84 protein-coding genes, 2 tRNA genes and 1 pseudogene are annotated in these 101,395 nt (G+C 62.5%); 55 read left to right on the top strand and 32 right to left on the bottom strand.

The window, feature by feature from the left end:
- Positions 1–1,005 (top strand): isocitrate lyase (gene aceA / locus VGE08_RS18275; RefSeq protein ID WP_331069350.1); only part of this gene is annotated, 1,005 nt, incomplete at its 5' end.
- 222 nt (positions 1,006–1,227) lie between these two features.
- Positions 1,228–1,875, top strand: coding sequence for a uracil-DNA glycosylase (locus VGE08_RS18270; RefSeq protein ID WP_414717510.1), 648 nt, complete (start codon positions 1,228–1,230; stop codon positions 1,873–1,875).
- A 16-nt stretch (positions 1,876–1,891) separates the two neighbouring features.
- Here VGE08_RS18270 and VGE08_RS18265 read toward each other — a convergent pair whose 3' ends face one another.
- Genes VGE08_RS18265 through VGE08_RS18245 form a run of 5 tightly spaced genes read right to left on the bottom strand, consistent with a single transcriptional unit; the run spans position 1,892 to position 8,378 of the window.
- Positions 1,892–3,328, bottom strand: a complete 1,437-nt coding sequence (locus tag VGE08_RS18265; RefSeq protein ID WP_331069348.1) for an efflux transporter outer membrane subunit — start codon at positions 3,326–3,328, stop codon at positions 1,892–1,894.
- A gap of 7 nt (positions 3,329–3,335) precedes the next feature.
- Positions 3,336–4,454 carry an ABC transporter permease gene (locus VGE08_RS18260; protein ID WP_331069347.1) on the bottom strand — a complete coding sequence of 373 codons (1,119 nt, stop codon included), beginning with the start codon at positions 4,452–4,454 and terminating at the stop codon, positions 3,336–3,338.
- A complete protein-coding gene (locus tag VGE08_RS18255) occupies positions 4,451–5,599 on the bottom strand; it encodes an ABC transporter permease (RefSeq protein ID WP_331069346.1) in 1,149 nt (382 codons plus the stop codon). Before VGE08_RS18255 ends, VGE08_RS18260 begins: the two co-directional genes overlap by 4 nt.
- The gene (locus VGE08_RS18250; protein ID WP_331069345.1) at positions 5,596–7,359 is read right to left on the bottom strand and encodes an ATP-binding cassette domain-containing protein; all 1,764 of its coding nucleotides are present in this window, start codon (positions 7,357–7,359) and stop codon (positions 5,596–5,598) included. The genes VGE08_RS18255 and VGE08_RS18250 overlap by 4 nt, the downstream gene beginning before the upstream one ends.
- Entirely contained in the window at positions 7,356–8,378 is a 1,023-nt protein-coding gene (locus VGE08_RS18245) for an HlyD family efflux transporter periplasmic adaptor subunit (RefSeq protein WP_331069344.1), read from the bottom strand. The genes VGE08_RS18250 and VGE08_RS18245 overlap by 4 nt, the downstream gene beginning before the upstream one ends.
- Before the next feature lie 97 nt (positions 8,379–8,475).
- On the opposite strand from VGE08_RS18245, the gene VGE08_RS18240 reads away from it, so the two are divergent.
- From VGE08_RS18240 to pgsA, 3 genes are all read left to right on the top strand, one after another.
- Complete coding sequence (locus VGE08_RS18240) at positions 8,476–9,195, top strand: CerR family C-terminal domain-containing protein (protein ID WP_331069343.1); 720 nt, start codon at positions 8,476–8,478, stop codon at positions 9,193–9,195.
- A 67-nt stretch (positions 9,196–9,262) separates the two neighbouring features.
- Positions 9,263–11,083: an excinuclease ABC subunit UvrC gene (gene uvrC / locus VGE08_RS18235; protein WP_331069342.1), complete on the top strand. Its 1,821-nt coding sequence runs from the start codon at positions 9,263–9,265 to the stop codon at positions 11,081–11,083.
- Positions 11,084–11,105: 22 nt separating this feature from the next.
- Complete coding sequence (gene pgsA, locus VGE08_RS18230) at positions 11,106–11,702, top strand: CDP-diacylglycerol--glycerol-3-phosphate 3-phosphatidyltransferase (protein ID WP_331069341.1); 597 nt, start codon at positions 11,106–11,108, stop codon at positions 11,700–11,702.
- 26 nt (positions 11,703–11,728) lie between these two features.
- Here pgsA and VGE08_RS18225 read toward each other — a convergent pair.
- From VGE08_RS18225 to VGE08_RS18210, 4 genes are all read right to left on the bottom strand, one after another.
- A tRNA-Cys gene (locus tag VGE08_RS18225) sits at positions 11,729–11,802 on the bottom strand.
- 93 nt (positions 11,803–11,895) lie between these two features.
- Positions 11,896–11,971, bottom strand: a tRNA-Gly gene (locus VGE08_RS18220).
- A gap of 99 nt (positions 11,972–12,070) precedes the next feature.
- Positions 12,071–12,235 carry a hypothetical protein gene (locus VGE08_RS18215; protein WP_331069340.1) on the bottom strand — a complete coding sequence of 55 codons (165 nt, stop codon included), beginning with the start codon at positions 12,233–12,235 and terminating at the stop codon, positions 12,071–12,073.
- An 11-nt stretch (positions 12,236–12,246) separates the two neighbouring features.
- Positions 12,247–13,521 (bottom strand): PQQ-dependent sugar dehydrogenase, encoded by a 1,275-nt coding sequence (locus tag VGE08_RS18210; RefSeq protein ID WP_414717509.1) that lies wholly within the window; start codon positions 13,519–13,521, stop codon positions 12,247–12,249.
- Positions 13,522–13,567: 46 nt separating this feature from the next.
- Between VGE08_RS18210 and VGE08_RS18205 the strand changes: the two genes are divergently transcribed.
- Positions 13,568–15,778, top strand: coding sequence for a fused MFS/spermidine synthase (locus VGE08_RS18205; RefSeq protein WP_331069338.1), 2,211 nt, complete (start codon positions 13,568–13,570; stop codon positions 15,776–15,778).
- Here the strand turns inward: VGE08_RS18205 and VGE08_RS18200 are convergent.
- The 3 genes from VGE08_RS18200 to VGE08_RS18190 all read right to left on the bottom strand — a co-directional run bounded on the left by VGE08_RS18200 (position 15,771) and on the right by VGE08_RS18190 (position 19,590).
- Positions 15,771–16,784, bottom strand: coding sequence for a RimK family alpha-L-glutamate ligase (locus tag VGE08_RS18200; protein ID WP_331069337.1), 1,014 nt, complete (start codon positions 16,782–16,784; stop codon positions 15,771–15,773). The genes VGE08_RS18205 and VGE08_RS18200 overlap by 8 nt on opposite strands.
- 167 nt (positions 16,785–16,951) lie before the next feature.
- Positions 16,952–17,926 carry a glycosyltransferase family 2 protein gene (locus VGE08_RS18195; protein ID WP_331069336.1) on the bottom strand — a complete coding sequence of 325 codons (975 nt, stop codon included), beginning with the start codon at positions 17,924–17,926 and terminating at the stop codon, positions 16,952–16,954.
- A 41-nt stretch (positions 17,927–17,967) separates the two neighbouring features.
- Positions 17,968–19,590 (bottom strand): amidase, encoded by a 1,623-nt coding sequence (locus VGE08_RS18190; RefSeq protein WP_331069335.1) that lies wholly within the window; start codon positions 19,588–19,590, stop codon positions 17,968–17,970.
- 183 nt (positions 19,591–19,773) lie between these two features.
- On the opposite strand from VGE08_RS18190, the gene tfpZ reads away from it, so the two are divergent.
- The 15 genes from tfpZ (at position 19,774) to VGE08_RS18115 (ending at position 33,765) form a co-directional block, all read left to right on the top strand.
- Positions 19,774–20,535 (top strand): TfpX/TfpZ family type IV pilin accessory protein, encoded by a 762-nt coding sequence (tfpZ, locus tag VGE08_RS18185; RefSeq protein WP_331069334.1) that lies wholly within the window; start codon positions 19,774–19,776, stop codon positions 20,533–20,535.
- A 78-nt stretch (positions 20,536–20,613) separates the two neighbouring features.
- Positions 20,614–21,525: an ROK family protein gene (locus tag VGE08_RS18180; protein WP_331069333.1), complete on the top strand. Its 912-nt coding sequence runs from the start codon at positions 20,614–20,616 to the stop codon at positions 21,523–21,525.
- A 375-nt stretch (positions 21,526–21,900) separates the two neighbouring features.
- The gene (locus VGE08_RS18175) at positions 21,901–22,218 is read left to right on the top strand and encodes an STAS domain-containing protein (RefSeq protein ID WP_331069332.1); all 318 of its coding nucleotides are present in this window, start codon (positions 21,901–21,903) and stop codon (positions 22,216–22,218) included.
- Positions 22,215–24,221: a chemotaxis protein CheA gene (locus VGE08_RS18170; protein ID WP_331069331.1), complete on the top strand. Its 2,007-nt coding sequence runs from the start codon at positions 22,215–22,217 to the stop codon at positions 24,219–24,221. The genes VGE08_RS18175 and VGE08_RS18170 overlap by 4 nt, the downstream gene beginning before the upstream one ends.
- 20 nt (positions 24,222–24,241) lie before the next feature.
- Positions 24,242–25,990, top strand: coding sequence for a methyl-accepting chemotaxis protein (locus VGE08_RS18165; protein ID WP_331069330.1), 1,749 nt, complete (start codon positions 24,242–24,244; stop codon positions 25,988–25,990).
- 9 nt (positions 25,991–25,999) lie between these two features.
- Complete coding sequence (locus VGE08_RS18160) at positions 26,000–26,542, top strand: chemotaxis protein CheW (RefSeq protein WP_331069329.1); 543 nt, start codon at positions 26,000–26,002, stop codon at positions 26,540–26,542.
- A 7-nt stretch (positions 26,543–26,549) separates the two neighbouring features.
- A complete protein-coding gene (locus VGE08_RS18155; protein WP_331069328.1) occupies positions 26,550–27,563 on the top strand; it encodes a methyl-accepting chemotaxis protein in 1,014 nt (337 codons plus the stop codon).
- Between the two features lie 15 nt (positions 27,564–27,578).
- Positions 27,579–27,944 carry a response regulator gene (locus VGE08_RS18150; protein ID WP_331069327.1) on the top strand — a complete coding sequence of 122 codons (366 nt, stop codon included), beginning with the start codon at positions 27,579–27,581 and terminating at the stop codon, positions 27,942–27,944.
- A 49-nt stretch (positions 27,945–27,993) separates the two neighbouring features.
- Entirely contained in the window at positions 27,994–28,800 is an 807-nt protein-coding gene (locus tag VGE08_RS18145; RefSeq protein ID WP_331069326.1) for a protein-glutamate O-methyltransferase CheR, read from the top strand.
- Complete coding sequence (locus VGE08_RS18140) at positions 28,797–29,927, top strand: protein-glutamate methylesterase/protein-glutamine glutaminase (protein WP_331069325.1); 1,131 nt, start codon at positions 28,797–28,799, stop codon at positions 29,925–29,927. Before VGE08_RS18145 ends, VGE08_RS18140 begins: the two co-directional genes overlap by 4 nt.
- A 173-nt stretch (positions 29,928–30,100) precedes the next feature.
- Positions 30,101–31,126 carry an ABC transporter substrate-binding protein gene (locus tag VGE08_RS18135; protein WP_331069324.1) on the top strand — a complete coding sequence of 342 codons (1,026 nt, stop codon included), beginning with the start codon at positions 30,101–30,103 and terminating at the stop codon, positions 31,124–31,126.
- A 7-nt stretch (positions 31,127–31,133) separates the two neighbouring features.
- On the top strand, positions 31,134–31,727 hold the full coding sequence (locus VGE08_RS18130) for an SCO family protein (RefSeq protein ID WP_331069323.1): 594 nt from the start codon (positions 31,134–31,136) through the stop codon (positions 31,725–31,727).
- A gap of 140 nt (positions 31,728–31,867) precedes the next feature.
- Positions 31,868–32,179: a hypothetical protein gene (locus VGE08_RS18125; protein ID WP_331069322.1), complete on the top strand. Its 312-nt coding sequence runs from the start codon at positions 31,868–31,870 to the stop codon at positions 32,177–32,179.
- 27 nt (positions 32,180–32,206) lie between these two features.
- Positions 32,207–32,965 carry an ABC transporter permease gene (locus VGE08_RS18120; protein ID WP_331069321.1) on the top strand — a complete coding sequence of 253 codons (759 nt, stop codon included), beginning with the start codon at positions 32,207–32,209 and terminating at the stop codon, positions 32,963–32,965.
- A gap of 14 nt (positions 32,966–32,979) precedes the next feature.
- Positions 32,980–33,765 carry an ABC transporter ATP-binding protein gene (locus VGE08_RS18115; RefSeq protein WP_331069320.1) on the top strand — a complete coding sequence of 262 codons (786 nt, stop codon included), beginning with the start codon at positions 32,980–32,982 and terminating at the stop codon, positions 33,763–33,765.
- A 23-nt stretch (positions 33,766–33,788) separates the two neighbouring features.
- Here VGE08_RS18115 and VGE08_RS18110 read toward each other — a convergent pair whose 3' ends face one another.
- From VGE08_RS18110 to VGE08_RS18085, 6 genes are all read right to left on the bottom strand, one after another.
- On the bottom strand, positions 33,789–35,612 hold the full coding sequence (locus VGE08_RS18110) for an acyl-CoA dehydrogenase (protein WP_331069319.1): 1,824 nt from the start codon (positions 35,610–35,612) through the stop codon (positions 33,789–33,791).
- Positions 35,609–37,588: a glycoside hydrolase family 5 protein gene (locus VGE08_RS18105; protein WP_331069318.1), complete on the bottom strand. Its 1,980-nt coding sequence runs from the start codon at positions 37,586–37,588 to the stop codon at positions 35,609–35,611. Before VGE08_RS18105 ends, VGE08_RS18110 begins: the two co-directional genes overlap by 4 nt.
- A gap of 99 nt (positions 37,589–37,687) precedes the next feature.
- The gene (locus VGE08_RS18100) at positions 37,688–39,247 is read right to left on the bottom strand and encodes a carboxylesterase/lipase family protein (protein WP_331069317.1); all 1,560 of its coding nucleotides are present in this window, start codon (positions 39,245–39,247) and stop codon (positions 37,688–37,690) included.
- Positions 39,248–39,282: 35 nt separating this feature from the next.
- Positions 39,283–40,362, bottom strand: coding sequence for a hypothetical protein (locus tag VGE08_RS18095; protein ID WP_331069316.1), 1,080 nt, complete (start codon positions 40,360–40,362; stop codon positions 39,283–39,285).
- 91 nt (positions 40,363–40,453) lie between these two features.
- A complete protein-coding gene (locus VGE08_RS18090; protein WP_331069315.1) occupies positions 40,454–42,736 on the bottom strand; it encodes a TonB-dependent receptor in 2,283 nt (760 codons plus the stop codon).
- A gap of 273 nt (positions 42,737–43,009) precedes the next feature.
- A complete protein-coding gene (locus VGE08_RS18085) occupies positions 43,010–43,672 on the bottom strand; it encodes a TetR/AcrR family transcriptional regulator (protein WP_331069314.1) in 663 nt (220 codons plus the stop codon).
- A 119-nt stretch (positions 43,673–43,791) separates the two neighbouring features.
- Between VGE08_RS18085 and VGE08_RS18080 the strand changes: the two genes are divergently transcribed.
- Entirely contained in the window at positions 43,792–45,357 is a 1,566-nt protein-coding gene (locus VGE08_RS18080) for a class I adenylate-forming enzyme family protein (protein WP_331069313.1), read from the top strand.
- Between the two features lie 43 nt (positions 45,358–45,400).
- Here VGE08_RS18080 and VGE08_RS18075 read toward each other — a convergent pair whose 3' ends face one another.
- Both VGE08_RS18075 and VGE08_RS18070 read right to left on the bottom strand, forming a co-directional pair.
- Positions 45,401–46,849: a glycoside-pentoside-hexuronide (GPH):cation symporter gene (locus tag VGE08_RS18075; RefSeq protein WP_331069312.1), complete on the bottom strand. Its 1,449-nt coding sequence runs from the start codon at positions 46,847–46,849 to the stop codon at positions 45,401–45,403.
- Between the two features lie 4 nt (positions 46,850–46,853).
- A complete protein-coding gene (locus VGE08_RS18070) occupies positions 46,854–47,357 on the bottom strand; it encodes a hypothetical protein (RefSeq protein WP_331069311.1) in 504 nt (167 codons plus the stop codon).
- Between the two features lie 126 nt (positions 47,358–47,483).
- Between VGE08_RS18070 and VGE08_RS18065 the strand changes: the two genes are divergently transcribed.
- The 17 genes and pseudogenes from VGE08_RS18065 to VGE08_RS17985 all read left to right on the top strand — a co-directional run bounded on the left by VGE08_RS18065 (position 47,484) and on the right by VGE08_RS17985 (position 61,455).
- Positions 47,484–48,359, top strand: a complete 876-nt coding sequence (locus VGE08_RS18065) for a hypothetical protein (protein WP_331069310.1) — start codon at positions 47,484–47,486, stop codon at positions 48,357–48,359.
- Positions 48,356–48,993: pseudogene (locus VGE08_RS26585) on the top strand (sulfatase/phosphatase domain-containing protein). Before VGE08_RS18065 ends, VGE08_RS26585 begins: the two are co-directional and overlap by 4 nt.
- A gap of 272 nt (positions 48,994–49,265) precedes the next feature.
- Positions 49,266–50,909, top strand: a complete 1,644-nt coding sequence (locus tag VGE08_RS18055; RefSeq protein WP_331069309.1) for a M28 family metallopeptidase — start codon at positions 49,266–49,268, stop codon at positions 50,907–50,909.
- A gap of 539 nt (positions 50,910–51,448) precedes the next feature.
- The gene (ccmA, locus tag VGE08_RS18050; protein WP_331069308.1) at positions 51,449–52,096 is read left to right on the top strand and encodes a cytochrome c biogenesis heme-transporting ATPase CcmA; all 648 of its coding nucleotides are present in this window, start codon (positions 51,449–51,451) and stop codon (positions 52,094–52,096) included.
- A complete protein-coding gene (gene ccmB / locus VGE08_RS18045; RefSeq protein WP_331069307.1) occupies positions 52,093–52,791 on the top strand; it encodes a heme exporter protein CcmB in 699 nt (232 codons plus the stop codon). Before ccmA ends, ccmB begins: the two co-directional genes overlap by 4 nt.
- An 8-nt stretch (positions 52,792–52,799) precedes the next feature.
- Positions 52,800–53,537, top strand: coding sequence for a heme ABC transporter permease (locus tag VGE08_RS18040; RefSeq protein WP_331069306.1), 738 nt, complete (start codon positions 52,800–52,802; stop codon positions 53,535–53,537).
- A 2-nt stretch (positions 53,538–53,539) separates the two neighbouring features.
- Positions 53,540–53,704 carry a heme exporter protein CcmD gene (gene ccmD / locus VGE08_RS18035; RefSeq protein ID WP_331069305.1) on the top strand — a complete coding sequence of 55 codons (165 nt, stop codon included), beginning with the start codon at positions 53,540–53,542 and terminating at the stop codon, positions 53,702–53,704.
- Positions 53,701–54,159: a cytochrome c maturation protein CcmE gene (gene ccmE, locus VGE08_RS18030; RefSeq protein ID WP_331069304.1), complete on the top strand. Its 459-nt coding sequence runs from the start codon at positions 53,701–53,703 to the stop codon at positions 54,157–54,159. The genes ccmD and ccmE overlap by 4 nt, the downstream gene beginning before the upstream one ends.
- 8 nt (positions 54,160–54,167) lie before the next feature.
- Complete coding sequence (locus VGE08_RS18025) at positions 54,168–56,126, top strand: heme lyase CcmF/NrfE family subunit (RefSeq protein ID WP_331069303.1); 1,959 nt, start codon at positions 54,168–54,170, stop codon at positions 56,124–56,126.
- A gap of 13 nt (positions 56,127–56,139) precedes the next feature.
- A complete protein-coding gene (locus VGE08_RS18020) occupies positions 56,140–56,673 on the top strand; it encodes a DsbE family thiol:disulfide interchange protein (RefSeq protein ID WP_331069302.1) in 534 nt (177 codons plus the stop codon).
- A complete protein-coding gene (locus VGE08_RS18015) occupies positions 56,670–57,101 on the top strand; it encodes a cytochrome c-type biogenesis protein (RefSeq protein ID WP_331069301.1) in 432 nt (143 codons plus the stop codon). The genes VGE08_RS18020 and VGE08_RS18015 overlap by 4 nt, the downstream gene beginning before the upstream one ends.
- Positions 57,098–58,195, top strand: coding sequence for a tetratricopeptide repeat protein (locus tag VGE08_RS18010; RefSeq protein WP_331069300.1), 1,098 nt, complete (start codon positions 57,098–57,100; stop codon positions 58,193–58,195). Before VGE08_RS18015 ends, VGE08_RS18010 begins: the two co-directional genes overlap by 4 nt.
- Positions 58,196–58,259: 64 nt before the next feature.
- Positions 58,260–59,147 (top strand): MaoC family dehydratase, encoded by an 888-nt coding sequence (locus VGE08_RS18005; protein WP_331069299.1) that lies wholly within the window; start codon positions 58,260–58,262, stop codon positions 59,145–59,147.
- A 10-nt stretch (positions 59,148–59,157) separates the two neighbouring features.
- Positions 59,158–59,700, top strand: a complete 543-nt coding sequence (locus VGE08_RS18000; RefSeq protein WP_331069298.1) for a nitroreductase — start codon at positions 59,158–59,160, stop codon at positions 59,698–59,700.
- A gap of 57 nt (positions 59,701–59,757) precedes the next feature.
- Complete coding sequence (locus VGE08_RS17995) at positions 59,758–60,714, top strand: pyridoxal-phosphate dependent enzyme (RefSeq protein ID WP_331069297.1); 957 nt, start codon at positions 59,758–59,760, stop codon at positions 60,712–60,714.
- A gap of 117 nt (positions 60,715–60,831) precedes the next feature.
- Positions 60,832–61,104 carry a hypothetical protein gene (locus VGE08_RS17990; RefSeq protein ID WP_331069296.1) on the top strand — a complete coding sequence of 91 codons (273 nt, stop codon included), beginning with the start codon at positions 60,832–60,834 and terminating at the stop codon, positions 61,102–61,104.
- 42 nt (positions 61,105–61,146) lie between these two features.
- A complete protein-coding gene (locus VGE08_RS17985; protein ID WP_331069295.1) occupies positions 61,147–61,455 on the top strand; it encodes an MbtH family protein in 309 nt (102 codons plus the stop codon).
- A gap of 191 nt (positions 61,456–61,646) precedes the next feature.
- Here the strand turns inward: VGE08_RS17985 and panB are convergent, their stop codons facing one another.
- On the bottom strand, positions 61,647–62,498 hold the full coding sequence (gene panB, locus VGE08_RS17980; RefSeq protein ID WP_331069294.1) for a 3-methyl-2-oxobutanoate hydroxymethyltransferase: 852 nt from the start codon (positions 62,496–62,498) through the stop codon (positions 61,647–61,649).
- A 102-nt stretch (positions 62,499–62,600) separates the two neighbouring features.
- On the opposite strand from panB, the gene VGE08_RS17975 reads away from it, so the two are divergent.
- The 3 genes from VGE08_RS17975 (at position 62,601) to VGE08_RS17965 (ending at position 66,555) form a co-directional block, all read left to right on the top strand.
- A complete protein-coding gene (locus VGE08_RS17975) occupies positions 62,601–63,530 on the top strand; it encodes a LysR family transcriptional regulator (RefSeq protein ID WP_331069293.1) in 930 nt (309 codons plus the stop codon).
- 455 nt (positions 63,531–63,985) lie between these two features.
- Positions 63,986–64,810: a formate/nitrite transporter family protein gene (locus tag VGE08_RS17970; RefSeq protein WP_331069292.1), complete on the top strand. Its 825-nt coding sequence runs from the start codon at positions 63,986–63,988 to the stop codon at positions 64,808–64,810.
- A gap of 5 nt (positions 64,811–64,815) precedes the next feature.
- Complete coding sequence (locus VGE08_RS17965; protein ID WP_331069291.1) at positions 64,816–66,555, top strand: bifunctional protein-serine/threonine kinase/phosphatase; 1,740 nt, start codon at positions 64,816–64,818, stop codon at positions 66,553–66,555.
- A gap of 14 nt (positions 66,556–66,569) precedes the next feature.
- On the opposite strand, the gene VGE08_RS17960 is transcribed toward VGE08_RS17965, so the two are convergent.
- From VGE08_RS17960 to VGE08_RS17925, 8 genes are all read right to left on the bottom strand, one after another.
- Positions 66,570–68,243: an OFA family MFS transporter gene (locus tag VGE08_RS17960; RefSeq protein WP_331069290.1), complete on the bottom strand. Its 1,674-nt coding sequence runs from the start codon at positions 68,241–68,243 to the stop codon at positions 66,570–66,572.
- Positions 68,244–68,366: 123 nt separating this feature from the next.
- On the bottom strand, positions 68,367–69,455 hold the full coding sequence (locus VGE08_RS17955) for a phosphotransferase (RefSeq protein WP_331069289.1): 1,089 nt from the start codon (positions 69,453–69,455) through the stop codon (positions 68,367–68,369).
- Positions 69,452–70,621: an acyl-CoA dehydrogenase family protein gene (locus VGE08_RS17950; protein ID WP_331069288.1), complete on the bottom strand. Its 1,170-nt coding sequence runs from the start codon at positions 70,619–70,621 to the stop codon at positions 69,452–69,454. The genes VGE08_RS17955 and VGE08_RS17950 overlap by 4 nt, the downstream gene beginning before the upstream one ends.
- An 11-nt stretch (positions 70,622–70,632) precedes the next feature.
- Complete coding sequence (locus tag VGE08_RS17945) at positions 70,633–72,204, bottom strand: AMP-binding protein (protein ID WP_331069287.1); 1,572 nt, start codon at positions 72,202–72,204, stop codon at positions 70,633–70,635.
- 18 nt (positions 72,205–72,222) lie between these two features.
- Entirely contained in the window at positions 72,223–72,672 is a 450-nt protein-coding gene (locus VGE08_RS17940; protein WP_331069286.1) for a MaoC/PaaZ C-terminal domain-containing protein, read from the bottom strand.
- Between the two features lie 13 nt (positions 72,673–72,685).
- Positions 72,686–73,126, bottom strand: a complete 441-nt coding sequence (locus VGE08_RS17935; RefSeq protein ID WP_331069285.1) for a Zn-ribbon domain-containing OB-fold protein — start codon at positions 73,124–73,126, stop codon at positions 72,686–72,688.
- 16 nt (positions 73,127–73,142) lie between these two features.
- On the bottom strand, positions 73,143–74,327 hold the full coding sequence (locus VGE08_RS17930) for a thiolase family protein (protein WP_331069284.1): 1,185 nt from the start codon (positions 74,325–74,327) through the stop codon (positions 73,143–73,145).
- A 19-nt stretch (positions 74,328–74,346) separates the two neighbouring features.
- Positions 74,347–75,945 (bottom strand): phytoene desaturase family protein, encoded by a 1,599-nt coding sequence (locus tag VGE08_RS17925; protein WP_331069283.1) that lies wholly within the window; start codon positions 75,943–75,945, stop codon positions 74,347–74,349.
- 220 nt (positions 75,946–76,165) lie between these two features.
- Between VGE08_RS17925 and VGE08_RS17920 the strand changes: the two genes are divergently transcribed.
- The 6 genes from VGE08_RS17920 (at position 76,166) to VGE08_RS17895 (ending at position 82,698) form a co-directional block, all read left to right on the top strand.
- Positions 76,166–76,930 (top strand): SDR family oxidoreductase, encoded by a 765-nt coding sequence (locus VGE08_RS17920; RefSeq protein WP_331069282.1) that lies wholly within the window; start codon positions 76,166–76,168, stop codon positions 76,928–76,930.
- A gap of 20 nt (positions 76,931–76,950) precedes the next feature.
- Entirely contained in the window at positions 76,951–78,186 is a 1,236-nt protein-coding gene (locus VGE08_RS17915) for an acyl-CoA dehydrogenase family protein (RefSeq protein WP_331069281.1), read from the top strand.
- A gap of 27 nt (positions 78,187–78,213) precedes the next feature.
- Entirely contained in the window at positions 78,214–79,251 is a 1,038-nt protein-coding gene (locus tag VGE08_RS17910; protein WP_331069280.1) for a hypothetical protein, read from the top strand.
- A gap of 65 nt (positions 79,252–79,316) precedes the next feature.
- On the top strand, positions 79,317–80,486 hold the full coding sequence (locus tag VGE08_RS17905; protein ID WP_331069279.1) for an acetyl-CoA C-acyltransferase: 1,170 nt from the start codon (positions 79,317–79,319) through the stop codon (positions 80,484–80,486).
- Positions 80,483–81,469, top strand: a complete 987-nt coding sequence (locus VGE08_RS17900; protein ID WP_331069278.1) for a nitronate monooxygenase — start codon at positions 80,483–80,485, stop codon at positions 81,467–81,469. Before VGE08_RS17905 ends, VGE08_RS17900 begins: the two co-directional genes overlap by 4 nt.
- Positions 81,466–82,698 (top strand): acetyl-CoA acetyltransferase, encoded by a 1,233-nt coding sequence (locus VGE08_RS17895; RefSeq protein WP_331069277.1) that lies wholly within the window; start codon positions 81,466–81,468, stop codon positions 82,696–82,698. The genes VGE08_RS17900 and VGE08_RS17895 overlap by 4 nt, the downstream gene beginning before the upstream one ends.
- A gap of 45 nt (positions 82,699–82,743) precedes the next feature.
- On the opposite strand, the gene VGE08_RS17890 is transcribed toward VGE08_RS17895, so the two are convergent.
- Positions 82,744–85,074 (bottom strand): TonB-dependent receptor, encoded by a 2,331-nt coding sequence (locus VGE08_RS17890; protein ID WP_331069276.1) that lies wholly within the window; start codon positions 85,072–85,074, stop codon positions 82,744–82,746.
- A 313-nt stretch (positions 85,075–85,387) separates the two neighbouring features.
- Between VGE08_RS17890 and VGE08_RS17885 the strand changes: the two genes are divergently transcribed.
- The gene (locus VGE08_RS17885) at positions 85,388–86,359 is read left to right on the top strand and encodes a helix-turn-helix domain-containing protein (protein WP_331069275.1); all 972 of its coding nucleotides are present in this window, start codon (positions 85,388–85,390) and stop codon (positions 86,357–86,359) included.
- A 26-nt stretch (positions 86,360–86,385) separates the two neighbouring features.
- On the opposite strand, the gene VGE08_RS17880 is transcribed toward VGE08_RS17885, so the two are convergent.
- On the bottom strand, positions 86,386–88,023 hold the full coding sequence (locus VGE08_RS17880) for a class I adenylate-forming enzyme family protein (RefSeq protein ID WP_331069274.1): 1,638 nt from the start codon (positions 88,021–88,023) through the stop codon (positions 86,386–86,388).
- A 248-nt stretch (positions 88,024–88,271) separates the two neighbouring features.
- Between VGE08_RS17880 and VGE08_RS17875 the strand changes: the two genes are divergently transcribed.
- The 5 genes from VGE08_RS17875 to VGE08_RS17855 all read left to right on the top strand — a co-directional run bounded on the left by VGE08_RS17875 (position 88,272) and on the right by VGE08_RS17855 (position 96,009).
- On the top strand, positions 88,272–89,741 hold the full coding sequence (locus VGE08_RS17875; protein WP_331069273.1) for a carotenoid oxygenase family protein: 1,470 nt from the start codon (positions 88,272–88,274) through the stop codon (positions 89,739–89,741).
- Between the two features lie 84 nt (positions 89,742–89,825).
- Positions 89,826–90,176, top strand: coding sequence for a hypothetical protein (locus VGE08_RS17870; RefSeq protein WP_331069272.1), 351 nt, complete (start codon positions 89,826–89,828; stop codon positions 90,174–90,176).
- Positions 90,177–90,236: 60 nt separating this feature from the next.
- Complete coding sequence (locus tag VGE08_RS17865) at positions 90,237–91,553, top strand: TolC family protein (protein ID WP_331069271.1); 1,317 nt, start codon at positions 90,237–90,239, stop codon at positions 91,551–91,553.
- Entirely contained in the window at positions 91,550–92,845 is a 1,296-nt protein-coding gene (locus VGE08_RS17860; RefSeq protein WP_331069270.1) for an efflux RND transporter periplasmic adaptor subunit, read from the top strand. The genes VGE08_RS17865 and VGE08_RS17860 overlap by 4 nt, the downstream gene beginning before the upstream one ends.
- Positions 92,842–96,009: a CusA/CzcA family heavy metal efflux RND transporter gene (locus tag VGE08_RS17855; RefSeq protein ID WP_331069269.1), complete on the top strand. Its 3,168-nt coding sequence runs from the start codon at positions 92,842–92,844 to the stop codon at positions 96,007–96,009. Before VGE08_RS17860 ends, VGE08_RS17855 begins: the two co-directional genes overlap by 4 nt.
- 14 nt (positions 96,010–96,023) lie before the next feature.
- On the opposite strand, the gene VGE08_RS17850 is transcribed toward VGE08_RS17855, so the two are convergent.
- A complete protein-coding gene (locus VGE08_RS17850; protein WP_331069268.1) occupies positions 96,024–98,405 on the bottom strand; it encodes a TonB-dependent receptor in 2,382 nt (793 codons plus the stop codon).
- A 499-nt stretch (positions 98,406–98,904) separates the two neighbouring features.
- Between VGE08_RS17850 and VGE08_RS17845 the strand changes: the two genes are divergently transcribed.
- A complete protein-coding gene (locus VGE08_RS17845; RefSeq protein WP_331069267.1) occupies positions 98,905–101,013 on the top strand; it encodes an FAD-dependent oxidoreductase in 2,109 nt (702 codons plus the stop codon).
- Positions 101,014–101,395 lie beyond the last annotated feature (382 nt).

Raw genomic sequence — 101,395 nt, 5'->3', positions numbered from 1 at the left:
GGCGAGATGTACCCCGACCAGTCGCTGTACCCGGCGAACTCGGTTCCCGCCGTCGTGCGCCGGATCAACAACACGCTCACGCGCGCCGACCAGATCCAGTGGATGGAAGGCAAGAACCCGAGCGATGCCGACTTCGTCGACTACTTCGCACCCATCGTCGCCGACGCGGAAGCGGGTTTCGGCGGCGTGTTGAACGCGTTCGAACTGATGAAGTCGATGATCGACGCCGGCGCCTCGGGCGTGCACTTCGAGGACCAGCTCGCGTCGGTGAAGAAATGCGGGCACATGGGCGGCAAGGTGCTCGTGCCGACGCGCGAGGCGGTGTCGAAGCTCGTCGCTGCGCGACTGGCGGCCGACGTCTGCGGCGTGCCGACGATTCTGCTCGCGCGTACCGATGCCGAAGCGGCCGACCTCGTCACCTCCGACGTCGACGAGAACGACCGCGCATTCCTCACGGGCGAGCGCACGGTCGAGGGCTTCTTCCGTACGAAGAACGGCCTCGAGCAGGCCATCTCGCGCGGCCTGGCCTACGCGCCGTACGCCGACCTCATCTGGTGCGAGACCGGCACGCCCGACCTGAACTTCGCGCGTGCGTTCGCCGATGCGATCCACAAGCAGTTCCCGGGCAAGATGCTGGCGTACAACTGCTCGCCGTCGTTCAACTGGAAGAAGAACCTCGACGAAGCGACGATCGCGAAGTTCCAGCGCGAGCTCGGCGCGATGGGCTACAAGTTCCAGTTCATCACGCTGGCGGGCTTCCATGCGCTGAATTACTCCATGTTCCAGCTCGCCAAGGGCTACAAGGAAACGCAGATGGCCGCCTACGTGCAGTTGCAGGAGGCGGAATTCGCGGCGGAGAAGGATGGCTACACCGCCACCAAGCACCAGCGCGAAGTGGGCGCGGGCTACTTCGACGACGTGACTCAGACCGTCACTGCCGGTCAGTCGTCCGTGACCGCGATGAAGGGCTCGACCGAGGAAGAACAGTTCCACAAGGTTTCTTGATCTGAACATGCAGGCCTCCCGCCCGCTCCAGGTGCCACAGCACGAGCAGGAAGTGGCGGGAGGCCTGCAGTCCCTCTGACCGATTAGAATGGGCGGATGAGCAAGTCATCCGCCCGCAAGCCCGCTGGCAAAGCGCCTGCCGAGCCTATCGCCATCCCGCGCACCACCAAGCGCAATTCCGTTCAACAGGTCGCGCTTGGCGACGATGAGGCGGGCAATGGCTTGTGGCCGTCCGACGGTGTGGTCTTCGATCGAACCTGCACCGATTGTCCTCGCCTGGTCGCGTTTCTGGAGGAAGGGCGCAAGCAGCATCCCGACTACTACTGTGCCCCGGTGGCGCCATTCGGCGATCGCCGGGCGCGACTCATCATCGTGGGGCTGGCGCCGGGATTTCATGGCGCCAACGCGACCGGGCGTCCCTTCACCGGCGACTACGCAGGTGAGCTGCTATACAAGACGCTTTACAAATACGGCTTCGCAAACAAGCCGGAATCCGTTCATCGCAACGACGGTTTGAAGCTGCTCGGCGCCCGCATCACCAACTCCGTCAAATGCGTGCCGCCCGACAATAAGCCGCTGCCGATCGAGATCACGACTTGCAATCGCTATTTGCAGGCCGAGCTCGCGATCGCGCCGAAGAACGCAGTGCTGCTCGCCTTGGGCTCGATCGGGCACAACGCCTGCTTGCGCGCGCTCGGCCTGAAGGTTGGCGAATACAAGTTCGGGCATGCCGCCGAGTTCAAGCTGCCGGGCGGACAAACGTTGATCGACTCGTATCACTGCAGCCGCTACAACACCAACACGAGACGGCTCACCGAGGAGATGTTCGAAGCGGTGTTCGCACGAGCGCGCAAGCTCGTGTCGCAATGACAATGAGGGGCGGGCCTCAGTTCGGCCAGCCGCCCCCGAGTGCCTTGTAAACCGCCACCAACTGCGTGCCGAGCTGCGTGTTGCTCCGGCTGTAGGCGCGCTCGGTTTGCAGTAACGTGCGTCGCGCATCGAGCTCGGCGAGGTAGTTGATCATTCCGTGGTTGTAACGGATGCGGGCGATGTCATAGGCGTCGCGGCTCGCGGCCAGCGCAGTGGCAAGCTCGGCATTGCGTTCACGCTCGGCGCTGTAGCCGCTCAACGCGGTCTCTATCTCGTGCCATGCGCGCAGCACCGTTTGTTGATAGGCAATGGCCGCGTGCTGTTGATCGAGCTTACGAACCTCGACGACCGCCCGGCGCCGGCCGCCATCGAAGATGGGCAGACTGAGGCTCGGTCCGATGGACCACTGCCGTGAGCCCCATTCGGTGAAGTCGGATGCGTTCAGCGATTGCTGCACGAAGCTGCCCGAGAGCGTGATGCGGGGATACAGGTCCGCCACGGCGACGCCGATCTCCGCCGTTGCGGCATGCAACTGGGCTTCGGCGCGTTGAATGTCGGGACGCCGCCGCGCGATCTCCGAAGGCACGCCGCCGGCGATTGTCGAGGGCAGGGTTAACGTCGATGTCGTAGCGGCGAGCTGCTCATCCAGCGATCCGGGCTGCTCGTTCAGCAGCACCGCGAGCGCGCTGAGCAGTTGCGCTTCTTGTTGCTTCAATTGAGGAATGCTCGAGCGCGCATCGGCGAGACGGGCGCGCTGAGTGGCCAGATCCAGCTCATCGACGATACCGCCTTTGACGCGATACTCGGTGAGCTCGACCAGATCCGCGCTCGCAGTTGCATCGGCGGTGGCAATGCGTAGTTGTTCCTGAACACCGCGCAACTCCAGGTAGCCGCGCACGACTTCGCCAATGAGAGATAGCTGCGCATCGTGCAAATCCTCCTGGCTCATGCGCAGGCTGGCGTCGGCTGCTTCGATCGAGCGGCGAACGCGGCCCCACAAGTCCAATTCCCAGCCCACGTCGAAGCCGCCCTGGTAAACGCTGAAGGGTTCGCTGAGCAAGGAGACGATCTCGTCACGGCTTCCTGGAGGGGCGATCAAGTCAATCATTCGCGTAGCGGTACCGTGCTCGCTTTGCCGTTCGCGTTGATAGGCACCGCTGGCATTCACGTCAGGCCAGCGAGCGCTGGACTCGGCATTGCGCAGTATCCGGCTCCGAGCGACGCGCAGCATCGCGATCTGCACATCCGCATTGCTCGATAGTGAGCGTTCGACGAGGTTATCGAGTGTCGCGTCGCCGAACTGTTTCCACCACTGTTGCTCCGCTGCGTCCTGCGTGACTGCCACGTCGCGCCATTGCGGCGGCAGGGCAGGTGGCGGCGCCTCGAAATCGGGGCCGACGGCGCACGCGCCAAGCAGAGCAGAACCCAGAATGATCCAAAGGTTGTTTCGCATGACGTACCTATACGAGACGGTGTCTGAACAACCACACGGCGGTAGGCAAGGTGATCAGCGCGATGACCACCAGCGGCCACATGTCGTGGTAGAGATAACCGAAGCTCGCTCCTTCGAGATACACACGGCGCACCATGTCGATCGCATAGCGCAGCGGATTGGCGTAGGTGAGGTATTGCATGGCCTGCGGCATGTTGCTGATCGCCGTGGTCAGGCCCGACAGCAGCATCATCGGCATCAACAGTACGAACGTGTACAGCATGGCCTGCTGCATGGTCTTGGAGAATGCCGAAAGCGCCAGACCGATGCCCACGGCCGCGGTCGTGAACAGCGCGAGCGCTACATAGAGCGTGAACAGCGAACCCTGAAAGGGAATGCCGAACCAGAGCCGCGACAGCACCAGAACGATGGTGGACTGCCCCAATCCAATCAGGATCGGCGGTACCGCCTTGCCAACCATGATTTCCGTAGGTCGCAACGGGGTGACCAGCAACTGATCGAATGTACCTTGTTCGCGTTCCCGGGCCACCGACAGGGCGGCGAGCATCAGCACCTGGAGCATACTGAGCGCTCCGACCAGGCTGGGAATCATGGCCCAGCGCGTTTCCAGATTGGGGTTGTACCAGGCGCGGCTCTCGATTCTCAGGGCGGGCGGCTGTCCGCCGCGCCGCTCGTTCCACTGCATGTTGAAGCGCTCGACCGCGGCAGTGACATAGGCGGCTGCGGTGTTGCCGGTGTTCGAGTTGCGACCGTCAGCGATGACTTGCACGACGCCGCCGCGGCCGGACTCGATGTCGCGCTCGAAGTTGGCCGGCAGATGAATCACCATCAGCGCGCGCTTCTTGCCGATCGTCTCGCTGATCTCGCTCGCGTTGCGCAGGTTCATCACCCGCACGAATACCCCCGAGCCATCGATCAAGGCCACGAACTGACTGGAGGCATGACTGCGATCGGTATCCAGTAGCGCGTAGGGCACCTCGTCCAGATCGAACGTGGCCGCATAGCCGAACAGCAGCGACTGCAGAACGATCGGCATCACCAGCACGATCCGGCTGAGCGGATCCTTCAGCACGGCGATCAGCTCCTTGCGGATCAGGATCGCGATTCGATGCAGCGTTGCCTTCATGCGAGCTGTTTCTTCGTATTCTTGCGGATCAGTACCAACAGCACGATCGCTGCTATCAGCAATATGGCGGTGTCCTTGATGAGCAGGCCGCGCACATTGCCGGCGAGAAACAGGGTTTGCAGCGCCTCGACATAGTACGTGGGTGGCAGTACCGACCCGACTGCGCGCACTACAAACGGCACGCTGCGCAGGTCGAAGATGAAACCCGACAACATCAGCGCGGGCAGGAAACTGGTGATCAACGCGATTTGCGAGGCGAGAAACTGGTTCTTGGTGGCGGCGGAGATCAGCAGTCCCAGGCTCAGCGACACCACCAGGTAGAGCATCGAGATCAACACGATCAGCAGCAGCGAGCCGCGGATGGGTACGAAGAACAGGAATTTTCCCGCCAGCAGGCACATCGCCAGCCCCGCCAGGCCAACGCCGAAGTAGGGAATGAGCTTGGAGGCGATCAGCTCCCCGGTATGGATGGGCGTGACGAACAGCGACTCGAGCGTGCCTCGCTCCCACTCGCGCGCCATCACCAGCGAGGTCAGCAGCGAGCCGTTCAAGGTCATGATCAGGACGATGAGGCCGGGCACGAGAAAGTACGTGCTGGTATTCGCCTCGTTGAACCACAGCCGGGTTTCGAGTCTTACCGCGGGCGTGAGCATTGCGCTGCCTTCGCCGGCCGCGGCGCGTTTCGTGCTCCACTGTGCAATCGCGCCCTGCGCGAAGCCTTCCAGCATGCGCGCACGGGCCGCATCCACGCCGTTGACGAGCACCTGAATCGTTGCGTTGCCGGCCGCGAGCCGCCGGGAGAAGTCGGACTGCAGATAGACGATGATTTCGACCTCCCCACTACGCATCATGCGGTGCGCCTCGTCCATCGAATGCAGTGTGGTCACGGTGAAGTAGGGCGACAGGTGGAAGCCGGCGACCACATCTCGGGCCGTGGGCGATGTGTCTTGCGAGACGATGGCCACGGGCGCGTTCTTGATGTCGAACGACAATCCATAACCGAACACGAGGATCAGCACCACGGGCAGGAACAGACCAACCATCAGGTTGCTTTTGTCACGGAGCAACTGACGCGTCTCTTTCAGGGTCAGCGCGCGCAATCGCCTCCAGGACAGCCGATGTGTGTCAGCGTGCTCGGCACTCATGCGGCGTGCTCCTGCCGCTGCGCCTGTTCTCGTGCGCGCTCGACGATGCCGATGAAAGCTTCTTCCATCGAGCGCGCCGGCTCACCAGCGGAACCGGCGTGCATGCGCACCTCTTCGGGCGTGCCGATGGCCAGCATGGTGCCGGCATCCTGGATCATGATGCGATCGCAGTATTCGGCTTCTTCCATGAAATGCGTCGTGACCACGATGGTCGTACCTTGATCGGCCAGCGAGCCGATGCGCTTCCAGAACTCCCGTCGTGCCAGCGGGTCCGCGCCGCTGGTCGGTTCGTCCAGGAAAACGATGGCGGGTTCGTGGAGCAGGGCGGCGGCCATCGCCAGACGGCGCTGAAAGCCACCGGGCAGTGAGCCTGCCGTTGCGCTTGCGCGCTGCTCGAGGTCGAAGCTTTGCAACGCCCACTCAATGCGCCCGGCCGCACGGGAATTGCGCAACCCGTATGCGCCCGCGAAGAATTGCAGGTTCTCGAGCACGCTGATGTCGCCGTACAGCGAGAACTTCTGCGCCACGTAGCCGATATTCTGCCGGGCCTCGGCGCGTGCACGTCGCAGGTCGGCGCCAGCGACCTTCAGCGTTCCCGACGTCGCGGGCAGCAGGCCACACAGCATGCGAAAGGTGGTCGTCTTGCCCGCGCCGTTCGGACCGAGCAGTCCGAACACTTCTCCACGCCTGACTTCGAAGCTCGTGCGGTTCACCGCCGTGAAGTCGCCGAACTTGCGGACGAGATCATGCACTTCGATGACGATGTCCGAGGCATTCGGCGGCGCTGTCTTGCCGAGATCGAGCGTCGCGTTCGCCATCGCATTCGCATGCGCGTCCTGTCGCAGCAGCATCATCAAGCTGTCTTCCAGATTCGGCGGCGTGGGCTCGAAAGTCACATTCGGCAGGGACAGTGATTCGCGCTCACGCAGGACAGCGCGCACTTGACCGCCTCGGGGCACCGCGTCGATCACGTCGGGGCGATCGATGAGCTCCGCCTGCAGCTTTCGTGCGGGCACCTGGCGCTGGGTAAGCGCCAGAAACGAATGTCCATTCGCGCGTGCTCGCAGCTCATCCGGTGCGCCACTCGCCAGTACCTTGCCTTCGTGCAGCACCACTACATGAGCGCAGCGTTCCGCTTCATCCATGTACGACGTGCTGAGGAGTACCGACAGGCCCTCGTCATGCACGAGTCCACTCACGATGTCCCAAAGCTCACGTCGCGACAGTGGATCGACGCCGACTGTCGGCTCATCGAGCAACAACAGTTTCGGCGAGCGAACCAGAGTGCATGCCAACCCGAGCTTTTGCTTCATGCCGCCGGAAAGGTTGCCCGCGAGCCGCTTCATGAACGGCGCAAGATTCGTCATCTCCATCAACCGCGGATAACGTTCAGCGCGTTGCTCGGGCGATACGCCATGCAGATCGGCGTACAGGTCGAGGTTCTCCTGCACGCTCAGGTCTTCATACAACCCGAAGCGCTGCGGCATGTAACTGATGCGATCCTGAATTGCCTGGGGCTGTTTCGCTGCATCCAATCCAAGCACCGTGAGCGTGCCGGCATCTGCCTGCATGAGTCCGGCGGCCAGGCGCAGCAGCGTCGTCTTACCCGCGCCATCCGGACCGACGAGTGCGGTCAAAGCGCCGCGACGAGCGCCGAAGGAAATGTTTTCGAGCGCCGTGATCGTCTCGTTCTTCTGGCGTACGAAGCGCTTGGTGAGACTTTCACCGTGAACGATGAGATCCTCGTCGGCCCCGTTCATTTGCCGGACTCGCGCGGGGCTTGCCGAGTGTTTGGATCGATGGTCACCGTGGCAGGCATGCCCAGTCGCAGTCTGTCGTCGGGGTCGTCGACGAACACGCGCACTTCATAGACCAGGCTGGTGCGCAACTCCTGCGTCTGCACGGTCTTCGGTGTGAACTCCGCCGTGGAGGAAATGAAGCCGACCGTGCCCGACAGGGGAGCATCCGGGGCACTGTCCATGGTGACGCGTGCGGGCGCGCCGATCGCGACACGACTCAGTTCCAGCTCAGAGAGATAGGCGCGAACCCACTTCGGCGTGGTGACCGAGAGTGCGAAGACGGGACGCTGGGGCGTCGCCAATTCGCCAGGCTCCATGAGGCGATTGCGAATCACGCCGTCGGTGGGCGCGACGAGCTCCGCATCCGCCAGCTGCTTTTTCAGCAGCGCCAGGGCCGCCTCGGCAGCATCGAGTTGCGCTTTCGCTTGAGCGATTTCCTCTTGGCGGGGGCCAGCGAGCGTCAGCTCGAGCGCCTTACCCGCACTCTCGGCCTGCGCCTCGCTCATGCGCGCAGCTGCAGTGGCTGCTTCCAAGTCTTGCGGGCTGATGGCGCGGCCTTTGGATTCCTCGCTGATGCTACGCAGGCGCTGCAATTGACTCATCGCATTCGCTGCTTCAGCTTTGGCGGCAGCGAAAGCGGCGCGAGCTTGTGCAACTTCCTCGGGACGCGCGCCGTTGCGCAGTTTTCGTAGCACCTCGCGCTGCGCGGCCACTTGTGCCTCGGCTTGCGCCACACGGGGCAGCAGCCGGCCAGTATCCAGACGGGCCAGCACCTGGCCGGCCTTCACGCGCGAACCTTCTTCGACCAGTACCTCGGCAATGCGCTCGCTGTCGCTGAAAGGTAGCTCGATCTGCCGCAGATCGACATTGCCTTGCAGCTCGATCGCGTCGCTATCTCGATCGCGCCCGAGCACCCAGTAAGCCAGCAAAGCCACGGCGAGCAGCACGACGACGGCGAGCGGCAGGATTTTTCTTGGCACGGGATCGTCCTTGGGGCGGCGGTTGCAATCAGTCGTCATATTATTCAAAATCAAATTTGAATTTCAATATGTCTTTGGACTGGGGATCGGACAGCACATGGCGGGTCCACGATCGACGCGCAGAGGCGCGGCAAAACAGCGGCCAGCTGCCGGGCGAACGCCGGCACGGGCCGCCAGGCGCGAGAACGGGGCACAAACCCGGCAGAAACTGCTGGAAGTCGCCGGGCGCGTGTTCGCTGAACGGGGCTACTTGTCTACCACCAGCAAGGAGATTTGCGAGCTCGCGGAGGCCAACATCGCCGCCGTCAATTATCACTTCGGCGGCAAGGACGCTCTGTACTCCGCCGTGCTTGAAGAAGCGCATGCGAGGCTGGTGAGCATAGACAGCGTCGCCGAGATCACCCAAAGCAACGCCGATAGCGCGGCCAAGTTGCGCCTGCTGTTACGCAAAATCCTGGTGGAGGTCGCCAGGCGCGGGGCCGACGCGTGGGAACTGCGTGTGATCGGTCGCGAGCTCATCGCGCCCACCTCGCTCATGGACGCCATGATGAAGAATCAGGTGGTCCCCAAGGCGAAGATGGTGATGGGAATGATCGCGGACATCCTCGGCGTGCCGGCGACCCATCCCGCAGTGGCTCGCTCGACCGTGAACATCGTGAGCCCGTGCGTGTTCCTGCTCGTGGTTAGCTCGGAGCGGCAGAAGAAGGTATTCCCGGCGCTGCACGCAGATCCTGACGAGCTGGTCGATCACATGGTCGCCTTCACGCTCGGCGGCTTGCGATCGGTCGCGGAGGGCTTGCAGCGTTCAGCGCGGTGAGCGGCAGTCCCACGGCTGGAATGCCTGACCAGCACTGACCGGCTTCATCCTCTAAAATGCGGCAGCTATGAGCGTGGCGTTCGATTCCAAGCTGTTCCTGGCCAATGTCAGCCAGCGCCCGGGTGTCTATCGCATGATAGGCGCGGACGGGGAGGTGCTGTACGTCGGCAAGGCGCGCAACCTGAAGAATCGCCTGACCACGTATTTCGTGGGCAAAGCGCAGGCCGCGAAAACCATGGCGATGGTCTCGCAAGTGGCCAGCGTGGAAGTGACGGTGACCGCCTCGGAAACCGAGGCGCTGCTGCTCGAGTACAACCTGATCAAGCGGCATCGGCCGCGCTTCAACGTCACTCTGCGCGACGATAAGAGCTTTCCCTACCTGTATGTCACCACTCAGGACGAATATCCGCGCATCAGCTTCTACCGCGGCAGTCGCAAGCTGCCGGGGCGCTTCTTCGGGCCTTATCCGAACGCGAGAGCGACGCGCGAGACCATTCTGCTGCTGCAGAAGTTGTTCCTGCTGCGACCTTGCAGCGACACGTTCTTCGCCAATCGCTCGCGGCCCTGTCTGCAGCACCAGATCAAACGGTGTTCCGGGCCGTGCGTGCGCCTGATCTCGCCGGAAGAGTATCGCCAGGACGTGAACGATGCGATCAAGGTGCTGGAAGGCAAGGGCGCCGAGCTGATCGACGACCTCGCCCGGCGCATGGAGGAGGCGTCGCAAGCGCTGGAGTTCGAGAAGGCCGCGCGCCTGCGCGATCAGATCAATGGCATCAAAGCGATTCACTCGACTCAATCGGTGACGCGAAATGCGACCGAGGACATCGACGCGGTCGCGCTCGTGTCTCACGGCAGCGATCACTGTGTGTCCATCGTGTTCGTGCGTGGCGGTCGCAACCTGGGTAGCAGCAACTTCTTCCCGAAGCCAGGCATCGCGGAGGCGGGCGAACTGCTCTCGGGCTTCCTCGCGCAGTACTACCTGGGGCGTGAGGCGCCGGGCGAGATCCTGATCAACGAGCAGATCGAGGATGGCGACACGCTCGAACAGGCGTTGACCGAGCGCATGCAAAGGTCGGTGCGGATTCGTTCGAACGTGCGAGGGGTGCGAGCGCGATGGCTGGAAATGGCGCGCACCAACGCCGAGCTCGGCTTGCAGATGCGCCGGGCCACCGAGGCCACCAGCACCGAGCAGCTGCAAGCCATGCAGGAAGTCTTCAACCTTCCCAATCCACCGGCGCGTATCGAATGCTTCGATATCAGCCATACCATGGGCGAGCGCACTGTCGCGTCCTGCGTGGTGTTCGGTCCCGAGGGGCCGCTCAAGAGCGACTACCGGCGCTTCAACATCGAAGGCATCGCGCCCGGCGACGACTATGGGGCCATGCGACAGGCGTTGTCGCGACGCTATGCCCGGGTCAAGAAGGGGGAGGCGCCGACGCCGGACGTGCTGCTGATCGATGGCGGGCCCGGGCAGCTGGCGCAGGCGAGCGAGGTGCTCCAGGAGCTGGATATTAGTAATGTGTTGATCGCGGGCGTCGCCAAGGGCGCGGACCGCCGGCCCGGCCAGGAGCGGCTGTTCCTGCCCGGGCACGAGCTGCCGACGTTGTTGCCGCCGGACTCGCCAGCGCTGCACTTGATCCAGCGCGTGCGCGACGAAGCGCACAGGTTCGCCATTACCGGCCACCGTGCGCGGCGCGCCAAAGCGCGGACGCAATCGGTGCTGGAAACCGTGCCCGGCCTCGGCCCGCGCAAACGGCGGGAACTCCTGCGGCAGTTCGGGGGATTACAAGGGGTCACCCGGGCGGGAATCGACGATCTCGCCAAGGTTCATGGCATCAGTCGTAAACTGGCGCAATCTATCTATGACACATTGCACGCGAACGGCTGAAAAGTCCTTACAATTCCACCCGGTGACTTTTCCCATCGCGAACATCCTGACCGTGGCGCGGATCATCATGATCCCGCTGGTGGTCATCCTCTTCTACATGCCGCAACGCTGGGCCATGGCGGCCACCGCGTGGGTGTTCATTCTGGCTGCCGTTACCGATTCGCTCGACGGCTACCTGGCGCGCAAGCTGGGACAGACCTCGGCGCTGGGTGCCTTCCTCGATCCGGTCGCGGACAAATTGATGGTGGCCATTGCGCTGATCCTGCTGGTCAGCTACGACCCGCCGATGCTGGAGCTGATCAAGTTCAATCCGCATACCGTCATCGTGTTGACGGCGACCGTGATCGTCGGCCGGGAGATCACCATTTCGGCGCTGCGTGAATGGATGGCCGAAGTGGGCGCGCGCGGCAAAGTGGCCGTCTCCAACATGGGCAAGATCAAGACCATTTTCCAGATGACCGGGCTGTCGATGATGCTGTTCCGCGACGACGTCTGGTTCATTCCGGCGTTCGAGCTGGGCTTTTATTGCCTGGTGGCCGCCGCGGCGCTGACCTTGTGGTCCATGGTCGTTTACCTACGGGCGGCCTGGCCGGACCTGATGCGGTCGAGCTCGCGCTAGCGCGGGCGGGGATTACCGTTCGATCGTGGAGGCTCGGGCCGGAATCGAACCGGCGTAGACGGCTTTGCAGGCCGCTGCATAACCACTTTGCTACCGAGCCGAAGGAGTGGGTAGGAGTGGCGAAACCCCAGCTCCCGAGCCTGCCGCCGAAACCTTGTTTGGGGTTCTAAGTTGCTGGCGACACTGAAGAAATTGGAGCGGGAAACGAGGCTCGAACTCGCGACCTCAACCTTGGCAAGGTTGCGCTCTACCAACTGAGCTATTCCCGCTTTGGACCCGAAGGGTGTGCCCCGTCGAGAGGCCGCTATTCTAGGGTCGAGTCGGAAACTGTCAAGGCGAGTCGTACAGTTATTGAAGGGAATTGCCATTCAAGTCGTGCCAGCCAGGATCTTCTGCAGCCACGCCAACATCACGTCGACCGCGGGCGCCGGATCTACCTCGCCGTCCTTCTCGGCATGAGCCGCCAGTTCCTGCCTGCGTTTGGCGAGCACCGTCGTCAACGACTCGGTATCCGCATGCAGCAGCTCACGCACGAGCTTCAGAATCAGTTTTGTCGCGAGAGCTTCAGCAACTCGCCGTCCGACGCTTCAGTGACGACATAGATGGCGCCGTCCGGCCCTTGTTGCACGTCGCGGATGCGCCTGCCGCGATCCTGCAGCAGCCATTCCTCGCCGACCACCTTGCCATCCTGCATCTGCAAGCGGACCAGCTTCATGCTGGTCAGGCCGCCGACGAAAATATTGCCTCGCCACTCGGGAAACATGCTGCCGTCGTACACGATCATGCCCGAGGGTGCGATCACCGGATCCCAGTAGTACACCGGCTGTTCCATGCCGGCCTTCGCGGTGATGCCTTCGCCGATCTTCGGCCCGCCATACTCGATGCCGTAAGTGATCACCGGCCAGCCGTAGTTCAAGCCCGGCTGCGGTTGATTCAGCTCGTCGCCGCCCCGCGGGCCATGCTCGATGGTCCACAGCCTGCCTTGCTGATCCAGCGCTGCGGCCTGGATGTTGCGATGACCGTACGACCAGATCTCCGGCCTGGCATCGCTGCGGCCGACGAACGGATTGTCCTCGGGCACGCTGCCGTCGAGATTGAGCCGCACGACTTTGCCGAAGTGGCTGTTCAGATCCTGCGAATGCACGCGAGTTTCGGGCAAGGAGCGCTCGCCGAGCGTAAGGAACAATTTGCCGTCCGGCGTAAACACGATGCGCGAGCCGAAATGCAGCCTGGAGGGAAAGGTCGGCATCTGCCGGAAGATGACTTGAACGTTCTCGACAGCACTGTCGTTTGCGGACAGCACGCCCTTGGCGAGCGTGGTGCCATTGCCGCCTTTACGAGGCTCGGCATAGGTCCAGTAGATGGTGCGATTGCTGGCGAACTGCGGATCGAGCGCGACGTCGAGCAAGCCGCCCTGGCCTTCGAAATACACCTTGGGCAGACCGGTGAGTGGCGCGGACACTTTGCCGTCCTGGTCGATGATGCGCAGGTTGCCCTGGCGCTCGGTCACCAGAATGCGCTGGTCGGGCAGGAACTCGAACGCCCATGCGCCGCTCAGTCCCTTCGCAACCACCGTGACGTCGATTGGGAACTCGCTCTTCAAGCCCGGCGCGCGGGTCTGGCCGGCAAAGGCGGGTTTGAAATCTTCGCCATTGGGCGGCCGGGTTTCCAAGGGTGAGCCATCGGCTGCCGCGGCGGGCGGTGCCGCTGCATGGGCATCGGCAGCCGTCTGCGCAGCTTCGCGCGAGCAGGCGGCACACAGTGCAAGCAGCGACAGTGTCGCGGCGGCTTTCAGCAACGATGAATGCTTGTGCGTCAGATCCATATGATGTCTCGCAATGTCTCGTTGATGGAGGCTGGACATGATGATGGGCGAGGTCCGGGAGTATATGCGCTATCCTCGCGTGATGAGCGACTCGTCTTCCGCCGCAACGCTGTCGGCCGCGCCAGCTCGTTGGACACCGCTGTACGCCACCACTGTGATTCTCGGGGCGTGCCTGTTGTTCCTGATCCAGCCATTGATCGCGAAAATCATTCTGCCGTGGTTTGGCGGCACCTCGGCCGTGTGGAGCGCGGCGCTGGTATTTTTTCAAGCGTGCGTGCTGGGCGGCTACACCTACGCGCATTGGTTGACGACTCGCATTTCGCCGCCGCGGCAAAGTCTGATTCACGCGGCGCTGCTGCTCGCCAGCTGCGCGATGATGCCGGTCCTGCCCGCTGAATCATTGCGCCCGGAGGGCACCGAGAATCCATCGCTGCAGATCCTGTTGTTGCTGACCGTGACCGTGGGACTGCCGGCGGTGATGCTGAGCTCGACCAGCCCGCTGCTGCAGGTGTGGTACATGCGGCGCACCGGCAGCGAGCCTCCTTACTGGCTGTTCGCGCTATCCAACGCCGGCTCGCTGCTGGCACTGCTGAGTTTTCCATTGGCCCTGGAGCCGGCGTTCACGTCGCATGCACTGGCCATGGGCTGGAGCGCGTTGTTCATCGTGTTCGCCGCCTTGTGTGTCGGCGCCGCTTATCTCAATAGTAATCAGCCGGCATTGGTAGCAGGCCCGTTCTCAGCGTTGGAAGGAGATGCGAACGCGCAGGCAGCGGAGTCCGCGCCGACCGTCGCGCGCATGCTCATGTGGCTGCTGTTGTCGGCAAGCGCCTCGGGCTTGCTGGTAACGGTGTCGGCCAACCTCAGCACCAACGTCGCGCCCATTCCATTGTTGTGGGTGGTGCCGCTGGCACTGTATCTGCTGACGTTCATCCTGGCCTTCGGCCATCACCGGCTCTATCAGCCGACCTGGTTCTTTCCCCTGGTGGCATTGGCTGTGGGCTGCCTGGCGTATCTCTACATGCAGCGGCTGGAAAACTTGCCCATCCAGTTCGTCGTTCCCGCGTACCTGGCGAGCCTGTTCATCGTCTGCATGGCATGTCACGGCGAGCTGGTGTTGCGTCGTCCGGCCGGGCGGTATCTGACGCGATACTATCTGCTGATATCGCTCGGCGGCGTGCTCGGCGGTGCCTTCGTCGGCCTGATCGCGCCTGTCATATTCGCCACCTATCTCGAATTTCCGCTGTTGCTGGTGGTTATCGCCGAGCTGTATGTCGTCATGCAGTGGCACCGGCGCGGCTCCCGGCGCACGCTGTGGTTGGTGAGAACCACCATGGTTGTGGGCGTGATTGCGCTGGTCGGCCTGCTCATGCTCTCGGAGATCGAAACGCGGCAGAGCAGCCTGCTGGTGCAAAGAAACTTCTACGGCGTGCTGAGTGTGCAGGACGATCCCATCAAATATTCGCTGGCGCGCCGTTATCTGATCCACGGCACGATCAGTCATGGCTATCAATATCTCCACGACAACTATCGGCTGCGGCCTGCGTCGTACTTCTCGCCGCACTCGGGTGTGGGACTGGCATTGACGGCACTACAGTCGCAAGGTCCGGTGAGAATGGGCGTGGTCGGCCTCGGCGTGGGCGTGATGTCGGGCTATGTTCGCCCCGAGGACTACGTGCGCCTGTACGAGATCAATCCCGACGTGCTGAAGATCGCCGATGAATATTTCACGTTTCTACCCACGGCGAGACAGAAGTCGAAGCAGGTGGAGGTTCTGCTCGGAGATGCCCGGCTGACGCTCGAAGGGCAGCCCCCGCAGGATTTCGATCTGTTGGCCATCGACGCGTTTTCCAGCGACGCGATTCCCACGCATCTGCTGACCAACGAAGCGTTCGAGCTGTATTTCAAGCATCTCGGGCCCGACGGCGTGCTGGCCGTGCATATTTCAAATCGTTTCGTCGACCTGGTGCCGGTGTGCGCGCGAGGAGCCGAGCACGTCGATCGCCCGGCGCGTGTCATACGCAGCGTCAGCGATGGCACGTACGACACCAGCGTCTGGGTGTTGATCACTGCGAACGAGGAATTGCTGGCGCGGCCGGAGTTCCAGGGCAGCAACAGCTACGCGGCCAGGGCGAACCATTCATTCAAAGGTTGGACGGATCAGTACAGCAGCCTGTGGCCGGTCCTGAATATTCGCGGCACCGCGCAAGCCTCGGTGCTCAATGCCGGGATCGAGGAAGTCGTGGTCAACTGAGCTCGCGTAACGGGTCGGGTGTCGGACGGCTGTCGAGACGCACGGCATTGCGCAGCGAATCGAGCAGGCGTTGCCAGGACGTGCGCCGGCGCGGCGCGGCGGCGGGCAATCCGAGGCGATCCCGCATGGCGCTGAAAATGGCATCGGGCACGCTGATGCGACAGGCCTTCTCCAGTCCCTGGAATCCGGGCGAGGAGTTGGCTTCGCAAATCCGATAACCATCGTCGTCGAGCAGAATGTCGACACCGGCTACGTCGAGGCCGAGCACGCTCGCGACCCGAACCGCAAGCTCCGCCATCTCTGCCGGCGGCTCGAACGCGGTACCGACACCGCCCAGAGAGATGTTGGATTTGAAGCTGCCGTCGGTGGAGCGACGCTCCATCGCCGCGACGGCGCGCCCGTTGATCACCAGCACGCGCACATCGCGGCCGTGACTCGCTTTCACGTATTGCTGAAATATGAAATCGGTGCCGGATTGCGCACCATCGAGCAGTTTGGCGAGATCGTCGAACTGTTCGCGATTCGCACACAGCATCACGCCATTGCCCCGCGTACCACGCAAAGTTTTCACGACCACGGGAAAGCCGAGCTCGCGCTCGATCAAGCTCACGTCCACCGGGAACTTGCCCAGGATGGTCTTGGGAATGGGGATGCCGGCACTGGAAAGAATCTGCAGGGTCTGCAGCTTATCGGCAACGGCTTCGACCGCGGCCGGGCTGTTCACCATGGCGATGCCCTGACGTTCGAAATGCCGCAGCACCGCCAGCGTGAAATAACTGGTTTCGCTGCCGGTCCGCGGGATGATCAGGTCGGGCTTGGGAAGCTTGCGGCCCTGATACACGGCGGACCAGCCCTCGGTGGCGTCCACGATCAGCTCGAAATCACGCGGATTGAGGACGTCGAGCGCGATGCCGGACTGCGCGGCAGCCTGCTGAAAACGAAACACTTCCGCCGCTTCCGGTACGTCGCGACGCAATTCGCGATGGAAGAGTAGCCAGCAATGCATGCTACGGTCCTCAGCTGCCGGAGGTGAATGAACGCGCATGCTGCCCGCATGCCGAGGGGGATGTCTATTTCAGAGTGGTTATAAGCTACGCTCGAGCTCGGCAAAACGTTCCGGTCCGCCGTGAAGATTCGACGTGGCGTCTACGTAATGCATTCCCGACGGCCACCTTATCGCGCCAGGCCGCTAGGCACCGCCAGCGCCATCCGCATCGCGCCTTTGAGCTTGCGCCACGATGAACCCGGAATGCTGAAGCTGTCGCGATAGGTCCGCCAGCCGGCGCGCACTTTGCCTGCTTTGGTTTGCAACAACGCGGCGTCGATGTGTTCTTTGACCAGGCGATCTCGATACGCGCGCCGGTCACCCTCGCGAGTGACGTGCGGTTCGATTGCCTTGAGTCCATCGAGCTTATTCAAGGCAGTTGCCAACGGATCGGGGGCGGCATTGGCATGGCAGCGAACTTCGGCGAGAACCACGTCGGTGAACAGCACGCCGCCCGCCAGGAAGGCTTTGAGCGCGAAGCCGATATCCTCGCCGGGCGAGGCATCGAAACGCAGGTGTTCGATCATGCTGCGGCGGAACATCATGACCTGCGGGTAAGCGGGAATGTCCTCGAACGCCACGAGGGTGCTGAAAGCTTTTTCCTTGGGGATGCGGCCGTGGGCAAACGGCTCGTCCTTCAACAGCACCGGCCGCTTGATTGCGGGATACGAATGGAACTGGTCGCCCAGCACTTTGCCGGTGCCGTGCTCGAAGCGCACGAAGTTGCTGAAGATCGAGCCGGCCGTCGGGTCCTCGGACAGATAGCCGTGCAGCATCTCGAGGAAAATGGGGCGCCAGCGATCGTGTGCGTCCAGAAAGGCGATGTATTCGCCACGCGCCGCGTCCAATCCGGCATTCCGAGCGCTCGCGACGCCAGCGTGCGGCTGGCGGATGTACTGAATGCGACGGTCCTTGTAGCGGCCAACCACGTCGGCAGTGTTGTCGGTGGAGCCATCGTCGATCACTATGATCTGCTCTGGCTGCAACCTCTGCGCCAGGATGGAATCCAGCGCCTCGCGGATGAAGCGAGCGCTGTTGTAGGTCGGCACGATGACGCTGATCGAGGCCCGCGAGGGCTGGTGAGCGGGTTCAGACATTGACATGCCGGAATTCTCTCGTAGACCGGCAGCGAAAAGAAGCGCCGCTAAGGTGAGGGCACCGCCGGGGCGAACGCCGGCTCCTGGTCCTCGATCGACGGCAGGAACTTGGGAATCAGGCGCGCCTTGGCACGTTGCTCGAATGCGTAGCCCGCCGCGAGCAACAAATCTTCCGACCACGGCGCGCCGATGAAGGAGAGGCCCAGCGGCAGTCCCTTCAAGTCACCCATGGGCACAGTCAGGTGCGGAAAGCCCGCCACTGCCGGCATGGAGCTGAAGGAGCCGGCGGAACGGCTGCCATTGACGCTGTCGATGCGCCAGGCCACGCCCGTCGTCGGAGCGACCAGCAGATCGAGCTTGTCCTCGGCCAGCATCTTCAGGATGCCTTCCACGCTCGCGAGTCGCTTGGAATCGGCGCGTGCGGTCGCATACTTCGGATCACTCAACGGCGGCATGCTTTCGGCCTTCTCGAAGATCTCCTGGCCGAACAACGCCAGCTCCGCCGGTGTGCGCTTGTTGAGCTCGATCAGCTGCGCCAGCGTGCGCGAAGCGATTTTCGCAGGCGAGGAGGCGAGATAGGCGTTCAGGTCGTTCTTGAATTCGGCGTGCATCACGAAGCGCTCGGCTTCGCGCATCTTGTCGATACCTGGCATGCTGACTTCCACCAACGTCGCGCCGCCTTCTTTCAAATGATTCAAGGCGCGCTCATACACCGGGTCGATGTTGGTGTTGCTGCCGGCCGGGAAGCGCAGTACGCCGATGCGCTTGCCGTTCAGCGCGGTGGGCACCAGCCCTTGGGTGTAATCGGCTTTGGCGCAACCGGCGGAGGGTGGATCGCACGCCGGGGCATCTCCCACGAGTGCCGTGAGCAGCAGTGCCGCGTCCTTCACATTGGTGGTCATCGGGCCGGCCGTGTCCTGGCTGTGCGCGATGGGAATGATGTATCTGGCGGAGAGCAGCCCCAGCGTGGGCTTCAATCCCACCACGCCGTTCATCGCCGACGGGCACACGATAGAGCCATCGGTCTCCGTGCCAATTCCCACTGGCGCCAGCGCCGCGGCGACGGCAACGCCGGTGCCGGCGCTGGAGCCGCAAGGAGAACGGTCGAGCACATGTGGATTCTTCGCCAGGCCGCCGACCGCGCTCCAGCCGCTGATGGAGTTGGTGGAACGGAAGTTCGCCCACTCGCTCAAATTGGTCTTGCCCAGGATGATGGCGCCGGATTTGCGCAGGTTGGCGATGATGGGCGCATCACGCTTGGTCACGTTGTCGAGCAGCGCCAGCGAGCCGGCTGTGGTCGGCATGGGATCGGCGGTCTCGATGTTGTCCTTTACCAGCACGGGAATGCCATGCATCGGTCCGCGTGGCCCCTTGGACCGCAGCTCCTTGTCCAACGCGCGCGCCTGCTCCAGCGCCTGCGGATTGATGGAGATGACCGAGCGCAGCTGCGGCCCGTTGCGATCGATGGCCTCGATCCTGCGAATGAACGCCTGGACCAGCTCGGCCGAAGTGGTCTTGCGGGAATCGAGATCGGCGCGCAGCTCGCTTACGGTGCGATGGTCCGCCTGTTCAGCGGCGTCAACTGCACCGGCCGCCACGGACAACGCAGCCAGGAGTGCCAATGAATAGCGCAAGGGGCCCTGGAAGCGATTGGTTTTCGGGGCGAGCATCATGGATTCCACCAGCGCCGGAGACGGCTCGGGCGTGTATATCCAACCTGAGCGCCAGCGACAAGCTGAAGGCAGTGTGATCCATCGCACATGCCGCGCGCCTGCGTGGACCCGGAATCTGGCAAGTTGCCGGCCTTAGCTCCGATAATCCGCCGCTGGCACGCTGGTTGGACTGGAGGATCCATGATCGTCTGGCGCGAGAAGTTTCGGGCTGTTCTGCTGCACTTCATGGTTACCCTGGTCATGGCGCTGGGCGCCGCGGGGCTCATCTTCCTGGTGTGGTACCCGGATCCGTTCCAGACCATGGTGGGCGGCACGCGTTTCTTCCTGCTGATCTGCATCTGCGATCTGGTGCTCGGCCCGCTCACCTCCCTGATCATCTACAACAGCAAGAAGACACGCCGCGCGTTGATCTTCGACTACACCGTGGTCGGCATCGTACAGCTGGCGGCATTCGTCTATGGCGTCGTGTCCATCGCCAACGCGCGGCCGGTTTACGTCGCGTGGGCGAAAGACCGTTTCGAGGTCGTGATGGCGGAGGATCTCGACGACGAGGATCTCGCGGCCGCGCAGGACCCCTACCGCACACGTCCGAAATGGGGGCCGGTGCTGATCGGCACGCAACGACCTAGCACGAGCGAGGAGCGCAATGACCTGCTGTTCGCGGCGCTGGAGCGTGGCAAGGACATCCAGAACTTCCCACGCTACTTCGTGCCTTACGAGCAGGTGACCGAGCAAGTGAAAGAAGCGTCATTGCCGCTGGACAAGCTATACAAGCGCCGGCCCGAGGCCCGGGCGGCAATCGCCGCGCAGCACCTGAATGTGCCCGAAGAGCAGTTGCGCTGGGCGCCCATCCACAGCCCCCGCATGTACTGGACCGTGCTGGTGGATGGCAAGAGCGGCGAGCTGCTGTGCTATCTGCCGGTCGATCCCTACGACTCCTGACCCGGCGATTCAGAAACGATTCGCGGGCTGACGAAGAACAGCTAGTATCGTTCCTCAATCCATCGCACGGGGCGAGCGGTGCTGTACGGGGCGATCGAAGGCGGCGGAACCAAGTTCGTATGCGCGGTCGGGACGTCGCCCGGCGACGTGTTGGACAGCGTGGTGCTGCCGACTTCGAGTCCCGAGTCGACGCTGGCAGCCTGCGTCGACTTCTTCAGCGCGGCCGAGCGCAAGCTCGGAGCTATCGATGCGTTCGGCTTCGCCTGTTTCGGCCCGATCGATCTGCGCAGGCATGGGCCCACTCACGGCCAGATGCTGGCCACGCCCAAGCCGGGCTGGTCACGTGTGCAGTTGCTTGCTTCGCTGCGCTCGAAATTCAATGTGCCGATCGCGCTCGATACCGATGTTGCGGCGGCCGCACTGGCCGAGTGGCGCCTGGGAGCCGGGCAGGGACTGGGCTGCATCGCGTATGTCACGGTGGGCACCGGTATCGGTGGCGGCGTTGCGCCTAACGAGCTTGCAGGCCGATGTCTGCTGCATCCGGAGATGGGACACATTCTGGTGCGGCGTGATCCACGCGACACAGACTTCCCGGGAGTCTGTCCGTTTCATGGCGATTGCCTCGAAGGTCTGGCGAGCGGACCGGCAATTCAGGCTCGCTGGCGAGGTCAGCTCGACTCGTTGCCACCCCATCACGAGGCGTGGTCCATCATCGGCGGATATCTGGGACAGTTGGCGGCGACGATCGCGCTGCTGGTCTCGGTGCAGCGTGTGATCTTTGGTGGCGGAGTAATGGCCAATGGCCTGCTGCTGCCTCACATCCGCAACGCCGCTGCCAATGTTCTTCAAGGGTATCTGGAGCCGCTCAGTCAGCCCGGCGCACTCGACGACTACATCCGTACTCCTCAATTGGGCACTCGAGCCGGTATCAGCGGCGCGTTCTTGCTGGCCGAGCAGGCCGCAGCCGGTTCGACCGGCCGTTGCAGTTAAAGGCCGTACGTCCAGCTCGCACTCTTGAATCCACGCCTGGCGTCTTCGAAATAGTCATTGTCAGTGGGCCGTTGATACATCGTGCCGAACGCGATCTGCGCCTGCGTGGCGAGTAAAGTGTGAGCTGTGTCACTCGGCGCCTGCAGTGATGTCATGCTACGCGTGACGGATTCTACGATCCCAGCCTAACTGCTCAGCATCTGTCTGAGAGAAACAACTATAACGCGTGAGCGGCAGCACAGTCCGCGCTGTTCTCTGCGGGTGATGTCTCATGGCGTCGCTCGGTGTTCGCCCTGGAGACATTCAGGGATTGTCCGCGCTTTATCCCAAGTGCTTTCCGGCCGATACGCAACCGAGAAGCCGAAGGATGCAAGCATGGATCTGAAACAGTCACCGACAGCGACGAACGACGCCATGCGCCTGCATGGAGAGATGACCATCTATCGCGCCAGCGAAGTGGCTCAGACATTGCTCGCCGCCGTCGCCGCTCATGAAGGAGATGTGATTCTCGACTTGTCTGCGGTAACCGAGTTCGACACCGCCGGGCTGCAACTGGTGTTGATGGCGCGGCGCCTCGCCGGAAGCAATGGTCGCCGCCTGGATGTGGTGCAGCCGAGCGAATGCGTGGCCGAAGTGCTCGGCCTGTGCAATGTCTCGCTAACCAACGATTCGCAACAGCAGGCTGCGTCATGACCACCGATTCAGCTCTGCCGACTTTCGTGGCGGAAAGCCGCGAGTTGTTGCGCCAGATGGAAGCGGCCTTGCTCGAGTGCGAGCAGGGTGACGCCGATGTCGAGGCCGTCAACGCGATCTTCCGCGCGGCCCACACCATCAAAGGTTCTTCCGGCCTGTTCGGACTGGATCACATCGTCGCTTTCACTCACGTGGTCGAAAGCGTGCTCGATCGTGTGCGCGCCAATACCCTGCAGATGGACAAGGAGCTCGCAGCCATCCTGCTCGAGTGCCGAGATCACATGGAGCAGCTGGTGGATGCCGTCGCTGCCGGCAAGGACCAGGATGCTTCGCTCGCCGCCAATGGCGCGAGACTGTTGCAGAAGTTGAATGGCCGCACTGGCGGCCCGGTGCAGGCGACCGGCTCTACGCAGGCTGTTGCAACTCCCGCGGACTCGGCGGCAGCGATCGCGCGCTGGCAGATTTCCGTGCAGTTCCATACCGAAGTGCTTCGCAACGGTATGGACCCGCTATCGTTCATTCGCTACCTGGGCACGCTCGGCGAGATCGTCGAGTTGCATTTGCTGACCGAGCGCTTGCCCCCGGTCGATGAGTTCGACCCCGAGGCCTGTTACTTGGGCTTCCAGATCGAGCTGGCGAGCAGCGAAACCCAGCAGCGCATCGAAGGCGCGTTCGAGTTCGTGCGTGAGGATTGTACCCTGCAAGTGCAGCCGAAAGCGTCGAATACGAACGATGCTGCGAGCGAGCAGCGCGCGGCGATCGACGTGAAGGACAGCCAGAACGGCAAGAGCACCAAAGACGGCAAGCCGGGCGACAATCGCTCGTTGCGCGTCGACGGTGACAAGCTCGACAGGCTCATCGATCTGATCGGCGAGCTGGTGACGGCAGGTGCCGCCACGACGGTGACTGCGCGCAAGGCCGGTCTGTCCGAGCTCAACGAATCGACGCTGCGCCTGGCGCGTCTCGTCGAAGAAGTGCGAGATCAGGCGCTCAAACTGCGCATGGTGCAGATCGGACCGACGTTCTCGCGCTTTCAGCGCATCGTGCGTGACGTGGCTCGTGAGATCGGCAAGCAAATCCGGCTGGAGATCGGCGGCGCCGAGACCGAGCTGGACAAGACCTTGATCGAGAGCATCACCGATCCATTGACGCACCTGGTGCGCAACGCCGTCGATCACGGCATCGAGACGGCCGAAGTTCGCCGCAGCCGGGGCAAGAACGCCGAAGGCGTGGTGCGGTTGCATGCGTATCACGACTCCGGCTCGGTGGTCATCGAAGTGGCCGACGACGGCGGCGGACTGAGGCGTGAGCGCATCATCGCCAAGGCGATCGAGCGCGGCCTGATCACCGATGGCAGCGCGCTGAGCGACAGCGAAGTCTTCGCGCTCATCTTCGAGCCTGGCTTCTCCACCGCCGAGCAGGTGACGAATCTTTCCGGCCGCGGCGTGGGCATGGACGTGGTCAAGCGCAACGTGAATGCACTGCGCGGCACGGTGGAGCTGGACAGCGAGGAGGGCGTGGGCACGACCGTGCGCATTCGCCTGCCGCTGACGCTTGCCATCATCGACGGCTTCCTGGTCGGCGTCGGCGGATCCTCGTTCGTCATTCCGCTCGAGCTGGTCGAGGAATGCGTCGAGATCGGCGAGGAGCATCGCTCGACCGACAACGATCAACGCTATATCAACCTGCGCGGCACGGTACTGCCGTTCATTCGCCTGCGCGAGATGTTTTCTGTGCAATCGTCCATTTCGCGGCGCGAGAGCATCGTCGTGATCCGTTGCGCCGGAAAGCGCTGCGGCATCGTCGTCGATGAGCTGCTCGGCGAGCTGCAGACGGTGATCAAACCCTTGTCACGGCTGTTCAGCCGCATCCGGGGTATCGGTGGATCGACCATTCTCGGCACTGGCCAGTTGGCGCTGATTCTGGACGTTCCCAGTTTGCTGGAAATTTGTTTGAACTCGCGCCAGGCCCAGCCAACCGCACGCCGCGCGCTCGTCGATTAACTGCCTTTCAAGGGGGGCTCATGTTCAAGAATCTTAAGATTGGTGTCCGGCTGGCTTTGAGCTTCGGGCTCATCCTGCTGCTGCTCGGCGCCGTGACTTATGTAGGAACCGACGGCTTTCAGCTGATGAAGGCCAGCGTGGACGACATTGTCGACAATCGTATTCCAAAGCTGGAGATCGCGGCCGAAATGAAACTGAATGCGCAGAGGCTTGCGCTGGTGGCCCGTGATCAAGCGCTTGCCACCGATGCCAAGGCATTCGACAAAGCCCTGCAGCAGATGCAGGCCGCACGCGAGCGCAACGATGAGATCCTGGACATCATGGGCAAGAGCGCCGATACCGAGCGCGCCAAGGAAGTCGTGGCGAACATTCACAAGGCGCGCGCAGAGTACAGAAAGGCGCAGAACACGCTGATCGAGTTGTTGCAGGCTGGCAAGAAGGCTGAAGCCGTGAAATGGCTGCAAACCGAGCAGAGTGAAGCTGGCGAAGGCATGGTTGCCGCCGCCGATGCCTACTTCGACTATCAGAAGGAGTCCGTCGCCGAGGGTGGCCGACGGGCGGACGAGACCTATGCCCAAGCTCGCAAGATGATGCTGAGCGGAGCCGGCATCGCTGCTCTGCTGGCGTTGATCGCCGGCGCGTGGGTCACCCTCTCGATCACGCGCCCGATCGGACTGGCGGCGTCGGTTGCCAATCGCATGGCTGAAGGCGATCTGACCGCCCGCGTCACTGCGGACTCGCGCGACGAGGCCGGCATGCTGCTGCAAGCGATCGGCACGATGACCGAGCGGCTTTCGCAGGTGGTGGGCGAAGTACGCTCGTCGGCGGATACGCTGACCAGCGCATCGGAAGAAATGTCGGCCACCGCGCAATCGCTGTCTCAGGCGTCGACCCAGCAGGCATCGAGCGTCGAGGAAACGTCCGCTTCCGTCGAGCAGATGACGGCGTCCATCGGCCAGAACACCGACAACGCCAAGATCACCGATCAGATGGCGAGCAAGGCCGCGGCCGAAGCCGCCGAAGGCGGTCAGGCCGTGCGCCAGACGGTCGAGGCGATGAAGCAGATCGCGCAGAAGATTTCGATCATCGACGACATCGCGTATCAGACCAATCTGCTGGCACTGAACGCCGCTATCGAAGCGGCTCGCGCCGGGGAGCACGGCAAGGGCTTCGCGGTGGTCGCGGCTGAAGTTCGCAAGCTCGCCGAGCGCTCGCAGGTGGCGGCACAGGAGATCGGCGAAGTGGCCGGTTCGTCGGTGGAGCTGGCGGAGCGCGCCGGCAAGCTGCTCGACGAGATGGTGCCCGCCATTCGCAAGACTTCCGAGCTGGTGCAGGAAATCACCGCGGCCAGCCAGGAACAGTCCTCGGGCGTGGGCCAGATCAACACCGCGATGACCCAGCTGTCGCAGTTGACGCAGCAGAATGCGTCCTCGAGTGAAGAGCTGGCGGCGACCGCCGAGGAAACCAGCAGCCAGGCGCAACAGCTGCAGGCCGCGATCTCCTTCTTCAAGATCGAAGGCGCGAACTCGTCAGCGAAGCCGGCCGCCAAGGCCGCGACTCGCACCAGCCGCGCATCGTCCAACTGGGCGCCCAAGTCGCAGCCGGCCATCCCGGTCGTGCCCATGGCCGCGCACGCTTACGGTAGTGAGCTGGGCAACGGTCATGGCAACGGTCATGGCAATGCTCAGGGCAATGGCCTGGGCAACGGCAAGGCGAACGGCAATGGCCACGATCACAGCGTGCCGCTCGAGCAGTTCGTGCGCTTCTAGGAGTCGACAATGACCACTGCAACCGCTGTTCTCGCCGAGCAGGACATCGAGCGCCGGCACGACCAGAATCAGTATCTGACGTTCGTGCTCGGCCGCGAGACCTTCGCTCTGGGCATTCTGTCGATCAAGGAGATCCTGGAGTACTCGGCGCCCACCGAGATTCCCATGATGCCGGCGTTCATTCGCGGCGTGGTGAATCTGCGCGGCGCCGCCGTCCCGGTGGTCGATCTGTGTGCGCGCTTCGGACGGCAGAGCACGCCGGTGACGAAGAAGACCTGCGTCGTGATCATCGAGACGCGCGTCGGCGAAGAAAGCCACGTCATCGGCGTGGTGGTCGATGCAGTCAACGAAGTGCTGGAGATCCCGCACAGTGACATCGAGCCCGCGCCGAGCTTCGGTGCCTCGATTCGCGCCGATTTCATTCAAGGCATGGGCAAGGTGCGCGGCAAGTTCGTGATCATTCTCGATGTGGATCGCGTGCTGTGCATCGAAGAGATGGAGATGCTGACGCAGGCGTCCGCGGACAGTGGCGTCGTGCAGTCGGCTGCGTAACACGGCAATGGATAGAGTAGTCAGACTATTCTCGCGCGCGCGCGCGGCGCCCGAGGTCAAAGCGGAGAGCAACGTAGGCGAGGCCGTGTGCATGCAGGCGCTGCCGATCTGGTGCAAACAGATCGAGACCGCGCGCGTGCAGACGGAGGAAGCCATCGTTGCTCTCAGTGCCCGCTTCGCCGCCATCGTCGGCCGGCTCGACCTGGCGTTGGACGCTTCTCAGCACAATGGCGGCGCCGGTCTGTCGCAAGCGCTGGAGGAGGGCAGATCCGAGCTGGCACGCGTGATGGAGGCACTGAACGAGATTCACCGCAGCCGCTCGACCCTGGCCGAACAGATCCGCTCGCTCGCTGCGCACAGCTCGGAGCTTGCCAAGATGGCGAGCGAGGTCGAGATGATCGCCTTCCAGACCAACATGCTGGCGCTCAACGCGGCGATCGAAGCGGCGCACGTCGGCGATGCCGGTCGAGGTTTCGCCGTGGTTGCACACGAGGTGCGCAATCTCGCCAATGCATCTCGCGACACTGGCAAAGGCATCACGCAGAAGATCGCGCTGGTGAATCAATCGCTGGCACAGATCATCGACACGAACGAGACGGTATCCGTGCGCGAAGGTGAAGCCCTGCGCGACTCGGGCAATCGCATTCAAGGCGTGCTGGTGCAGTTCAGCGAGCTGAGTGAAGGGCTCGCGCGCTCCAGCGAGGACTTGCGCCGCGAAGGCAGCGTCATCAAGGACGAGATCACCGAGTCGATGGTACAGCTGCAGTTCCAGGACCGAGTAGGACAGATCATGGCGCAGGTCGTCGGCAGCATGCGCGATCTCGACGAGAGCGCACGCGCCGTGAGCAACGGCGAGCAATCGGGCATCGATGCCGTCGCGTACATGTCGCAGATGGCCAGTACGTATACCACCGAAGAACAGCGCCGCAATCACCAGGAGAGCGCCCATCCACAAGAGACGACCAGCGAGCCGCCGGCGACGCTCAAGGTACAGGGCGGGTCCGACATTGAATACTTTTGAGTGGGGTAAAGGTAAATGTCCAAGCGAATCCTGATCGTCGACGACTCCGCCTCGGTGCGGCAGGTCTCGAACATGGCGCTGACGCGCGCCGGTTATGAAGTCATCGAAGCCGTTGACGGGCAGGACGCGCTCGGCAAGCTCGCTGGCAAGATCAACCTGATCATCAGCGACGTGAACATGCCGCGCATGGACGGCATCTCGTTCCTCAAAGCCGTCAAAGCGCATCCGAACTACAAGTTCACGCCGGTGATCATGCTGACCACCGAAGCCGGTGAGGACAAGAAGAACGAGGGCCGCGCCGCCGGCGCCAAGGCCTGGATCGTCAAGCCGTTCCAGCCGCAAACCATGTTGGATGCCGTCGCCAAGCTCTGCCTGGCATAGCCGTTCGCTGTGCTGAGGCACGCGCCGACTCCCGCACGATGTCTCAACGATGACGACCAGTATCACTGACAAGGAATTCGCGCTCTTCCAGCGTTTCATCTTCGACGCCGCCGGCATCACGCTGTCCGAATCGAAGAAGGCGCTGGTGAGCAGCCGGCTCTCGAAGCGTCTCGATGAACGCAGGCTGAGCTCGTTCGCCGATTACTTCAAGGTGCTCTCCAGCGGCCAGGACGCGCAGGAGGTGCAGGTCGCCATCGACCTGCTCACCACCAACGAGACGTATTTCTTTCGCGAGTCGAAACATTTCGAGCTGCTGCGCGAGCAGGCGGAACAGGCACGCGGCCGAAGCACGCCTTTCAAGGTGTGGAGCGCGGCATGCTCGACGGGAGAAGAGACGTACAGCATCGCGATGGTATTGGCGGCGACTTTGCAGTACGCACCCTTCGAAGTGCTCGGCTCCGATATCAGTTCGCGCGTGCTCGACAGAGCGCGCACAGGCCATTATCCGGTCTCTCGGGCGACGCACATTCCGCGCGCTTACCTGCAACAGTTCTGCCTGCGCGGCACGCAGGATCAGGAAGGCACCATCCTGGTCGACCGACCGTTGCGTGAGCGTGTGCGCTTCATGCTCATCAATCTGAACACGACCTTGCCCAGGATCGGACCGTTCGACGTAATCTTCCTGCGCAACGTGATGATCTATTTCAGCGCCGATACCAAGCGGCAGGTGGCCGAGCGTGCGTTGTCCGTGCTCAAGCCCGGCGGCTACCTGCTGATCGGCCATGCGGAAACGCTGAACGAGCTCAATGTGAATGCCATCGCGGTGGCACCCTCGATCTATCGTAAACCCGGATGAGCGAGCGCGGCCTGCAACCCAAGTCCCTGCAACGCGTGCAGGTGATGATCGTCGATGACTCGGCGGTGGTGCGCCAGGCGCTGACTGAAGTGCTGAATGCCGATCCGGGCATCGAAGTGCTGTGTGCGGTGGCCGATCCGTTGCTGGCGATGGAACGCATGAAGGTGCGTTGGCCGCAGGTCATCGTGCTCGATGTGGAAATGCCGCGCATGGACGGGCTGACCTTCCTGCGCAAGATCATGAGCGAGCGGCCGACGCCGGTGGTGATCTGCTCGACGCTGACGGAAGCGGGTGCGGCGACGACGCTGGAAGCCCTCGCAGCCGGTGCGGTCAGCATCGTCACCAAGCCCAAGCTCGGACTGCGACGTTTCATCGAGGATGCCTCGGCCGACCTGGCGACGGCGGTGAAGGCTGCCTCTCATGCCAATGTGAGCAGGCTCAAGCCTGCTGCGCGTCCCGAGCCGGCTCCGTCAGTACCACCCAAGCTCACTGCCGACGCGATCCTCTCGCCGAGCGGGTCCAGAGCCATGCAACAGACCACCGAGCGCATCATTGCGATCGGCACGTCGACGGGCGGCACGCAGGCGCTGGAGCAAGTGTTGACGCGCTTGCCGCGTGTGAGCCCGGGCATTGCCGTTGTTCAGCACATGCCGGAGAAGTTCACCGCGGCGTTCGCCAGCCGCTTGAACAGTATGTGCGAGATTGAAGTTCGCGAGGCTAAGCACGGTGACCGGTTGTTGCCGGGCCAGGCCCTGATCGCGCCCGGCGGCAAGCACATGATGCTCAAGCGCAGCGGCGCCTACTACTACATGGAAGTGGTCGATGGACCGCTGGTGAATCGTCATCGTCCGTCGGTGGATGTGTTGTTCCGTTCGACGGCAAAGTGTGCCGGCCCCAATGCGCTGGGCATCATCATGACGGGCATGGGCGATGACGGTGCGCGCGGCTTGAAGGAAATGCGGGATACCGGCGCCAGCACGATCGCGCAGGACGAGGCGAGCTGCGTGGTGTTCGGCATGCCGAAGGAAGCGATTCGGATGGGCGGCGTGCAACGAGTGCAATCGCTGCAGGATCTGCCTCGGTGCATGCTGGAGTTCGGTGCCGGCAAGCGCATGGAGGGGAAATGACCATGACGGCCGCTCTCTCGCTCTCTAGCCTGTGACGATCGAATCGTTGCTCGATGACGGCCGGTGCCCGGCGACGAGCTCATCGGCTGGATGAAACAGCATCGAGTGCAATCGGCACAGCTGCGCACGTAGTTTGAGCTACACTGGTCGCCGCGGATCTACGAGTCAGCGGCATGTTCAGCGCGCATCCACTACAGCGTCGGCAGTTTCTTCAGGCAATGATGGCGGCCGCCATGCCGCTCGGCCTGGCCGCGTGCGCGGGTGGCGATGACTCGAATGAGTTGGTCGTTGGCGGCTTGCCGGTCACTTGCAACCTGACGCTGCCCGTTGCGTGTGTGGCTCGAAGCAAGGCACAGGCCGCAGGGGCGCAGGGGCTGGCCTTCCGATACAGCAAATATAGCGGCTGGCCGGAGATCAAAGAGTCCTTGATGGCCGGTCGTATCCAGGCGGCCTACATGCTCGCGCCGCTGGTGATGGACCTGGCGGACAACAAGATCCCGGTGAAGATCGTCTCGCTCGGGCATCGCTCCGGCGCGGTGATCATGGTGCGCACCGACTCGGCGTACCAGAACTTTCGTCAATTGAGCGGCAAGCGCATCGCCATCCCGAGCCGTTTCGCCGTGGATTTCCTGTTCCTGCGCAAGATGCTGGCGCAGGAGGGCATGACGCCCGACGATATTGTCATCTATGAAATGCCGCCGCCGGACATGCCGGCCGCATTGTATGCAAATGCCGTCGATGCCTATTGCACGGGAGAGCCCTTCGGAGCGTCGGCGCAGAGCGCCGGCTACGCACGGCCCTTACGAATGACCCGTGATGAATGGCGCAACTACATTTGTTGTGTGCTCACGGTGCGCGAGGAGCTGATTCAATCCAATCCAGCGGCGGTGCAGGATCTGGTCAACTACGTGCTGGGCGCGGGGCGCTGGCTGGACGAGCAGCAGATCAACCGCGACAAGGCGGTGCAGATCGCGGCGGGGCGGCAGTATTTCAATCAGGATCCGAACATCATCAAGTTCGTGATGGAGAATCCGACGGACCGCGTTACTTACGGCGATTTGCGCATGATTCGTGAGGAATTCGAGGAGCTGATGCAGCTGTCCATCGAAGCGGGCACCATCAAGCATCCGATCGCCTACCCAACCTATATGGACGAGAGATTCGCCCGGGCCGCCGAGCCGGTGACGATCGACATCTGAGACTGCCATGAAACATCAAGGGACTGTCGCTGGATCGTTGACCGTGGTGATGGCGTTGCTGTCGGCAGTTGCCGCGCTTGCCGGCGATCACGCGACGCTCAAGGCCGGTAGCTTCGAACCGCCGAGGGCGGCGCCCGAGCTGTCTCTGATTGCATCCAACGGCGGGACGCTGTCGCTGGCGGACTATCGTGGCAAGGTGATCCTGCTGGGGTTCGGGTTCACTTCGTGCCCCGAAGTCTGTCCCACGACGCTGGCCGTGCTCGCGCAAGCTCGCAAGCGGCTGGGCGGACAAGGCGAGCAGGTGCAGGTCGTCTATGTCACCGTCGATCCCGAGCGGGACAGCGCGGATCGCATGAAAGCCTATCTCCATGGTTTCGATCCGACATTCGTCGGAGGTACCGGCACGCCCGCGCAACTCGCCGAAGTCCGCAAGAACTATGGCGTCATGGCGGAGCGCAAACCCTTGGGCAACAGCTATACGGTCGGGCACTCTTCATCCGTGTACCTGATCGACCGCGATGGCCTGCTGCGGGCAATGATGCCGTATGGGCGGACGCCCGATGACTACGTGCACGACGTTCGAGCGCTGCTGAACGAATGACCCGGCTCCTGCGTCGAGGGTCATTGACTGCGGCTATCGCCCTGGCTGCCGTCATTGCTTGGGCTGCCCTCGCGCCTGTGCCAACATCCACGACTCGCGAACAACCATTCATCATTCCAGAGGGAACGTGGGCACGCCGGATGTCAGGGGAGCGGGTCGATATCTTGCCGCAGAAGATTCGCCTCACGCTCGGCATCAACGACGTGCTGTTTCTGAAGAACCAGGACACGGTGCCGCAGACCTTCGGGCCCGCGCTCTTGATGCCCGGCCAGAGTTTTCGGCTGCCGTTCGAGCTGGCCTCTGAATATCAGTTCGCTTGCACCGCGCACAGCAGCGGGCAGATGACTATCATCGTCGATCCGTTTCCAGCATCGCCGTGGGGTCGGCTGCGCTGGCGGACGTTGCAGCTGATCGAAGCCTTCGGCAATAAAACACATGAACCCGCGTCGTGACGATTTCGCTCCGGTGAGAGCCGGCGCATGAGCAAACTTCGGCAGTCCCTGCCGGGCATCGCGATCATCATCTTGCTGCTCGCCGCCTGGTGGGTGATCGTGATCGCCACGCGCAGCGTGATCTTTCCGACGCCCTGGCAGGTGGTCACCGGCACGACCGAGCTGATTCGCGACGGTACGCTGTGGATGCACATCGGTGCTTCGCTGGGACGCGTCGCCTCCGGATTCCTGCTGGCGGTAGTGGTTGCCGTGCCGCTGGGTTTGTGGATGGGCTGGACACGCGGTGCCTACGACACGCTGAATCCCTTATTTCAGATCCTGCGGCCGATTTCGCCGATCGCGTGGATTCCCATCGCCATTCTCTGGTTCGGTGTCGGCAACGCTTCGCCGATCTATTTGATCTTCATCTCCTCGGTGTTCCCGATGATCGTGCAGACCGTGGCCGGTGTGCACACCATCGAGAAGCGTTACCTGCGGGCTGCGGAGAATTTCGGCGTGTCGCGTTACACGTTGTTTACTCAGGTCGTGATTCCTGCCGTGTTGCCGCAGATCATCGTCGGCATGCGCATCGGGTTGGGAGTGGCCTGGCTGGTCGTGGTCGCTGCGGAAATGATCGCGCTGCGCTCGGGGCTTGGTTATTTGATCATCGACTCACGCAACGCCGGCAATCGCTATGACCTCGTGATCGCCGGCATGATCATCATCGGTTTGATCGGACTGTTGCTGGATGGGCTGATGCGGTTGCTGGAAGGCTTGAAGATCGTGAGGTGGCGCTATGCTCATTGAAGCGCGAGGGCGCTATGCTCACTAGAACCCTCACCAAAGCCTTGCCCACCAAGATCGAAGTCGCGGGCCTGCGCAAGAGTTTTGCCACCGACAAGGGCGCGCTGACCGTGGTCGACGACGTGAGCCTGCAAGTCGGGGATGGCGAGTTCATTGCCATCGTCGGTCCTTCGGGCTGCGGCAAATCCACGCTCATGCGCATGATCGCCGGCTTCATGCCGCCTGATGTCGGTCGCGTGGTCATCGACGGTGCCATACGCACTCAACCCAGCCCGCAGGGCATCCTCATCTCACAACATGGCTCGGTGTTTCCTTGGCTCACCGTGCAGCAGAACCTCATGTTCGGCCTCAACGGCGCTCAATCGATGAGCGAGAAGATCGCCATCGCAGATCACTACGCCGCCATCGTCGGCCTGAAGGGCTTCGAGAACAGCTATCCCCACGAGCTTTCCGGCGGCATGTTGAAGCGCGTCGAGATCGCTCGCGCGCTGGCTGTGAAGCCCGCCATCCTTTACATGGATGAACCGTTCTCGGCACTCGACGCCCTGATGAGTCTTCGCATGCGCAATGAATTGCTGAAGATCCTCGGCCGGGAGCGGCACACGGTGCTGTTGATCACCCACGACGTGGAGGAGGCGATCCATCTCGCCGACCGCGTGATGGTGCTGTCGCCTCGGCCGACCCGGATTCAGGCCACGTTCGAAGTGAACCTGCCGCACCCTCGCAAACTGACGAGCCCTGAGGTGCAGCAACTGCGCATGGATATCCTGAAGGAGCTCGGCGTGGACAGCGAGGCGTCGTAGGATCGGAGCATCGCGGCAGGCGCCTAGAGCTCGTCGATGCACATGCCGGCGGCAACATCACTTGCCGACGCGGCGAACGACAGCCACGGATAAACCTTCGGCAACTCCACTTCGAAGAAGAAGCGGCATGCGCGCAGCTTGCCGCGGTAATAGGGACGATCGTGCTGGCTGGCGGCATGCAACTTCGCCGCGCAGACGCAGGCCTGATCGAGCCACAGCCACGCGACGATTGAGTGCCCGAAGGCTGACAGGAACGGCGTAGCGTTGGCCAACACGCGCGGCTCATCCGCCAGGTCGAGAAGCACAGACACGGTATCCTCGATCGTCTGCCAGGCACGATCGAGCTCACTGGCATGACCGCTCAGCTCGGGCACGGAGCGTCCGTGCGTAACAGTGCGGCTCACGACCGATCGCAATTCACGCAGCGACTCGCCACGATCCCGCAGCACTTTGCGTCCGAGCAGATCGAGCGCCTGAATGCCGGTAGTGCCTTCATGGATCGGATTCAGGCGGTTGTCGCGGTAGAGCTGCTCGACATCGAAGTCGCGCGTATATCCCGCGCCCCCGTGCACTTGAATCGCCAGGTCGTTGGCAGCCAGCCCATACTCGGACGGCCACGTCTTGACGACCGGTGTGAGCAGTTCGATGCGTCTGGCAAGTTCCCTGCCGGTGTCTGAATCTCCCGCAAGCGACTTCTCGTCCAGTGTTCTGGCGCAATACAACACCAGCGCGAGGGCACCTTCGGCGTATGCCTTTTGAGCCAGCAGCATTCGTTTGACATCCGGATGCTCGATGATCATTACCGGCTGGTCTTGGGAGCGGGCGCCGAGCGGCCGACCTTGAGGACGCTCGCGAGCATACTGCACCGACTGCAAGTAGCCGCGATATCCCAACATGGCCGCGCCGAGACCCACGCCGATGCGTGCCTCGTTCATCATGTGAAACATGCATTGCAGGCCGCTGCCGACTTCTCCAATCAGATAGCCGATCGCGCCTTCGCGTCCGGAAGGCCGGCTGAATCCGCTACCGAAGCTCAACAGGCAATTGGTCGTGCCGCGATAGCCCATCTTGTGATTGAGACCCGAGACCACTACGTCATTGCGCGTACCGTCGGGCAGGATCTTGGGCACGATGAACAGCGAGATGCCGCGGACACCGGCCGCGATCCGGCCGTCCGCGTCCGGTGCCTTGGCGAGCACCAGGTGCACGATGTTCGGTGTGATGTCGTGATCACCGCCAGAGATCCACATCTTGTTGCCGCTGATGCGATAGCGCTTACCGTACTCATCTTCGCCATCCGGCATGGCGCGGCTGCGAATGTCTGCCAACGAGGAACCGGCGTGCGGCTCGGAGAGGCACATCGTTCCGAGAGAGCGCCCGGCGATCTGAGGTTCGGCGAATGTCGCGATCTGCTGTTTGGTGCCGAAGACGGAGATGAGCCTGGCATTGCCCATCGTGAGCATCATGTACGCGGCCGTTGCGACGTTGGCGCTCATCAGGATGGCTGAGGTAGCCGACTGGACGACATGAGGAAGCTGAGTGCCGCCGAGCTCCGGCGCGAAAGCAATTCCGAACAGGCCGGCCTCGGCTGCCGCGTGCACGGCCGCCCGGATTTCCGGAAGCACCCGGACCTCGCCGCCTTCCAGCAGATGTGGCTCGTTCAGATCTGCTGCCCGGTAGTGCGGCAGAAAGCGTTGCGTGGCGATCTGTTCCGCGAGGTCCAGCACGGCAGTGACAGTATCGCTGGAATGACCCTGATAGGGCTCGTGGTCGAACAGGGGGGCCACGTCCAGCCACTCGGCCAACATGAAATCCAGGTCACGGCGATTGATGATGTTCGATGTCATTGATCGGCTCTGCGCACGATGCGAAATTGCAGGAGGCCACTGTGCTTTACAGCGATGTGCAGCACCTGGCCGGTTGAGTCGGTGCTCATATGCGCCTCTTCGTTGGTTTCGACCTTGAATCCGGATGGATAGTGGATGCGGGGAAGGTAGATCTCGGTCGCCGCGGCGACGTTCGCATCGACCTCGATCGATACTTCGCAAATGCCCGTGGCGCCATTGAAGGCGAAGCGCTTCAGGGCACCCTGCGCACAACGTACGTAGGGCCGACAGAATCCGGGCACGGCGCGCCCGCCGGAGTCCGGATCGTCGGCATGCGTGCGCTGGTCCACGGAGTAGATCGACAGATCTTCCTGATTCCAACCGTCGCCGATGCGCTCATCGTTGCGGTTCGAGGCGCAGTAGTTCCATTGAGTCGAGCTCAAGAGCAACTCGTCCAGAGCGTCGTACATCAACGTCAACGCCGTGGTGTGAGGGGCCCACACGCCGTCGTCGCGCCGCCCCGCCGCCCACATGCGATAAGCCTCCGCACCGTTCATGTCATACGGGATGCCAAATTCGCCGATCAGCACGGGCAGATCGCGTGAAGCGTTGCGGCCACGGGCGGCCACGTCCGAAAGCTCGCGCACATAGCGGGCGCGCAGCTCATCCAGGCTGTCCGAGTAACGCTTCTCGCGCCAATCAAACGATCGAACACCATCGAATTGGCGTGCATACAGCAGGACCGCGTCGTACCAATGACATGCATTGACGGTCCCATCCGGAAGGCTCTTCGGAAAGGCGCGTCGGCCCGTGGCTCCATAGGGATCCAGCTCCGCGAAGACCAGCCAATCAGGCTGGAATTCGCGAATCGTGCGCGCCACGGCGCCGAAGAATGGAGCAAACCCATGCTCGGTGACCGACAGATCTTCAGCGCCGCGTCTCTTGAAGAACAAGTCGTCCAGGGGGCGCAGCTGTTTTGCCTCGCGAATGTACGCGCCCGCGCGCTCGAACGGGCATTCGGCTTCGTCGCGCCAGATGCGAATGCCCTCCGGGTTCAAGATTCGCTCGCCTTCGCTCTGCAGCTCGAAAGCCTCGGGGTTCAGGCGCAACCAGTCCACTGCCGTCGGTATCCCGTTTGCTATGGCCAGCGCATCGAGCGGCGAGAGCGCCGGCCCGGGGCGGGCAAAAGCCGAGTCCTCCGCGCTGGGCCCGACGTGACGATATGTGAGGCGATGCTCGAGCCAGCCCACGCCCGGCTCATTGAGCGTATCGAAGCCCAGCACATTGGGAAGCTTGCGAATGCGCCGGGCAATCTGAGTCATGGCCCCGAGCAAATGTCGTTGCAGATAGTGCTGCACGTTGAGGCCATCGATCGTGAAGCTCGGCGTGAGCCGGTTGCCGGCCCAGAAGAGGGTCCACATGATCGCGTTGGCTGGCAGCCGATAGTTGATGCCCCAGCTCATGGGCGGGTACGACGGCTGGCGCGGATTGGGATCGCCGTAGTCGAATGCGTGTTGCATCACGTGCGCCGCGCCGGCGCGAGCGAAGCGCGTGAAGTCCAAGCCCACCACTTCGAAGGTCCAGCCTGGCGCGCCATCGCCGCCCGACATGCGAGCCCAGACGTCCTGATGGAAATCCACGATCACATACAGGCCGTACTTGCCGGCCAGCTCGCATAGCTGGGTGAAGTAATCGAGATAGGCGGCATCGTACAAACCCGGACCGGTGTGCTCCACCGCTTCCCACGTGGTCAGCAAGCGCACACAGTTGAAGCCCCAATGCCGCAGCCGGCCGAAGTGCTCGGATGCTTCGCTCAGTGGAAATGGCCGGCCGACGAACGACACCGTGCGGTGGTCGGAGAAGTCGCCGGGCAGATGCGTGCCGCCGTTCGGATACGGCACCTTGCTGTCGCCGCCGAGATTCACGCCGCGCAGGATGATGTGACGGCCGTGCCGATCTCTGAAACGATTGCCGTCGATCTGCAACTGCGAAATCATGAATGGCCTGTGGAATGGAATGTTCGAAACCGAGGCACGAGTCCACGGACCGGCTCGCATGCGAGCCGGTCCGGACGGTGGCTGCTCGGGCGGGCTGTGCTACTTCGGCGCGGTCGCTATGTAGTCCAGTCGTTGCCGATGCAAGTTGACGCGTGTCGTCGCGCCACCGGTGCGATCAAATTCCAGAAGCGCGTCGTCCGCGGCGGTGTAGGGTGGCCACGCAGGCAGGCCGGACCCGTTCGGATCGCCGGACTTGGCGAAGTTCACCCAGTACTGACGAATGAGACTGGACATCTCGTTGTCCGCGGGCGCCATCTTGTATTGAGTACGGTCCCAGGTGCCGAAGACGTACGGTACGTCCGTGGCATGCGGTGCGCCTTTCAGCAAGGCCCGATAGCCTTCGGCTACGTATGAGAAGCGATACAAATAGGTCGGCTGCCCGGAGCGAACGGTTTGCCGCGCCAGATAGCGTGCCGGCTCGACGAACGTCCAGTCGGAGCCGGCCAGAGTGGCGATGCCGACGCGGTCTTCATCCGGCTCATCGCCGTAATGTTCCAGAATGTTCGGCAGCACCGCCTGCAACAGTCCGATGTTCTTTTCCGCCTGCGGCAGCGACATCTTGATCGCCTCGGCCTCGCGATTGGTGGTGCCGATCAGATAGGGAATTTTTTGTTGCTCGCCCTGCGTGAAGGCTTCGACCATGTCCTTCGGCAGAATCACGCCGTCCAGCATCGGGCCGGAATAGCGATCGTGCTCGAGCGACATCATGTTCAGGCCATCGACCAGTCTCTCGGCGGGCAGGGCGCGCAGCGAGGCTGCGTCGTTGGCTCCCACGCTTTTCGCAAAGGCGATGCCGCGAGCTTGTGCCGATGGCGTGCCGTCAGCCAGCGGCTCGCTCACTTTCGCATAACGGTCCCGCCCGCCGCCGGATTGCACGATGGCGCGATGAAACAAGCCCTTTGCCGCAGGCGAGGTCATGAGCATGTTCACTGAAGCGCCGCCCGCCGATTCTCCAAAGACGGTCACCTGCGCTGGATCGCCACCGAAGGCAGCGATGTTGGCCTGAATCCAGCGCAGGGCGGCGATCTGGTCCATGAAGCCATAGTTGCCGATGGGCTCGTCGGGCACGGCAGGAGTGAGTGCGGGATGGGCGAAGAATCCGAATCGGCCGAGCCTGTAATTGAACGTGACGACCACCACGCCGAGCTGTGCCAGGTTCGTGCCGTCGTACAGCTCGCGCGACGCCGAGCCGCCGACGAAAGCTCCACCGTGAATCCAGACCAGCACTGGCTGCTTGCTCTTGCCAAGCGCCGTGCTCCAGACGTTCAAAGTGAGACAGTCCTCGCTCATGGGCTCCGAAGCGGGGGCGAGATCACCGGGCATGGGCTCCTGCATGCACTCTGGAGCCCAGCGGTCCGCAGGCCGCACGCCTTTCCATCGCGGCACCGGTTGCGGCGCGCGCCAGCGCAATTCTTTCAGTGGGGGGGCGGCGTATGGAATGCCTTTGAACACCGCGGTGCCATCCTGAATCGCGCCGCGCACTTTGCCGCTGTCCAGGGCAACGACCGGCGCTTGTGCAAGCGCCGGTCCTGCCGTCATCACCAGCAGCATCACCACGCGTCTCAGCGCGGCATACATTCCGTTGCAGAGGGAACGCATTCTGAATGCCTCGGGCCGTGACGCGTGATGTGGGCTCATTGAATGTTGCTGTCCGTGTACTGCCACAAGCTGGTGTTGGTGAACAACTCGCCACCGGGCTTGACGAAGATGGAGCGAGCCGTCATGTCACCCTTGAGCTGCCACATCAGCCAGGCAGTGGGATAGCCAAGATAGCGATACACGCCGTTTCTGCAGTAGGCATTGACTTGTTGGCACTGCGGCTTGCCCTGGATGTCGTTGTGCCCGGGCGACAGCGCCGAGGTTGGGTCCTTGGCGGTCGCCTTCGCCTTGGTCACGCCGGCGGGAACGGCGTTGTAATAGGCGGCGATCGAGTTCAATCCCAGCGAGGGATTGGAGTCCGTCGGCGAGGTCGACGGCGAGATGCCGGTGTCGTTCGCGCCGGTCAACAGCAATATGGAAGATCCGGCCGGCAGCGTGGCGGTGGTGCAAGCCGGCGAGCAACCGAGGTTCTGCGCGGGCAGGGCGACCGAAACCGCAGTCTTGATCTTCTTTCCGTCGGGACGCGTGTCGCCGCCCGCGACGAGTTGCGACCACAGCAGCGCGCCGATGGCGCCCATCGCCCCCTGCGAATGGCCGAATGCACCGACGTTGTTGGTGTCTACCTTCTGATAGTAGCGGCTGGAGACGTTGTCGTTGGCATCGAGCAGATATTGCGCGGCCATCCAGGTCGATTCGCCCACCCCGGTGTTCTTGTGGTTCACCGCGATGACGAAGAAGCCCCAGCCGGCGAGATGTCTCAGGAGGTAATCGTACTGGTCCGGCAGTGCATCGGTGCCATTGGCCCATGTCACCACCGGATAGCGCACGCCGCTGGCGAGCTCCGGATAGTACAGCGTGCAGGAATATGTCGTCGTGCCTCCCTTCGGATTGAGATTGGCGTCGCGATTGGGTACCACGGCGCAGTCGTCTATGATCTTCTTGATGATGTCGTTCGCGGGAATGCTATGCGCGTAGTACGTCGCTTCGAGCGTTCCACTCGGGGGCGCGGTCGTGGCACTCGATTGCACGGCTATCAGGCTGCACGCGGCGACGCCGGTCGCCGTCAGCCACTTCTGTTTCGTCCAACTCTGTATCGACCAACTCCGTATCGACATGATGTATCCCCTCCGTTGTGCTCACCGATCTGCTGCATCCGATCGTCCATGCGAACGATCGGATGCCGTGTTCGTGGCTACGCCACGTTTCTTAGAAGCGGTAGTCGAGTGCGAGACCGATGCGGCGGAACGAGTCGCGGCTCAGGTATTGCGAGTGCGCTCCGGCGGCACCGAGAAAGCTTGCAATCGGAGTGACGAACACCGATGAGGGAATCCGCTCGTCGAGAAGATTCCGGCCAAACAGCGCGACGCTCCAGTTTCCGTCCTGCGAGCGCAAGCCGATGCGCGCGCCGAGCATCCAATAGCTCTCATAGTTGTTGCCCGGATCCAGCACGGCCGTATACGTGACGGAATCGGACCAGACGGCATCCGCCTGGATGAAGCCCTGGAGTCCACCGAGGGGCTTCTGATACTCGGCATAGCTCACGAATTTCCACTCCGGCGAACCGAGGATCCGCTTGCCCGACACATCCGCGACCCGCGCCGTCGTGGTGCCCCGCGTAACGGTCAGGCAGCCCTGCTCGGCCGTTTGCGTCGGCCCACAACCGAAGAAGGTCCCGTCGGCGAACTCACCGTGGTTGTAGTTCAGTCCGGTGGAGATGAAGAAGTCCGGGGTCAACCGGCCGAACGCGCTGGCCGAGACGCCATAGACTTCGATCGACTCGGCATTGCCGAAATACGAGCGCGCCGTGTTCGAATCGAACAACTGGACCTGATAGTCCTGGATGTCCTGGTAGTACGCGGTCACCGCCAGTTGCATGCGACGATTGAAGGCGGCGAACTTGGCACCGATCTCGTAGTTGTAGGGAATCTCGGAGTCCACGACGAGCGGCACCGTCGGATCCGGCGCCTGGTCGTTGATGGCCGGGCCCTTGTAGCCGCGCGTGACCGACGCGTACGCCATCGCGTCGTCGTTCGGGATGTACTGGATGCCGAGCTTGCCGGAAATGTCGTCTTCCTCCGTCGAGGCGACGATCGGTTGCAGATCCGCGAAGGCGGCGATCGAGCCGGGCGTGACGAACTTGCGGGTGTTCGCTGCAACCTCGTCGTGGGTGTAGCGCACGCCGACGATGCCGGCAAAGCGCTCGGTCAAATGAATGGTGGCTTGAGAGAAGGCAGCGACGCTGCGCGACGAACCCGTCAGCTCGAAGCTATTGCCCACGGTCAATCCGTTGTTGATCAAGTCGGGCGTGTTGAACGTGCCTGCCTGGTCGCCCGCCGCTTTCTGGTCCAAGTCGAAGTAGTACAGACCCGCGACGTACTCGATCTTGTCGCCGGCCGGGGAGGTCAGGCGCAGCTCCTGGGAAAACGAATCGATGGTTTGCCGGGCCGCGTTCACGTTGTAGATGTTGAAGATGGCCACGCTGTCGGTGTCGAACTGGTTGTTGAACTCGTTACGACGGCCTGCCGTGATGGAGGAGAGCACCAGCCCATTGTCGAACTGGTAGTCGACCTGCGCCGAGCCGCCGTAGTTGGTGAAGTCCACCGTCGAGGGAGCATCCAGACAGGTCCGATTGTTTTCGCGGCCCGGGCGCACGCCGCAAGCCGCTAGCGCGTTGGCCAGGAAAGAACCGGCCGGCGCGTTGACGGTGGACCAACTGTAGCCGCTGCCGTCGACGCGGTTGTAGTCGGCGATCAAATTGACCTTGAACCGGTCGTCGGGAGCGTAGAGATATCGCAGTCTGCCGCCGGATGAACGATTGTCGTTCCACTCGTCCGTGAACTCGTTGCGATAGATGCGGCCATAGTCGAGCACATACCCGCTGGCGCGCACCGCCGAAGCCAGGCCGACTGGCACGTTCACCACGGCTTGCGCGACACCCGAGTTGCGTTCGTCGTAGTCGAGATGAACCTTGGCCGCGAATCCACTCGGGTCCGGCGCATTGGTGACGATATTGATCGCGCCCGCGGCGGCATTCTTGCCGAACAACGTTCCCTGCGGACCTTCGAGTACTTCCACCCGCGCAACGTCGAACAACGTAGCCGGATCCTGAGGGTTTGCTCCGCCCGAGAGTGCGACATTGTCGAGGATCATGGCCACATCGCCCTCGGCGCTGCGCGCGTAAGACTGCGTCCCGATGCCACGGATCTGCAGCGCTCCGCCATTGCCGGGATGGCTGGTGAATGCAGGCGATACAATCGCCAGCTGCGAAATGTCGTTGATGTTCTGTTGCGTGAGCTGTTCTTCACTTACCACGGTGATGGCGATAGGCACGTCCTTCAAAATCTCCTCACGCAACTGCGCGGTAACGACGATTTCCTCGAGCACCGTGTCGTCGCTGCTGAAGTCCGCGGCTTGAGCAACGGTTATCGAGAGCGCCGCAGGCAAGCTGCACAGACCCCGGGTCATCCAGTGAGCCGGTTTGTTACGCATGGGTAGTCCCCCCTGTTGGTTGTTGCACTTGATTATCCATATGGATAACCAACAGGATGTCACTATGCTGCCCGCTTGGCAACTACGGGTGCAGCAAAAATAGTGTGAACCAGTTCAGGTGCCGGTTGATATTATCCAGGTGGGTAATCAGAATGAGGCTCGGGGTAAGCGGCGAGCCGGCCGGCAGCGGTCAGCAACAGGCCGCGTGCGATAGTTGCCGTTGCGCAGGACGCAACGGCGTGTGCTGAGTGGGAGGAGCGGTTGAAGTGGGACTCAGGAGCGGAGGAAGAGCTGGATCACGGTTTGCGCGTGATGCTCGACTTCCTCGGGCGAGAAGACATCGCGGCCCGCCAGTGCCCGAACTTCCGGGGCCAGCAGGAAATAGGTCTGACAGCTGCCAGCCAGACAGAAGGTGAGGGAGATCGGATCGAGATCGGGCAGCTGGCCCTGCTCGCGCAACCGCTTCATCGGCGCGTACATCACCATGTGTCGTGCGCGGATGAATCGTTTGGCCGCCCATTCGAGCTGCGGTCCCGCCATCGCGGACTGTTGAATCATGATGCGGGCGTGCTCGGGGTGAGCGGCGCAGTAATGCACATAGCGGCGCACATACGTTTCGAACAGCGTGCGATCGTCCATGCCGCTGGCGATTTCGGCGTCGACGTTGACCGCGGCATCGAGCCGCTCGAACAGGAACGTGATGGCTTCCTGCCAGAGCTCCTCTTTGCTGCCATAGATGTGACGGATCATTCCATGATTGACGCCTGCCTGAGCGGCGATCTTGCGGACCGAAGCGCCTTCGAAACCATCCCTCGCAAAGTGTTCCAGGGCGCTTTCGAGGATGGCGGCGCGCGTGTTCTCCAGCCGCTCGCTTCTCGGAATGACTTCTTCGGCCGAGCCCGACTTGCGAGCTCGGACGGCTCTGTGACGTGTCACGGACATGGGGTAAGCATAAACCACATGACGTGCCGCGCGGTCGGAATTTCGTTGCCTCGGCCGCGGCGGTCCATCGACTGAGTTTTTTCTACACCTTCGGATTCCATAGGGTTGCTCGAATGTCGATCAATGCAGCTTCCAGCCAGGACTTCGGCGTAATCGCCGATCTCATCCGCGTACATGCCCGGCGCAGCCCGACGCATCCGGCGCTGATTCTGGACGAAGTGGTCCTGTCATACCAGGAGCTCGACGAGCTGATGGATCGCGTTGCTGCGTCGCTGCAGCGAGCGGGGCTGGGGTCGGGCCACGCAGCAGGGATCTGCGCATCGACCAGTCTGGAGTACGTGGCGGCGTTGCTCGGAGCCTTGCGTGCAGGCTGCCTCGTTGCCCCGCTTGCTGTCTCCGCGGCGCCGGAAAGCCTTGCGGCGATGATTCGGGACTGCGGAGCCCGAGCATTGTTTCTCGATGAGGCTGCCAGCGCGCTGCTGCAGGAGCAGGAGCTTCCAGAGGGAATCACGCGGGTCGCTCTGGAGGGCATGGTGCCGGGCGCCGCTTCGTTCGAGGCGTGGATCGGCCCGCCAGGGGCCAGGCCCCGGCCGGTCGAAATCACCGCGCAGACGCCTTTCAACGTGATCTATTCATCGGGGACCACGGGATCGCCGAAAGGCATCGTCCAGTCGCACGGCATGCGCTGGCAGCAGGTCCGATCGATGGATCAGCTCGGCTTCGATCCAACGGCGGTCGTGATGTGCGCCACGCCGCTCTACTCGAATACCACCCTGGTCAATCTGTTTCCCGCGCTGGGCTGGGGCGGTACCGCAGTGCTGATGCGGAAGTTCGATGCCGTGCGATTCCTCGAGTTGGCGCAACGCTGGCGCGCGACGCACACGATGCTGGTACCGGTGCAATACCAACGCATCATGGCGTTGCCGCAGTTCGATCGCTATGACTTGAGCAGCTTCAGATTGAAGTTCTGTACCAGTGCTCCGTTTCGGGCCGAGTCGAAGCGTGATGTGCTTGCGCGCTGGCCGGGCGGGTTGATCGAGTATTACGGAATGACCGAGGGCGGTGGCACTTGCATGCTGCTCGCGCATGAATTCCCCCACAAGCTGCACACGGTAGGGCAGCCGGCGCCCGGACACGAGATCCGCATCATCGATGAGGATGGACGCGAGTTGCCTCAGGGCGAGATCGGAGAAGTCGTGGGTCGATCGCCGGCGATGATGAGCGGCTATCTGCATCAGCCAGAGCAGACGCGAGAAATCGAATGGTATGACCGGGAGGGACGGCGCTTCATACGAACGGGTGACATCGGACGCTTCGACGAGGACGGTTTCCTGTCACTGCTGGATCGGCGCAAGGACGTGATCATCTCGGGCGGCTTCAATGTGTATCCAAGCGATCTGGAGTCGGTGCTGCTGAAGCATGACGGGGTTCGTGAAGCCGCGGTCGTCGGCGTTGCTTCGGCCCAATGGGGCGAGACGCCGGTGGCGTTCGTGGTGGTTGATGCCGATCGCGCGCAAGGTGGTGAGAGCATTCGCTCGTGGGCCAACGCGCGGTTGGGCAAGACGCAGCGCCTCACGGCAGTCGAGATCGTGGCGAGCTTGCCGCGTAACGCCATCGGTAAGGTGCTGAAGCGTCAGCTACGAGAGAGTTACGGTTCGAGCACGCTCGCGTCGTCGTAACGAACAGCGAGCACCAAAGGCGTTCGCAGGGCGCAGGTGTCAATCAGCTCTCTTGAGCTTGTACGTCCACCGCTCGCGGTTGGCGACGGCGCTGATCAAGCGTTTCGAGCACTTGACCGTGCCGTTTCGCGTCCAGTGGATAACGCCACAGCACCGCCGCCGCGAGCACGCCGCCCACGGCCGGGATCAGTCCCATGATCAATTTCAAGCCAAGCAGCGTGCCTTCAGTCTGCTCCTGATTCGCTACGAAGCCGCTCAATTCCAGCAGCTGACCCAACACAACGGCATTGACGGCCAGCGCCAGCTTCTGCGCGAACACCGCGAAGCCGAAGATCTTCGCTTCATCGCGCCGGCCGGTGACGACCTCGTTGTAATCCACGGTGTCTGGAATCATGGCGAAGAACATGAGCGGTGTGCATGCCAGGCCGAAAGCGACGAAGCAGGTGATGATGAGCATCGATGTGGTCGATCTCGAGTCATCCAATACGAATGCCAGGCATGAAGCGGATGCAACGGCCAGCGCAATCAGCCAGGCCTCGCGCTTCGACGTGCGACGGGACAGCCATGTCCAGAAGGGCGCTGCGATCAGTGCGGCAAACGCAGGGATGGGCAGCACGTACTTCACGAACTGCTCATCGTGCAGCCCATACTTGCACCAGTAGAGAATGCATTTGGCGTACATCTGACTCGCGACGTAGCCGACGATGATCACCGTGAACAGCTGGGCGAGGGGACGATTGCGACGAAGAATTCCCCAGAAGTGGCCCACGTCCCGCGCGAGCGAGTGAAGCACCGGCACTGCATCGTTTCGCTCCGTCGGGAGCGGGCCGGAATCGGGTTCACGGACGACCAGAAAGGTCACGAACAGAACGACGGTGGCTGCGGCGGCGAAAAGCAACGCAGCCCGGCTCCAGGCCGTATTGGGATCGTCGGCTGCCAGCTGCACCAGGCTGGGCATGCCGTATGCGACGATGAGCGCGCCGACGGTGGCGAACATCATGCGCAGCGCTGCGAGCATGCCGCGCTCGTGGTAGTTGCTGGTCAGTTTCGCCGAAAGCGCGAGGTAGGGGATGCTTGCTACGGCATAGCACGTGCGCAGCAGGATCAACGTTGCGCTCGCATAGGCGATCAATGCGCCGCCCTGAAACGGCGGCACCCAGAAGCAGGCGACGAAGGCGAGGCCGCACGGAATCGCACCGATCAGCAGGTATGGACGATAGCTGCCCCAACGCGTGCGCGTGCGGTCCGCGGCGGCTCCTATGATGGGATCGATCAATGCATCCCAGAGTGACGCGGCTGCGTAGGCGATACCGGCCACGCGGGGCGACAGGCCCATCACGTCGGTATAGAAGAAATAAAGAAACAGGCCGACGCCTTGCCAATAGAAGTTGAATCCCAGGTCGCCGACCGAGAAACCCAGCCGCGTGCGCCACGGGAGCGATGCGTCCGAAGAGGGTTGAACGGTTTCGGCTGCGGCTGCCACGTGCGACACGATGTCAGAACCGGTAATCGAGCGCGAGGCCGGAGACATCGACGCCCTGGACGTCTACGGGGCTGGCATTGTCGAAATAGGAGCGGGCTGTATTCGAATCGAACGACTGCACCTGATAGTCCTGCAGCTTCCCCGAGATTTCATCTTCTTCTGTGGACGCGAACACCGGACGAAGATCCGCAAACGGCGCTACCGGGCCGGGAGTCATGACCTTGCGGGTGCTGGCGGAAACTTCATCGTGTGTGTATCGCAGGTCGATGATACCGGCGAAGTGGTCGATGAAGCGAATGGTCGTCTGGTTGAACGGCGCGTAGCTGCGTGAGGTGCTGGTGACCTCGAAGCTGTTGCCGACTGTCATCTTCTGCTCGTCCTGTTGGGCCGCTGCAGCCTCCGGGATTGCCGCCCGTGGGGCGCAACAACCCGGGGCCTTCCAGCTCATCCTGTATGCGGCTGTCGTGCGCATCGTCCCCCGTTCCTCCTGGTCCCGCGCAAGCAGCGCCAACGCCATTGATTATCCACATGGATAATAGGGAGAATGGCACCGTCGGGTTGCATGTGCAAATATTTTTGGAGTGTTGAAGACCTGATGATATATATCCGTTATTAATTATCCGAACGGATAGCTAAAAGAAGCATGAGACGGCTGCTGGTCTATCAGGCGCTATGGGGCATGGAGCACCTGCCGGGCGTGGACCTGGAAGGTGCATTGGACGCGGCCCTCGACCGCATCCTTGCTGCCGGTTTCGACGGGGTTGGCGTGAGCCTGCTGAACACTCAGCGCGCGAGCGCGGTTGCACGTGCTGTGCATAAGCGCGGGAAGAGCTTCGAGGCGATCGGCTTCGCGCGTCATACGGATGATCTGGCAGCGCTCATCGGGTGGGCCGAAGATCTTGGCGCGCATCATCTCAATGTACAGATCATGGCACGGCTCGATCGCGTGACGGATGCAGTGAAGCTGCTGGAGCAATTCGAAGCGACGGCAGCCCACAGCAAGCTGCCGGTTCACTACGAAACGCATCGCGGGCGTTTGACCAACGATCTGCTGTTCCTCGTGCGCATTCTGCGCGAGCTGCCTTCGCTCAGGTTGACGGGAGATCTGTCTCACTACGTGCTCGCGCACGAAATGCCCCTGCCCGTACCGGACGCCGATCTAGAGCGTATGCGGGTCGTCATCGATCACTGCTGGGCCTTCCACGGTCGCGTCGCGAGCTCGCATCAGATCCAGGTTTCGCTGAACGCGCCCCAACATCAGGGATGGGTGCAGCAGTTCCAGCAGTGGTGGCTGGAAGGCTTTGCCCGCTGGCGCTCGCGAAGTGCCGAGGACGCGGAGCTCACGTTCATGGCGGAGCTCGGTCCGCCGCATTATGCGATCACGACAGCCGATGGCGCGGAGTTGAGCGACCGCTGGCAAGAGGCACTGCAGCTGAAGGACTGGGCCCGCTCGATCTGGGAGCAGGTCGAAACGACGGACGTATTATCTGGAGGAGGATTGGAGTATGAGCTCGGTTGATCGTCGCGCCGCCTGGGACAGGGACGGCTACTTCGTCATGCCAGGGCTTTGCCTTCGGCGAACACGGCTTGATCGACAAGCGCACCGCCTATGAAGAGTCGATGCGCGTACCGTTGCTGATGCACTGTCCGCAGTTGTTCGAGGCGGGCATGAAGGTCAACGAAGTCGTAGCGAACATCGATATTGCTCCGACCTTGCTCGAAGTGGCGGGACTACGTGCCCCAGACACGATGGCTGGCCGCAGCGCCTACCGCTGGCCCGCGGCGAGCGCATCGCATGGCGCGACGTGCTGCTCTACGAATACTACTGGGAGCGAAACTTCCCCCAAACCCCGACGTTGCATGCCGTTCGCGGCGAGCGTTACAAGTACATTCGCTATCAAGGCCTGTGGGATATCGATGAACTGTTCGACCTGCAGGCCGATCCGCTCGAAGCGAACAATCTCATCTTCTCTCCGGGACACGAGGCGATCGTAGAGAAACTGAATCGCCAGCTGTTCGACTTGCTCGAAGCGACCGACGGCATGTCTATCCCTCTGTCTAGCGACACCCGAGGCCTGCAGCGCCTGCGTCGCAGCGACAAGGCCAAGGCCGCCGAATTCCCACCCCAGCTGATCGTCCCACCGCCGAAGTAGACGCATCGATCCCGCTTCGATCGTGACTGAGGCCGGCGTACAAGCCGGCTCGCCGCCGCGCTCTCGGCGGCACCGTCGAACAGGACACGGTGATGATCGACGGGTACCCGTTCAGCACGAGCAATGCGGCGGTCTCGGCGCAGCTCGAGTTCGAGGCTGATCAAGGTCAGGGAGCCGATCTTCCACGCGCGGCCTCTCGTGTGAGCCCAATGCCGGGTATCATCTCGCCTGGATCTGGCAGTGGCGAAGCACACGAGAGGACACCGCGCAGTATGATGATCTCGAACTGGATAGCACGCCTGGCCATGCTGGCTGCTGCAGGATTTGCCGCAGTAATCCCCGGCCAGGCGAGCACGCCCGCGCAACCGGATGTCGACCGCTCGGCCACGAACATCCGCTCTCACATGAATTTTCTGGCGAGCGATCTCCTGCAGGGGCGCGAGGCCGGCTCCGATGGATATCAGATCGCCGCGGAGTACGTGGCCTCGCATCTTGCTCAGTTCGGCGCTACGCCAGCTGGAGAAAACGGAACCTACTTTCAAACAGTGCCAATGGTTGCGTATCGGCCTGCCGAGCATGGCTCGCTGGCGCTACGGAAGAAGTCGGGTGCTGTGGAGAATCTCGAGTTCGGCAAGGACTTCCTTCCTGGACGACACCCGACGACGGCCGAGCTGACTCTCGATGCGCCGGCAGTGTTCGTGGGCTACGGTGTCGTTGCGCCCGAGCGTGGTCGCGACGATTACAAAGGACTCGATGTTCGCGACAAGCTCGTGGTCGTGCTGAGTGGCGCGCCCAGCAGCTTTCCCGGCGAAGAGCGTGCCTATTACGGATCGGGCGGCACGAAGCGCATGGAGGCCGAGCGGCGCGGGGCGAAGGGCATTGTCATCGTGAATACACCCTCCGACGAGAAACGGCGGCCCTTCGAGAGCAGCGTGAAGCAGTGGCAGGCGTGGGGTATGTCGTGGGAAGAGAAGGACGGCACGTCCCATGACGTCGCACGGAAAACACCGGTGATCGCCAGCATCAGCGCAGCTGGCGCGCCCAAGCTCTTTGCAGGCTCGCGCGTGAAGTGGGATCGCATCGTAGCCGATGCAGAGAAGCCCGCTGGATCGCCGGCACGATTCGAGCTGCCATTGTCCATCGAAGTGAGCTTGCGCACCGAGCAGCAGCGAACGACGAGCGTGAACGTGGCCGGTCTCATCGAAGGTTCCGATGCCGTTCTCAAAAAGGAAGTGGTCGTGCTCATGGCGCATCTCGATCACATCGGGCTCACGCCGGGCGAAGACGACCCGATCAACAACGGCGCAATAGACAACGCCGCTGGTGTGGCCACTCTCCTCGAAGTGGCGAGAGCGTTTCAGGCGTCCGGCAGGCCTGCGCGCCGCTCGATACTCATCTTGGCAGTGACGGCGGAGGAGAAGGGCCTGGTCGGTTCCGACTACTTCGCTCGACATCCGACGGTGTCCTCCGAATCGCTCAGCGCAGTGGTCAACCTGGACATGCCCGTGCTGACTTATGACTTTACTGACGTTGTCGCCTTCGGTGCCGGCCGCTCGACAATTGAAGCTGCTGTACTCGGCGCGAGCCAGCGTGTCGGCGTCGCGCTATCGCCCGATCCACTGCCGGAGGAGGGAGTGTTCACACGTTCGGACCACTATCGTTTCGTGCAGCAGGGCGTGCCCTCGATCATGCTGATGACCGGATTCCAGAACGGTGGCCAGCAGCATTTCAGTAATTTTCTCAAGAGCTGCTATCACAAGCCTTGCGACGACCTGAGCTTGCCGATCAACTACGCGGCAGGTGCGAAGTTCGCGCGCTTGAACTACGAGATCGCACGCGAGCTGGCCAATTCGGATGAGCGAGCGAGATGGAATGCCGGGGATTTTTTCGCGACCAAGTACGCCGAGGCTCGCTAACGAAGAGGTGCGCAAGATTGAGTAGCGGACTCTAGTGCAGGTCCGCCGATCGAAAGCTGGTGCCCGGGACCGGACTCGAACCGGTACGGAGTTGCCTCCGAGGGATTTTCGTACTCGCTACAGCTTTCGCTGCGACCAACTGACTCTTAATCAGTTGGTCTTTGGAGTCTGGACTTTCTCTTTGTCGTGTCTCGCGAGCCGCGAGGCCAGCGGGAGTTAGACAGGGGCCGTCAAGTCTCTACACTTTCCTGGCACCCCGGATACACAGAGGGCGCCAGGCTTAGCTCGGGATTGCAGGCACGCGCGTGGTGAGCGGGCGTGAGGCTGGTTCCCCGAATTTGACCCCATTCACACCGGCCGTTTCCGAGCCGGGTGCTCAAATTTTCAAGTCCCTTGCGTCTACCAATTTCGCCACCCGGGCAGGGCGGGGCGGGGATTGTAAGGCAAGTCCGGGGCAGTCTGCTAAAGCTGCTGGTCTGATAGAACTGCTAGACTGCGCGCCCTAACAAGCACCACCCCAAGCCAATACGCCAATCAGCATGCTTGCACAGGTCGCTGCGACTTCGACGCAGCCGCAATTGGAAGCGCGCGCTGCGCATTTGTGGCGCGGCGAAAAACACCTGCTACGTGGCGTGTCCTTTGCGCTTCACAGCGGCGAGCTGTTGCAGGTCGTCGGGCCGAACGGCGTGGGCAAGACCAGCTTGTTGCGCGCGGTGGCGGGGCTGTTGCCCCTGGAGGCGGGCGAGGTCTTCTGGCGCGGGCAGCGGTTGCCGGAAGGGCGCGATGACTTCCATCGCGAGTTGGCCTATCTCGCCCACGCCAACGGTCTGAAGAACGAGCTGACGGCGTTGGAAAACCTGCACTTCGGCGTGTCGATCCGCCGCGCAGTCACTACGGAGGAGCTACGCGAAACTCTGCAGTTACTCCGCATCGAGGCTTGCGCAGACTTGCCAGTGCGCGCGTTGTCGGCCGGGCAGAAGCGTCGAGTCGCACTGGCCCGCGTGATGCTGACGCGAGCGTCGCTGTGGATTCTCGACGAGCCCATCACCAACCTCGACAAGGCCGGCATCGCCCTGTTCGAGTCGCGTATCGCCGAGCACATGCGCGCTGGCGGCATGATCCTCACGGCCGCGCACCAACTGCTGCTGCAAGGCCAGCCTGGCGTGCGCACCCTGGAGCTGCAATGACGGCCCCGACCGAACTGCCAGGGCTCGGCAGAATCCTGTGGCTGGTGATGGCGCGGGATGTCCGGCTGGCCGTGCGGCACTGGGACCAGGTGATCCAGCCGCTGATCTTTTTCGTCATCATCACCACGCTGTTCCCGCTCGCCATCAGTCCAGCGCTGGATGAGCTGCGCAAGATCTCGCCGGGGGTGGTGTGGGTCGCGGCCATGCTGTCGTCGCTGCTCGCCCTTGAATCGCTATTCAGGCCCGACGTCGAAGACGGAACCATGGAACAGTGGGTGCTGTCCGGGCAGCCCCTGTCGCTGCTGCTGCTGGCGAAAACCGCCACGCATTGGCTGCTGACCGGCCTGCCGCTGGTGCTGATGGCACCGCTGCTGGGAACTGCCCTGGGAATGCCGCAGTCTGTATGGCCGGTGCTGGCCGGCACGCTGGCCCTGGGCACCGGGTCGCTATCGGTCCTCGGGGCCATCGGCGCGGCACTCACAGTGAGTGTCCGGCGCGGCAGCGTGCTGCTGGCCTTGCTGGTTCTGCCGCTGGAGATGCCGGTGCTGATTTTCGGCGCCCGTGCGGTGGATCTGGCCATGCACGGCGAACCGGTGGCCGGTCCGCTAAACTTGCTGGCAGCCTTGCTGTTGTTCTTCGTCAGCCTCGGGCCCTTCGCCATGGCTGCGGCCATGCGAATCAGTGTGGAGTCTTAAAACAAGCTATGTGGCTGTGGTTTCACAAGCTGGGTTCGCCGCCTTACGCGTACCGGACGGCGGAGCGCCTTCGTCCGTGGCTGTTCTGGCCGGCCGTGGTGCTGCTGCTGGTCGGCGCCGTTGGCGGCCTGGTGCTCGCGCCGGAGGACTACCAGCAGAAGGACGCCTTCCGCATTATTTATGTGCACGTGCCCACGGCGATCCTGTCCCTGACGATCTACACCGTCATGGCCGTCGCCGCGGCTGTCGGCATTATCTGGCGTATCAAGCTCGCGCACGCGGTGGCTGCTTCCTGTGCGCCGATTGGCGCCTGGTTCACGTTCGCCTGCCTGGTGACCGGCTCCATCTACGGCCGGCCCATGTGGGGCACCTGGTGGGAGTGGGACCCCCGGCTCACCTCCGAGCTCATCCTTCTCTTCTTATATCTCGGCTACATGGCCCTGCGAGCGTCATTCGACGACACCCAGCGGGCCGACCGGGCCAGCGCCATCCTGGCCATCGTCGGGGTGGTCAATGTGCCCATCGTCAAATACTCGGTAGTCTGGTGGAACAGCTTGCACCAGGGGCCCAGTATCTCGAAACTTGCCGCGCCCTCGATCGCCGGGTCCATGCTCTGGCCGCTGCTGATCATGTTGCTGGCCTTCGGACTGTACTTCGGCGCGGTGCTCTGCGACCGGCTGCGTGGGGAAATCCTGCGGCGTGAGCGGAACGCCAGCTGGTTAAGCGAAAGTCTTGCTACATCATGAACTTGAAAGACATTCTTGACATGGGCGATTACGGCGTTTACGTCTGGTCCTGCTATGGGCTGGTGCTGGCCGTGCTCGTGTTGAATGTGTGGCTGGGCAGGCGTTCGCTGGCCGAACAGCTGCTGCACGCCCGGCGCCGCCTGAAGATGAACTCGGAGCCGTCATGACACCTCGTCGCCGCCGCATGGCGCTGGTCGCGCTGATCGTGCTGGGCGTGGGAGCCGCCGCGACCTTCGCGCTGACCGCGTTCCAGGAGAACCTGTTGTACTTCTATTCGCCGTCGGATGTGTCTGCCGGCAAGGCGCCATTGGATCGTGTGTTCCGTGTGGGCGGCATGGTTCCCGAGGGCAGCTTCAGCCGCGAGCCGGGCAGCCTGGAGGCGCACTTTGTGCTCACGGACTACGAACACACCGTGAAGGTGAGCTACACGGGCGTGCTGCCGGATTTGTTTCGTGAGGGGCAGGGTGTGATCGCGCGTGGCCGCATGGGGTCGGATGGCGTGTTCGTCGCCGAGGAAGTGCTGGCCAAACACGATGAGAACTACATGCCGCCGGATGTGGCGGACACGCTGAAGAAACAGCATCAGAAGCCTCCAACCACCGGGCCGTTGCCCACGACATAGGACGGGACATGGCCGCCGAACTAGGACACTTCGCGCTGATCCTGGCGTTCTGCCTGGCATTGCCCCAGGCGTTCTTCGGCCTGGTGGGAGCGCACCTGCGCCGGCCGCACTGGATCGCGCTGGCGAATCGCGCGGTAGCGGGCCAATGGGTATTCGCGCTGTTCTCGTTCGCGTGTCTCTCCTACGTTTTCTATCAGAACGATTTCTCGGTGCTGTACGTCGCGCAGAACTCCAACTCGGAGCTGCCGACGTTCTATCGCTTCGCCGCCGTGTGGGGCGCGCATGAAGGTTCGCTGCTGTTGTGGATGCTGGTGCAGGCGACCTGGTCGATGGCGGTGGTGGCGTTCAGCGGCAACATGCCGCACCAGATGACCAGCCGCGTGCTGGGTGTGCTCGGCGTGATCAGTGCCGGATTCGCGCTGTTCATTCTGCTCACGTCGAATCCCTTCCTGCGCGTGTGGCCGGCATTCCCGGATGGGCGCGACCTCAATCCATTGCTGCAGGATCCAGCGTTGGCGATTCATCCGCCGATGCTCTACATCGGTTACGTCGGCTTCTCGGTGCCGTTCGCATTTGCGGTGGCCGCAATGCTGGAAGGCAAGCTCGACTCGCTGTGGGCGCGCTGGGTGCGTCCGTGGGCCACTGTGGCCTGGATGTTTCTAACCTGCGGCATCGCGCTCGGCAGCTGGTGGGCTTATTACGAGCTCGGCTGGGGCGGCTGGTGGTTCTGGGACCCGGTGGAGAATGCCTCGTTCATGCCCTGGCTGATCGGCACGGCGCTGATTCACTCGCTGGCGGTGACCGAGAAGCGCGGCCTGTTCAAGAGCTGGACGCTGCTGCTGTCGATCATCGCGTTCTCGCTGTCGCTGCTCGGCACGTTCCTGGTTCGTTCCGGCGTGATCGAATCGGTGCATGCGTTCGCGAGCGATCCGGGACGCGGTTTGTTCATCCTTTCGTTCCTGGGCATTTGCATCGGTGTGGCGTTGGGCCTGTATGCCTGGCGTGCGCCACTGTTTCGATCGAACGCCGGCTTCGCGCCGCTGTCGCGTGAGTCGTTCCTGCTGCTCAACAACGTGTTGCTGGTCGCCGCGACCGCGGTGATCCTGATCGGCACGACCTATCCCATGTTCATGGATGCATTCGGGCTCGACAAAGTGTCGGTGGGCCCGCCGTACTTCGAGTTCATGTTCCTGGTGCCGATGCTGCCGCTGGTGTTCCTGCTCGCAGTGGGCATGCATGCGTCCTGGAAAAGGGAAACCTTCGAGTCGACTCGAAAGCTGCTCGGCATCCTGTTGCTCGCGGCGCTGGTGCTCGCGCTGGCGATCTCGGTGGGCGTGTACGGTTGGAATTCGGTGATGACCGTGGTCGGTTTGACGGCCGCACTATGGGTGGCGGGGTCTTCGCTGGTCGATCCGATCAGCCGTTGGCGCAAGGGTCATTCGCTGCCAGCAAGCATCATCGGCATGAGCCTGGCGCACTTCGGGCTGGCGATGTTCATCGTGGGTGCGACCACCGTGGAGTCCTACAAGGAGGAAACGGATCTGAGCCTCAAGCCTGGTCAGAGCACCGAGCACGCGGGCTTCAAGTTCACCCTGACCAAGATCGAGGATGTCACGGGACCGAACTACGAGGCCGTGCAGAGCGAAGTGGTGATTACGCGCGATGGCGAGCAAGTGGCCGTCGTCCATCCGCAGAAGCGCATCTATCGCGTGCAAAAGAGCGCCATGACCGAAGCTGGCATCGATGCGCACTGGAATCGGGATCTGTTCGTCGCCATGGGTGAGCCTTTGGGCCAGGACGCGTGGAGCTTCCGCTTGCAGTACAAGCCGATGGTCCGGTTCATCTGGTTGGGCGCGGCCGTGATGGCACTGGGCGGACTCATCGCCGCATGCGATCGGCGCTATCGCAAGCGCGTCACCGTGAACGAAGGCGTGGAAGCAGCCACGGCCGGCGTGAAGACTGCCTGAGCCTCGTCAACGCATGATCAAGTACCTGCTTCCCATCGGGCTGTTCGCTGTACTCGTCGGCTTCCTGTATTTCGGCCTGGGGCGCGACAAGCAAACATTGCCGTCGCCGCTGATCGGCAAGAGCGCGCCGATTTTCGAGCTGACGCGTCTGGACGATCCGTCGAAAACCTTCTCCAACAGCGAGTTTGCCGGCAAGCCGTATGTGTTGAACGTATGGGGCACCTGGTGCGGCGGCTGCCGGCAAGAGCACGGCGCGCTGCTGGAGATCGCGCGACGCGGCGAGGTGCCCATCGTCGGTCTGAACTGGAACGATGACCGCGAGCAGGCGCTGATGTGGTTGCGTCAGCTCGGCGATCCCTATGTGGTCAGCGCATTCGACGGCGAAGGCCGCGTGGCTATCGACTGGGGTGTGTATGGGGCGCCGGAGACATTCCTGGTCGGCGCCAACGGCAAAGTGCTCAAGAAACATATCGCACCGATTACGCTGCAGATCTGGGAGCAAGAGTTCGTGCCATTGCTCGCGCAGGCCAAGGAAGTGTCGCCATGAAGCAGCTGCTGCTCGCCGCGATCGTCGCGTTGTTCGGCATGCAGGCGTTCGCCATCGACACGGCGCCAGCCTTCGAAGATCCGGCGCTGCAGGCGCGTTACGAACGGCTGGCACGCGAGCTGCGCTGCCTGGTGTGCCGGAGCGAGACCATCGCCGATTCCAACGCCCAGCTCGCTGTCGATCTACGGCGCCAGCTGCGGGAGTTGATGGCCGCCGGCAAGAGCGATCAGGAGATCTTGAAATACATGACCGATCGGTATGGCGATTACGTGTTGTACAAGCCACCGGTTGCGCCACGCACCTGGTTGCTATGGGCCGCGCCCGCATTGTTGGTGCTTGGGGGCGGTATCGCCGCGGCCGTGGTCATCTCGCGCAAGTCCAAGCTGCCTGACACCGATCCTTCCGATCCCGGCCTGGGTGCCTCGTGACCGCTTTCATCATCGTCTGCGTCGCCATGCTGTTGGCGGCGTGCTTGTGGCTGGTGCTGCCGCTGCTGCGTGCTCCCCGGGGTGAGAGCGCGACGAGCGACTCCACCGAGCTGAGCTCGTATCGGACCGAACGCCGCTTCTCGGGCGCGGCTGTCGTGCTGCTGGTGCCGGCGCTGGCCATCGTGATGTACGCCGGCCTCAGCAATTGGGACTGGAAGGCGGTGCAGATGCAGTCCACCCAGGCCGCCGACATCGAAGAAGCGGTCAAGGGTTTGGAAGCCAAGCTGGCGCAGAATCCGGACAACATCGAAGGCTGGTTCATGCTCGGCCGTTCCTACATGCATTTGGAGCGCTACCCACGCGCGGTTGATGCATTCCAACAGGCGTACAACCTGAGCAAGGGCGAGAACGTCGAAGTCGTGGTGGCGCTTGGCGAAGCGCTGGCGCTGACGGACGAAGCTTCGCTCACGGGCCGCGCTGGCCAGCTGTTCGACGCAGCGCTCGGCATGGCGCCGAATCATCCCAAAGCTCTCTGGTACGGCGCCATTGCGTCGCTGCGCTCCGGCGATCTGCGGCAGGGACGCGATCGCTTTCGACTGCTCATGGCCCAGAATCCGCCTCCCGAAGTGCGCAGCGTGATCGAGCGGCAGATCCAGGATCTGGACGAGCAATTGGGCGAGGGCGGGTCAACCGCGGGTGCTGCTCCTCGAGCGCCGGCGCCGCAGGTGGCGCCTGCCCAGGCGGGCTCGCGAACCATACAGGTCTCCGTGTCCTTGTCACCGCAACTGCGGCAGCAGGTATCGGACACGGTACCGCTGTTCGTTCTGGCGCGCGACCCGAGCGCGGGCGGGCCACCGTTAGCGGTGCAACGGCATAGCTCGGCGGATTTGCCGTTGAATGTGACACTTACGGAAAGTGATGCGATGATCCCGGCTCGCTCCATCGCCACCGCGCCCAAGGTGGTGGTTGTTGCACGGTTGTCGCGGTCCGGCGCGCCCCAGCAGCAATCGGGCGATCTATACGGCGAGGCCGACTACGAATTCGGCAAGAGCAGCGGTCCGTTGACCATCGTCATCGATCGCGTCGTGCCTTGACCCGCCGTGTGCCAGGGCATCGTCACTCTAACGTCCTAACGTCATCGACCTGCAACGTTCATTGATGTCACCACCCATCAAGATCTCTTACGCCCGCCGCCCCTCGATGGTCCCGGCCTTCGCGCGCGTGTTGCTCGGCCGCAAGCCCTACAGCGCGCCGAGCGGTACTGTCATCGCGCCGGTCGAGCTAGAGGCGCGCAAGGTGGTGCTGTCGGCGGCGCACATCCAACGATATCGCGAGGTATGCGCGGTGCCGGCGTCGGCCCGGGGATTGCCGCCAGCGTATCTGCATGTGCTCGCCATGCCGCTGCACATGCAGTTGTTCGTCGTAAAGAACTTCCCCGTGAAAGTGCTGGGGCTGATCCATCTGCGCAACACCATTCGCGTGCTCGCGCCGGTCGATGAGCGTGCACCGCTGCGGCTGCGAGTGCTTTTCGACACCATGCGCCTGACGGATGCCGGCCAGGAGTACGACTTCACCACCAGCTACGAGCAGAACGGCACGGTCGTGTGGGAGGAGATCAGCACGATGTTTGCTCGCGGCACCTCCGCCGCCAAGGAGGGCAGCAAACGTCCGGTCATCGAGCGTTCGAACCATCCCGAGCAGGGCACCCACACGGACACGCTCGAGGTCGCGGAAAACACCGGCTGGCGCTATGCCCGCGTCTCCGGCGATTTCAATCCAATTCACCTGACGGCGCGCACCGCGCAGATGTTTGGTTTCAAGCAGGCGGTGGCGCATGGCATGTGGTCCATGGGCCGGTGCCTGGCGTCGGCCGCGCCGCTGATCCCGAACGAGAAGATCCAGATCGACACGCAGTTCAAGCTGCCGGTCTACATTCCGTCGCAGGCGCTGGCGCGCACTTGGGCAGTGCCGGGCGGCGCGGATATTTCCATGTGCACGATGAAGGGCGACCGGCTGCACTTGTCCATGCAGGTCCGGACGCTGTAGAGGAACCGAGATGGAGTTGCTGGAAGGTATTGGGACGCGAACCTCTCCCTTGAAGCTCAGCGAGCCGGCGCCGAGCGCCGAGCAGTTGGAGCAGATCATTCGCGCCGGTACTCGAGCACCGGATCATGGCCGGTTGCGTCCGTGGCGGTTCACGGTGTTCGAAGGTACCGCTCGCGAGAAACTCGGCGATGCGATGGCGAACTGCCTGCGCTCGCGCGTACCGAATTCGCCGCAGGAGCATCTCGATGCCGAGCGTGCCAAGGCGATGCGTGCACCGGTGATCGTGGTGGTCGGTGCGAAGATCAGCAAGGGCAAGATTCCGGAGATCGAGCAGGTGTCCGCGGCGGCGGCCGCCTCCCAAAACATGCTGCTCGCGGCGCATGCGCTCGGCTTTGGCGCGATGTGGAAAACGGGTGCCGCGGCGTACGATCCGGCAGTCAAAGCGCTGTGCGGGCTTGCGCCGGAAGATCACATTGTCGCGATCGTTTATCTGGGCACGGTGGCATCGCCCGGGCCGCTGGTGGAGGCACCGCTCGACATCAAGCGTCTTTGAGCCCTGCGTTCGTTTATACTGTCGCGCGCTGCACTCGCAGTTCCAAAGGGGATAGGAATGACCCTGACGCTGGCCGATGTACGCGCCGCTCACACACGCATCAAGGATCGCATCCACCGCACGCCGGTCATGACCAGCGCCACGCTCGATGCCAAGGCGGGCGCCCGGCTGTTTTTCAAATGTGAGAATCTGCAAAAGATCGGCGCATTCAAGGCGCGTGGCGCGACCAACGCCGTCGCGTTGCTGTCCGAAGAGGAAGCCCGGCGTGGCGTGGTCACGCATTCATCGGGCAACCACGCGGCGGCTCTGGCGCGCGCGGCCAAACTGCGAGGCATTCCCGCTTATATCGTGATGCCCTCGAATTCGCCACAAGCGAAGTTCGCCTCGGTGCGCAGGTATGGCGCCGAGATTATCGAGTGCGAGCCTACGATCGCATCGAGAGAGAGCACGGCGAAGAGCGTGGCCGAGCGTACCGGCGCCACGTTCATTCATCCATACAACGATGCGCGAGTCATCGCTGGGCAAGGGACAGCGGCGCTGGAGTTGCTGGAAGATGTTCCGGATCTCACGGACATCCTTTGTCCGGTGGGTGGCGGCGGTTTGCTCAGCGGCGTTGCGGTCACCGCCAAGAGCGTCAACCCGGAGATTCGGGTGTTCGGCGTCGAGCCCGCGGGGGCCGACGATGCCGCGCGCTCTCTGGCCGCCGGCCGCATCATGCCCAGCATCTCGCCGAACACGATCGCCGATGGGCTGCGTTCGGCGCTGGGCGAGCTGACGATGGAGGAAATACAACGTCACGTCGACGGCATCGTCACGGTGTCGGAGAGCGAGATCGTCAACGCCATGCGCACGATCTGGGAAGTCCTCAAGATCATCGTGGAACCGTCCGGCGCGGTGGGTTACGGGCCGCTGGTGGATGGGCAGCTCGATCTCGCCGGCCGCCGCGTCGGTATCATCCTCACGGGCGGCAATCTCGATCTGGACGCATTGCCCTGGATGAAACCCGGAGAGTAGTCGCGTAGCAGCGAGTGTGACAAAAATACCCGGCGACACATGTCGCCATCGGGCGCACTTTATTTTCATGCGGACCGTTGCTGCACACTAGCCCCGCCGATGGCTGGAGGAGGCTGGTTGAACGGACTGCAAACGCTGGTTCCGTCGCGGTTTCGGCCGGCCGCCAGCGTGCTGGCATCAAGTGACCCTGTTGTTTTGTTGTCATCGGCACCGCACGCACGCGGCGATCGGATCAGCAAACAATCCACGCCTGACTCTTTGCGCCATATCGCGAGCAGCCCGCGCACCATCGCTGTTTCCACTTGGAAATCACGGCACTGCGCGTTCGCCCTCGACTGCGCCGTCGTCGTGCGGGGATTCATCCAGGTCTCGCTGCATTTCACCCAGTAGCATCGCGCGGCTTATTGCGAAGACCGATCAGAGGAGTACGCCATGGCTGGTGGATTCGATGACGAGAATGGCAAGTTCCGCGTCCTGGTGAACGAGGAAGAGCAATATTCGCTGTGGCTGGAGGGGATGGACATCCCACGCGGCTGGAAGGATTGCGGCGTGGCCGGCGATAAGAAGACCTGCCTGGACTACGTCGGCAAGGTGTGGACCGACATGCGGCCGAAGTCGTTGCGGATCTGGATGGAAGAACACGCGAAGAAGAGTGCTGCAGCGACCGAGTCGAGCGAGGTTGCCACGCCGCCCGTGCCACCCGGCGAGTCGAGTGAGCCTGCGGCGCCGGCCTCACCCTGAGGCATGAGGTCAACCAGTTCGGCCAGCAATCACATTCGTTTGCTGTGCCTTCCCTGCGGCGGCGCCAGCGCGTCCATGTATGCGCGCTGACGTCTGCTACTGCCGCGCTGGATTCATGTGTTACCTATTGAGCCCCTCTGAATTTGCACGTCGGGCTGACGCGAGCGAGCTTCAGGCGCTGGCGGGAGCGATCAAGCCGTCAGCAGGGCACGGAAGTGCTCTTTGGCTTCGGCACCGAGATCGGTGGTCTGTTCGGCGCCTGGAAAGGTGCCTTCCGACACATCCCTGACGAACTGACGGGCAGCCGCGCTGATGTCCTGCGCCACGTTGAGATAACGACGCGTGTGTTTGGGCTTGAAGTCGGTGTAGAGGCCGAACAGGTCGTGGAACACCTGTACCTCGCCGTCACAGTGGGGCCCGGCGCCGATGCCGATGGTCGGAATCGACACTCGCTGCGAAATCTCCTGCGCGACCGACGCCGGAATCAGCTCCAGCACGATGGCGAACGCGCCGGCGGCTTCGAGCGCTTTGGCATCGGCCACCAGGGACGCGGCCGCGGAGGGCTCCTTGCCCTGGATGCGTGGGCCGCCCATGGCGTGGACGGATTGTGGAGTGAAGCCGAGATGGCCACAGACCGGGATGCCGACGCTCACCAGCCGCTCGATGGTCGGTGCAATCGTGGCGCCGCCTTCGATCTTCACCGCGCCCACCTTGCCTTCAGTGAGCAGCCGGGCCGAGTTGCGTAGCGCATCGTCTACCGAGACCTGATAGGTCATGAACGGCATGTCGCCCACCAGCAAGGCGCGCTGGCTGCCGCGAGCCACCATCTGCGAGTGGTAGATGATCTGGTCGAGCGTCACCGGCAGGGTGGTGCCCTGGCCCTGCACGACCATTCCCACCGTGTCACCGATCAGGATGACCGGCACACCGGCCGCATCGATCATCTGCGCCGATGTGTAATCGTATGCGGTCAGCATCGCGATGCGTTCGCCACGACGCTTCATGGCGACGATGTCGGTAGTCGAAAGTCGTTGACCCTTCACAAACCTGTCTCCCGGTTCACGGGCGCGACGATTTCATCTATGCAGGCATTAGTCAACGCTAAGGTGCTTTGCAATGCCTTAAGTAAATGCTTATATGTCGCCATGACCCTCGAAGACCTTCGCATCCTGGTCGCCGCCTGCGAGGCCGGCAGCATGAGCTCCCTGGCGCGGGAGCTGCAGCGTACGCAGAGCTCGGTGAGCCAGCACATCGCCCGTCTGGAAGCCGAGCTGGGCATTCGCCTGTTCGAACGCCACGCGCGCGGCATTCAGCCCACGACGGCCGGCAAGGTGCTCAAGGAGTTCGCGCTCGAAGGGCTGGATGCCATCGAAGTCGGATTGCAGCGGGTGCGGGCGCTACAGCACGGCGAGTCGGACACGCTGACCATCACCACGGGTGGCACGACGGTTCGTCATTTCATGAGACACGCGGTGGTGCGGTTCAGGAAGGAGCATCCCCGCGTCAACCTGCGGTTCCTGCCCGCCGCGTCGACACGCCGCTGCTTTGAAATCCTGCGGCTCAATCAAGCCGACCTGGGCTTTGTCACCATCGGCGAGTCGGTCCGCGGCATCAATGAAAAGATCATCGCCAGGCAGCGGCTGTTCCTGTTGACTACCAAGAGCGACGAGCTGGCGCGCCGTCGCAAGTTGCGGCTGCAGGACCTGGCGGGCATTCGATACCTGGGATTGGCGGGCGGCACCACTCATCACAGCGCCATCGAGCACGCAGCGTCGCAACGGGGCGTGGAGCTGAAGGCTGAAGTGACGGTCGACGATTTCGATACGGCGAAGCTGTTCGTCGAGCTCGGCCTGGGTCAGGCCATCGTCCCTGCTGTTCACGCCAGCAACTTCGAGAAGACCGGTTCGGTGAAGGCCGTGTTGATCTCGGATCTTCCACCCGTGTCCATCGGGTGGGCGTTCCGGCACTGGCATCACCTGTCACCGGCGGCGCGCGACTTCGTGGCGATCACCAATCAAGAGATCGCCAAGCTGCACAACGTCCCCGGGCTGGAGCTGACCGCCGCGATCCGCTGAGATCAGCCGTCCAGGCTGGGCTGCAGCCGCGAGCGCCCCATGAGCTGCAACGTGATCGTCTCGCGAGTGCCGCGCGCGACCCCCTGGCAGGTCGTCTGGTTCGGCTCGAATACGGGGCATTCAGGCCGGGCGTTGCACCGTCTCGGCGCAAATGAACGCGCCCGGACGAGCTGGCGACCGTCGTTCAACACGCTCAAACGCTGCTGCCGCCGTCATCCCGGGCACTGACGCCGCGCCTGGAACTTTGGCATGTCTCTTGCTCGACCCTGATCGCTCGATCCAACGACGGGTCGAAAGGCGTCGCAGCCTTGGCGGGCATTCTTCCGTCCCGCTCGATCACTCGCGCATCTCGCTACGCGGCGAGTGAGTCAATCCAAGCTTCCATGATCCCAACGTTGCTCGCGCGGACTCGAGGCGCACGAGCGTGGCGCACACTCACGAGGCGTTCGAGAAAAATGTCTTATCTGGCACCGTCGGAATTCGTGACCAAGATGGTCGATGCGGGTGAATCGAAGGTCTTCATGGCCACGCGAGACACATTGATCCGCGCCTACATGGCAGGAGCCATTCTCGCGCTGGCGGCCGTGTTCGCCGTGGCCATGTCGCAGCAGACCGGCTATCCGATCATCGGCGCAATCCTGTTTCCTGTCGGCTTCTGCATCCTGTATCTGCTGGGATTCGATCTGCTGACCGGCGTGTTCGTGCTCACACCGCTGGCGTTGCTCGATAAGCGCCCGGGCGTGACCGTGACGGGCGTGCTGAGAAACTGGGGACTGGTATTCACCGGCAACCTGGCCGGTGCGGTCACGGTGGCATTCCTGATGGCGATCGTATTCACCAACGGCTTTTCCACCGAGCCCAACGCGGTCGGCAAGGTCATCGCCGGCATCGGCGAGGCGCGCACGCTCGGTTACAAGGAATATGGCGCGGCCGGCATGCTCACGTTGTTCGTCCGGGGTGTGCTGTGCAACTGGATGGTATCGACCGGCGTGGTCGGCGCCATGATCTCCACCTCGGTCAGCGGCAAGGTGATCGCCATGTGGATGCCCATCATGGTGTTCTTCGCCATGACCTTCGAGCACTCCGTGGTGAACATGTTCCTGTTCCCGTCCGCGCTCATCATGGGCGGCAACTTCTCGATCATGGACTACCTCATCTGGAACGAGATTCCGACGGTGCTGGGCAACGTCGTGGGCGGGCTGGCGTTCACCGGGCTCACGTTGTATTCCACGCACTTGCGGACGGGCGCCAAGAGGAAGATCACTCGCCTGGCCGCCTGACCGGAATGTCGCCGACGCGGTTGAAAATCTCCCTCGGGCAGTATTCGGCCCGGGGCCGCAAGGAGATCAACCAGGATTGCCATGGCGCCTGCATTCCGGCGGAACCGCAACTCACCTCCAAGGGCATCGCCGTCGCATTGGCCGACGGCGTGAGTAGCAGCAACGTCAGCCAGGTCGCCGCCGACGCCACGGTCAAAGGATTCCTGGAGGATTACTACTGCACCTCGCCGGCGTGGTCGGTGAAGCATTCCGCGCGCCGGGTGCTGACGGCGATCAATTCCTGGCTGTATGCCCAAACGCGGCAGAGTCAGTATCGCTACGATCAGGATCGCGGTTACGTGTGCACGGTCAGTGCGCTCGTGATCAAGTCCACCACGGCGCACGTCTTGCACGCGGGCGATTCGAAAATCTATCGGCTGCGTGGGCGCTCGTTGGAGCCACTCACCGAGGAGCATCGGCTGTGGGTCTCGCAGCAGACGAGTTATCTCAGTCGTGCGCTGGGCATGAGCCCGCAGATCGAGATCGACTATCGTTCGTTGGGCGTGGCGCAGGGCGATGTCTTCATACTCGCCACCGATGGCATCCATGAGCACGTCAGCCCGCGATTCTTTGTCGATGCGATGGCGGGGCAGGTGGAGGATCTGGACGTGCTCGCCAGGGCGATCGCGAACCATGCTTACGAGCAGGGCAGCGAAGATAATCTCACGATTCAGATCGTGCGAGTGGATGAGGTTCCCGAAGCCGAGGCGAGCGAGATCCACCATCAGCTCAGCGAGCTGCCGTTACCGCCGGAGCTCTCGCCCAGAATGGAGCTCGACGGCTTCCGCATCATTCGCGAGATTCGTATCAGCAGTCGCAGCCACGTTTATCTTGCCCAGGACGTTTCGGGCGATGAGGGCGCGCCGGCCGCGCCGGTGGTGATCAAGACACCTTCGGTGGACCTGCGCGGCGATCCGGCTTACCTGGAGAGGTTTCTGCTGGAGGACTGGATCGCGCGCCGCATCGACAGCCCGTATGTCATGCGCGCGGTCCCGCCAACCCGCAAACGCCAGTATCTGTACACGGTGATGGAGCTCATCGACGGGCAGACACTTACGCAGTGGATGATCGACAACCCCAAGCCGAGGCTGACTGTGGTGCGCGGTATCGTCGAGCAGATTGCCAAGGGGCTACAGGCCTTCCATCGCCTGGAAATGCTGCATCAGGACCTGCGACCGGACAACATCATGATCGACACCGCCGGCACGGTGAAGATCATGGACTTCGGCTCCACTCGCGTCGCCGGCATCGTGGAAAGCTCCTCGGAGGTGACGAATCTTCCGGATGGCACCTTGCAATACACCGCGCCGGAATATTTCCTGGGCGAGGCGGGAACGTCCCGGTCTGACTTGTTTTCGCTCGGCGTGATCGCGTACCAGATGCTCACGGGCCGCCTGCCATTCGGCGCCGAAGTCGCCAAAGCACGAACCAAGGCCGCGCAACGCAAACTGATTTACCGATCGCTGCTCGATGACGAACGCGACATTCCTGCATGGTTCGACGAGACCTTGAGGAAGGCCACCCAGCCCGATCCGGACAGGCGTTACCAGGAACTGTCCGAATTCGTGTACGACTTGAGCCATCCCAACGAGGAATATCTGCGGCGGACTCGGCCGCCACTGCTGGACCGAAATCCGCTGGTGTTCTGGAAGACTGTGTCAGCGCTCCTGATGATTGTCATCCTGGTGCTGCTGAGCTATCGCTGAGATGGCACCGCCCATCATCGGAACAACGCCAACGATTTGGTGAGCGTGATCCAGATTCCCCACGCCAGTGGGATGGCGACGGCAGTCCACGCTGCGATGAGCAGGGCGGGGCTGCTGGCAACGACGGTGGAGCCTGCGGGCACTGCGGTCACTTGTTCGGCCGCCGCCTGCTCGTGCGCTCTGGCGCGCTCGGCGGCAAGTTGCTCTTGGCTCATGTAGTGATGTTCTTTCACGGGCCGGACCAGCAGGTTGCATATCAATCCACCCAACAGCATGGCGGCCAGCACATACATGGTGATGTTGTAAGCCTGGTTCGCGGGCACGCCATGAGCCAGCTGAAACTCGCGAATGTAATTGACGACCACTGGACCAACGATGCCCGCCACTGACCATGCAGTGAGCAGTCGCCCGTGGATGGCGCCGACGTGCTGGGTGCCGAACAGATCCGCAAGATAGGCGGGGATCGTGCTGAAGCCGCCGCCATACATGGTGAGAATCACGCAGAAGATGGCGACGAACAAAGCTGCCCGCCCGGCCTCGCCGGCCAGCGGCGCGCTGACGTACAGCGCGATGCCAAGCAGGAAGAACACCATGTACGTCATCTTCCGGCCGATCACATCGGAGAAGGATGCCCACATGATGCGTCCACCGATGTTGAACAACGACAACAGGCCGGCGAATGCCGCCGCGATGGTCGCCACCTGCGCGCGTTGATCGGCCGCCAGCTCGGCAAGCGTGGCCTGCACGCCGATCAATCTCCCGCCGAACACTTCCTGCAGCATTGGCGACGCCATGCCGATGACGCCGATGCCTGCGCTCACGTTCAAGCACAACACGCCCCACAGCAGCCAGAACTGCGGCGTCTTGATGGCTTCGTTGACGTGCACGTGTCCCGACGTCATCAAACGTCTGTTGTTGTTCGAGGGCACATACCCGGCCGGCTGCCAGCCGGACGGCGGCACGCGATAGCCGAACGCCCCGAGCATCATGGCAATGAAATAGAGGATGCCCAGGACCACGAAGGTCTGCCACACGCCCACCGTCGTGGGGCCCGCGAACAGGTTCATCAATCGATCGGCCAGCGGCGCGCCGATCATCGCGCCGCCGCCGAAACCCATGATCGCCATGCCCGTGGCCATGCCCCGACGGTCTGGAAACCATTTGATCAGGGTCGACACCGGCGAGATGTAGCCGAGTCCGAGTCCGATGCCGCCAATCACACCGGAGCCGAGCCAGATCAGCCATATTTGATGCAAGTAGACGCCCAGCGCCGAGACGAACAAACCGCCGCTCCAGCACAGCGCTGCAACCACACCGGCGCGACGCGGCCCGGCGTGCTCCAGCCAGTGTCCGAACAATGCCGCCGACGAGCCGAGCAGGACGAAGAACAGCGTGTAGGTCCAGCCCAGCATCGACACCGGCCAGTCGCATTGCGTCGAAGTGATCAGGCTCAGAAAGCCCGTGCTGTCGCAAGTGACCGGTTGCTGGATGCCTATGGCGCGGCCCAGCGGCAACCAGAACACGCTGAAGCCGTAGGCCATGCCGATCGATAGATGAATCGCCAGTGCCGCCGGCGGCACCAGCCAGCGATTGAAGCCTGGCCGGGCGATGGTCCTTTGTCTGTCGAGCAGACCTGGGGCGCGCAGATCCGAACCAAGGACGGAATCGGTGCTGATGGTGCTGGCCATTGGGTACCCTCGTGTCGCTTCCTTGCGTACAGCCGTTCGCGCCGGAGGGTCCAACGTAATGGGATGGCCTGTCAATGGGTGAGGGCCACCGATCCGAACAATGGCAGCGCTGCTGCGCGGAGTTCAGCGTCCGCGTGCTACGTCCCAAGCAGTGGCGGCTGTCGTCCGGTAGAGATCGCCAAATCGTTCTGCCAGCGTTGAGCTCGCATTCCCCGCCAGCGCGCGAGCATAGACACCTTGCTGAATCGCGGCGGTTCGGTAGAGGCTGAATGCCATGAAGAATCGCCATTGCGGGCGCGGATCGTTGCCGGTGCGCAGAGCATATGCTTCCAGGTATTCGTCCTCGGACGGGATGCCGAGCGCTTTCAGGTCCAGGCCCGCGAGTCCCGAGGCGATCGAGTCCCCGGGTGGAAAGTAGTAGCACATGCAGTTGAAGGCGAGATCGGCGTAGGGGTGGCCGATGGTGGACAGCTCCCAGTCGAGGATCGCGGCGACGCTCGGGCGGTTGGCATCGTAGAGAAGATTGCCGATGCGGTAGTCGCCATGTGCAATCGACGTCGGTCCTTCGGGCGGCACATTGGCCAGCAACCACGTCTGCACTTCATCCATGGCGGGCACGACTTCGGTCTTGGTCGTTTGATACTGCTTGCTCCAACGCTCGATCTGTCGCTGTGCGTAGCGCTCCGGGCGGCCGAAGTCCGCGAGCTCCGCCCGCCAGTCGACGCGATGCAGCGACGCGAGCGCGGCATTCATGGAGTCATACGCGGCACGGCGCTCTTCGCGGCTGAGCGTAGGTAGCGCCGGGTCGGTAAAAATGCGCCCGGCAACGTACTCCATGACGTAAAAGGGAGTGCCGATGATCGAAGCGTCGTCGCAGTAAAGGTGCACGCGGGGCACGGCCAGCCCGGCATCCTTCAGGACACGCAACACCCGGTACTCCCGATCGATAGCGTGTGCCGAGGGCAGCAATTTCCCTGGCGGCTTCTTGCGCAATACATATTTGCCGCTCGCAGCGTCGAGCAGAAAGGTCGGATTCGATTGGCCGCCCGCGAACTGCCATACGCGCATCGGCCCGGCGAATCCCGGAAGGGATTGGTCGAGATAGCGAAGCAGCGACGTTTCATCGAAACGATGCTTGGTGCTGACGGGCTGCGCGCCGGTGGCGGCGTCAGGTGAGGGTCCCTGGTTCGATTGCAGATCGGGCGCGCTCATTTGGCAGGAAGTCCCAAGCGGTTGGCAATGTTGTTCTTCTGCATGTTCGAGGACCCGCCCACGATCGGCATGCAAACGATGTCGCGGACGTAACGTTCCATGTCGTACTCGCGGGCGCAGCCGTACGCGCCCATCACACGCTGGCATGTGAGCACGATCTCAACCGCGGTATCGGCGACGAACAGTTTCGCCATCGAGCTCTCGACGCTGCAGTCTTGGCCCTGGCCGGCGAGCCAGGCGGCGTGATACAGCATGTGCCGGCATGCCGCCAGCCGTGTGCGTGCCTCAGCAAGCATGTGGCGGACGGATTGATGTGCGCAGATGGGTCGACCGAATTGCTTGCGCTCCTGCGAGTAACGCCACGCGTCCTCGACGGCCGCACAAGCAATGCCGAACGTGGAGGCAGTGATCTCGAGTCGCTCGACATCGAGCCCGCGTCCGGCGAGCATGCCCCAGCCCCGATTCCATGCCTGCATGCCGCCCACGATGTTCTCTGCCGGTACTTGCACGCCGTCGAAGATCGCATCGGTCGTCGCGCTGTAGCGCAGGCCGATGTGGTCGATGTCCACGATCTTCAGGTTCGCCGCGTCGGTGGGGACCAGAACGATGGACAGGTTTTCGTAACGAGCGTCCTTGCTGCCGCTGCGTACCAGCGTGTAGATGTAATCCGCGATGCGAGCGCCCGTGCACCATCGCTTCGTGCCATTGATGGTGACGGTTTTGCCATCAGGACTCAGCGTTGCCGTGACGGATGCAGAAGCAAGATCGCCGCCGACGTCGGGTTCGCTGAGACCGTAGGCAAACAGCAGCTCGCCTCGTGCAAACTTCGGCAGGAATTCGCGCTTCTGTGCTTCCGTTCCGTGCTCGACGATGTTCATCGCGCCGTAGAACGCGCAATGCGTAAAAGGTCCGGCAAGCGATGTGCCGCGCTTGGCTAGCTCCTCGATCACGATGATCGCCGAGAGTACGTCGATGCCCGTGCCACCGTACTCTTCCGGAACCATCAGCCCGGCGACGCCGAGATCGCACAGCTTGCGAAAAGTCTCGGGCGAATACTCGGCTTTCAGGTCCAGCTCGCGCGCGCGTTCGCGCGGCAGTTCCTTGTCGAGAAACTTCCTCAGCGTGTCTCGCAACAGTGATTGTTCCGGTGTCTCGATGAAATCCACTGACGACTCCTTCAAATGCCGCGCGTGCGGCCCGCCCAGTAGCGGGCGCGCAGCGCCTTCTTGTCGATCTTGCCGAGGTTGGTCAGCGGGATGGCGTCGACGAAGTCGATGGACTTCGGCGCGAGCAAGCTGCCCTTGCGCTGGCGGACGAACTCGGTGAGGTCCGCGGCGCTGACACTCGCACCCTCTCGCAATGTGACAACGGCCTTGACCTGTTCGCCCCATTTGTCATCGGGCGCGCCAACGACAGCGGCCCGGAGAACGGCGGGATGCTCGAACAGCACATCCTCGACCTCGCGCGGGTAGACGTTGAAGCCGCCTGTCACGATCATGTCCTTTTTGCGATCGACGATCGTGATGAGGCCTTCGCTGTCCATGCGCGCGATATCGCCGGTGTGAAGCCAGCCGTCACGCAGCGTGCGCGAGGTTGTTTCCAGATCGTGTAGATAGCCGCTCATCACGTTGGGCGATTGCACGATCACCTCGCCGGGTGTGCCGGTCTCGACGTCGCGGCCGTCGTCGTCAATCAAGCGGATGCGGGTGCCGTAGGTCGGCCGGCCGGCGGAGGAGAGAACTTCGATCTCGCGCGCAGGATCGGCAACTACATGATCTTCGCGCTGTAGCGCAGTCAGCGCCATCGGCGCCTCGGTTTGTCCGAAGAACTGCGTGAAGATGGGGCCAAATTGCGCTATCGCATGCTTCAAGCGTTCCGGCGCGATCGGCGCCGCGCCGTATAGCACATTACGCAACGTTGGCATCGTAGCGTTCGTGCGCTCGGCATGATCGAGCAGCATGTAGATCATGGTTGGCACGAGCAGCGTCGAGGTGGCGCGCTCGGTTCGCACGGTATCGAACAGAAGATCGGGCGAGAAATGATCGAGTACGACGCATCGTCCCTGGCGCAACAACACCGGCAATAGCAGACAGCCGCCGGCGTGAGTCATGGGCGTCGCGAACACGAAGGTTTCGCGCCAGCCGAGCCCGAACTCGAGCATTTCAGTGCAGTAGGTGTGATACCAGGAGCGATGCGAGAGCATCACGCCCTTCGGACGTCCGGTGGTGCCGCCGGTGAAGTAGATGCCGGCGATATCCTCGGGATGAACTGGCGCGGTCGCCGTGGCTGGCTGATGCCCGGTCAGTAGATCCTGCAGACGTTCGTGCCCTGCGGGCAGCTTCACCGTATCGGCGCCGCTCACGCAGATGTAATGTTCGACACTGGTCAAGCTCGGCTGCATGCCGACGACACGATCCAGGAGCTTCTGGTGATAGATGAGCGCCTGGCACCGAGCGAAGTTGAGCATGTAGATGTGGTCGTCGCTGCCCAGCAGTACCGCAAGGGGCACGCGCGTGGCACCGAGCTTTGCGAGCGCGTATTCGCAGACCAGGTACTCCATGCAGTTCGCCATGAGCAAAGCGACGCAATCGCCGCGCTTGATTCCGCGGCTGCGTAGGGCGCTCACCAGTTGGTCGCCAAGCGAGCCAAGCTGTGCGTACGTCAACGATCGAGTCCCGTCCGTCACGGCGGTACGCGTACCGCCGTATCGCACGGCTCGCTCATACAGATCTGCAATCGTCATGTCCATGGCGCGTTTCCTGCGGTGTCAGCCGCGCATGTGGAACAGCATCTTGTAATCGAAGGACATCACCGGCTCGCCGCGCTGATTGTGCACACTGTAGTGCCACATACCCACGCCTTTCTTGGGATCGCTGGTAGTACGCATCTCCTTGATCTCAACCGACACGCGAATGGTGTCGCCGATGCGCACCGGCGCCATCATCCGCAGGTTGTCGACGCCGAGCCAGGCGATCGCGCTGTCGCCGCCGAAGCCCGCGAGTGCAACTCGCCCGACGGCAAGTGCAAAAATCATCGGGCCGTGCACGAGACGTTCGCCGAACTGAGTCTGCGCGGCGTACTCTGCGTCCATGTGCAGCGGGTAGAAGTCACCCGTGAGCCCGGCCCAGTTGACGACGTGCGTTTCGGTCACGGTGATGCGGCCGGCGTCGTAGATCTCGCCCGGCTTGAAATCATCTCCGTACTTCTGTTGTGTCATGACGTGTTGGCTCTCAGGATTGCCGTTCAGGGGGGCGAACCGGCCTGAATTTCGGCAGCGTGAAGGTCTCGTCGAGTTTTTCGAATGTCACCTCGACAGGCAGGCCGCAGCACAACTCCTCGGCAGAGCAATCCACCAGGTTGGAAAGCATCTGCACGCCTTCATCGAGGCGGATCACGGCGACCACATAGGGAACATCGGCGGCGAAGGCCGACGGTGCGTTGTTGTGAACTACGGTGTAGGTGTAGACCGTCCCACGCCCGGACGCGGGCACCCATTCGAGCTCGGCGGCGAAGCAGTGAGGACAATACAGGCGGGGATAGAACACGTTGCGCTTGCAGAAGCAGCAACGCTGGATCAGGAGCTGCTTGCGGCGCGTGCCGTCCCAGAATGCCTGCGACCAGGGATGCACGGCCGGGAGGGGTTTCGCTGGTCGCGTTGCCTGAGAACTCACGGTTGTCTCCTTCACACTAGGGCACCACGTTGCCGAGAATCGTGACCTGTGCGTCCATGTATGTGCCGCCGGTGGCGGTCTCGATTGCAAAGCGAACATCGGGAACTTGCCGTTCGCCCGCTTTACCCATGACCTGGCGCGCCGCTTCGATCAGTAGCGATACCGACCCTCCGGCACCGATGTGTCCCTTGGCGAGCATGCCTCCGTCCGTGGTGGTGGGCATGCGTCCGCCGGGCCAGGTATCGCCGCGCAGGAACATCGCGCCAGCCGCACCGCGTTCGGCGAGACCGAGCTCTTCGAAAGCGATGAGCTGATAGATCGGATACGAGTCGTAGATCTCCGCCACGTCGATATCGCCAGGGCCGATGCCAGCCGCGGAATAGGCCTCCTGCGCCGCGCGCGCCCAGCCGAAACGCGTCAGATCCGCCTCCTGCGAATACACGAAGTGCGTTACGGCTCCACCTTCGCCAAGCACGTAGGCAGGTCGATCAGTGAGATCGCGCGCACGCGTCGCAGAGGTGACGATGAACGCGCCGCCGCCGTCGAACAGCATGTTCGACTGCTTGGCGCGCAACGGCGTGGAGAGCATCTTTGAGGCCATGACCTCGTCGATCGTGAGGGGAGTGCGGAAGAACGCATGTGGATTGAGCTGCGCCCACTTGCGATTCGATACACATACCGCCGACAGCTCCTCATCCGTGCAGCCGGTCTCGTACTTGTAGCGCGTCGTCGCGAGCGCGGCGACGGTCGAGTAGTGCTGGCCGAATGGGACTTCCCACTCCGAGGAAATGCCCGCGGTCGAGAACAGATCGATGCCGCCTTGTGCCGTCAAGCCCGTACCGAGCTTGTCCGCATGCACGAACAAGATGCAGCGCGCCCGGCCGGTTTCGACCAGCGCGCTGGCGATACGCAGTGCGTTGGTGCTGCTCGATCCCCCCGAGAACACCTGACAGTTCGACGTTACGCCCGGCAGCCCCAGCTCCTCGACGAGCCGACCGGTCGTCAGCTCGTTGGAGAACTGCGCGCTGAACAGCGCGCCGGTCGGGATCACGAAATCGATTTCGTCCTTGCGAATGCCGGCATCGACGATGGCGGCGCGAGCCGATTCGAGGGCAAAGGCGATGGCGCCTCGCTCCGGGAACCGGCCCGTTGGAACTTCGCCGATACCGACGATGGCGGACTGGCCGCGATGGTTGGACATCGATGGCTCCAGTCCGCCCTCAGGCGACCTCCGGAATGCCCTGATGCCACGCGGGCATGATGGTGGTTTCGAGATTCGTGCCCTGCATGGCGTCGACGCACAGCACCGCAGAGAGCGATGCGCCGTCGACACCGCCGCCCCAGAGCCGCTTGCCGTATTGATCGCCCGCGAAGAACAATCCTTCGACGTGCGGCGAACGCACGTCAGGGCGGTCGACACCGACCGGACGCCACAACCCGTAAGCCTCCGGCGAAGGCGTCCACAGAATGAATTCGCAATCCTGGTCCCACGTCGGGAACGTGGTGCGTGCCCAGTCCTCGCACAGATTGATCACGCGATTGACGCGGTCGGGGTTGCGCATTTCTTCATCGGTGAGCGCGGTCGAGAAGTAGAACTCGCGCTTGCCCTCCGGAGCCCGGCGCGCTTGGCCGCCGCCCCAGGCCGAGAAGTCGCACATGACCATGTCGACGGCGCCGATGTAACCCTCATCGCGAATGACCCCAGGCATGTAGACGAAGCTGCCTTCCTCCAGGCCGATGTCCGGCATCACGCTGCGCTTCAAGCCGCACCAGCCCGTGAGCAGTCCCGCGCCCCAGAACTTGTGCTCGAGCAGTTGGACCCAGTCGGAGGGGAAGTGCTGTCTCGGTAGCACTCGGAACATGTACTTGGGAGGAATCGTGCAGATCACCCGGTCGGCGAGGATCACGCGGTCCTGATCGTATTCGTTGTCGTGCGAGTGGATGCGCACGCCGGTGACGCGTCCATTCTCGATGATGACCTCCTTGGCCCGCGTATTGCGCATCACGACGCCGCCATGCGCTTCGACCACGCGTTCGAACGCCTGCGGAATCGCGATCGTGCCGGGTTCGTCGGCGGTCGCGACCGAGCCTTTGATGAGGTTCATGCCGATCTGTCCGGCGATTGCCATGTAGCCGAGGAAATCGCCGGTTGGCGTCATCATGGGCTCGGCCATCGCCGTCTGGGAGGCCGCGAGCACCTTGATGTAGTCGTAGGCTTCAGGATGCAGGCCGCGCTGTTCCAGCCAGGTCTGCAGCGGTGTTTTCATCAGCTTCGCCATGTCCGTGAACGTCGCGGTGCCCATGTCGCGCAGCTGCGCCATGGTGGCCGCGAACCCTTCCTTGGACATCCACTGATACGGCTCGTTCTTGCCGACCTGATAGGCCTTGCCGGACTTGCCTTCGCCTTCCCACTCGACGAAGCCGAGCCCCCGGTTGAGCGGCAGGTTCCATTGCACACCCAAATGTTTCATCAGGCAGTCGACGCGACTCTTGTTGCCCCAGAACAAACCGTGACCGCCGGCCTCGAAGGTGCGGCCATCCAGCAGACCGCGCTCGAAGATCTCCTCGATGCTCGGCGTGCATTTGCCTAGATAACAGTGGGCATAAGCCAGCGACTTGCGGAAGGCACGCGCGTCCATCTCGATGCCGTCGGCAGTCACCTTGTTGCCCTTGCCGACATAGGAGAGCGTTCGCCCGCCAATGAATGGGGCGCGTTCGAGCACCAGCACCCGCTGCTTGAAGTCTCGGGCTAGCAACGCTGCAGCGCCGAGACCCGCGACTCCAGCGCCAATGACGATGACATCGAATTTCTGGGACATGGCAAGAATCCTGTGACAGCGGCCGAAACGCCGTGTGCGGAATCTATTCCAGTCAGTCTTGTTGCGCAAGTGATCAATACGGGTAAATTGACGATAGTCATAGTCGGGACGGCGCCAGTGTCGCCGAAGCGCCCGAGGCCCGGGAAGCTATTGTAAGTCTCATAGAGCAAGTGATAGCCTGATGGCCAGGCTTGGAAACGTCAGACCCGCGGGGTGCGCAATGTTTGATCTCACTGGACAGGTCGCCATCATCACAGGCTCCAGCCGCGGTATCGGCCGCGCGATTGCCAAGGCGATGGCTAAAGCGGGGGCGCGCGTCGTCGTGTCGAGCCGCAAACTCGACGCTTGTCAGACGGTCGTCGAGGAAATCCGCAAGGAGGGCGGCGAGGCGATCGCGGTGGCGTGCAATGTCGCCGAAAAGGCCCAGCTGCAGAATCTCGTCGACGCGGCGTTGCAGACCTGGGGCCGGCTCAACATCGTGGTGTGCAATGCCGCCGTGAACCCGTATTTCGGTCCGATGGTCGGCATGAAGGACGAGGCTTACGACAAGATCATGAACAGCAACGTGCGCAGCAATTTCTGGCTGTGCAATCTGGCGGGCCCGCGCATGGTCGAGTCGGGCGGTGGCAGCTTCATCATCGTTTCCAGCATCGGTGGCAATCAGGGCAGCGCCACGCTCGGCGTCTACGGCATGTCGAAAGCCGCCGACTATGCGCTCACGCGCAACCTCGCCATCGAGTGGGGGCCGCAGGGCCTGCGCGCGAACTGCATAGCCCCCGGCTTGATCAAGACCGACTTCTCGCGTGCTCTGTGGGAGAACGAGAAGCTGCTGGCGAACGTCGAGCGTGGCACCCCGGTGCGAAGGATCGGCCAGCCCGAGGATCTGGGCGGCGTTGCCGTGTTTCTGGCTTCGAAGTCGGCAGCGTATATCACCGGCCAGACGCTGGTCGTGGACGGCGGGATCACGGTCAAAGAGCCGGCTTGATCGAGTTGCCAGGAGCTTTCATGGATTTCGCATTCTCGCCCCGCACGGAACATCTGCGCACGGCGGTGCGCGATTTCATGGAGTCGTATGTCCTGCCGGCGGTGCCGCGCTGGCAGGCGGACGTTGCAGCTGGCTCGGCGCATCCAGCCTGCGTCGAAGAGCTGAAGGCGCTGGCGCGCGAACAGAATCTGTGGAATCTGTTCTTGCCGGGGCTGCACGCCGATGAGCCAGGTCAGGCGCTGAGCAACCTCGAATATGCCCCGCTCGCCGAAATCATGGGCCGCGTAGCGTGGGCCTCCGAGGTTTTCAACTGCAGCGCGCCGGATACCGGCAATATGGAGATCCTGCATTTGTTCGCGACGCCCGAACAGCGCGAGCGCTGGCTGCGTCCGCTGTTGAATGGCGAGATCCGCTCTTGTTTCGCGATGACGGAGCCGGACGTCGCGTCCTCCGACGCCTCCAATATCCAGACTTCGATCCGGCGGGTCGGGGATGAGTACGTCATCAACGGCCGCAAGTGGTTCATCTCGGGTGCGGCCCATCCGAACTGCAAGGTCGCCATCGTGATGGGCGTGAGCGATCCAGAGGGTGAACCGCACCGCCGGCACAGCATGATCCTGGTGCCGCTCGATACGCCGGGCGTGAGTATCGTAAGAAACATTCCCGTCATGCATCACATCTCGCCCGAAGGTCACTGCGAGATCCTGTTCCGCGACGTACACGTGCCGGTGGGCAATCTCATTCACGAGGAGGGCGCAGGATTCGCCATTGCGCAAGCTCGCCTCGGGCCCGGACGCATTCATCATTGCATGCGTTCGCTCGGCCAGTGCGAGGTCGCCATCGAGCTCATGTGCCAACGTGCCGCCGAGCGGCGCACGTTTGGCAAGCCGCTGCATCAGCATGGCGTGGTTGCGGAGTGGATCGCGCTGTCGCGGATCGAAGTGGAGCAGGCGCGGCTGCTGGTTCTGAAGGCAGCATGGATGATCGATCAGCACGGCGCGAAGCATGCTGCGCGCGAGATCGCGATGATCAAGGCGCTGGTTCCTCGTGTACAGACCGCGGTCTGCGACCGCGCAATGCAGACGTTCGGGGCCATGGGTCTGAGCAACGACACGCCACTCGCGTCCTTGTGGATGTGGGGTCGCGTGCTGCGCATCGCCGATGGTCCGGACGAGGTTCACCTGCGCACCGTCGCACGGCAGGAAATGAAAATCGCGGGCGAGCGCCTTCGCTCGGCGATGCCGTACTCGGCGTGAGCGTGCGAGCGAAATCTTAAGACACTCATGTATCAAGTCGTGCAATGGGCCACTGGCTCGATCGGTAGAACCGCGCTACGGCGCATTATCGATTCGCCCGATCTGCAACTGGTGGGCCTGTTCGTTTACGACGAGCGCAAATCCGGGCTGGACGCTGGGCAGATTGCGCGACGCCCTCCGACCGGCATTCGCGCGACGCATCGAATTGAAGACATCCTGGCGCTCGATGCGGATGTCGTCATCCATACGCCGCGGTTGAGCAACCCGTATGAGCGACAGAATGTAGAGGTGGCTCAACTGCTCGCTTCGGGCAAGAACGTCATTTCCACCGCGGGCTTCCATTTCCCCGACGCGCATGGGCCGGACTACACGACTGCGCTCTGGGCCGCCTGTCGCAAGGGGCGCAGCACGCTGGCTGGCTTGGGACTCAATCCCGGATTCATCGCCGAGCGTCTCGGGTTGTTGATCACCAGCATGTGCGCGCGCTTCGAGTCCATCGCTACCTTCGAGGTCGCCGATGCCTCGATGATGCCATCCAGAGAATTCGTGTTCGACACCATGGGCCTGGGCAGCGATCCGCAAGCAGGCGACGTGCGTAGCGGACCTCTGGCTACGCTCTATGGCGAGCTTTACATGGAGGTGTTCCATCACGTTGCCTGCTCGCTCGGAACGCGTGTGGTGTGCATTACTCCCGATCATCGGGTGACGCTGGCGCCGATGGATCTGCCGATCGCTGCCGGGACGATTCCGCGCGGCACGGTAGCAGCAACGGACTGGCGATGGAATGCGCAGTTCGCCAACGGACAAACGATGACTCACAGCGTGATCTGGACGGCGGACCCTACCTTGCATGGCATCGCGAAGGGCCAGGCGGCGTCATGGCGTATCGAAGTACGAGGTCGTCCCTGCGTTACGGTGACCATGTCCATCGAGGATCCGGACCCGACAGCGCCACACGCACGCGCCAGCGCGGACGCGACGGCGGCGCTTGCCATCAACGCCATTCCTGCGGTCTGCGCCGCGCCGCCTGGATTCTTTGCGCCGAGATCGCTGGCGAAAGGCTAGTGTGACTTGTATTGTGAGACTGACAGGTGATAGCTTGCGGCGATGACGAACGCACGCTTGCTTTCATGACTTACGTTTACGACGCTGTACGCACACCGCGCGGCAAGGCGCGGGCTGATGGCGGTCTGGCGTGGGCCTCGCCGCCAGAGCTGATTCGACAGCTGCACGACGCACTGGATCGCAGGAGCGATCAGGCTGCACGCGAAGCGCAGGCGCTGGTGCTCGGCTGCGTCGGGCAAGTTGGCGCTCAGGGCGGGAACATCGCGCTGGTCTCCAAACTGTACGCAGGGCTGCGCGATGACGTCGCGGCGTATACGTTGAACAATTATTGCGTGTCGAGCCTGAGTGCCGTGGGTCATGCAGTCGGCCTGATTGCCTCTGGTCAGGCGCCATGCGTCCTGGCTGGCGGGGTGGAGATGATGTCCCGCGTGCCGTTCATGGCTGACCGTGCTGATTGGTACGCGGATCAAAGTTTCCCAGCGCGAGCGCGCTACATCCCGGTGGCGCTGGCTGCAGATCGGCTCGCCGAGGATGAAGGAGTGGATCGCGACAGCATGGATGCGCTGGCGCTCAGATCGCATCAAAGAGCACAGGCGGCAGAGGCGGAAGCGGCACTGATTCGTTCGCGAATCCCCCTCGTCAAGGCGGACGATACGCTCGCTCCAAGCACCGATGAATGTGTGCGTCGAGAGACGACACTGGCTTCGTTGGCCGCTTTGCCACCTGCGTTCGTCGATCTCGGGAGGCAGTACGAAGCTGCGCTCGAAGGACGCCGCATCGATCATCGACACACGATCGCGCACGCACCGCCTATCTGTGATGGTGCCTCGCTGGCCTTGATCACGTCGGATCGCTTTGGTTCTCCGCGAGCGCGCATTGTGAGTTTTGCCGAGATGGGCGGCGATCCGTCCGCGTCACTGCTTGCTGGTTTTGGCGCGATGAATCGCGCGCTCGATCGGGCCGGCATGACGCTCGCGGACATCGATTACATCGAATTCATGGAGGCTTTCGCGGTCACCATCGCGAAATTCCTCCGCGACGCGGACGTCGATCCGGAACGCGTCAATGTAAGTGGCGGACATCTGGCTAAAGGACATCCCATGGGAGCAAGCGGCGGCATTCTGCTGTCGACCCTGCTCGACGTGCTGGAGGCTCGCGATGCGACTACGGGTCTAGTCGTAGCCAGCGGCGCGTCCGGCGTGGGTGCGGCAATGATCGTGGAGCGAATGCGATGAATGTGGTCTCCAATCGCGGGCAGCGTCGCTGGCCGTTCCCCATGCGGCTGCCCGTATTTGCGGCGCCGATGTTCATCGTGACCGGCCCGGAGCTCGTCATCGCAGCGTGCACGGCAGGCGTGGCGGGCGCCTTTCCGACGCCCAACTGTCGTACCGTCGAGGAGTTGGAAACGTGGATGGCGACGATTACGCGCGCCTTGGACGAGGCGCGCGCTCGCGAGCCTGACGCCATCATCGGCCCCTGGGCCACGAATTTGATCACTCACTCGACCAACAAGCGGCTGGCTGCCGATCTGGAGCTGGTGGCTCGTTTCAAGCCGCCCATTGTGATCACCGCCTTGGGCTCGCCCGAGCCTGCAATCGACGTCGTCCACGGATACGGCGGTCTCGTGTTCGCTGATGTCGTGAACATCAACCTCGCACGCAAAGCGGCCGCGGTGGGTGCCGACGGTCTTGCCTGCGTTGCGGCTGGCGCCGGCGGCCACACGGGACACTTGTCGCCGTTCGCGTTCATCTCCGCGATACGCGAGTTCTTCGATGGCTGGATCGCTGTTGGTGGCGGCATCGCCGATGGCGCCGGCATTGCGGGAGCAATTGCGGCGGGAGCCGATTTCGTCTACATGGGCACGCGCTTTCTGCCGTCGCTCGAAAGCCGTGCCGCCGACGGTTACAAGAAAATGGTGGTCGATTGCGGCCCCGATGATTTGATCGTCAGCGCGGCTATCACTGGAACGCCCGCGTCCTGGCTCGCCCCCAGCTTGCGCGAACGCGGCCTCGATCCAGCCGCGCTGGCCGCACCCACTGCTCGAAGCTACGACGCCGGCAGCGATGTGCAGAAGCGGTGGCGCGATCTGTGGGCGTGCGGGCAGGGGCTGCAGGTGATTCGCGATATCGAGCCGACCGCGCGAATCGTTCGCAAGCTCGAAGACGAATATTCACAGGCGATTGCTCGTTTTCAATCCATCACAGGACCACAGCGATGACAGCACGAGTCTATGTCCTCGGCGGCTATCAAACCGACTTCGCAGAGAACTGGGCGCGCAATGGACTCGATATCGCTTCCGGCATGCGCGCGACGATCATGTCGGGGCTGGTCGAGACGAAGCTCGAGCCGACTGACGTGGAAGTCGCGCACATCGGCAATTTCGCCGCCGAGCTGTTTTGCAATCAAGGGCATCTGGGCGGCCTGTTCGCCGCCGCCGATCCGGCCTTCGCCGGCATCCCTGCGTCTCGTCACGAAGGCGCCTGCGCCTCCGGAAGTCTTGCGATGCTTGCCGCAAGCGCCGATATCCAGGCAGGCCGCTATGAGCTGGCTGCCGTGCTCGGCGTCGAACAGATGCGCAACGTTCCTGGCGAGCGGGCAGCGCAGTTGATCGGCGGCCCGGCGATGTGGAGCGGGCACGAGTACCAGGATGCGCGTTACCCATGGCCTCGTGTGTTCAGCGATGTGGCCGATGAATATGACCGCCGCTACGGACTGAAGCATGAGCATCTGGCGCGCATCGCGGAGATCAACTTCGCCAACGGACGGCGCAATCGAAATGCACAGACGCGACGCTGGACGTTCAACGAGCGCAGTTTCCAGCAGGACGATCAGGAGAATCCCGTGATCGAAGGGCGCATTCGCAAGCACGACTGCGGCCAGATCACCGATGGCGCGGCCATCGTATTCCTCGCCTCCGAACGACGCGCCAGGGAGCACGCAAAGCGCCTGGGCATCGGTCTGGAGGTGTTTCCTTGGATCAAGGGATGGGGTCACCGGACGGGGCCGATCACCTACGCCGCGAAGATTCGTGCGAGTCAGGGGCAACCATACGTGTTTCCGCACGTGCGGGAGGCGATTCTCGATGCGTTTCGCCGCGCAGGCATTGCCAGTGTCGACCAATTGGATGGCATCGAGACCCATGACTGCTTCACCAGCACGCAGTACATGGCGATCGATCATTTCGGCATTACGCCGCCCGGCGCCAGCTGGCGTGCGATCGAGGAGGGCGAGATCGAAATCGGCGGGCGTATTCCGATGAACGCCAGCGGCGGCCTGATCGGTGCCGGTCATCCCGTCGGCGCAACCGGCGTGCGCATGGCGCTGGATTGCTTCAAGCAGGTCACCGGCACCGCCGGCGACTATCAGGTCGAGGGCGCCGAAACGTTTGCCACGCTCAACATCGGCGGCAGCGCGACGACCACCGTGAGCTTCATCATCGGCAGATAACCGCCAACGCCGGAGGCCCAATCAAAGGGCCTCCGGCGTCGCTGCTCAGAACGACCAGCTGAAGTCCGCGCCATAGGTACGGGGCGGACCGAACTGCGACACTTCATCGCCGAAGAACGGCACGACGTTGGTGCGATAGAGCTCATCGGTCAAGTTGCGACCCCAGATGGAGACGCGCCACGGAGCATGGGGCGGCGCCAGCGACAGTCTCGCGTCGAGCAGGCCATAGCCGTCCTCGGTGTGGACGTTCGCAGGCTCCCAGAACATCGCATCCTGATAGGCGTACGAGGCGCGGAACTTCAGTGCCTCGGTCCAGTTGCCGACGGACATCGAATACTCGAAGCCGACCGTGTACTGATAGTCGGGCGTGCGCTGCAATTTGTTTCCTGATGAGTCCACACCCGTGCTTTCGATGAAGTCCAGATACTCGGTATCCAGCAGCGAGCCCGAGGCGAACAATGCCAACGACGCGGTCGGCAGGTAGGTCAGCTCCAGCTCCACGCCCTTGATCTCGGCGTCGGACGCATTGTCGGTGATGAGACACACGCAGCCCTGATCCAGCTGCTGGACCTGCAGGTCGGTGTAGTCCATGAAGAAGGCGGAGACATTCAGGCGCAGCGCATGATCGAGCAGATCGGATTTGAAACCGATCTCGTAGTTGGTGGCCTTCTCGGGGTCGAACGAGAATCGGGCGCCGGCGGCATTCGCGGGCGTGTCTTCGAAACCGCCACCCTTGAAGCCCGATGCGACGCTCACATACGTGAATAGATCGTCGGTGGCTTCCCACGAGAGAATGGCTTGCGGCGTCACGCGGCTCCACTCGTTGCCGTAGCTCGTTTCGAATCCGGTGCCGGCGGCGAACGTCGGTTGCAGCGGAGTGAGCGCGGTGGTCTCGGCGGGGTTGAAGCGGTCGCCGGTAGCGACCGACAATCCGGACACTCGACCGGATTTCTCGTCTTTCGTGTAGCGCAGGCCGACCGACAGCTTCAACGCATCCGTAAACTTGTAACCGGCCTGTGCGAATGCTGCATAGCTGTCCGTCTCGCCGCTGTTGTCCCAATGCACTTCGCCGTTGAGGGTTCCCAATGGCGGCGCGATCGCCTCGGCGGCGTTCCGGTCGAACTTGTCGATCTCGTCGTGCTTGTAATACACGCCCACGATCCAGTCCCAGCGGCTGTCGTCGTAGTCCGAGGCGAGCCGCACTTCCTGGCTGAATTCCTTTGTTTGCTCTTGCTCGTTGATCGGGTAGTTGAACAGCAGCGCCGTTCTCGGGCGCTCAGCGACCATGGCGGCAAACTCCGCCAGGCTGTTGTTCAGCAGATCGAAGCCGAGGCCGGTCTGGTCGTACATCGAATGTGCATCCCCGTCTCGATAGGCGGTGATCGATGACAACACGGTCGAGCCCAGCTGCTTGTCGATATGCAGTGCCGCGCCCCAGGCGTCGCGCTCGAGGAACTGCCCCTGTTCCGTGCTGCGGCCGACATAGGAGGCGTTGCTCGGCGCACTCTGCCGCACGTTGGTGATTCCAAAGTAGGCTCGCGCCTCGCTCCAGGGTCCGGGCGCCGCTGCGGTTGGATCGCGCAGCGCGACGGTATTCATGCCATTGCTGCGATCCCGGACGTAGTCGAGCGACAGGCGAGCTTTCAGGCCGGAATCGCCGCCGTCATATAGCAGCTGCGCGCGCGACTGCACGGAATCGAGGTCTTCCAGGTCGCGGTCGTTCAACACGTCCTTGGCGTAACCATCGTGGTTGCGGGTCTGAAATGAGAACCTGGCCGCCAGCGAGTCCGTCAGGCCACCGGTCACGTAGCCCGACGCCAGCATCGATCCATAGTTGCCCAACGAGACTGTCAACTTGCCGGAGGTGTCGAACTCGGGCTTGGCGGTAATGATGCTGAGCGCGCCGCCGACCACGTTCTTGCCGAGCAGCACGCCCTGCGGGCCGCGAATGACCTCGATGCGTTCCAGATCGTAGAAATCGGTGCTGAAGGTACCGGTGCGGCCGACATACACCTCATCGATGAACACGCCGACCGAAGGGTCGGAGGAGGGGGAGTCCAAGCGCGTGTTGGTGATGCCCCGGATGTTCAATTCCAGATCGAGCGGCGACACGGCCGTCAAGGAGAAGGCAGGCGTGTCCTGCGCCAGGTCGACTGCCGTGAAGATGGCGTTTTCGGCGAGATTGTCTCCGCTGTAGGCGCTCACGGCGATCGCCGTAGTCTGCAGATCCGACTCACGGCGCTGGGCCGTGGTGATGATCTCCTCGATGACCTGCGAATGAGCCGCTTGCGCGCCGGCCAGGCAGGCGATGCCGCCGAGTGCGGCGCGAACGTGCGTACTGATCAAGCCCTTTCGACCGCTGCGAACGCGAATCATGTGACGAGTCCCCCAATTGGATGTAGTTCATCGGCATCGACCGGCGCCGCGCGCGACAGTGGCAGAACATAGTCACTTGTGTAACGCGACTAAGTAGCAGGCTACCGCTAAAGACCTGCAGAAATCAAGATCGAGTGGCTTAATTGGCAAATATTAGCGAATTTGCTCACCAGTGGCTCGGGCGCGGGGTGGCTTGCCGCCCGCAATGGCTTGCGCAAACAGACGTACATGCTAGGATCGGCGGCATGCTGGCGGCAATCCCGGCGGCAACCAAGTTGCCACCCGCTGATCACGCGTCTACATTTCGCCCGTAATGCAAATCACCTCGAGAATAATCGCCACCGGCTCGGTGAGTCGCGCACTGGGCATCATTGGCGATCGCTGGACGCTGCTGATTCTCCGGGATGTCTTCCAGGGCGCGCACCGATTCGAAGAGTTACGGGCGCTGACCGGCGCGGCGCGTTCCACGCTGACCAGCCGATTGAACGGCCTCGTCGACGCCGGCATCCTCAAACGCGTGCGTTATTCGGATGCGCCGCCGCGCTACGAGTACTGGCTGTCGGATCAGGGGCTGGATCTTTATGGCGCGACCCTGCTGATCTGGCGATGGGAGCACATCTGGGCGCCCGCTGACTCCGGCATTCCTCGATACCTGAGGCACAAGGCTTGCGGTCACGGCATGAAGCCGCTGCTCAGTTGCTCCGCGTGCGGCAAAGAGGTGACTCTCGATAGCACGCGCTACGAGATCGTCAAGGCGACGGAGAAGAGGGTCAGTGCGCCGCGGCCGCTGTTTCGCCGCCTGTCATCGGTCACATCCGAGAGTCATCGCGGCTCCAACAGCGCCTTCGTTCACGTGACCGACATCATGGGGGATCGCTGGACGCCGCTGGTCTTGTCGGCCGCGTTCTACGGCCTGCATCGATTCGATGACATTCAGAGCGCGCTGGAGATCGCCACCAATATCCTGACGCACCGGCTGAACTACCTGGTGGATCACGGCATCTTCGAGCGCAGCCTCTATTCGCAGCATCCGCCACGGTACGAGTACAAGCTCACGAAAAAGGGCCGAGACCTGTATCCGACTGCGCTGTCGCTCATGCAGTGGGGAGATCGCTGGCTGGCTCCGGCGTCCGGCGCCAACCTGCGCATATTCCATAAAGACTGCGGTGCCGAGCTGGTTGCGTGCGTGACGTGCGACTACTGTCACGCTGCGATCGGACCGCACGATGTGACATTCCCGCCGGCTGCGCGGGCACAGGGCCCGAAGAAGCAGCTGGCGAAGTGAGATAGGGCGGGCCAGCAACGGCCGCCTTACGTCTTGCGCTCGGCCATGTAGCGCTCCGGCAGCGCGCGTCGAATGACTTTTCCGAGCGAATTGCGCGGCAGCTCATCGACCACCAGCAGACATTCGGGGGACTTGATCGGCGCCAGATCGCGCTTGCTCAGCCATTCGTTGATGCCTTCGAGCGTCACGCTCTGGCCCGGCAGAGGCACGACCGCGATGCCGATACGTTCTCCCAGCACTTCATCAGGCGCACCGAAAAACGCGGCCTCACGCAGTTGTGGATGTCCTTCGATGAGATTGTCCAGTTCCGCGGGAGAGATCTTCATGCCGCCGCGGATGATCACCTCTTTGGAGCGACCCACGAAACGGTAATAGCGCTCGCCCTCGCCGCCGATCTCGAACAGATCGCCGGTACAGAAATAGCCCTGCTCATCGAACGCCGTCCGGTTGAGCTCGGGTTCATCCCAATACCCGTCGAAGCGAATCGCGCTATCGATTCGCAATTCGCCCGGCCGTCCGGGCGTGACGATCTCCTCGCCCGTCTCGACGTCGACCAGGCGGGTTCGCACCTTCTCCGCGGAGCGCGACGACCACTTGAATCCGGGCGAGCCGAACCGCGGGAAATACTGCGCTCGATCGCTCGGATCTGGCACGTCGCGCGCGGTGCTGAACAGCGCACAGCCTTCGTTCGAACCGAAGATATTCGCGATTGCGATGCCGAATCGTTGCTGCCAGCCTTCGACCAGCCACGGGGTGAGCGGGGCAGAGCCCGACCCCAGCGAGCGCAGGGACGACAGATCGACGTTGGCCAGCAGTGCCTCGTTCTTGAGCAGTTGGGTGAGCACGGCAGGCGGCGCGATAGTGTAGGTGATTCGCTCCTGCTGGAGTTGTTGCAGGAACGTGGGCAGATCGAAGGGATGATGCTGGACCAGTCGCGCTCGATTCATGAGCCAGGGCAGCACCGTTCCGCCGATCGACGCGGTGTTGATCATCGGGAACGGATTCAGGATCGAATCGCCGGGGCGCACTTCGCCGATTTCCGCGCAGACCTCGCCGTTGGCAATCCAGTGATTGTGGCTGCGGGGCACGCCCTTGGGGCGCGCCTCGGTGCCGGAAGTCCAGCAGATCGTGAGAATGTCATTTGGATCGATGCGCAGCTCTTTCAGGCGCTGGGCGAGCAATTGCAGCGCGGGCTGTGCCGGCGCACCGTCAACCAAGAAGCTGATCGAATCGCCTTCGCCCGTCGTGAGCACATGTTTCAGTGAAGGCAGTTCGCGGCGAAGCTCTTCGAACGCATCGACTGGACGAGTGTCCTTGAAGGCCCGCACGGTCACTACTGCGCTCGCGCGTGCTTTTGTGAGCATGTAGCGTAGCTCGTGCCCGCGAAACTGCATGGCGAAAGGGCAGAAGATCAGGCCCAGGCGCGCGCAGGCCAGAAAGACGATCGCGGATTCGACGGTGTTGGGTAATTGCGCGGCGAGGACATCGCCCTGGTTCAGCCCAAGGCCGACCAGCACGCTTGCCAACGAGTCGACTTCCGCATCCAGCTGACGATATGTAAGCCGGCGCGGCGCGCTGCCGATGAGGCGGTTGCGATTGGGAGGATCTACCAGCGCCTCGTGGTCGGCTGCGAGCGAGACTGCCTCGCGAAGGACATCGTCCACGCGGCGTCCGCTCCACCAGCCAAGACGCATACATTGTGCTATTCGCTCGGGCGTGCTGTGGATCATGCAACTGATCTTGCAGCCAAGCGCCTTGCATTGCAAGACCTACTCGGCCAGGTCGGTGACTTAGGACAATACATGTTATCAGTAGCTTGGAAGCATCACTATTACTTGCATAACGAGACGTACTAAATCTAGAATCACTCCAGACTCACTCAAGTTGCCAGCGCCGTTCGATCCCTACGCATATGAAGATTCACAGGCTTCCACCGATTCGCAGCACGTTGCGGCCGAACGATCACCCGTACATGAACGGGCCATGGACGCCCCAGCACGAGGAGGTCACGGCCACCGATCTCACCGTCCTCGAAGGGGAGATTCCGCACGATATCGACGGCGTGTACCTGCGCAACACGGAGAATCCGATCCACCAGCCGCTGGGCCGCTATCATCCGTTCGATGGCGACGGCATGGTGCATCAGATCGACCTGCGTCGTGGCACGGTCTCTTACCGGAATCGCTTCGTGCGCACTCGCTGCATGGTTGCCGAGCAGGAAGCGGGCAGGGCCCTGTGGGGCGGACTCATGGACCCACCCGGCGTATCGCTGCGACCCGGATTCGGAGCCCATGAAGGTCTCAAGGATGCATCCAGTACGGACATCGTCGTACATGCTGGCGTGGCGCTCTCGACTTTCTATCAGTGTGGCGAAGCCTATTGCATGGATCCCGAGACCCTCGAACCGCTGGGGCTCGCGCCCTGGGTGCCGCTGGACGGCATCTCGGCTCATCCAAAAGTCGATGAACGCACCGGCGAGCTCTTGTTCTTCAACTACTCGAAATACCCACCCTACATGCATTACGGCGTCGTCGATCGACAGCGGCGTGTGGTCACGTATACGCCCATTCCGCTGCCGGGTCCACGGTTGCCGCATGACCTGACCTTTTCCGAGCACTATACGATCCTGAACGATTTCCCGGTGTTCTGGGACGAAGAACTGCTCAAGTCGCGAATCCACGCGGTACGCATGCATCCCAATCTGCCTTCACGCTTCGCCATCATTCCACGTCATGGCAGCGCGGCTGACGTGCGTTGGTTCGAAGCCGAGCCGACCTATGTGCTGCATTTCATGAATGCCTATGAGCAGGGCGATGAGATCATCATGGACGCCTATTTCCAGGACAATCCCACACCGGGGGCGCTGGCCGGCGCTCCGCCGGGATTCGAGCACATGATGGCGTATCTGGACGAGCAGAGTTTCCGCCCGCACCTGCGGCGCTGGCGATTCAATCTGCGCACCGGCACGACGCGCGAGGAACCACTCGACGATCGCATCCTCGAGTTCGGCACGATCAACCAGCAGTACGCAGGTCGGCCCTATCGCTACGTGTACAGCTCGAGGACCGAGCCGGGCTGGTTTCTGATGACAGGCTACGTCAAGCACGATCTGCAGACCGGACAGTCCTGGGAATTGAATCTCGGACCGAAGCGCTACGCCAGCGAGGCGCCATTCGCTCCGCGTATCGATGCCAAGGACGAGGACGACGGATATCTCGTGACGTTCGTGACCGACGAAAACACCGGCACGTCGGAGTGCGTACTGATCGATGCGAAGCGCTTCTCGGAGGGGCCGGTTTGCCGGATCGCGTTGCCTCACAAGATTTCCAGCGGCACGCATTCGCATTGGGCCGCTCGGCCGTTCCTTGCGCGTGCTACGTAGATGACCCGGTCTTCCCCTGATGTCCTGCACCGGTGGCGCATCGCAATCTCTAATGGCAGTGCCTGCGCAAGTTAGATTGCCTTTGTGATCAAACGTATTCTCGTCGCCGTTTTCCTTGCCTGGATGGCGATCGCTCCCGCGATCGCCAATTCCTGTGCGACCGGCTGTGAGACGGGCGCAAGCTCCGCGCATCACCACGCACCCGGCGGGCCTGCCGATGCGCATTCGCAGGATGTCCCCGACTGCCCGGACGACTCGAATTCACCGGATCGCAGCTCGATGGAAGTTGCGTGCCTGGTCGCAGGTGCGGCTTCGCTGCCGTCCTCGTCCCTTTCTCTCGCCAGGATTGAGCGGGTTTCAGAGCAGCACGCCGCAGTGCTGCTGCCGCCACTGTCCTTCCAGACGTCCGCGCCCGCCAGACCTCCCCAGGCTTGAGCATTCGCGCGCGGGATTCATCCCGCATACGAACGATCTCTGCTCAAGCTGGAGGCTTCAATGTCACGTCCACTCGGACGCACCATCCCATGGGGTGGGCGCGTCGATCATGGTGTCAGCTTCTTCGGGAAGCTGACGATTGCTTCTGTCTTCCTACTACTACACGCAAGCGTTGACGCGCAGGAGCGCGATGTTCTGACGCTCGCTCGAGCTGTCGCGCTCGTTTCAGAGGATCAACCGCAGCTCGCAGCGCTCTTATCGCAAGAGCAGGCGGCACTCGAGTCATCGCATGCGGAACGGGAACTGCCCGATCCGAGGCTCGCGTTCGGAGTCGAGAACCTTCCCATGACAGGCGACGATGCGTTCCGCTTCGGCCGTGAGGACATGACGATGATCACGGTAGGCCTGATGCAAGACGTCGTGACCCGAGCCAAGCGCGAAGCGTCGTCCTCGCGGATGAGTGCGGAAGCGGCACGGCTTTCGGCGGAGCGGATGCTGAACGCTCGCACACTTCAACGCGACGTAGCGCTCGCATGGATCGATGCATTCGAGGCTCAGCAGCGCGCCGCCACGTTACGCAAGCTCCTGGCTGAAATCACCGCCGAGCGTGAAGTGAGCGCCGCGCAGGTCTCATCGGGAGCGATACGAGCGAGTGAAGTGTTGGCGCTTGACCTGCAGCGTTCCTCGACTCGCGACGATCTAATTCTCGCGGAGCGAGATGAAGCGCAAGCCCGCGCGGCACTGTCACGTTGGATCGGCGAGGCTGCGCTTCGGCCCTTGCCCGACGCGCTTCCGCAGATCAACGCGAACATCGATCCTGCCGCCGCCGCGCGCGCGATCGACTCTCATCCCGCCTTGCAGTCATCTAGCCATGCGATAGATGCAGCGCTTCGTGCCGTCGATCGAGCCCGCGCAGATCGGCGGCCAGATTGGAGTTGGCAGCTCATGTACGGTCAGCGTCAGGATGATCGCTCCGACCTGGTGACTTTCCAGGTCACGGTCGGGCTGCCCTGGAACCGAGCCGATCGACAGGATCGTCGCATTGCGCAGAAGCTGGCTGAAGCAAGTGCCCTGCGAAGTGACTTATCCGACCGTCGCCGAGCGCTCGAAGCGGAGCTGGCTTCAATCCGAGCCGATCTCAACGCAAGCGCTCAGCGGCTCGATGAGCACGAGGAACAGCTCGCCCCGAACGCACGTACGCGGCTCGAAGCATTGCAAGCCGCATACGCAGGCGGCAAGGGATCTCTCGTCGATGTTTGGGAAGCCAGGCGTGCGTGGATCGAGGCAGGCCTTCATCACCAGATGATTCTGGCCGATCGCGCCAGAGCCTTGGCGAAGCTCGCCTGGCTTACAGGTCGTGCGGAGGTGCTCCCATGAATACGCGTTGGCTCGCACTGGTTGGTGCCGTTGTCATTCTCATGGCTACCGGGCTTTGGCTTTTCCGCGATCACGGCGATGCGACTCCCGGAACATCGAGCAAGGTCGTCGCAGGCGTGGTTCAGGACGATTCGGGACGCCGTGTCCTGTATTGGTACGACCCAATGGCCCCGCAGCAGCGCTTCGACAAGCCCGGCAAGTCGCCTTTCATGGATATGCAGTTGGTCCCCAAGTATGCCGACGAAGCCGACGATACCGGGGTGCGGGTTTCGCCTTCGGTGCAGCAATCTCTTGGAATTCGAACTGCGCCAGTGGAGAGGGCTCCCTTTGGTGAGAGTCTCGCTGCGGTCGCTCGACTCGAAGTGAATGAACGACACCTTTACGCCTTGCCGTCGCGCGTTTCCGGTTACGTAGAACGACTGCATGTTCGCGCCGTAGGTGATCCGGTTGCAGCGGGCCAAAAGGTGGCGGAGATCTATTCGCCCGAGTTGCTTTCGGCGCAGCAGGAATTCCTCGCGCTGCGACGGGCCGGGGATCTGACCGCAGGTACTGACCTGGTGGGAGCTGTGCGCGAGCGTCTGCGTCTACTTGGCATGGCAGTGCGTGAGATCGATGCGCTCGAACGCAGCGGCCAGGCGACATCACGTTTTGGTGTGTACGCGCCAGTGAACGGCTATGTGGTCGAGCTTGCGACTCGCGAAGGCGGGACGATCGAAAGTGGCGCCACGCTGCTGTCGATCGCCGATCTGTCCTCGCTTTGGTTGATCGCCGAGCTTCCGGAACGTGATTCCAGTCGTGCTCGACCGGGCGATGTCGTAGAGGCGCAATTGGAGGGTGTGGGTGGCGAGGTCGTGTCGGGGCACGTCGACTTCATCTACCCGAGTCTCAACGAAGAGACTCGTACCGCGCGAGCTCGCATTGTGGTTCCCAATCCGCGAAACGTGCTTCGGCCGGGCATGTTTGCGCGCGTCAGAATCAGTTCCGCTGACCGCGAAGCGCTGTCCGTGCCGAGCGAGGCGGTGATCTCTACCGGGACGAGATCGATCGTCATCGTCAGAGACGATTACGGTTTCCGTCCTGCGGAGGTACGCACCGGCGCGGAGCTGGGTGAGCGAACCGAGATCCTCTCTGGATTGCGCGAGGGCGAACAGGTCGTCGCATCCGGCCAGTTCCTCCTCGATTCAGAGGCAAGCCTCAACAGTGCGCTTGCTCGATTGTCACAACAAGAAGCAGGCCACGAGCATGCAGCGCACGCCCAGATCGAGGCCGTCGAGAAGGAGAGCGAACAATGATCGCGCGCCTCATTCTCTGGTCCGGCCGCAACCGGTTGCTGATCCTGCTCGCGGCATTGCTCGTGTCGGTGTGGGGCAGCTATGCCGTGCTTCGAACGCCGATCGATGCGATCCCCGACCTGTCGGATACGCAGGTCATCATTCGTACCCGCTGGCCGGGACAGGCTCCGCAGATTGTCGAGGACCAGGTCACGTACCCGCTCACCACTACGATGCTGTCGGTGCCTGGTGTGCGTACGGTGAGAGGGTACTCATTGTTCGGAGACTCGTTCGTCTACGTCATCTTCGATGACTCCACAGATCTCTACTGGGCGCGTTCGCGCGTGCTCGAATATCTCAACCAAGCCGCTGCACGCCTGCCGGCAACTGCGCAGCCGACATTGGGTCCGGATGCTACCGGTGTGGGCTGGATCTACGAGTATGCACTCGTGGATCGATCTGGCCGCCATGATCTCAGCGAACTACGCGCATTGCAGGATTGGTTTCTGCAATTTGAGCTGAAGACCATTCCCGGAGTGGCAGAGGTCGCGAGTGTCGGTGGAATGGTCCGGCAGTTCCAGGTCCAGGTCGATCCGCAGAAGCTTCGAACGTATCGGCTCCCTCTCGCTTCGGTCGTGGCAGCGGTTCGTGCCGCAAACAGCGAAGCAGGTGGGGCGGTCATCGAGCTTGCAGAAGCGGAGTACATGGTGCGGGCCCGTGGCTACCTGCAGTCCTTGGACGATTTTCGCCGCATCCCGCTGGGAGCGACCGCCTCCGGCACTCCGATTCTCCTTGCCGATGTCGCACGCATTCAGCTCGGGCCGGAAATGCGCCGAGGGATCACGGAGCTCAACGGGGAGGGTGAAGTAGCAGGCGGAATCATCGTGCTGCGCTCGGGTGAGAATGCGCGGCGTGTCATCGCGGACGTGAAACAGAAACTATTGGCTTTGCAGCCCGGTCTGCCCGAGGGCGTTGAGATCGTTGCTACGTATGATCGATCTCAGCTCATCGATCGCTCCGTGAATACGCTGTGGACTCGCCTGATCGAGGAGTTCATCGTGATCGCCCTGGTCTGTGCGCTGTTTCTGTGGCACTTGCGCTCGGCACTGGTTGCCGTGGTTGCGCTGCCCCTCGGTGTGCTCGTGGCGTTCATCGTGATGCACTATCAGGGAATCAATGCGAACATCATGTCGCTCGGCGGAATCGCGATTGCCATCGGAGCCATGGTGGATGCCGCGATCGTGATGATCGAGAACGCCCACAAGAAGCTCGAGCACTGGCGCAAAGAGAACGGTCACGAGCCGGTAGAGGCGGAGCGTCGCACGCTCATCATCGAGGCGGCAACGGCAGTTGGACCTGCGTTGTTCGTGTCGCTACTGATCATCACCTTGTCATTCATCCCCGTGTTCACGTTGCAAGCCCAGGAAGGAAAGATGTTTGCGCCACTGGCGTACACAAAAACCTACGCGATGGCAGCGGCAGCAGGGATTTCAGTGACCTTGGTGCCGGTACTCATGACGCTGTTCATCCGTGGGCGCATACGCGATGAACGCGACAATCCAATCAATCGATGGCTGATGCGCGCGTATCAGCCGCTGTTGACTCGCGTGCTGCACGCGCCAGCACTGACTCTCGCAATCGCAGCGTTGATCACGCTGGCAACAGCGTGGCCACTTTCGCAACTCGGAGCAGAGTTCATGCCGCCATTGGAGGAGGGCGATCTGCTCTACATGCCGACCGCACTTCCAGGACTCTCGGCCGCGAAGGCATCCGAGTTGCTGCAGGTCACGGATCGGCTGATCAAATCCGTACCCGAAGTGCAGACGGTGTTCGGCAAAGCCGGCCGAGCGGAAACTGCCACCGATCCCGCACCCTTAGAGATGTTCGAGACAACGATCCAGCTCAAGCCGAGATCGCAGTGGCGGCCCGGCATGACGACGGACAAGTTGATCGAAGAGCTCGATGCACGCGTCAAAGTCCCGGGCCTGGCGAACGTCTGGGTGCAGCCCATCCGCAATCGCATCGATATGTTGGCGACCGGAATCAAGAGTCCGGTCGGGATCAAGATCTCCGGTGGCGACCTGCCGACGCTCGAAAAGCTGGGTCAGCGGGTCGAGCAAGTGGTCAAGACCGTGCCGGGCGCGGCCTCCGTCATCGCAGACCGAGTCACCGGGGGGCGCTATGTCGATGTGCACATTGATCGACTCAGCGCAGCCCGGTACGGGCTCAGCATCGAGGATGTCCAAGCGCTCGTTGGGATCGGAATAGGCGGTGAGAATATCGGCCAGGTGCTCGATGGCCGGGCTCGATTCCCGATCAATGTTCGCTTTCCGCGTGAGCTGCGGGAGGCACCGCGTGAGCTTGCAAGCTTACCGATCATTACGGCATCTGGCGCAACAGTACCGCTGGGCAGCGTTGCAGAGATCTCGATTCAAGACGGGCCGCCGATGATCAAGAGCGAGAATGCGCGCTTGTCGGTTTGGGTCTATGTAGATATTCGCGATCGGGATCTTGGTAGCTTTGTTCGCGAGGCGCGCGAGACAATTGCCGAGCAAGTGGCCCTGCCTGCCGGCGTGTCGATCGCGTGGTCAGGACAATTCGAATACCTGGAGCGCGCCGCCGATCGCTTGCAGTGGGTCGTGCCTGCGACAATCGCGATCATCTTCGTGTTGCTCTTTCTAATCTTCCAACGCGCTGGGCCCGCGCTACTGATCCTCGGGACGCTACCTTTCGCGCTCGTCGGCGCCATCTGGCTCATGTACCTCCTGGGACACAACTTCTCAGTCGCGAGCGCAGTCGGGATGATTGCCCTGGCTGGCTTGGCTGCAGAGTTTGGCGTGGTGATGCTCGTCTACCTGAATGAATCGATAGAACGCCATGTCTCGCGTCATGGTTCGCTCACCAAGAACGACTTGCTCGTTGCCATCAGCGAAGGCGCAGCTCTGCGCTTGCGACCAAAGACAATGACGGTCGCAGTGATACTCGCAGGCTTGCTGCCGGCGCTGTTGGGCGGGGGTACAGGCTCCGAGATCATGAGCCGCATCGCAGCTCCCATGGTGGGTGGAATGATCACGGCGCCATTGCTTTCGTTGTCGGTGCTGCCGGCGGCGTATGTGGTGCTCAGCAAGCGAGCGGCTTCACGAGGGAAGCCGCTCGCACCGATGCAAGTTACTGATGCCGCCTGATCACGCGACCCAGGTCAGTACCGCACCTGTATCTCAACGCCGTAGGTCCGTGGTGGCGTCAAGTAATAGGTCGACGACAGCCCAGTCGTTGTTTGAGACGCGCTGATGCTCTCAAAACCTTCTTCATCGGTTGCATTGCGCACGTACCCGACGAGTGAGAAACGGTCCGAGCGTGCTGTGTACGTAGCGCGCAGATCAAGTTGGCTGAACGAGGGCGCGCGAGCGAGGCCATCGTCGAAAATACCGAAATCGAGTGAGCTGCGCCAGGCGTAAGTGGCAGCAAGCAGCAGATTGCCTGTACCGACGTCGAATTCGTAAGTAGGCGTAATGGCGACTTTATGCTCCGCGGACACCTGCAAGGCATTGCCCGAGACATCTTGCGCGAAGGCGCCATTGACCGCCGCTCCGACAGGCCGGGCATTGGGATTGGTCGCCCCTCTATCCAGCGGATTCACGTAGCAGCAGGCGCGTTCGATTTCCGAGTCCAGCCATGCGTAGGAGGCGAAGAGGTTGAACGCCCCGATGGGCCGCCAGTTCATCTCGACTTCGAACCCGAGCGCTTCAATACTGTCGAGGTTGACGAGATCGGTACGTGCCGCGCCACCGCCTGGGGGCAGAACGAGCAGCGGAACCTGCATGTCATCGTAGCGGTAGTTGAACAGCGCGGTATTGATCCAAAAGTTGGATCCCGCTTTGTACTTGTAGCCCAGCTCCAGAGCATCGAGGGTTTCAGAGTCGACCTCGGGCACTGGGGCGAGCCCCCCGATGTTGTAGCCGCCGGACTTGAAGCCGCGACTGTATCGCAGGTAAGTGAGATTCCTGTCATCAGGCTTCCATTCAACGCCTGCCGTGCCCGACCAGGCGGACCACAAGTTGCGGAACGTACGCCCGCTGTTGGCATATTGGTACGCTACGCCCATGCAATTCGTTGGCGACGTGCAGTACCAACCAACGCCTGGTCCCAGCCTCGGGTCGTAAAAGACACCGCGAAGGTGCTCTGACGCGTCTTTCTTGTCTTCGCTCCAGCGTGCGCCGCCCGTGATGCGGATTGTGTCGGTGACGTCATAATCGATCTGGCCGAAGATCGCGTAGCTGTCGCTGTCTTGTTGCGCCTGGCTGTCGTAGTAATTCAATTCCGGATTTGCGGCGGCCGGGGCGGTATACGTGAACGGGTTGGCAATCTCGGGCTGATTGGCTGAAATCTTGATGGGCTGACTGAAATCCTCATGGAGGAAGTAGACACCGACGATCCACTGCGTCCGCCCGGCCTGCGTGGAAAGCAGGTTGATCTCGTGGCTGTAGTAGCTGCGATCTTCAACGTACTGTCGCCTCCAGTCTGCGCCGATCGTCAGCGGCGAGGGCGCGCCCGCTGGTGTGTACTGATATGAAACCTGCGCGCCGCCATCAAGATCCTGGATCTGATCGAACACGTATCGATGCCAGCCGCCGACATATCGCACGTCGAAGGCATCAAAGTGAATGTCGAGATTGGCGACCAGGAGGTCATGATCGCGCAATTGCGTGCTGGTGGAGTAGTTGGTGTTGAACAGGCGCGAGTTGCCGGTGGCGGGATTTTCAACCGGGTACTGGTAAGTGGGATTGGGACCAAGCCCGGAGAAGCAGCAAACGGAAGCCGTGTCGTATGGGCCAAGAGTGGCGCTCGCGCGTCCGCGCTCATCTCTCGTGAGCGTGCCGTAGCGAACGAATGCATCGACCCGACCGATCTCGCCCTGCAAGATGCCTTCGATGTAGGTGTTGTTGAGGACGCCACCTTCGTCCCGCGCGCCGGAGACGTTCTGGTAATAGCCTTCATCCTGATACAGGTCCTCCAGATTGAGCCTGGCACGCCAATGCTCGCTGAGCGGACCTGAGATCGAGGCGCGCAATTCTCGACGACCGTAGTTGCCGAATAGGGCACGCGCCTCGGTGCTGAATGTCTCGGTCGCGGGTGCGGCGATCACATTCATGGCGCCGCCGATGGAGTTGCGCCCATAGAGCGTCCCCTGCGGACCACGCAGTACCTCGATTCGGTCAATGAACAGTGGTGAGCCTGCCGCGGCGACAGTCGAGGGGGCGTAAAAACCGTCGGTGTACACGGCAACGCCGGGATCAGTACCCACAGTGTTGGTCTGGCGGCCGATTCCGCGGATATGCACCTTGTCTTGCGCGGTGTTGTAGGCAAGACCTGGGATGACGTTGGTAAGGTCGACGACCGTCAGAATGCCAGTCTTCGCGCGCTGGTCGGCGGAGAGCGCGGTGACCGCGACGGGTGTTCTCGACAGCGACTCCACGCGTTTCTGCGCGGTCACCACAATTTCTTCCAACGCTCCGGCCAGGGAGCTTTCGCTGCCGGGGCTGGTGCCCTGCTCGGCGCAGAATGCCGCCGTCCCCTGCATGGCAGCTATCGCTGCCCATGATGCAGTCAAGAAGATCCGACGCAACTCGCCTCGATAGACACTTTGGCTCATCTGACTGCCCCCAACTGGTGGTTAAATTGTTATCCAACTGGACAATCAATATCAGATACAAGGCATGATGACAAGGAGGCCGCGCACTACGATCAACCAGCGGAAGTATCCGTCAGAATTTTGTCGCAATCGAGACTCGATCTATGTCACCACTGCAGTGTCGCAGAACACAGTATTGGTCGGGCGTTCGACAATAGCTTTTCTGGCTGAGCCCATTCACTCCGACGCGCACATCGAGTATCGGCTCACATGTTGGAGCGGCCATGCGAATAGAATGCGCACTTCGACTCGTGCTCATGGGTATTATCCAATCGGATAATGCAATGATGGTGGCAGAACGCGCACGCCAGTCGCGATGGGGTTTCCGTCAGCTCGCCTACGAAACATGAGTATCTTGAACATATTGATTCGGCAACCGTGTAGCGCAGTGGAACGAATAGCTCACGCGCTCATGTCGCGCGCGGCAAGCCTTGCGCTGCGCCTGGGTGTGCGGCAGTGGCGCCTGGCGGCGGTCTGGCTACCCCTCTCTGCAGTGCCCGATGTAACCGCGGTGGCCGGTGTTGGCCCACACATGCAGGTGGACGTCCTGGTCTACGGTGGAACTGCGGCGGGTGTGATCGCCGCCTACACGGCAAAGCAGTACGGCCGGAGCGTGTTGCTCATAGAGCCTGGTCGGCACTTGGGCGGCATGAGCTCGGGTGGGCTCGGCTATACCGACATCGGGAACAAGCACGCTGTGACGGGTCTGGGATTGGACTTCTACCGCAGGGTGGGCCACTACTACGGACGCTTCGAATCATGGACGTTCGAGCCGCACGTCGCTGAGCAGGTTCTTGAACAGTACGTCGATAGGGCGGCCGTGGAGACGCTCTTTTCTCGCCGCGTCAAACGAGTGGACAGGCGAAACACGCGGATTCGCGCAGTCACACTCGAGTACGCCGGCTCAGGCGCGGGCGCGCCAGATCTGGTGGTTGCGGCAAAGGTGTTCATCGACGCCAGCTACGAAGGCGATCTGATGGCCCGGGCAGGTGCCTCATACACCGTCGGGCGCGAGCCCAACAGCCGATACAACGAGACTTTGAACGGAGTGCAGCTGCAGGCCGTGGAAGAGGTGATGGTGAACGGACTACCCTGGCTTCGAGGTCACCAATTTCCCGATGGCGTCGATCCTTACGTCATTCCTGGCCAACCCTCGAGCGGCTTACTGCCCGGCGTCGGCGCTCAGGCGGTTGCACCGGCTGGTTCTGGCGACGAGAAGGTGCAGGCATACAACTTCCGCATGACCTTGTGTCAGGGCGAGCAACGTCTGCCGATCGAGAAGCCCGAGCGCTACGATCCCGGGCGCTATGAGCTGCTGATCCGTTCGATGGAGAAACATCCTTGGAAGCAGCTGGACTTTGAAGGCTTCATCATCAGTCTGATGCCCAATGGGAAGTCCGACTGGAACAACTGGGGCGCCTTATCCACGGACTATATCGGGGGGAGCTGGGATTATCCCGAGGCCGACTATGCGCGCCGCGAGGAGATCCGCGGGGAGCACGAGCTGTATCAAAAGGGGCTCTTGTACTTCATCGCTACGGATCCGCGTGTGCCCGCGCATGTCCGTGATGAGATGCGCAGCTGGGGTTACTGCCGTGACGAGTTCCTGGATACGGGCGGCTGGCCGCATCAGCTCTATGTGCGTGAAGCGCGGCGACTCGTGGGCGAGTATGTCATGACGGAGCACAATGTTCGCGGTGAGGTCACGGTGGAAGACGGCATCGGAATGGCTGCCTACACCATGGACTCTCACAACACTCAGCGCTTGGTGGTAGATGGCATGACGCGTAACGAGGGGAACGTGGAGGCGGGCGGCTTCGCGCCGTACCCGATCGCTTATCGCTCGATCACTCCGAAGCGGCACGAGGTGACAAACTTGCTGGTGCCGGTAGCGCTTTCGGCAAGCCACATCGCCTATGGCTCGATTCGGATGGAGCCGGTGTTCATGGTACTGGGACAATCCGCCGCGGTCGCCGCTTCGATGGCGATCGAGGCCGGCGTGCCGGTACAGCAAGTGAATGTGCCCGCCCTGCAACGGGAGCTCACGGCGAATCCGCTCGCCGACCACAGCCCCGCGGAAGTTCTGATCGATGACAGCTCAAAGGAGCAGATCCAGGTCAGCGGGACTTGGACGGACGTTCAGATACGCGGGCAGTATGGCCAAAGCGTGTTGCGCAGTGATCGAGATGGCGGCTCGGTGCGATTCGTGCCGCGAATCCGCGAGCCGGGAATGTATCAGGTGTACCTGTACTGGCCGGCGGCGACGGGCCTGGCGAGCAACGTGCCCATTGAGATTCAGCACGCGACGGGTGCCGCACACATCGCGCTGGATCAGCGGCGCACGGGCGAGTCGGTGCAGGGCTCGGTCAGTTGGCAAGCACTGGGCGAGTATCGTTTCGAGCCGACGCGAAACGCATGGGTTGAGATCGGCACGAGCGGCGTGGATGGTGCGGTACTTGCCGATGCGGTGCTGTTTCTTCCAGCGCGAAAATTATGAACGCGAATTTGGCGAGAAAGACTTCGCCTTGTTCCTGGCGCCCGCTCAATAAAACCATTCTGAGCGACGTCGAATTCGGCTATCCAGTCATGTGATGCACCGAATGAGGACGAATTGGATGACAAGGCGATCGAAGGTTGACGAGCGCACCATCTGTGATCGCCGACATCTGCAAGGAGGCGGAATCGGTTGCACTGTGGCCAACGGCGCCGCCAGAACCTACGGTGGTAATTTACCATAATATGCATTATGCGCCCCAGCGATGCCGGTGCCACAGGGGCTCAATCACCAGACTGGTTCTCCAGAATTGCCCAGCCTTTTCGCGCTCCTCGGTCGCCCGACAATGACAATCCGGCCGCTCGGTCGGAAAGCTCGGCTCATA

Source organism: Steroidobacter sp., assembly GCF_036406195.1.
In the GTDB taxonomy this organism is placed as follows: domain Bacteria; phylum Pseudomonadota; class Gammaproteobacteria; order Steroidobacterales; family Steroidobacteraceae; genus Steroidobacter.
This window is presented reverse-complemented; position numbering and strand designations above follow the sequence as displayed.

Coding starts and splice junctions, on each gene's coding strand:
- VGE08_RS18265 (WP_331069348.1), bottom strand. CDS start 3,328: ATGCGAAACAACCTTTGGATCATTCTGGGTTCTGCTCTGCTTGGCGCG.
- VGE08_RS18260 (WP_331069347.1), bottom strand. CDS start 4,454: ATGAAGGCAACGCTGCATCGAATCGCGATCCTGATCCGCAAGGAGCTG.
- VGE08_RS18255 (WP_331069346.1), bottom strand. CDS start 5,599: ATGAGTGCCGAGCACGCTGACACACATCGGCTGTCCTGGAGGCGATTG.
- VGE08_RS18250 (WP_331069345.1), bottom strand. CDS start 7,359: ATGAACGGGGCCGACGAGGATCTCATCGTTCACGGTGAAAGTCTCACC.
- VGE08_RS18240 (WP_331069343.1), top strand. CDS start 8,476: ATGGCGGGTCCACGATCGACGCGCAGAGGCGCGGCAAAACAGCGGCCA.
- uvrC (WP_331069342.1), top strand. CDS start 9,263: ATGAGCGTGGCGTTCGATTCCAAGCTGTTCCTGGCCAATGTCAGCCAG.
- VGE08_RS18205 (WP_331069338.1), top strand. CDS start 13,568: ATGATGGGCGAGGTCCGGGAGTATATGCGCTATCCTCGCGTGATGAGC.
- VGE08_RS18200 (WP_331069337.1), bottom strand. CDS start 16,784: ATGCATTGCTGGCTACTCTTCCATCGCGAATTGCGTCGCGACGTACCG.
- VGE08_RS18195 (WP_331069336.1), bottom strand. CDS start 17,926: ATGTCAATGTCTGAACCCGCTCACCAGCCCTCGCGGGCCTCGATCAGC.
- VGE08_RS18190 (WP_331069335.1), bottom strand. CDS start 19,590: ATGCTCGCCCCGAAAACCAATCGCTTCCAGGGCCCCTTGCGCTATTCA.
- tfpZ (WP_331069334.1), top strand. CDS start 19,774: ATGATCGTCTGGCGCGAGAAGTTTCGGGCTGTTCTGCTGCACTTCATG.
- VGE08_RS18175 (WP_331069332.1), top strand. CDS start 21,901: ATGGATCTGAAACAGTCACCGACAGCGACGAACGACGCCATGCGCCTG.
- VGE08_RS18170 (WP_331069331.1), top strand. CDS start 22,215: ATGACCACCGATTCAGCTCTGCCGACTTTCGTGGCGGAAAGCCGCGAG.
- VGE08_RS18165 (WP_331069330.1), top strand. CDS start 24,242: ATGTTCAAGAATCTTAAGATTGGTGTCCGGCTGGCTTTGAGCTTCGGG.
- VGE08_RS18160 (WP_331069329.1), top strand. CDS start 26,000: ATGACCACTGCAACCGCTGTTCTCGCCGAGCAGGACATCGAGCGCCGG.
- VGE08_RS18155 (WP_331069328.1), top strand. CDS start 26,550: ATGGATAGAGTAGTCAGACTATTCTCGCGCGCGCGCGCGGCGCCCGAG.
- VGE08_RS18150 (WP_331069327.1), top strand. CDS start 27,579: ATGTCCAAGCGAATCCTGATCGTCGACGACTCCGCCTCGGTGCGGCAG.
- VGE08_RS18145 (WP_331069326.1), top strand. CDS start 27,994: ATGACGACCAGTATCACTGACAAGGAATTCGCGCTCTTCCAGCGTTTC.
- VGE08_RS18140 (WP_331069325.1), top strand. CDS start 28,797: ATGAGCGAGCGCGGCCTGCAACCCAAGTCCCTGCAACGCGTGCAGGTG.
- VGE08_RS18135 (WP_331069324.1), top strand. CDS start 30,101: ATGTTCAGCGCGCATCCACTACAGCGTCGGCAGTTTCTTCAGGCAATG.
- VGE08_RS18130 (WP_331069323.1), top strand. CDS start 31,134: ATGAAACATCAAGGGACTGTCGCTGGATCGTTGACCGTGGTGATGGCG.
- VGE08_RS18125 (WP_331069322.1), top strand. CDS start 31,868: ATGTCAGGGGAGCGGGTCGATATCTTGCCGCAGAAGATTCGCCTCACG.
- VGE08_RS18120 (WP_331069321.1), top strand. CDS start 32,207: ATGAGCAAACTTCGGCAGTCCCTGCCGGGCATCGCGATCATCATCTTG.
- VGE08_RS18115 (WP_331069320.1), top strand. CDS start 32,980: ATGCTCACTAGAACCCTCACCAAAGCCTTGCCCACCAAGATCGAAGTC.
- VGE08_RS18110 (WP_331069319.1), bottom strand. CDS start 35,612: ATGACATCGAACATCATCAATCGCCGTGACCTGGATTTCATGTTGGCC.
- VGE08_RS18105 (WP_331069318.1), bottom strand. CDS start 37,588: ATGATTTCGCAGTTGCAGATCGACGGCAATCGTTTCAGAGATCGGCAC.
- VGE08_RS18100 (WP_331069317.1), bottom strand. CDS start 39,247: ATGCGTTCCCTCTGCAACGGAATGTATGCCGCGCTGAGACGCGTGGTG.
- VGE08_RS18095 (WP_331069316.1), bottom strand. CDS start 40,362: ATGTCGATACGGAGTTGGTCGATACAGAGTTGGACGAAACAGAAGTGG.
- VGE08_RS18090 (WP_331069315.1), bottom strand. CDS start 42,736: ATGCGTAACAAACCGGCTCACTGGATGACCCGGGGTCTGTGCAGCTTG.
- VGE08_RS18080 (WP_331069313.1), top strand. CDS start 43,792: ATGTCGATCAATGCAGCTTCCAGCCAGGACTTCGGCGTAATCGCCGAT.
- VGE08_RS18070 (WP_331069311.1), bottom strand. CDS start 47,357: ATGGCGTTGGCGCTGCTTGCGCGGGACCAGGAGGAACGGGGGACGATG.
- VGE08_RS18065 (WP_331069310.1), top strand. CDS start 47,484: ATGAGACGGCTGCTGGTCTATCAGGCGCTATGGGGCATGGAGCACCTG.
- VGE08_RS18055 (WP_331069309.1), top strand. CDS start 49,266: ATGATGATCTCGAACTGGATAGCACGCCTGGCCATGCTGGCTGCTGCA.
- ccmA (WP_331069308.1), top strand. CDS start 51,449: ATGCTTGCACAGGTCGCTGCGACTTCGACGCAGCCGCAATTGGAAGCG.
- ccmB (WP_331069307.1), top strand. CDS start 52,093: ATGACGGCCCCGACCGAACTGCCAGGGCTCGGCAGAATCCTGTGGCTG.
- VGE08_RS18040 (WP_331069306.1), top strand. CDS start 52,800: ATGTGGCTGTGGTTTCACAAGCTGGGTTCGCCGCCTTACGCGTACCGG.
- ccmE (WP_331069304.1), top strand. CDS start 53,701: ATGACACCTCGTCGCCGCCGCATGGCGCTGGTCGCGCTGATCGTGCTG.
- VGE08_RS18025 (WP_331069303.1), top strand. CDS start 54,168: ATGGCCGCCGAACTAGGACACTTCGCGCTGATCCTGGCGTTCTGCCTG.
- VGE08_RS18020 (WP_331069302.1), top strand. CDS start 56,140: ATGATCAAGTACCTGCTTCCCATCGGGCTGTTCGCTGTACTCGTCGGC.
- VGE08_RS18015 (WP_331069301.1), top strand. CDS start 56,670: ATGAAGCAGCTGCTGCTCGCCGCGATCGTCGCGTTGTTCGGCATGCAG.
- VGE08_RS18005 (WP_331069299.1), top strand. CDS start 58,260: ATGTCACCACCCATCAAGATCTCTTACGCCCGCCGCCCCTCGATGGTC.
- VGE08_RS18000 (WP_331069298.1), top strand. CDS start 59,158: ATGGAGTTGCTGGAAGGTATTGGGACGCGAACCTCTCCCTTGAAGCTC.
- VGE08_RS17995 (WP_331069297.1), top strand. CDS start 59,758: ATGACCCTGACGCTGGCCGATGTACGCGCCGCTCACACACGCATCAAG.
- VGE08_RS17985 (WP_331069295.1), top strand. CDS start 61,147: ATGGCTGGTGGATTCGATGACGAGAATGGCAAGTTCCGCGTCCTGGTG.
- VGE08_RS17975 (WP_331069293.1), top strand. CDS start 62,601: ATGACCCTCGAAGACCTTCGCATCCTGGTCGCCGCCTGCGAGGCCGGC.
- VGE08_RS17970 (WP_331069292.1), top strand. CDS start 63,986: ATGTCTTATCTGGCACCGTCGGAATTCGTGACCAAGATGGTCGATGCG.
- VGE08_RS17965 (WP_331069291.1), top strand. CDS start 64,816: ATGTCGCCGACGCGGTTGAAAATCTCCCTCGGGCAGTATTCGGCCCGG.
- VGE08_RS17960 (WP_331069290.1), bottom strand. CDS start 68,243: ATGGCCAGCACCATCAGCACCGATTCCGTCCTTGGTTCGGATCTGCGC.
- VGE08_RS17955 (WP_331069289.1), bottom strand. CDS start 69,455: ATGAGCGCGCCCGATCTGCAATCGAACCAGGGACCCTCACCTGACGCC.
- VGE08_RS17945 (WP_331069287.1), bottom strand. CDS start 72,204: ATGGACATGACGATTGCAGATCTGTATGAGCGAGCCGTGCGATACGGC.
- VGE08_RS17940 (WP_331069286.1), bottom strand. CDS start 72,672: ATGACACAACAGAAGTACGGAGATGATTTCAAGCCGGGCGAGATCTAC.
- VGE08_RS17930 (WP_331069284.1), bottom strand. CDS start 74,327: ATGTCCAACCATCGCGGCCAGTCCGCCATCGTCGGTATCGGCGAAGTT.
- VGE08_RS17925 (WP_331069283.1), bottom strand. CDS start 75,945: ATGTCCCAGAAATTCGATGTCATCGTCATTGGCGCTGGAGTCGCGGGT.
- VGE08_RS17920 (WP_331069282.1), top strand. CDS start 76,166: ATGTTTGATCTCACTGGACAGGTCGCCATCATCACAGGCTCCAGCCGC.
- VGE08_RS17915 (WP_331069281.1), top strand. CDS start 76,951: ATGGATTTCGCATTCTCGCCCCGCACGGAACATCTGCGCACGGCGGTG.
- VGE08_RS17910 (WP_331069280.1), top strand. CDS start 78,214: ATGTATCAAGTCGTGCAATGGGCCACTGGCTCGATCGGTAGAACCGCG.
- VGE08_RS17905 (WP_331069279.1), top strand. CDS start 79,317: ATGACTTACGTTTACGACGCTGTACGCACACCGCGCGGCAAGGCGCGG.
- VGE08_RS17900 (WP_331069278.1), top strand. CDS start 80,483: ATGAATGTGGTCTCCAATCGCGGGCAGCGTCGCTGGCCGTTCCCCATG.
- VGE08_RS17895 (WP_331069277.1), top strand. CDS start 81,466: ATGACAGCACGAGTCTATGTCCTCGGCGGCTATCAAACCGACTTCGCA.
- VGE08_RS17890 (WP_331069276.1), bottom strand. CDS start 85,074: ATGATTCGCGTTCGCAGCGGTCGAAAGGGCTTGATCAGTACGCACGTT.
- VGE08_RS17885 (WP_331069275.1), top strand. CDS start 85,388: ATGCAAATCACCTCGAGAATAATCGCCACCGGCTCGGTGAGTCGCGCA.
- VGE08_RS17875 (WP_331069273.1), top strand. CDS start 88,272: ATGAAGATTCACAGGCTTCCACCGATTCGCAGCACGTTGCGGCCGAAC.
- VGE08_RS17865 (WP_331069271.1), top strand. CDS start 90,237: ATGTCACGTCCACTCGGACGCACCATCCCATGGGGTGGGCGCGTCGAT.
- VGE08_RS17860 (WP_331069270.1), top strand. CDS start 91,550: ATGAATACGCGTTGGCTCGCACTGGTTGGTGCCGTTGTCATTCTCATG.
- VGE08_RS17855 (WP_331069269.1), top strand. CDS start 92,842: ATGATCGCGCGCCTCATTCTCTGGTCCGGCCGCAACCGGTTGCTGATC.
- VGE08_RS17850 (WP_331069268.1), bottom strand. CDS start 98,405: ATGCAGGGGACGGCGGCATTCTGCGCCGAGCAGGGCACCAGCCCCGGC.